Consider the following 113718-nt stretch of genomic DNA (forward strand, 5'->3'; position numbering starts at 1 on the left):
GAACTCCTCGTCGCCCACCTTCCACGGCAGCCGGACGTTCTGCGCCTTGATCGTGATGCCGCGCTCGCGCTCGATGTCCATGCGGTCGAGGTACTGGGCGCGCATCTGCCGCTCCTCGACCACACCGGTGAGCTGAAGCATGCGGTCGGCCAGGGTCGACTTGCCGTGATCGATGTGCGCGATGATGCAGAAATTCCGGATCCGGGCAGGATCCGTGAACGTCTTGTCGGCGAAGCTGCTGATGGGGGACCCCTTACCTGGACCGGCACCGGCCCGGTTCCGGGCCACTGTCACCTGTCAGGATATCCAAGCCACCGCGTTGCGGCTGCCGCGGCATACACGCACTAAGCTCGGCGGCCATGGCGAGCACGTGGAGCAGCATCGGGAAGACGTTGGGCCGACTTGCACGCGACAAGGGCCCGCAGCTGATCCAGGCGCTGCAGAAGTCCGGCGCGCTGGACCGCGCGGCCGGTGTCCTGACCGGGTCGACGGCCTCCGCGCCGAAGCCGGCCCCGGGCCGACCGGTCACCGCGAATTCCGCCCCGACCGCCCATCGGGCCCGGAAGGTGGAGTACTCCCCCGACCTGGACGGTCGCGCGGATCCGGGCGAAATCGTCTGGACGTGGGTGGCGTACGAGGAGGATCCGAGCCAGGGCAAGGACCGGCCCGTGCTCGTCGTCGGACGTGACGGCGACACCCTGCTCGGGTTGATGCTGTCCTCGCAGAGCAAGCACGACGGCGACCGGGACTGGATCGCGGTCGGCTCGGGGGCGTGGGATGCGGAGGGCCGTCCGAGCTGGATCCGGCTGGACCGGGTGCTGGACGTGCCGGAGGCGGGGATCCGCCGCGAGGGCGCCGTGATGGCCCGGGACAAGTTCGAGATCGTGGCGCGGCGACTGCGGGCGGACTTCAGCTGGCAGTGACGCCGTCACCGGCGCAGATCGTCGGCGATCATCTCGGCGATCGCGGTCATCGCGAGCGCGTTGGGATGCGCCGGTTCCGCGGGTGACTGCGGCAGGATGCCCTCGAACCACCGCTGCCCCGCCGGCGCGCAGGCGTCGTGCCCACCGTCCACGGCGGCCTTCGCGATGTCGATGTAGTGCACGCCGTATCTGGCCGCGGCGTCGACGTAGATCTGGTTGAAGCGGGCGAAGTATCGCTCGAGCCAGACCGCGTCCGCGTCGGACACGGGCAGGTTCGGCCAGCAGCCACGCCGTCCGACGGAACCGCCGTGCCCGATCAGATAGACCTCGGCGTTCGGTGCCTTCGCGACAATCGCGGCCACCACGGCGTCGACCTGGGGCGCCATCGTCGCGATCCCCTCGACCGCCAGTCGCTCCGCCCGTGGGTTGTCGCGGCAACCGGCATCCGCGCCGGGAACGACAGCGGCGCAGCGCACCGACACGGGCAGGTGATTGGAACCGCCCCCGCCGATGCTGAGCGTCACGACGTCGGTGTCCGGACGGAGCGCCTCGATCTGCGGCGGAGCGACCCTCGTCCCCACGAACTGCGGGGTGCTGATCACGTGGGCGGGTTTCGCGGCGGAGCAGGTGACGTCGGTGACGGTGGCCGCGCCGATCAGCCGCGCCAGCTTCGCCGGGTAGTTCAGGTCCGGTGATCGCAGGCACAGGTCGCCGTGCTCGGTGAATTCGATGAGCGGCCCGGCCGCCCGGGAGTCGCCGAGGGCCACGTAGGCCGGTCCCGGCCGCGGTGCGTCCTCGGCGGTCGCGGTCGCGGGGACCGCCCCGGTGAGCGCGAGAACGACGCACGCGAGAAGTGCGGCTCGCAGGTCGCGCCGGGCCGGGACGGGTCGGCCGGGCGTCAGCTCTGCAGTCGGTCGTACCGGCCGAACAGCGACCGGTAGACCAGCGCTCCTACCGCGCCGCCGATCAACGGGAACACGATGAACAGCCACACCTGGGCGAGCGCGCCGTTCTGGTAGGGCGCGACGGCGAGGCTGCGGGCGGGGTTGACGGACGTGTTGTCGATCGGGATCGACACGAGGTGGATCACGGCGAGCGTGAAACCGATGGAGACACCGGCGAGGGGGACGTCGGAGATCTGGTCGGTGGAGGCGAGGACCACGAACACGAGCAGCGCGGTGAGCAGGACTTCGACGATCATCGCCGCGCCGATGCCGTAACCGTTCTCGATGACCCCGCCGAGCGGTCCCTTGATGGCGGACGGGCTGTGGGCGCCCCAGCCGTTGGCGCCGAGACCGTCGTCGGCCCGGTTGTACGAGGGCAGGCTCTGCGCGATCGCGTACACCACCACACCGGCGACGAGACCGCCGATGACCTGGGCGACGACGTACAACCCCGCCTTCACGACGGACAACCGGCCGAGAGCGAGGTGTCCGACCGTGACGGCCGGGTTGACGTGGCAGCCCGAGATGGGGCCGATGGCGTAGACGAGGAAGAGGAGCGTCAGTCCGAATGCCAGTGCCACACCGAGGTTCCCGACCTTGGCTCCGGCGAAGACCGCCGTACCCACCGCCGCGAAGACCAGTACGAACGTTCCGACCGCCTCAGCTACGTATTTCTTGAGATCCGAGATCGGTTCGACTTCTACGTATTCCTGTGCGGTTGGAGACATTGAACCCACCTTCGTCGAAATGGATCGTTAGTCCTGCTTTCCACAGATAGATCTGGCTGGCACTTTACGCCAGGCGTGTGATCTCCACGACGACTTCGAGATCTGTCGCGCGGCCCCCGGAGAAGATGCCCTTGAGCGGTGGAACGTCCGCGTAGTCCCGTCCGATACCCACCGACACGTGCTGTTCGTTCACCGCGACGGCGTTGGTGGGGTCGTATCCCCACCACGCACCGGTCCACGCCTCGACCCACGCGTGACTCTCCCCCGCCACCGTGTCGTCCACCGCCGCATCGGGTTTCGGGTGCAGATAGCCGGATACGTAGCGACTCGGAATTCCCATGCTGCGCAGAAGAACCAGCGTCAGGTGCGCGTAGTCCTGGCACACACCCTGCCGTTCGGCCCAGGCGTCGACCGCGGACGTGTGGACGCCCGTCGTGCCCGGAACGTAATCCATCTCCCGATGCACCCAGTCCGCCGCCGCGACAACGGCTTCGTCGGGGGTGCGGCCCTTGCGGAGGTCTCGGGCGATGGTGTCGAGCTTGCGGCTGCGCGGCACGAACGTGGTGTTGCTCAGCTGTTCGTTGAACCGGTCGGTGAGCGGAGGGCTGGCCAGCTCGTCCCAGTCCACCTTCTCCTCCGGCTCCCAGAACGGTTCGGTCTCGACCACGGACAGCCCGGTGACTTCGAGTTCCTTGTGCGGCGCATGGAGATCGAACGCGGTGACGGCGGTGCCCCAATAGTCGGTGTAGCGGTACGACCGCGTCGCCGGCGTCGTCTCCACCCGGTTCAGGATCACCGTCTGCCTGCTGTCACCGCGAGGGGTGAGTCGCGCCTCGTTGTACGAGGACGTGACCGGTGCGTCGTAGGCATACCCCGTGGTGTGCACGACTCTCATACGCCAGCTCACAGTTCTCCCTCCACGACGGCTTCGCCGCCGACGGCCCGTGCATCGGTCCACGCCACCCACGGCGCGGCGTGAAAATACTGCAGCGCGATGGCTTCTCCGAGCTCGCGGCAGGTTTCCTGCAACCCCGCGAGCCGATCCTGGAGATCCTCGAGGAGCACGCCGGGCGGCAGGAATTCGAGTTCGCTGCGGGCCCTGCCGAGGAGGCGCTGCGCCTCGGCTCTCGGCCCGACGCGACTGTCGGGCTGGTGGTCGAGCTCGGCGAGACACAACTCCGCCTGCCGGATGGCGTGGAAGACCGACCGCGGAAACAGCCGGTCCAGCAGGATGAACTCGACCACCCGGTTGGCGTCCAGCGCGCCGCGGTACGTGCGCAGGTAGGTGTCGTGAGCTCCCGCGGAACGCAGCACCGTCACCCACGCCGGCGAAGATGGGCGGTCGCCCGCACGGGACAACAACATCCGCGCGAGCATGTCGACGCGCTCGATCGAGCGGCCGAGCAGCAGGAAGCGGTATCCGTCGTCGCGGCTCATCGTCGAATCGGCCAGACCCGCGAACATCGCCGCACGTTCCTCCACGTACCGGAAGAACTCGTGCGGCCCGAGACGCTTGGACGCCCGTTCCCGTTCGGCGAGGCCGTTGTACGTGGTGTTGAGGCACTCCCACATCTCGCTCGACGTGACCTCCCGGGCGCCCCGGGCGTTCTCGCGGGCGCTGGCGAGCGAGTCGATGATCGAGCCCACCTGGTTGCGGCTGAACGCCACCAGTTCCGTCACCGACCGGACGTCGAGCTGCGTGTCGGGCGCTTCGATGCCGAGCACCCGCAGCAGCAACCGGGACGTGCGGTCGGGGTCCACCGAGGCGTCGTCGAGCAACTGGTGCACGGCGACGTCGAGAATGCGGGCCATGTCGTCTGCCCGCTCGACGTACCGGCCGATCCAGTACAGCGATTCCGCGTTTCTCGCCAGCATCAGCGACCACCTCCCTGGCCCTGTTGTTGCTGCTGCTGCTGTTGTTGCTGCTGTTGTAGTTGAGTCGTGCTGAGTTCGGGCCCCTGCTCGGCCTCGGCGGACTGTGCCGGCTCGGTCACGAGCTCCTCACCGGCGAGTTCCCGCTCCTCGTCGGAGCTCCGGCTCGCGAGCACCCACGTGTCCTTGCTGCCGCCGCCCTGGCTGGAGTTCACGACGAGGGACCCCTCGGGCAGGGCCACCCGGGTGAGCCCGCCCGGCAGCACCCACACGTCGTCACCGTCGTTGACCGCGAAGGGCCGCAGATCGACGTGCCGGGGCACCAGTTCGTCCCCGACCTTGGTTGGCACCGTGGACAGCTGGACGACGGGCTGCGCGATCCACCCGCGCGGGTCGGCCTTGATCTTCCGGGCAATCGTGTTCAGTTCCTTGGGTGACGCGTCGGGTCCGAAGACGATGCCGTAACCGCCGGACCCCTCCACCGGTTTGATCACCAGTTCGTCGACTCGGTCCAGGACCTCCTCGCACTCCTCGTCGAGCCAGCACCGGAACGTGTCGACGTTCGCGAGCAACGGCTTCTCGCCGAGGTAGTAGTCGATGATCTGCGGGACGTACGTGTAGACGAGTTTGTCGTCGCCGACCCCGTTCCCGACGGCACTCGAGATGACGACGTTGCCCGCCCGGGCCGCGTTCAGGACGCCGGCCACCCCGAGCACGGAGTCCGGCCGGAAGTGCATGGGGTCGAGGTAGTCGTCGTCGATACGGCGGTAGATGACGTCGACCTGGCGTTCGCCCTCGGTCGTGCGCATGTAGACCATGTTGTCGCGGCAGAACAGGTCGCGGCCCTCGACCAGTTCGACACCCATCTGGCGCGCGAGCAGCGAATGCTCGAAGTACGCCGAGTTCGCGACACCGGGTGTCAGCACCACGACGGTCGGGTCGGCCTCGTTGAGGGCGGCGGATGCGCGCAGCGCCCGCAGGAGATGGGAGGCGTAGTCGCCCACGGACCGCACGCGGTGCGACATGAACAGGTCGGGGAACACCCGCGCCATCGTGCGGCGGTTCTCCATGACGTAGGACACCCCCGACGGCGAACGCAGGTTGTCCTCGAGTACGCGGAACACCCCGTTCTCGTCGCGGACGAGGTCGATGCCGGCGACGTGGATCCGCACCCCGTTCGGCGGGACGATCCCCGACGCCTCCCGGTGGAAGTGCTCGCACGAGGTGACCAACCGCTTCGGCAGCACGTGGTCACGCAGGATGCGCTGCTCCCCGTACACGTCGTCGAGGAACATCTCGAGCGCCTGCACGCGCTGCTTGATGCCCTTCTCGAGACGCGTCCACTCGGCAGCCGCGATCACCCGGGGGACCAGATCGAGCGGGAAGGGCCGCTCCTGACCGGACAGCGAGAACGTCACGCCCTGGTCGATGAACGCCCTGCCCAGAGCGTCGGATCGGGCGGCGAGGTCGGCTCGGTCCGCGGGCTCGAGCGCCTTGAAGACGCCTTTGTACGGCGGGCGGACGGTGCCGTCGCGGTCGAACATCTCGTCGAACGCCAGCCCGTAACGCCCGACGTCGGTGTACCCGTCGAACACGTGGGCGGGTTCCGCGGGCTTGCGCGGCCGGGCGGTCACCCGCGTCCGCGGCTGGGTTCCCGATGCCTTCGCACCCGCCTGCGTGCTTCCCCCCGATTTCCGGACGGGGGCTTTCGAGATTGCCGACGATTTCGTTACTGTTGACGACTTCGATGCTGGGGGCGTCATCCCAGACATGCTGCTACATGTACACCCGTTCAGCAGCACAGCCGCAGGATTTCCCGGCGCGTCCGGCGCCGGTTTGAGATCGGACACCGATCACTGGTAATCTCGCCTGTCGGTGCATATGTGTGCGCCCAGAGCTTTCTCGACCGTAACCAGCTTAAGACGACAGGATTTTACGCGTGGCCAACATCAAGTCCCAGGTGAAGCGGATCCGTACCAACGAGGCGGCCCGACTCCGTAACCAGTCGGTGAAGTCCTCGCTGCGCACGGCGATCCGCTCGTTCCGCGAGGCTGCGGCGGCCGGTGACAAGGACAAGGCCAACGAGCTCCTCGTCGCCACCAGCCGCAAGCTCGACAAGGCAGCCAGCAAGGGCGTCATTCACGCCAACCAGGCTGCAAACAAGAAGTCTGCTCTCGCGCAGGCCATCAACAAGATCTGACGGTTCTTCCGTCGTAGGCTCTCCAACAGCCGCTCGATCCTCGGATCGAGCGGCTGTTGTCGTGTCTCCGTCAGACCTGGCGTAGCCGGGAGACGCGTCCGACGGCACTCTCGACGGCGTAGTCCGCGTCGGCCGCCGCACCCTTGACGTCGGCGTTCAGGGACGCCACGATGCGCAGCGCCTCCCCCACCGATGTGGGTGTCCATCCCTTCGCGAGGGCTTGCGCCTTCTTGATCTTCCAGGGTGGCATGCCGAGTTCCGACGCCATCCGGAACGGGTCTCCCCGTCCCGCCGGGGCCACCCGGGCGATCGAGTGCACCGCATCGGCCAGCGCGTCGGCCAGCAGCACGTGGGGTACGCCCCGCAGCATCGCCCAGCGCAGCGCCTCGATCGCGCCCGCGGTGTCGCCGGCGACGGCCTTGTCCGCGACGTCGAAACCACTGACCTCGGCCTTGCCCGAGTAGTACCGCTGAACGGCGGCGACATCGATTTTTCCGCCGGTGTCTGCGGTGAGCTGCGAGCACGCAGCGGCCAGTTCGCGCAGATTCGAACCGACCCCCTCGAACACGCTCTGCACCACTTCCGGCGACACCCGGACCCCGAGGGTGCGGAACTCGCCGCGGATGAACCCGATGAGGTCGCCGGACTTCAGTTTGGCGCACGGGTGCACCACGGCTCCGAGTTTCTCCAGCGCCCCGGTCATCGCTTTCGCACGTCCGCCGCCCGAGTGCAGGACGACGAGGACGACACCCGGAGGCGGGTCGCCGGCTGCGTCCAGGATCAGTGCCACGGCGTCCTTGCCTGCCTCGGCCGCGGCCTCGAGCACCACCACGCGGTCTTCGGCGAACAGGGAGGGGCTGAGCAGTTCGGCGAGTTCGGCCGCCCCCGCATCGCCCGCCCTCAACCGGTTGACGGGAAGATCCGCGCCCGCGGCCACATCCGCGTTCGCGCGGACGTGGCTGATGACCTGCGCCACCGCACGTTCGACGAGGAACTCCTCGTCACCGAGGACGAGATGGAGCTGTTCGAGCTGAGTTGGAGTGCTCACGCGAAGATCGTGCCACGTGTGGCGGACACGGTCGCCGACACCCCGGAACCGGGACCGAGCAGGCCGAACCGGGCGATCGCCACGCAGCGGTCGCGTCGGCGGTGGACACTCGATCATATGACCGCGGAAACCGAGGTGGACGGCGTCACCCGCGAGGACTACGCGCACATGATCGACCTCGACGACGATCGCACGGCAGGGCAACGGTACGAGCTGAGTTTCCGGTACACCTGCCGCGACGGGCTGATCCCCCGATGGTCGGTGCAACTGGTCGCCCGCTGTTCGGCCTCCGGACATGCCGAGACGCTGTTCGCGGGTGGTCGATCCGTCCTCGAACCCGCAGCGCCCTCGCGCGGCGACGTCGCGCCGGCCGGGTCCGACGACGACTTCGACACAGCGTGCGACTTCTACGAACAGCGGTGGCGGGCCCTGCTCGACCCGGCGGGCGGCAGCCCGCGAGGTGACACCGAGCAGCGTCACCTGTCCGACGCGCTCACCCTGTACGGGCATACGTGGCGCAGCGGGGCGGGCCGTGCGATCGCCGACCGGCTCGCATCGTTCGCGAATGTCACCGTGCTCGCCCTGGGCACCGACCCCGCGTTCCACGTCATGCGCCGTACCGCCGCCCATTACCCCGACCCGGTCGTCCTCGCCGTCTACCAGCCCGCCGGGCAGCGCATCGACCTCAGCCTCGTCGACACCCCGACGGTGGAGGCGTTGATCGACGACCCCGGCCCTCTGCGCACCGGACCGGACACCAGCGCAGGCGCCCTGCTCACGGGTGTCGGATCCGCCGGCCTGCTGCATCCCGGCTACATCGGCTCCACCACCGCCGGCGTCACCGATTTGACTCCGCCACCCCCGGTCAGCTGACCACTTCGCGCGTCAGGAGGTCGACCACCGCCGCCAGCGTGCCCACCCGCGTGAACTCGGCCCGTTGCCGCTCGGCGCCCGTTCCCTCGCGCAACACGGTGTCGAGCCCCGACTCGAGGAACGCCCGATCACTCGGGCCGAGCCCCGGGGCCACGCAGTCGTTCAGCAGCTCCAGTTGCCGGCGGATCGGCAGGACCCGATCCGCGGCCGGGCTCGTGCATTCCCCGTCGAGTCCGTCACGGGCCGCGCGCCACAACTGCGCCCGCAGCAGCTCCGCGCGCAGCCACGGCACGGTGAGGCCGTCGTCCAGCGATTGGAGCGCCCACCCGACGAGACCCTTCACGACCACCGCGTAGAGTGCCGCGTGCGCCGCGGTCATGGCGACGTCCGCGATCCGGACCTCGATGGTCGGCTGCTTGTCGGCGAGCCGGACGTGCCAGTAGATCATTCCCCGGTCCATGGCGGCACCGGTTCCGATCATCGCGCCGACCGTCGCCTCGTACTCGTCCGCGGAGTCGAAGTGCGGCGGCGGTCCCGCCGACGGCCACCGCGACCACATGATGTGCCGCCAACTGTGATAGGCCGTGTCGTGCCCACTGTGGAACGGCGAGTTCGCGGCGAGCGCGAGGAGTACGGGTAGCCAACTGCGAACCAGGTTGCTCACCCGCACACCGACGTCGCGGCTCGGGATCCCCACGTGCACGTGACAACCGCACGTGGTCACCGTGTCCACGATCGACCCGAAGTGGCGGGCCATCTCCTCGTACCGCGGGCTCGGGGTGATCGCCGGGGGCAATCCCTCGACGACCAGGGACGTCCCGCTGGGCAGCAGCAGCAGATCGCGGCCCGCGGCGGCCTTCGCCAGCCGGCGTCGTAGGCTGCGCAGCTCCTCGTGCAGTTCCTCCCCGGTGTGGCACACGCCCGTCGCCGTCTCGATCTGACATCGGGCGAGTTCACGCTGAAGCCCGTGAATGTCGTGGCCGGCCTCCGTGACCACGTCGGGTCCCGCGGCGGAGAGGTGACCGGACTCGTCGACGAGGAAGAACTCCTCTTCCACCCCCACACTGAGGTCGCGACCCGATTCCGTTGCTGCAGGGCTCATTCAGGAGGTATCCCCCGTTCCGCGGATACCAAACCGGGGCACCGCCGCTCAGGTGAACCCGATGACTTCCTCACCCCACGCCCGGCGGAGCTCCCGATCCGGATCGGCGACGACCGCGTCGGACTTGCCGATCAGCAGGGTCGTGCGATCCGCCTCGTCGTACCGCGGCCAGCCGACCTCGGCTCCCGTTCCGTCCGGGGTGCCGTCGGTGGCAAACGACAGCCACCGTCGCTGGATCCGCTCCGACACGTGCCCGGCGGTTCGGTGCCCGCCGAGCTTGAATGTGGGGTCGTGCGGGACGACGCCGAAGTTCCCGAAGACGTACGGCACCTCGGTGCCGTGGGTGGCGCCGATCCGCGCGGCGCGCAGGAACGGTGTCGCGTAGTCGAAGCGGTACAGCCAGGTCGGGGCGACGCGGCTGTGCGCCTCCGCGATCCACAGCGTCGGCATCCGGAACGCGGCGTCCCGCGAGATCTCCATGGCCGAGCTTTTCTTCGGGTAGTCGGGATACGCGGCCGCCACCTCCTGTTCCTCGTCCGCCGGGAGGTCGGGATGGTCGGCGGCGATCGCCACGAACATCTGATGCACGGCGTCCGGGGTGATCGGCATCAGGGGCGACTTCATGAGCCGGAACATCGACGCCTCGTCCTTGTTCGTCCCGATCAGCAGCGGGATTCGGTGTGCGAGGCCCTTGCGGAATGCCGCCACGGGGTAGTGCGGGACCACGTCGCCGTCGACGGTCGGGGCCACCGCCAGGGTGCCGGGGACCCGCGCGGGCACCTGCTGGACGAGTTCGATGCAGGCCTTCGTCAGCACGTCGACGGGCAGGTCGCGGAGACGGCCCGCGTCGGCGGGCGCGATGTCGAGCAGCTCGAGGAACGACTCGGCGATGCTCGCGGCGCGGTCACTGCCGTACACGGACGTCGCGGGGGAACTCTCGGCGATCGCGCGATGGAACAGTCCCTCCGCAGGCGGGGACGTCATCAGCGTGGTGACCGCGCCGCCACCGGCGGATTCCCCGAACAGGGTCACGTCGCCCGGGTCGCCGCCGAATGCCGCGATGTTGTCACGAACCCAGGTCAGTGCTGCGATCTGATCGCGCAGGCCCAGGTTCGTGTCGAACGGATGCTCCCCGGTCGAGAACGAGGAGAAGTCGAGGAAGCCCAGCGCACCGAGCCGGTAGTTGAACGTGACCACCACGACGTCGCCGCGTTCGACCAGACGGGTCGGATCGAACATGCGTTGTCCGGACGAACCGAGGTAATACGCCCCGCCGTGGATCCACACCATCACCGGCCGCGGTCGCTCGGTGTCCGTCGCGGGGGCGGAGACGTTCACGGTGAGGCAGTCCTCGTCGATGGTCAGACCGGGATCGATGGGCAGCGGGCCGTGCTCGTTCTGCGGCGCGATCGGACCGAACCGGGAGCAGTCGCGCACGCCGGTGAACGGTTCGGGCGCGCGCGGGGCGCGGAGCCGCCACTCGCCGACCGGCGGCGCGGCGTAGGGAATGCCTTTCCATGACCGAACGCCGTCGAGGCGGACGCCCCGCAGCGTTCCCTGGCCGATGGTCACATGTGGGTCCTCGGTGCGCGAAACCATGACGTCATCTTCGCCCGGCACGACTGCCGCCGGAGTCCGATCGGGAATTCCTCCGGCCCGGACCTGCGGCGACCGCCCTCTCTGGCAGACTGAATCGGTGAACCGGGCACATGCCCGCACGCTGGAGGAACCGATGCGAGACACAGTGCCCGAGACGACGCAGGCTGTCGGCCGGTCGGCCGCGACGTTCGCGACCCTCGCCGATCTTCTCTACGCAGGCCAGGATTTCGGGCACGTCCACCAAGCCATCTGCGACGCCGCACCGCTACTCGTCGAGGGTTGTGACCACGCGAGCCTGATGCTCCGGGAGGGATCCCGCTATGTGACGGCCGCGGCGAGCGACGACGTGGCCTTCCGTGTCGACGAGTTCGAGCGCATCGAGAACGAGGGACCGTGCGTCGATGCCATCGTCAGTGACACCCCCCAGTTCGAGACGGACCTCGCCACCTCGTCGCAGTGGCCGCGGCTATCGGCGCGGGTGCTGGCCCGCACACCGGTGCGCGGTGCCGCCGGATTCCGGCTCGTCATCCTCGGGCGCAAGGTCGGCGCCCTCAATCTGTTCTCCGACACGGCGGGAGCGCTGAACACCACGTCCGTCGATCAGGGCATCATGCTCGCATCGTTCGCGGCGGTGGCGCTGGCGGCCGTCCACGAGCACGCCGAGGCCGAGACACTGCGGGCAGGCCTGGCCAGCAATCGTGAAATCGGGAAGGCGGTGGGACTGCTGATGGCGTTCCACAACATTCCCGAGACTCAGGCGTTGGACATTCTCCGCACCACCTCGCAGGACATGAATCTCAAACTGGCGACGGTGGCGCAGGAAATCGTCGCTCACCATCACCGGAAGGTGACCTGACCGCCGTCAGTCCGCCTCCGGTGCATCGGGGTTACCCGCAATGCCGAGCATGGACAGGAGCATGCGGCAGTCTTCGGCGTCGAGCGACTGGGCAGCAACGACCCGCTGCGCTCGCCACACCTGCCCGGCGTCGAGCTCGTCGTCCACATCGAGATCTGTCTGCTCCGATTCCGACATTCGCCCTCCAATGCGGGTGCGTTCCAAGACCGTTCACCTCAGGCATCTGCCACCGGATGGTAGTCGGTGTTTCGGTGTCGCATACGCACATCGGGAATCGAAGTCGAAACGATACTGAACCCGTTCCGCCCCGGTCGCGCCGAGCGTGCTGAGCGGCGCACTCCGGAGACGAAAGTTACAGCGGCACAGCCGATGTCAAGAAGCCCTCAGCGCCCGCAACGGCTCACTCAACTCGTTAGCGAAGAACTCGAAGAAGCCGTCGACGTCCGGCCCCGCGTTGATCAGCGCCAGATGATCGAATCGGGCATCGACGAAAGTGCCCGCCACCTCGAGGTGCCGCCGGACATCCGGCCCGCAGGCCATGGCGTCGCGGACGTCCTCGGTACGGATCGACGACGCGGCTGCCTCGAAGTTGATCGGATTGGGCAGTTCCGCTTGAACCTTCCATCCGGTCAAGCCGAACCGGAACAACCGGTGTGCCGACTCGACCGCGGATTCCTCGCCACGAGCCCACGCGAGGGGCACCTCCCCGTATCTGGGCCCCGACCCACCGGCCCCGGCATAGGCCTTCACCAGGTCCGGATCCGCTTCGGTGGCGAACAGTCCGTCGCCGAGTTCCGCCGCGATCCCGACGGCCTCCGTGCCGCCCGCCGCGACGGCGATCGTGGGCGGCACCTCGGGGAGATCGAAGACGCGGGCGTCGTCGAGGGTGAGGTGTTTGCCCTCGTACGAGTGGTAACCGCCCGACCACAGCAGGCGGATGATGTCGATCGCCTCACGGAGCATCTGGTGCCGGATGGTCACCGACGGCCAACCGCCACCGACGACATGTTCGTTCAGCCGTTCCCCCGAACCGAGTCCCAGGGTGAACCGGCCCTCGCTGAGGACGGCGGTCGTGGCCGCGGCCTGCGCGATGATCGCGGGGTGATATCGGACGAACGGGCAGGTGACGCCGGTCGCCAGACCGATCCGGTCGGTCCGTGCCGCCGCGGCCGCCAGCATCGACCACACGAATCCCGAATGACCGTGGCTGTAGAGCCAGGGGTGATAGTGATCGCTCACCTCGACGAAGTCGAAGCCGGCCCGTTCGGCCTCCACCGCCTGCCGCACGATCTCCCGCGGATCGAACGTCTCGGCCATCAGCTTGAACCCCACCTGCATGTCGTCGTCCCTTTCCTCGAGTTCCGCGAAGGTTTCCCAGATTCGGGGGCGCTCACACAAGGCGACCCAGCGACGACGGCCAGACCGGCGCCCACAGCACCAGCACACCGATCGCGATTCCCGCCAGCACCAGCCGGGGTCCGCGTCTGCGCAGCGCCACGCCGAGCGCCGCGACGGCACCGATCACGATCGCCGCACCTGCGGGCCCGGAGGGCACCGGAATCGAGGCTCCGGGAATCCGCGCTCCCCGCTCTGCGACGGTGACGAGCCACCACAGCGGCCACTGGGTCACGCGCACCACCACTTCCGCGACGGGAAGGCTGACCCCCGCGATCAGCGCGGTGATCGCTCCGGCCACGGTGATCACACCGACCACGGGGGCGACCAGGATGTTCGCGCAGACGGACACCAGGCTCACCGTCCCGGCCATCGCGGCCACGATCGGAGCGGTGACGGCGAAGGCGGCGACGGACACCGCCACCGTCTCGGCCACCGCCCGCGGCCAGCCGCGGCCCACCAGCACGTCGACCCAGACCGGCGCGATCACGATCAATCCTGCGGTGGCGGTCGCCGAGAGAACGAAGCCGAAGTCCACCGCCAACTCCGGAGACCACGCCAGCAAGGCGATGACCCCGGCCGCGAGCGCGGGCATCGCCTGTTTCCGTCGTCCGGTCACGAGCGCCAGCAGAGCGATCGAGCCCATCGCCGCGGCGCGCAGCACGCTCGGTGACGGTCGCGCGATCACCACGAACGCGATCAGAGCCGCGGCGGCCAGCGCCGCACCCGCGCGGGGACCGAGCCCCACCCCTCGGACCAGGAGCAGCACCGCTCCCAGCAGAATGCTCACGTTCGCCCCGGACACCGCCGTGAGATGCGTCAGTCCGGTCGCGGTGAAGTCGTCCTTCACCTCCCGGGGCAGCGCCGAGGTGTCGCCGACCACCAGCCCCGGCAGCAGTCCTGCCTCGTCGGCAGGCAGGACGGCGGCGGCAGCGGCGAACCGCGCACGCAGGGCGCCGGCCCACCGCTGATGCGGGGGCGCGGGACCGACGTCTGCGGGCGGTCCGGACACCCGGACCGTGGCCAGGCTCAGGTCCCGGTGCCGCGGAGGGCTCGCCTGCCCGCGCAGGACCACGTCCTGGCCCGGCAGCAGTCCGAGCCAGCCTTCCGCCGGGGCGAGGACGACCACCGCACCGCCCGAGTGGATCGTCTCGGTGGCCCGGCGGATCTCGGCGACGTTCGCGTTCACGAGGACGTGTCGTCCGAAGCCGGCGATCTCCCGGGGATCGTCGACGAGGGTGACGACGAGCGTCACCCACGTCTCGTTCCGGGCGAGTTCGGTCATCGGGTGCCGCTCCACGGCCTGAACCCGCCAGGCCACCCCGGCAGCGCAGCATGCGCCGAACAGCAGGACCGCCAACGTCGCGGCCGTCCACCGGCCCGGTCCCCGCAGGAGGGATCCCGCGGCGAGGAAAATCGCCGCTCCCGACAGGGTCGCCACGAGGACCAACGCCGCCCGGGAGCCTCCGAGGATACCGATCAGCGTTGCCGCCCAGCACATCCCGGCGAACGGAAGTAGCCGCAGGTCGAGGAGACGTGGTTCGTCGCCGAGCATCACAGGGTGACCTGGCCGCGCAGTTTCTCCAGCCGCACCGGCCCTATCCCGTCCACCTCCCCCAGTTGCGAGATGTCGGTGAAGGTGCCGTTGGTCGTGCGCCACGCGACGATCGCCGCCGCCGTGACGGGCCCGACACCGGGAAGTGCGTCGAGTTCCGTCTCGGTCGCCGTGTTGAGGTTCACGAGCCCTCCGCCCGTGACGGCCGCTGCGCCTGCGGTCCCCGGCGATGCCGCGGAGGCGCCGCCCACCGCACTCGGTGGCGCCTGGGTGGTCGCGGCTCCCACGAGCACCTGGTCGCCGTCCGAAAGTCGTTGAGCCAGATTCAATCCGAGAGTGTCACCGCCGTCGCGCACTCCCCCGGCAGCAGCCAGGGCGTCCGCGACCCGGGAGCCCGGCGGTAGCCGGACGAGACCGGTCGACGCCACCAGTCCCACGACGCTGACGACGATCTCCTCCGCCGGGGCGGGCGCCGCCGCCGCCGCGGCGGGAGCAGTCGTCACCGGTGCCGGAGTCAGGGAATGCACTCCGGCGGCGGGTAACGACGGAACGGCCTGTGTCTCCGGCCGATCGCTGCGCACTCCCAGCACAGTGGCCGTGGCGACGACGATTCCCACCACGATGAGCACCAGCGCCCCGGAACGCCCGGGATCGAATCGTGCGTCCCGCCATCGGTCCGGCAACGAGAATCCACCCCGGCGGCGTTCGGCGGACCACGTCGTGTCGCCGTCGAGGACGGTCCCGACCGGCTCGGCCAGCCACTCCGGCTCCGACGGTGTGTCGGGCGGCGCCGCATCGCGTTCCCCCGACGTCAGGAACGCGAGCCGCGTCCGGCCCCTCGAACGTTCTTCCCTGATGCCCATGGACGCGACGGTAGAGTGCGCCGCCCACGGAATCGCCGCGACGACCAGGCTTTTCGCATCGGCCTGTGGATCAGCGCGACGTTGTGGATGAATCGCGGTCTTCGTGGTGCAGTGTGGGTTCCGGGCACAGCACGATGCCGATGGCGCCCACCCCGACGTGGGCACCGATCACCGAGCTGAAATCGGTGACGACGAGATCACTGACCTGCGGAATCCGGTCCTTCAGGTGCTGTGCCACCGCCTCGGCGCGCTGCCGGGCGTGCATGTGATGCACAGCGACGGCCGTCCTGTCCAGACCTGCCAGCTCCACCGCGGCGTCGACCATCCTGGCCATCGCCTTGGTCGAGGTGCGCGTCTTCTCCTTCAGAACCAGCCGGCCGTCCACGAGATGCAGCACCGGTTTCATCGCCAGTGCGGTGCCGAGCAGCGCGGCGGCGGTGCCGATGCGGCCTCCGCGACGCAACTGATCGAGCCTGTCCACCACGATCAGGCAACGCCCACGGCTCGCGACGTCGACCGCCCGCCGGTACGCGGTCTCGAGATCCGCACCGTCTTTCGCGGCCCGCGCGGCCTCGAGGACCGGATAACCCAATCCCATTCCGGCGGACTGGGAGTCGACGATCCGCACCCGGCCGTCGAATTCCTGCGCCGCCTGACGGCCCGCCTCCCACGTGCCGGACAGCTGGCGGGAGATGTGCACCGCGAGAACGCCTGCACCCTCGCTGAGGTCCAACGCCGTCGCATACGCCTCGGACAGCTCGCTCGGCGACGCGCCCGACGTGGTGACACCGGCAAGGTCCTCGGGGAGCTGGTCGATTCCCTCCCGGAAATCCTGGCCGCCGCTGAGGACATGGAGCGGGACCACGTGGATCCCGTACTGCTCGACGAGTTCGGGCAGGATCGAGGCCGAAGAATCGGTGACGACGACGACGGGCATCGGACTACTCGGCTCCGCTCGACACCGGGTCGGCCGGAACCGCACCCTCGGCGGAGTCCGGAACGACTCCCGCCGCGCGGAGCGCGGTGAGCATCGCCGCGGCCACCTCGGTGTGCCCGTCCCAGCCCCAGTGGATGCCGTCCGGATTACCCTGATCGCTGAAGACGTTGGCGCGCACCGCCTCCGCGAGGTCGACGAGGGGTACGTTCTTCTCCTCCGACCACGCGGTGATGGCGGCAACGGCGCCGGGGCGACCCGCATGCACCTTGCCGTAGGCCTCGCTGCGATGAACGGACGGCAGGGTCCCGATGACGGGCAACTCGGGACGCATGTACTCGAGCGCCGCCCGGGAGCTCTCCAGATATTCGACACTCAGCCGCGGGGGCAACGCCACCGGCCACCCCAGCGGGGACAGCCTGGGCTGAAGCCACTGGTAGCCGGTCCGCACGACGCGGCGCAGCGCGGGTGGGCGGACGTAACGCAATTGTTCCCGCAGCGCCGTCGGGAGCGGGGACGGAAGGGAGTCCATGCCGCCGACCGCGAACACGACGGCACCGGCGCGGGGAACCGCCGACCACACGCGGGGGTCCTGGGTCAGCGCCCACCACACGTCGCGGCTGGTCCAGCCGATCCGCGCCACCAACTCGACATCCCAACCGAGTTGACGTGCAACGATATTGGGCCAGATGTCGGGGTGGTCGGACGGGAGACCGCCCTTGGGTCCGTAGTACGACAGCGAATCGGCGAGCACGAGCAGGACGGGGCGTTCCCCGCGTCCGGCACCCGCGTCAGAGGACGTCACTGGCCACACTCGCAGAAGCGTTCCACACGTCGAGGCGCCAGTTGAGCGAATCGGGGTTTCCGTACGCACTCAGCTGCACCCAGCTGGTGTTCCCCAGCCCGCCCAGCACCGGCCAGCGGTCGACGGGCAGATCCAGCAGTGCGGCAGTCAGCGCGGCGATCAAACCGCCGTGCGCGACCAGGACCACCGGCTTCTCCGCCCAGTCCTCGTGCTTCTCCACGAGTTCGGCGACCACCGGCTTGCTGCGGCGTGCGACGTCGATGCGACTCTCCCCGCCGGGCGGTGCCCACGTCGCGTCGCCGCGCCACGTGGCGCGGGCGCCGGGTGCGCGCGCGTCGACGTCGAGGTGCGTGAGCCCCTGCCAGTCACCGAGATGCGTCTCGCGGAGGCGCTCGTCGATCTGCACCGGCAGACCGGCATTGTCACCGACCTCGACCGCGGTGTCGTAGGCCCGCCGCAGATCGGACGACACGATGGAGATCGGTCTGCGACCGACGAGTGCGCTGGCTGCGGCGCGGGCCTGCGACCGACCCAGCTCCGACAGTTCGGTGTCGAGCTGTCCCTGCATGCGGTTGTCGGCGTTGTACTCGGTCTGCCCGTGGCGGAGCAGGATCAGACGTCGCGGGGCACGGGGGGCATCCGTCACAGCTCGGACTCCTCCGCCTGGGCGGCGGTGCCCGCACCGTTCGCGTCGGCCGGGCCGCGCTGCCCGAGACCCTCGACGGGCACGGTCGGGCAGTCCTTCCACAGCCGGTCGAGTGCGTAGAAGTTGCGCTCCTCGTTGTGCTGGACGTGGATCACGACGTCGACGAAATCGAGCAGTGCCCAACGGCCTTCGCGGGTGCCCTCGCGCCGCACCGGCTTGTGACCTGCGTCACGCAGCCGATCCTCGATGTTCTCGACGATCGCGTTGACCTGTCGCTCGTTGGGGGCGGAGGCGATGACGAAGCAGTCGGTGATGACCAGCTGCTCGGAAACATCGAGCACCACCACATCGGAGGCCAGCTTCTCGTCGGCAGCCACTGCCGCGATGCGTGCCATCTCGATGGCTTCGGTCGTTGCGCTCACGCGATGTTCTCCCAGTTCGGTTCGAAAAGTGCTGACTAACTTCTGGTCTTGTCCGGGGCCGGTTCGGACATCGTCGTCGCGCCGTCGAGACGCTCGGAGTCCGGTGGCCTGTACAGGTTCCGTTTGGAGATGTACTGGACCACACCGTCCGGCACGAGGTACCACACAGGACGGTCTCGACTGGCCCGCCGCCGACATTCCGTCGAGGAGATCGCCAGAGCCGGAATCTCGATCAGCGTGACCGCGTCCTCCGGCAATGCGTCCAGGTGACCGGCCAGATGTTCGGTGTTGAGATCGAATCCCGGGCGCGACACCCCGACGAACTTCGCCAGCGAGAACAGTTCCTCCCAGTCCTGCCAGGACAGGATACTCGCCAGGGCGTCCGCACCGGTAATGAAGTACAGCTCGGCGTCCGGGTGGTAGCTGCGCAGATCACGCAGAGTGTCGACGGTGTAGGTGACCTTCTCCCGGTCGACGTCCACCCGGCTGACGGAGAAACGCGGGTTCGACGCGGTGGCGATGACCGTCATCAGGTACCGGTCCTCGGCGGGGCTGACGCCCTTGCCCTGCTTCTGCCACGGCCGGCCGGTGGGCACGAAGACGACCTCGTCGAGGCTGAATCGATCCGCCACCTCGCTGGCCGCCACGAGGTGACCGTGATGAATGGGGTCGAAGGTGCCGCCCATGACTCCCAGGCGGCGCCGACGCGCGCCCGCTGCTCCCTGTTCCACGAGTGACGAGCTTACGTGTTCACACCGGCAGCAACCCGGCGACCACCGACGCCAGCTGCTGAGCGGATCGGCATTCGTGCATGCTGATGACCTCGTTGTACACCTTCGCCGCCGAGTCGCCCGTTCCCCACTGGCCGCGGGGCTCCGGGTTGAGCCAGTGCGCGTGTTTCGCCACCGACACGAGACGGGCCAGGGCCTCCAGATTCGGATCGCGGTAGTTGTTGCGGCCGTCGCCGAGCACCAGCAGCGATGTCCGCGAGGTGATGCTCTGGGTGAACCGCTCGGCGAACACCCCGAACGCGTTGCCGTAGTCGGAGTGCCCGTCGTAGCCGACCAGGTCGGCTTCCCGGATCATCCGCGACATGGCGCTGCCGAGGTCGGCTCCCGCGTCGAAGAAGCGGGACACCTCGTCGGTGGTGTCGATGAACGCGAACACCCGCACCCGGGAGAACTGTTCGCGCAGCGCGTGGACGAGCAACAGGGTGAAGTGGCTGAAACCGGCGACCGAACCCGAGACGTCGCACATCACGACCAGTTCGGGGCGCGCCCGGCGGGGCTTGCGCTGGACGAGGTCGATGGGCACTCCGCCGGTGGACATCGACTTGCGCAGGGTCCGCCGCAGGTCGATCGAACCGGCGCGGTTGCGGCTGCGCCGCACGGCCAGGCGGCTGGCGAGCAGCCGGGCCAGCGGGGTGACGTTGCGTTTCAGTGCCGTCAGTTCGGCGTCGGACGCGCGGAGGAAGTCGACTTCCTCGGCCAGCCGGGGCACGCCGTACGACGCCACCCGCTCCTTGCCGAGGTTCTCGGCCGACCGTCGCCGCGTCTCCTTCTCGATCATCTTCCGGAAGTCGGCGATCCGCTGGGCGGCGGTGCGCTTGGCCACCTCGGATTCGTAGCTTTCCGTCGCCCGGGCGTCGCCGTCCTGCTGATTGCCCAGGAGTCCGTCGAGGATCTTCTTCAGCAGGGTTTCCGGCGCGACGTCCCGCAGCGCCTGGTACGCGGAGAACGACGGGCCGTTCGCCGACTGGTACTGGCCGAGTTCCTCGACCATCTGCGCGGTCAGGAGCTCGGTGAGCTCGATCGCCTCCGGCGACCCGTCGGTGAGGAGTTCGACGATCAGCTCGCGCAGCGCCTCGTAGTCGATCTCACCCTTCGCGTTCCGCGGCAGACTCGTGTCGATCGCCCCGTCCGCCCGGCTTCCGACCGCCGCCGGGAACCAGAGTTCGAACAACGCGTCGAACGTGGGCCGGTGGGTGGGCCGCCGCAGCAGCGCGCACGCAAGCCCCTCGCGCAGCGATTCGCGGTCGAGCAGATCGAGGACCGACATCACCTGGCCGGCGTCGACCGTCTCGGACGGTCCGACCGTGATGCCGCGCCGCCGCAACGCCTCGACGAAGTCGACGAGATGCCCCGGCAGCCCGTGCGGCGCCGCGGGACCGCCCGGCTTCGACCGGGACGCGAGTGGACCACCAGCAGCCATGGGGAGTCCTTCAGTTCAGTCGCAGCTCGGCAGCGGCCCGTAGCTGATCGGATTGGTGTTTGAGGACGACGCCCATCGTGGCGCGCACGGCGTCGTCGTCGAGGGTGTCGAGCCCGAGCGCCAGGAGGGTGCGACCCCAGTCGATGGTCTCGGCGACCGAGGGCAGCTTCTTCAGCTGCATCCCGCGCAGCACACGGATGGTCCTGACCAGCTGCTCGGCCACCGCCTCGGGCAGCTCCGGCACCCGGCTCGCCAGGATCCGCCGCTCGAGCTCGGCGTCGGGGAAGTCGAGATGCAGGAACAGGCAGCGGCGTTTGAGCGCCTCGGACAGTTCACGGGTGGCGTTCGAGGTGAGGACGACGAACGGCTTGCGCGTGGCCGTGATGGTGCCCAGTTCGGGGACGGTGACCGCGAAATCGCTGAGCACCTCGAGCAGGAGACCCTCGATCTCCACGTCGGCCTTGTCGGTCTCGTCGATCAGCAGCACCGTCGGGTCCTCGCGCCGGATCGCGGTCAGCAGCGGCCGCGACAGCAGGAACTCCTCCGAGAAGACGTCCGCCTTGGTGGAGTCCCAGCTGTGGTCGCTGCCCGCCTGAATGCGCAGAATCTGCTTCGCGTGGTTCCACTCGTACAGCGCGCGTGCCTCGTCGACGCCCTCGTAGCACTGCAACCGCACCAGCTCGGCGCCGGTGGTCTCGGCGACGGCGCGGGCGAGTTCGGTCTTGCCGACGCCGGCGGGACCCTCGATGAGCAGGGGTTTTCCGAGCCTGTCGGCGAGGAACACCGCGGTCGCGGTGCCCTTGTCGGACAGGTAACCGGTTTCGGCGAGCCGAGCGATGACGTCGTCGACGCTCGCGAAGAACGGCGTCGTGGTGGGCAGTGCGCGATCCACGCTCGCTCCTTTCAGAAGGGGTGACGGGCAGAGGGGGCTGAGGGAAAGGGGGTGGGCGAAACGTCTAGACGGGGCGGGTGTGCCCGTCACCCCAGACGATCCACTTGGTGGACGTCAGTTCGGGGAGCCCCATCGGGCCGCGCGCGTGCAGCTTCTGCGTGGAGATCCCGATCTCGGCGCCGAATCCGAACTGCTCACCGTCGGTGAAGGCGGTGGACGCGTTGACCATGACGGCGGCCGCGTCGACCCGGGCGGTGAACTCGCGGGCGGCCGCGAGGTCGGAGGTCACGATGGCCTCGGTGTGGCCGGTCCCGTAGCGGTCGATGTGCTCGACCGCGGCGTTCAGATCGTCGACCACCTTGAGCGCCACGTCCAGGGTGAGGTACTCCTCCGACCAGTCCGACTCGGTCGCGGGCACCAGACCCGGCAGATCCCCGTGGACCGTCACGCTGTGCGTCTGCAGGGCCTGCAGCAGCTTCGGCACCGCTGTCTCGGCGATCGCGGCGTCGATCAGCACCGTCTCGGCGGTGTTGCAGACACTCGGTCGCCGCGTCTTGGAGTTGAGCAGGATTCGTTCGGCCATCTCCAGGTCGGCGGCAGAGTGGACGTAGACGTGGCAGTTGCCGACGCCCGTCTCGATGGTCGGGACGGTCGCATCGCGCACCACGGCGCTGATCAGGCCTGCGCCGCCGCGGGGAATGACGACGTCCACCAGTCCGCGGGCCTGGATCAGGTGCGTCACGCTGGAGCGGTCGTCGCTCGGTAGCAACTGCACCGCGTCCTCCGGCAGCTGCTGCGCCGCCAGCGACGTCCGCAACGCCACGACCAGCGCCGCGTTCGACTTCGCCGCGGACGAGGAGCCGCGCAGCAGGGCCGCGTTGCCGGACTTGAGTGCCAGCCCGAACGCGTCGACGGTGACGTTGGGGCGGGCCTCGTACACCATCCCCACGACCCCGAGCGGTACCCGCAGCTGACGGAGTTCGAGACCGTTGGGGAGGGTCGAGCCGCGCACCACTTCACCGACCGGGTCGGGCAGACCGGCCACCTGGCGCAGCCCGGACGCGATCCCCTCGATGCGCTCCGGCGTCAGCCGCAGGCGGTCGAGCAGGGAGTCCTCGGTGCCCGACGCCCTGGCCGTCTCGATGTCGGCCGCGTTGGCGGCGAGGATGTCGGCGGAGGCGGCGAGCACGGCATCGGCTGCCGCATGCAGCGCTGCATCCTTCTGCGCGGTGGTGAGCAGCGCGAGGACCCGCGACGCGGTACGGGCGCGACGGGCCGCTGCGTGGACGGCTTCACGGGTGTCCACCGTGGCACCGGCCGACGAGGTGGAGGTCACTGCAGTCATGAAGACAGCCTATATACCGGGGCGCGGGAATGATTTCATCCCCCGGGCAGGTTGCGACTGGTCGAGACCATCAGAGGCAGGAGTGCTGTAGTGAGCGTGTTGTTCGAACCCATCACCTTCCGCGGAGTCACCGTCCCCAACCGGGTGTGGATGGCGCCGATGTGCCAGTACTCGGCCGACGTGACGGGCCGCGACGTGGGGGTGCCGGGCGACTGGCACCGGACGCACCTCGTGACGCGCGCCATCGGCGGTGCCGGGCTGATCCTCACCGAGGCGACGGCCGTCAGCCCGGAGGGCCGCATCAGCCCCGCCGACCTCGGCATCTGGAACGACACCCAGACCGAGGCCTTCGCGGAGATCAACGCCCAACTCGAGTACTTCGGCGCGGTCCCGGGCATCCAGCTCGGTCACGCCGGGCGCAAGGGCTCCGCGCACGTGCCGTGGCGCGGGGGCGGGAGCCTCGCCGGCGACGATCGGCTGTCCTGGCAGACGGTGGCACCGAGCGCGATCGGTTTCGGCGACCACACCCCGCCGGCCGCGGCGACGACCGACGACATCCGGAAGGTGGTCACCGATTTCGCGGCCGCCGCCGAGCGGGCGTCGCGGGCCGGTTTCAAGGTTGTGGAAATCCATGCGGCACACGGCTATCTGCTGCACCAGTTCCTGTCACCGGTCAGCAATCACCGCACCGACGAGTACGGCGGCAGCTTCACCGGCCGTGTTCGCCTGCTGCTCGAGGTCGTCGAGGCGGTACGCGGGGTGTGGCCGGCCGAGTTGCCCGTCTTCGTCCGGGTCTCGGCCACCGACTGGCTGTCCGAGGAGCCCGGCCTCGACGCGGACAGCTGGACGCCGGATCAGACGGTCTCCCTCGTGCAGGCCCTCGCCGACCTCGGCGTCGACCTGGTCGACGTCTCCAGCGGCGGCGTCGCCTCCGCCCGGATCCCGATCGGGCCCGGCTACCAGGTCCCGTTCGCCCGTCGCATCCAGAACGAGACCACGGTCCCGGCCGCCGCCGTCGGGCTCATCACCGAGCCGGAGCAGGCCGAGCGGATCGTGGAGTCGGGAGAAGCCGTCGCCGTGTTCCTCGGGCGCGAACTGCTGCGCGACCCGTACTGGCCACGAAAAGCCGCACTGGCATTGAATGCCCAGGTGACGCCGCAGATTCCGGCGCAGTACGCCCGGGCGTACTGAGGCTCGGGCCGACAAGCCCCCGCATCCTTTGCTACGGTAATCGCTCTTACAGCTGGTAGTCCCGCACCCCGGACGGTGGGGCGGGACCGAGCCACGAGCCAGAGCCGATCGGCGGGGGCCGCATCGCGCCGAAGGGCCGTGGGTTGCCGAACCCGATCAGCAATCGCCGTGCGGGCGACGAAAAGATGCGTGCGTCAGGTACGTGCCCCGCGCGGGTGATAACTGCGCTGGGGAGCGCACGACATGAATGCACCAGATCACTCGATCACGTCGGCCGAGGTGGCCGAATCACCTGATGTCACGGTCACCGACGAGGCCTCCGTCAAACGGGCCGTCAAGGCCACCATGCTCGGTAACGCCATGGAGTGGTTCGACTTCGGCGTCTACGCCTACCTCGCGACCACCATCGGCAAGGTGTTCTTTCCCGAGGCCAGTGGTACCGCACAGCTGCTGTCGACGTTCGCGATCTTCGCCGCGGCGTTCATCGTCCGTCCCCTCGGTGGACTGTTCTTCGGTCCGCTCGGTGACCGGATCGGTCGCAAGAAGGTGCTCGCCACCACGATCATCCTGATGGCGGGCAGCACGTTCGCCATCGGTCTGATCCCGAGTTACGGATCCATCGGGCTCGCGGCGCCGATTCTGCTGGTGCTGTTCCGGCTCGTGCAGGGGTTCTCGACGGGCGGCGAGTACGGCGGCGCCAGCACGTTCGTCGCCGAGTACGCGCCGGACAAGCGCCGCGGCTTCTTCTCGAGCTTCCTCGAATTCGGAACCCTCGCTGGGTATGTCGCGGCCGCGGGCCTGGTCACCGTCATCAGCACCGTGGTCAGCGCCGACGCTCTGGTGGACTGGGCGTGGCGAATTCCGTTCCTGCTCGCCGGTCCGCTGGGCCTGATCGGCCTCTACCTCCGGCTACGGCTCGAGGAGACGCCTGCGTTCCAGCAGATGGAACAGGCCGAAGAGCGCTCGCTCGCAGACGAATCCACGGGACGCAAACTGCGCGAGACCCTGGTGGAGAACTGGCGTCCGCTGGTGCTGTGCGTGATCCTGGTCGCCACGTACAACATCGCGCACTACGGTCTGCTCAGTTACATGCCGACGTACCTGTCGAACACGCTCGGCTACGACGAGTCGCATGGCCTCGTCCTCATGATCATCGTGATGCTCATCATGATGGTGTGCATCAGCTTCGTCGGAAAGCTGTCCGACCGGGTCGGTCGTAAACCGTTGCTGCTGGCCGGTTTCGTCGGATTCTTCGCACTGTCGCTGCCCGCGTACCTGCTGATCGGTGTCGGCCACTACTTCACCGTCTTCCTCGGCCTCGCGATGCTCGGCGGTCTCCTGCTGCTGTTCGTCGGCGTCTTCCCGTCCGTCCTTCCCGCGCTGTTCCCCACCGGAATCCGCTACGGCGGGCTCGCGATCGGATACAACCTCGCGGTGTCGATCTTCGGTGGCACCACACCCCTCGTCCTCACGGCGTTGCAGGATGCGACGGGCAGCGACCTCGTCGCGCCGATGTACATGATGGTCGCGGCCGTCATCGGCGGTATCGCGGTTCTGCTCATCTCCGAGACTGCCCGGAAGCCGCTGGAGGGTTCGCCGCCCGCCGTGGCCACGGACGCCGAGGCCCGCCGCATCCTGAAGCGTCTCCGCCGCACCAAGGGCGACGCATCCGCGACGCCCGCACAGGAGACGGCGGCCGCCGACGCGGGTTAGTCTCGGGATATGTCCGCTCCCAGGGTCGCCGTGGTCGGCAGCATCAACATGGACCTGCTCACGGCGACCGAGCGGTTGCCCGCGCCGGGAGAGACGATCCTGGGCACCGCCTTTGCCGCCACCCCCGGCGGCAAGGGCGCCAACCAGGCGATCGCCGCGGCGCGGGCCGGCGGCGACGTGACGTTCATCGGCGCCGTCGGCTCCGACGTGTTCGCTCTCGACCTGCGGCAGGCCCTCGTGGACGCCGAGGTCGACACGCGGTACCTGCGCGAAGTGGACGGGCCGAGCGGGATCGCGGCGATCACCGTCGACGCCGCCGGCGAGAACAGCATCGTGGTGGTTCCAGGTGCCAACAGCACCGTGGCAGACCTGACACCCACCGAACTCGCGGCCGTCGCGGATGCGGACGTCCTGCTCTGCCAACTCGAGATACCCCTGCGCACCGTGCTGGCCGCGGCGGCGCACGCCACGGCACACGGCACCGTCGTGATGTTGAATCCCTCACCGGCGCAGGCACTTCCGGACGAACTCGTCAAGCTGGTCGACGTGCTCCTCGTCAATCAGACCGAGGCTGCGCAACTCGGCGCCGAGGTCACCGGCGCCATCTCCCACGTCGTGACCACGCTGGGGTCGTCGGGCGCGGACTACGCGGGCAGCGACGGCACAACGCTCCACGCCGACTCCTCCGAGGTCGAGGTGGTCGACACGACCGGGGCGGGCGACGCGTTCGCCGGCGCACTGGCCGTCTCGTGGCGACGCGGGCCCGCGATCGCCGTCCCGTTCGCGTGCACGGCGGGCGCGCTCGCCACCACCCGCCGGGGCGCCTCCACCTCGTCGCCCACCCTTGCCGAGATCGAGGCGGCGCTGCCCGGCTGAGCGAGCTCCCGCGGTCGCCCGGATCCTGCGTGTCACCCGTGTCGTGCACCATGGGGGCATGACGACCGCCACCGAACCCGCACTCCGTGACGAGGCCGAACGGCTGCTCCGCGAGCTGGCAGGCGAGCACGCCACCCTCCGCGACGACCAGTGGACGGCGATCGAGGCGCTCGTGGTGGGCCGCAGACGGGCGCTGGTCGTCCAGCGGACGGGCTGGGGCAAGTCGGCGGTCTACTTCATCGCCGCGAAGCTCCTGCGGGCGCACGGGCACGGTCCCACGGTCATCGTGTCGCCGCTCTTGGCACTCATGCGGAACCAGGTGGCCTCCGCCGAGCGGGCGGGCGTGCGCGCCGCCACCATCAACTCGGGAAACGTCACCGAATGGGACGACATCCACGCCCGGGTCGCCGACAACGAGCTGGACGTTCTGCTGGTCAGCCCCGAGCGTCTCAACAATCCCGACTTCCGCGACCAGGTCCTCCCCTCCCTCGCCGCCGACGCGGGCCTCGTCGTGGTCGACGAGGCGCACTGCGTGTCGGACTGGGGTCACGACTTCCGCCCCGACTACCGGCGGATCCGCACTCTGATCGCCGAACTGGGCGAGGGCATCCCCGTGCTGGCCACCACGGCCACGGCGAACGACCGCGTCGTCTCCGACGTCTCCACGCAGCTCGGAGTGGGCGGCGCCGAAACTCTCGTCCTCCGCGGTGGCCTCGAACGGGAGTCGCTGCACCTGTCGGTCGTGCAGATTCCGGAGGCCACCGCCCGGGCGGCGTGGCTCGCCCAGAAGCTCGACAGCCTGCCCGGCTCGGGCATCATCTACGCACTCACCGTGTCGGCGGCGCGGGATCTGGCGAGCCTGCTGTCCGAGCAGGGCCACACGGTCGCCGCGTACACCGGGCAAACCGACGCCGCCGAGCGCGAGACCCTCGAGCAGGACCTGCTCGGCAACCGCGTCAAGGCCCTCGTCGCGACGTCCGCGCTCGGCATGGGGTTCGACAAGCCCGACCTGGGGTTCGTCGTGCACCTCGGTGCGCCCTCGTCCCCCATCTCCTATTACCAGCAGGTCGGGCGCGCGGGACGGTCCACAGACCGCGCCGAGGTCATCCTGCTGCCCGGATCCGAGGACAAGCAGATCTGGAGTTATTTCGCGTCCGTGGCGTTCCCCCGCGAGCACGTGGTGCGCCGGGTGATCGAGGTCCTCGACACCGACCGGCCGCAGTCCACGCAGGCGCTCGAGCCACTGGTGGAGCTGGGCCGCACCCGGCTGGAGATGGTGTTGAAGGTCCTCGACGTGGACGGTGCCGTCCGCCGGGTGCGCGGCGGCTGGGTGGGCACCGGGGAGCCCTGGACGTACGACGCCGACCGCTACGAGCGGCTCGAGCGCGCCCGCGAGTCCGAGCAGCAGGCGATGATCGACTACCAGCGGATCAGCACGTGCCGGATGGCGTTCCTGCGCGAGCAGCTCGACGACCCGGGTCTGGCGGCGGGAACCTCGGACTGCGGCCGGTGCGACAACTGCACCGGAGTGCGCCACGACGCGACCGTGGACGCCGAGGCGGTGCAACAGACCAGGACGCGTCTCGAGCGGCCAGGCGTGGACCTCGCGCCCCGCAAACAGTGGCCTACGGGCCTCGCGAAGCTCGGCGTGGCGCTGTCCGGGAAGATCACGGACGGCCCCGAACCGGGCCGCGTCCTGGGCCGGCTGTCCGACCTGGGCTGGGGTCAGCGGCTGCGTTCCCTGCTCGACGAACCGGACGGACCTGCGCCCGAGGCCGTCCTGAAGGCCTGCATCCAGGTGCTGGCCTCCTGGGACTGGGCCGAGCGGCCCACCGCCGTCATGGCGGTCGAGTCCGCCACCCATCCCCTTCTGTCGGCGTCGATCGCGGGGCAGCTCGCCGCTGTCGGACGACTCACCGACCTGGGAGTTCTGCGGCTGCGCCCGGAGCATCCGCCGGTGTCCGCGGCCAACTCCGCCTACCGGGTGGCCGGGCTGGTCGACGCCTGGGAGGCCCCTGACCTTCCTGCCGGCGCCGGACCGGTGTTGCTCGTCGACACCCTCACGGACACCGGCTGGACCCTCACGATGGCCGCCAGGACGCTCCGCGCGGCGGGTGCCGCGTCGGTCCTCCCTTTCGCGCTCGCGAGTCTCAAATAGGCGAAGTGTGTCGCTTGCGGTTCACCCAAAAGTTACATAATGTGATGAGCATCACTTTGCACGTCTCACCTGCAAGGCTCTGCCACCTGAACTGTCCAATTTCGCGAGGCACGTGAAATCGAAGGGGATGGTTGTTAGGTTCGAATTTCCAATGACGCCTGTTCAGAAGAGTGCCATCCCGACCACCGCGCCGGACGCGGTGTTGTTCAGAAGTCCAGAGATCACTGACGGAGTCCGGCTCTGGGAGATCGCCAGGAACACGGAAGTGCTCGATCTCAATTCGAGCTACGCATACCTGTTGTGGTGTAGAGATTTCAGCCGTTCGTCGGTCGTCGCAGTCGTCGACGAGCGCGTCGTGGGATTCGTATCGGGCTTCATCCGCCCCGAATCCCCAGCGACGCTGTTCGTCTGGCAAGTCGCCGTAGACGCAGACCAGCGCGGCAAGGGAATTGCAGGTCGCATGCTGAGCGCGCTGCTCGATCGACTCGCGCCCGAAGGGATTACCCATCTCGAAACGACGATCAGCCCCGACAACGAGGCCTCGATCGCGCTGTTCACAGCATTGGCGCGTCGCCGAGATACGGCGATCAACAAGCAAGAACTGTTCTCCCCTAACGATTTTCCCGATGGACACGAAGCCGAAGATCTGTACACGATCGGCTAAGAGCATGCCCCGGAGGAATGCAGCAACATGACTAACTTCGATACGAACATCTTCGACAACCTCGAATCCGAGGTTCGCAGCTACAGCCGCGGCTGGCCCGCCGTCTTCGAGTCGGCGTCCGGATCGTGGATCCGCGACGAGAACGGTCGCGACTACCTCGACTTCTTCGCCGGTGCCGGTTCGCTGAACTACGGCCACAACAACCCGGTACTGAAATCGGCGCTCGTCGACTACATCGTCAGCGACGGCATCACGCACGGTCTCGACATGTCGACCGTGGCCAAACGCGACCTGCTCCAGACGTTCCAGGACAAGATCCTGAAACCCCGGGGTCTCGACTACAAGGTCCAGTTCCCCGGACCCACCGGCACCAACACGGTAGAGGCCGCACTGAAACTGGCGCGCAAGGTGACGGGTCGTTCGTCGATCATCAACTTCACCAACGCTTTCCACGGAATGACGCTCGGTGCCCTGTCGGTCACCGGTAACTCGATGAAGCGCGCCGGCGCCGGAATCCCACTGGTGCACGCCACCCCGATGCCGTTCGACAACTACTTCGACGGAGTCACCGAGGACTTCCACTGGTTCCGCCGCGTGCTCGACGACTCGGGCAGTGGCCTGAACCGTCCGGCCGCCGTGATCGTCGAGACCGTGCAGGGTGAGGGCGGCGTCAATGTCGCCCGCGCCGAGTGGCTGCGCGCCCTCGCGGACCTGTGCGCCGAGCGCGAGATCCTGCTGATCGTCGATGACGTCCAGATGGGCTGCGGACGCACCGGGCCGTTCTTCTCCTTCGAGGTCGCCGGCATCACCCCGGACATCGTCTGCCTGTCGAAGTCGATCAGCGGCTACGGCCTCCCGATGGCGCTGACGCTGTTCAAGCGTGAGCTCGACGTGTGGGGCCCGGGCGAGCACAACGGCACGTTCCGCGGTAACAACCCGGCGTTCGTCACGTCGAAGGTGGCCCTCGACCACTACTGGTCCGACGACACCCTTCACAAGTCGACGCTGACCAAGGGCGAGAAAATTCACCAGGCATTCACCGATTTGGCGAACCAGTTCGACGGCTCCGTCTCCACCCGCGGTCGCGGCCTCGTCCAGGGTCTCGTGTTCGACGAGCCGGAGAACGCGGGCAAGGTCTGCAAACTCGCCTTCGACGAGGGCCTGCTCGCCGAGACGTCCGGACCGTCCGACGAGGTGGTCAAGCTCCTGCCGGCGCTCACCATCACCGACGAGGAACTGGACCACGGACTCGCCATTCTCGCCGACGCCACCGGCAAGGTTTGCAGCTAGAGAGAGGACTGACATTCACATGATCGTTCGCACCACCGCAGAAATCACCGACACCGACCGCGACATCACCAGCGAGGACGGAAACTGGCGCAGCAAGCGCATCATCCTCGGCGGCGACAAAGTGGGTTTCTCGTTCCACGAGACCACGATCAAAGCGGGCTCGGTCAACGAGTTCCACTACGCCAACCATGTCGAGGCCGTGTGGCTCGTCGAGGGAACCGGCAAGTTGATCGACCTCGACAACGACAAGGTCTACGAACTCGGCCCCGGTTCGATGTACCTGCTCAACGGTCACGAGCGTCACCGCGTCGAGCCCGAGACCGAAATGCGGATGCTGTGCGTGTTCAACCCGCCCGTCACCGGGCGTGAGGTCCACGACGAAAACGGTGTCTACCCGTTGGTCGAGGTTCCCGCGTAAGTTCGACCCCATGGCCGACGACGCTGCTGTTCCAGCTATAGCCATCGGACCCGCCCCGGACCCGCTCCTCGAGGATGCGGTGCGCCGGGGCGGTGCCCGTGTGGCACCCCTCGACTCCGCGGACGCCCTGGTCTGGACCACGGGCCCGATCGGGTTCCCGGACCCGCTTCCCGAGAACATCCGCTGGGTGCAGTTGAACTCCGCGGGTGTCGAGGAGTGGTTGGCCGCGAAGGTCATCAGACCCGACACCGCCGTGCTGTGGACGTCGGCGGCGGGCGCGTTCGCCGCCACCGTCGCCGAGCACGCCCTGACGCTGCTGCTGGCCGGGGTGCGGGCACTACCGGAGCACCTCGAGGCGAAGACCTGGCGGCAGCAGGAGTTCTATTCGAAGATCGGCACCCTGCGGGGCACCACGGTGGCCATCGTGGGTGCCGGCGGAATCGGCCGGGCGCTGATCCCGATGCTCGCGGGTGTCGGGGCCGACGTCATCGCGGTCAATCGCTCCGGCAGCCCGGTGCCGGGCGCGATCGAGACGCTCCCCACCACCCGCCTGGGCGAGGTGTGGGCGCGCGCGGACCACTTCGTGATCGGGGCTCCCGCCACCGACGCCACGCACCATCTGGTCGGGGCGGCGGAATTCGCGCAGATGAAGCCGACCGCGTGGGTGATCAACGTCGCGCGCGGCTCGCTCGTCCACACCAATGCACTGGTGAAAGCGCTGCGGGACAACACGATCGGCGGAGCGGGACTCGACGTCACCGATCCCGAGCCTCTTCCCGACGGCCACCCGCTGTGGGACCTTCCCAATGTGATCATCACCCCCCACGATTCCAACCCGCCGTCGGTGCGCCCCCCGGCGTTCGCCGAGCACGTGGCGCTGAACGTCACCCGCTTCGTCGCCGGTGAGAATCTCACCGCTCTGATCGATCCTGTCGTCGGGTACTGAGCCGGCGCTACCCTGGAGTGCGTGTTCGCCCGACTGATCGACGTACTCGGTGGCCGGCGCCTGTGTGTGATCACCGGCGCCGGCATCTCGACGGATTCCGGGATCCCCGATTACCGGGGTCCGGACTCGCCACCGCGCAATCCCATGACGTACCAGCAGTTCACCGGTGATCCCGATTTCCGCCGCCACTACTGGGCGCGGAACCACCTCGGCTGGCGGCACATGGACGCCGCCCGGCCCAACACCGGCCACCGCGCCCTGGCGGGGCTCGAGCGGGCGGGTGCCGTGAGTGGCGTCATCACCCAGAACGTCGACCTGCTGCACACCAAGGCCGGCAGTCGCCGGGTGATCGACCTGCACGGCACGTACGCCCAGGTCCGGTGCCTGACGTGCGGCGCCCTGATCTCGCGGGCCACGCTCGCCGACCGGCTCGAGCGCGCGAACCCGGGATTCGCCGAAACCGTTGCTGCCGCACAGGGAGTGGAGATCGCACCGGACGCCGACGCGGTGATCACCAGCACCGAGCATTTCCGGATGGTCGACTGCGAGGCGTGCGGCGGTCTACTCAAACCCGACATCGTGTACTTCGGCGAATCCGTTCCGAAACCGAGGGTCGCCGCCGCCTACGACGTGGTCGACGAGGCCGAGGCGCTCCTGGTGGCCGGCTCGTCGCTCACCGTCATGTCGGGACTGCGGTTCGTCCGGCACGCCGCCAAACGCGGAATCCCCATCGTCATCGTCAACAGGGGGACGACACGGGGCGACGAGTTCGCCACCCACACGCTCCACGCCGGCTGTTCGGAAGCTCTCACCGCACTGCTCGACGCGTCCTCCGCGCTGCCCGCGTGACCGTCAGAGCGGCACCAGATCGTCCGCGTGGACGACGGGGCGCTGCATCTCCGCGGGCAGTTCCTGGGTCGACTTACCCAGGATGTCGCTGATCTCCGCCGAGTCGTACGCCACCACTCCCCTGGCCACGGGTCGCTCGTCGGGGCCGAGGAGCGACACGACGTCGCCGCCGTAGAACCTCCCCGAGACCGCGCTGATCCCCGCGGGCAGCAACGACCGCCGCTTGGTGACGACGGCACGCACAGCGCCCTCGTCGATGTGCAGGATCCCCTGCTCGTCCGCGGCGTGGCGTACCCAGAACTTGCGCGCCGACAACCGGGACGGCCGGGCCACGAACGCCGTTCCCACCCCGGCGTCCCGCAGCGCTGCCCCGGCGTCCGAGGCGGCGGCGAGCAGTACGGGCACGCCGGCATCGGCCGCGAGGCGCGCTGCCGACAGCTTGGACGCCATCCCGCCGGTGCCGAGAGCGCCGCCCGAGCCCGCGACCACCCCGTCGAGATCCTCGGGGCTGTTCACCTCGGGAATCAGCGTGGCATTGCCCTTGCGGGGGTCGCCGTCGTACAGCCCGTCGACATCCGAGAGCAGGACCAGGGCATCGGCGCCGACCAGGTGCGCGACGAGCGCGGCGAGCCGGTCGTTGTCACCGAATCGCAGCTCCGCCGTGGCGACGGTGTCGTTCTCGTTGACGATCGCGACCGCGTGCAGCGCGCGCAGACGGTCGAGGGTGCGTTGCGCGTTGCGGTGCTGCGCGCGGCGGGCGATGTCGTCTGCGGTGAGCAGCACCTGCCCGACGGTGCGGCCGTACCGGGCGAACGACGTGCCCCAGGCATGGGCCAGTGCCAGCTGGCCGACGCTCGCGGCGGCCTGCTTCGTCGCCAGGTCCCGTGGCCGCTTGGTCAGCCCCAGCGGGGCCAGACCCGCGCCCACGGCCCCCGACGACACGACGACCACGTCGGAACCGGCACGCATCCGATCCTCGATCGCATCGGCCAGCGCGTCGAGTCGACCGACGTCGAGCCCGCCGACCAGGCTGGTCAGCGCGGACGAGCCGATCTTCACGACAATGCTGCCCGCCGACGCGATCGTGCGCCGGGTGGCGCTCACTGGTCTTCGGGGTCGAGGCCTTCGAGACCGCGACGGATCCTGGACGCGTGCTTGCGTTCGGTCGCGCCGATGCGCTCGACCTGATCCAGACGCGGGTCGGTGCCGCGACCGGTGCGGGTGAGATCGACGCCGGCCGGTGTCTGGGGCTCCCAGTCGAAGCTCACGTTGCCGATCGTGACGGACGCGCCCGGCTCCGCACCCTGCTTGACGAGTTCGGTTTCCACACCGAGCCGCGCGAGCCGGTCGGCGAGGTAACCCACGGCCTCGTCGTTGTCGAACTGCGTCTGCCGCACCCAGCGTTCCGGCCGTGTGCCGCGGACGATGAACCCACCGGGGATCTCGGGGTCGGCGACGACGCTGAAGCTGTTCTCGTTCGAGATCACCGGGCGGATCACCTGACGCTTCGGCTCGGCCTTCGGGTGCGCCTCACGGTAGTCCGCAACCAGCTTCGCGAGCGCGAACGTCAACGGACGCAACCCCTCTCGGCTGACGGCCGAGATCGTGAAGACAGGCCATCCGCGGGCCTCGAGGTCGGGGGTGACCATCTCGGCCAGCTCTGCCGCCTCCGGCACGTCCGCCTTGTTCAGGATCACGATGCGGGGGCGGTCCGCGAGGTCACCGAGCCCGGCGTCGCCGGACAACGCACCCTTGTACGCGGCGAGTTCCGCCTCGAGTGCGTCGATGTCGGAGATCGGGTCGCGGCCCGGGTCGAGCGTCGCGCAGTCGACGACGTGCGCCAGCACGGCGCACCGCTCGAGGTGGCGCAGGAAGTCCAGTCCGAGCCCGCGGCCGTCGCTCGCGCCGGGGATCAACCCGGGCACGTCGGCCACCGTGAACGTGGTGTCGCCGCTCGACACCACACCGAGGTTCGGCACGAGAGTCGTGAACGGGTAGTCGGCGATCTTCGGCTTCGCCGCCGACAGCACCGACACGAGCGAAGACTTGCCCGCCGACGGGAACCCGACCAGCCCGACATCGGCCACGGACTTCAGTTCGAGGACCAGTTCCCGCTCGACGCCGTCCTCACCGAGGAGCGCGAAACCCGGCGCCTTGCGCGCCTTCGAGGACAGGGCCGCGTTGCCGAGTCCGCCGCGGCCACCCTGGGCGGCCTCGAAGCGGGTGCCGACACCGATGAGGTCGGCGAGAATCCGGCCGTCCTCGTCGAGGACGACGGTGCCGTCGGGAACCCTCAGAATCAGGTCGTCGCCCTGGGCGCCGTCACGGTTGCTCCCCATCCCCTGCTTGCCGTTGGTGGCCTTCGCGTGGGGGTGGAAATGGAAGTCGAGGAGGGTGTGGACGTTGCCGTCCACCTCGAGCACGACGTCACCGCCACGCCCGCCGTTGCCGCCGTCCGGGCCACCGAGCGGTTTGAACTTCTCCCGGTGAACGGAGGCGCAGCCATTGCCGCCTTTTCCGGCGCTGACGTGCAGCACGACGCGGTCAATGAATCGGGACATGACTGCCGGATCCTTCCTCAGTCAATTGTGTTGATCTCACTCGTGAAAAAAACAATAGGGGCGGACCGGGTATCACGACCCAGGTCCGCCCCTATTGGGAGCTTGAAACGTCCCTCACGGGACGATGCATACTCGCGGCAGAACTAGGCCTCTGCCGCCGCCGGAACGATGTTCACGGTCTTGCGTCCACGCTTGGTGCCGAACTCGACGGCACCGGCAGAGAGCGCGAAGAGCGTGTCGTCGCCGCCACGACCGACGTTGACGCCGGGGTGGAAGTGGGTTCCGCGCTGACGCACCAGGATCTCGCCGGCGCTGACGGACTGGCCGCCGAAACGCTTCACGCCGAGCCGCTGAGCATTTGAATCGCGACCGTTACGGGAGCTGGATGCACCCTTCTTATGTGCCATGTTCTTGACCCTCCTCGGGTGAAATCAGCTCTGAAGCTCTAGCTACTTGATGCCGGTGACCTTGAGGACCGTCAGCTTCTGCCTGTGGCCCTGACGCTTGTGGTAGCCGGTCTTGTTCTTGAACTTGTGGATCCGGATCTTCGGGCCCTTGGTGTGCTCGACGACCTCACCCGTGACCGAGATCTTGGCCAGCTTGTCGGCGTCGGTCGTCAGATCGGATCCGTCGACGACGAGAACGGGAGCAAGCGAGACAGCAGTGCCGGGCTCACCCTCGATCTTCTCGACCTTGACGAGGTCACCAACAGCGACCTTGTACTGCTTTCCGCCGGTCTTGACGATCGCGTACGTTGCCATCGGAGGGCTACCCCTTGCTTCTTCGAACTTGCTCGCGCCACAGTGGGCGCGACTGGTCTGGTGTGACGGCTAGCTCGGTCGAGATCGCGCAGCCATCACAAGTGAGGGCACAGCTGACCTTCATCGCCGAGTAGCGACTGGTCAAGGTTACAGGAAGGCAACCGTTCCGTACAAACCGGCGCCGATTGCCTTCCCGCAGTCCCTCGTCAGTTGTCGGCGTCCACCGGCGGGCCGGCGGGACGTGCTGCGGCACGGCGACGACGCGGCCTGCGCGGCGATGCCTGCGAATCCCCGCCGTCAGGCGAGGACGCCGGCGGCGCACTCACGGCCGACGCCGACATGGCCGGTTCCGGCTCCGGTGCGTGCTCGGCGCCGGTCTCCGATGTCGGGATCACGAACACCGTCCCCGCGCTCGGGGTTTCGGACACCGGCGCTGCCGCTGCTCTCGACACCCGACGGCTCCTTCGCCGCGGCGGGGCCACCGGCTCCGGCTGGGGCTCGGGCTCGGGCTCCACGACGGGTTCCGAGGTCTCGGCGACCGGAGCCGCTTCGGCCGGTGCGGCTTCGACGGCCGGCTCCTCGGCCACAGTCTCTTCCGCCACGGCTTCTTCGACGACCGCTTCCTCGGCGACGGTGTCCTCCGCCTCGGGTGCCACGACGGCTTCCGCAGCGACCGCTGCCGGGGCCTCGGCCACGGCTTCTTCGATGCCGGGCAGGTCTGCCGCCGGAGTCTCCGCCTCGGCGGCGACAGGCTGCTCGGGCTCGGGAACCGCCGCCGCGGGCTGCTCGGCGGATTCCGCCTCGTGCCCGCTGTGTGCGTGCGCGGCCTCCTCCTCGTGATGGTGGTGTGCCATCGCGAGAGCGACCGGGTGGGCCCGCTTGACGGTGGCATCCACCGTCGGGGTCTCTTCGTGCACGGGAGGCTGCGACGTCTCCCCACCGGACGACTTGTCGCGGCCCCGCTTCTTTCGGGAGCCGCCGGAGTCGCCGCCGCGGGACGACCCGCGCGCACCGTTGTCCTCGGAGGTCTTCACCTCGATCGGCTCGGCGTGGACGACGATGCCCCGGCCGTGGCAGTGCTCACAGGTCGTCGAGAACGCCTCGACCAGCCCGGTGCCCAGCTTCTTCCGCGTCATCTGGACCAGGCCCAGCGACGTGACCTCGGACACCTGGTGGCGGGTGCGATCCCGGCCCAGGGCCTCCGTCAGGCGTCGCAGCACGAGATCGCGGTTCGATTCGAGCACCATGTCGATGAAGTCGACGACGATCATGCCGCCGATGTCGCGCAGGCGCATCTGCCGGACGATCTCCTCGGCCGCCTCGAGGTTGTTCCGGGTGACGGTCTCCTCGAGGTTTCCGCCGGCGCCGGTGAACTTGCCGGTGTTGACATCGACCACGGTCATGGCCTCGGTGCGGTCGATCACCAGCGTGCCACCGGAGGGCAACCAGACCTTGCGGTCGAGTGCCTTCGCCAGCTGCTCGTCGATGCGGTGCGCCTCGAAGACGTCGACACCGTTGTCCGACGTGTGCTGCTCGAGCCTCGGCATGAGGTCGGGGGCGACGGACCTGATGTACGACTCGACCGTCGACCAGGCCTTGTCTCCCTCGATCACGAGCTTGGAGAAGTCCTCGTTGAACAGGTCGCGGATGACCTTCACGAGAAGGTCGGGCTCCTCGTACAGGGCCTGCGGGTTGCCGGACTTACCGGATTCCGCCTTCGCGGCCTGAGCCTCGATCCCGGCCCACTGGTCCTGCAGACGTTTCACGTCGCGGGCGAGTTCTTCCTCGCTCACCCCCTCGGACGCGGTCCGGATGATGACTCCGGCGTCCGAGGGCACGATGTCGCGCAGGATGTCCTTGAGGCGCTTGCGTTCCGTGTCGGGCAGTTTGCGGCTGATACCGGTGGACGTGCCGCCGGGCACGTACACGAGGAAGCGGCCCGCGAGGCTGATCTGCGTCGTCAGCCGTGCACCCTTGTGCCCGACCGGGTCCTTGCTGACCTGGACCAGCACCTGGTCGCCCGGCTTGAGCGCCTGCTCGATCTTGCGGGAGTTGCCACCGAGCCCGGCAGCCTCCCAGTTGACCTCACCCGCGTACAGCACGCCGTTGCGGCCGCGGCCGATGTCGATGAACGCGGCTTCCATGCTGGGCAGCACGTTCTGGACGCGCCCGAGGTACACGTTGCCGACCATCGACGCCGACGCCGACGTGGTCACGAAGTGTTCGACGAGAACGCCGTCTTCGAGCACGGCGACCTGCGTCGTCGCGTGCGGTTGCCCGGTGGCGATGCGGTCGCGCACCACCATCACTCGGTCGACGGCCTCGCGGCGGGCCAGGAACTCCGATTCCGTGAGGATCGGTGGGCGCCTGCGGCCGGCATCGCGGCCGTCGCGGCGACGCTGACGCTTCGCCTCGAGCCGTGTCGACCCCGTGATGCCCTGGACCTCGTCCTTCGAGCGGCTCTTGTTGCGAGGTTCACGCTCGTGGACGACGGTGTTCGGCGGATCGTCCTCGGACGTGGCCTCTCCCGACCCCTCGCCACCGGACTTGCGACGGCGGCGGCGGCGACGGCGACGGCTCGATCCGTCGGAGTCACCCTCACCGGTCTCTTCGTCACCGGACTCCGCTTCGGCCTGCTCGGCCTCCGCGGGCTGCTCCTCGGAATCCTTCTTCGGCTTCTCTTCGGGCTCCCGAGTCGGTGTCTCGGCGGCCTTCTCCTCGCGAACGGATTCCCGCGCGGATTCCTCGGCCTCGGCACCCTCGGTGTCGATGTCCGTGTCCTGCTCGTTCTGCTGTTCGCCCCGTCCGCGACCACGGCCGCGGCGGCCGCGGCGACGACGACGCGGCTGATCGCCGTCGACGTCGGACTCGTCCGACTCGGTGTCGGCGGTTCCGGTGTCCGTGGCCTTGGCGGGCTCGGGCACCTCCTCGCGCGTTTCGGCGACGGGCGGCTGCTCGGTGGTGGGTTCCGGGGTCCCGGCGTCCCGGCGGCTGCGCCGGCGACGCGGCGGAGTCTCGACCGCTGCGAGGTCGGGCTGCAGGAACAGCGGGACCTGCGAGGCGGCGGGCGGGGTCTCGACGGCGGGCTCGGCGGCGGGCGCCTCGACCTGGTAGGACGCGGTGGTGAACAGGTCACGTCCGAGGTCGCGCTCGGCGACCGCGGCCTCCTCCGCGACGGGCTCCTGGGCGGCCGCTTCCTCGGTGGGAACTGCGGGAGCCGGAGTCTGCTCGGCCGCTGCTTCCTCGACGTCCGCGGCCGCGACCGGTTCCGGTGCGACCTCGACGACGGGTTCGGCGGGGGGCTCCGCGACCGGTTCTGGGGCCGGGGTCTTCGCGACCGGTTCGACCGCGGCGGGTGGTTCGGTGGGAGCGATCTGCGCAGCGGTGAAGGCTGCGTGCACCCGCTCGGCGACGTCGCGTTGCAGGCTCGACTGCGCGCTGCGCAGTTCGGTTCCGAGGGCCGCAGCCTCGGCGAGAACCTGCTTGCTCGTTACGCCCAGCAACTTCGCGAGGGCGTGAACGCGGATCTTCTCCGGAAGGGCGGGAACCGCGCTCCCGGTGGTGGCCGTTTCGTTCGGCTCTGAATTTGTGGGCGGCGCTTGATCGGCCACGTAGTCTCCTCAGCCCCCGGGCGCGTCCACTCCCGTGTCTGGGAGTGTCACGCGGCCACGCGAGGGCGCAGTATGTGTACTCGCGCCCCAGATGTGAGCGCGAGATTGTCTGGTCTCGCTCCACACAGCGCGTGCAGTGTCCGTTTTCACTGCACACCCATGTAGTGCCTTGCGGATGGCCGTCATCCCCGGCGCGAGCGCCTGATCATCCAGCGTGCCGAACGCCCAGGTATTTCCTGTTGACGCAGGGGCAGCGATGAAGGGCATCGAGCCGTGGTGTCATCCGGTCGAAGCCGCGTGGTGCACAAATTGCGGTCCGACCACCCCCAGTATCCCACACGTGTGCCTCAGTCCGTGCCAGCGGCGCTCGTATCGGTCTGGAACATGTTCCGCACGCGATGGCGCCGCCGGCCCGGAGGGCAGGTCGGTGGGTCGAGGGGTGGGTGGAGAGGTACGTCAGTTGGCGGCGAGGTGGGGGAACCAGAGGGCGATCTCGCGCTCGGCGGACTCGACCGAGTCGGAGCCGTGTACCAGGTTCTCCTGGGCTTCGAGCCCGAAATCGCCGCGAATCGTGCCTGGGACGGCCTTCTCGACCGGGTCGGTGCCCCCGGCGAGCTGACGGAACGCGGCGATCGCACGGGGACCTTCGAGGACTGCCGCGACGAGCGGGCCGCCCGTGATGAATTCCAGCAGGCCGGGGTAGAAGGGGCGGCCCTCGTGCTCGGCGTAGTGGGCGGCTGCGATGTCGCCGGGAGCGGTGCGCAGGTCGAGCGCGGAGATCGTCAGACCTTTCCGCTCGATACGACCGAGGATTTCTCCTACATATCCGCGGGCAACGGCATCGGGCTTGATCAGTACAAGGGTGCGCTCAGTCACGGCGCACAGCCTAAATGGTCAGCCCCGCTGCCCCGGCAGCAGGCCCCGCTCCATTCTCTGGCGGACGTTCCGGCGGAAGTAGAGCAGGTATCCCCACAGGATGGCGAAGACCACTCCGACCGAACCGATCGACACGTGGACGAAGAACCCGAGTAGCAGCCCCACCTGCAACAACAGGTTGTACTTCATCGCCCAGGGGCGGCCCTGCAGGCCCGCCCCGAGGATCATGAGCACCGCGAGCCCCACGAGGTAGGTTCCGGACCACCAGGTGAGTCCGCCGCCGACCGTCGCGACGACCGGCAGGGCGAGAAGCACCACGATGGCTTCCAGGATCAGAGATCCCGCGACCACCCCGCGGAATCCCTTCCACGGGTCCTTGGTCGGCGGTCCGAACTCCGGTTCCGAAGCATTCGAGTCCGGCTCGCTCACGCTGGGTCCTTTCCGAAGAGGGTGCGGGCCGCACCGGCGGTCACCACGGATCCGGTGACCACGACGCCCGCCCCCGATACTGCCTCACCGGGTTCGGCGACCTCCTCGGCCAGCCCGATGGCCGTTTCCAGCGCGTCCGCGAGCGTGGGTGCCACGACGACGCGTTCGTCGCCGAACTTGGCGACCGCGAGATTGGCGAGATCGTCGACGTCCATGGCCCGTGCCGAACCGTTGTTCGTGACGACGAGCTCGTCGAACACCGGTTCCAGCGCCGACAGGATGCCGTCGACGTCCTTGTCCCCCATCACGCTGACGACGCCGACCAGCTTGCGGAAGTCGAACTCGGCGGTCAGGGCGGCGGCGAGCGCACGCGCCCCGTCCGGGTTGTGGGCGGCGTCGAGGAACACGGTCGGGGCGCTGCGCACACGTTCGAGCCGGCCCGGATTGACGACCGAGGCGAACGCCTCCCGGATGGCCTCCTGGTCGAGCTGCCGTTCCGGGCCCGCACCGAAGAACGCCTCCACGGCCGCGAGCGCGAGCGACGCGTTACGCGCCTGGTGCTCCCCGTGCAGGGGCAGGAAGATGTCGGTGTAGACCCCGCCGAGGCCCTGCAGTTCGAGCTGCTGACCCCCGACCGCGATCTGCCGGGCGAGCACCGTGAACTCGGAGCCCTCCCGCGCGACCGCGGCATCCACCTCGACGGCCCTGCGGAGCAGCACCTCCATCACTTCCGGTGTCTGCTCGGCCAGGATCGCAACGGCGTCGCGGGGCACGAGCGCGTCCTCGCGGCCCTTCTTGATGATGCCGGCCTTCTCCTCGGCGATCCCGGCCAGGTCGTCGCCGAGATACTCGGCGTGATCGAGGCTGATCGGGGTGATCACCGCGATCTCGCCGTCGATGACATTGGTTGCGTCCCAACGCCCGCCGAGACCCACCTCGACGACGGCGACATCGACGGGCGCCTCCGCGAACGCGGCGTACGCCATCGCGGTGAGCACCTCGAACTTGCTCATCGCGGGGCCGCCGGCCGCCTGCGACTGCTGGTCGATCATCTGCACGTACGGCTCGATCTCCCGATACGTGTCGACGTACCGGCGGGGCGACACCGGGCGCCCGTCGAGGCTGATGCGCTCGGTGGCGAGCTGCAGGTGCGGGCTGGTGGTGCGGCCGGTGCGCCGGTGCAGCGCCGTGAGCAGCGCGTCGATCATCCGCGTCACCGACGTCTTGCCGTTGGTGCCGGTGACGTGGATGGCGGGATAGCCGTGCTGCGGCGAACCGAGCACGTCCATCAGGGCCGCGATCCGGGTGAGGGACGGCTCGATCTTCGTCTCGGGCCACCGCTTGTCGAGTTCCGCCTCGACCAGTGTCAGCTCCGCGAGGTCGACAGGACTGACTCCCTCCGGCGTGAAGTCGGGCGAGGTCACGCGCCTTCCAGCTCCTTCAATCGCTTGGTGATGCGTTCGATTTCTTCCGTCGCGATCTGCTGACGCGTACGGATCTTCTCCTTGACGGCGTCGGGGGCCTTGGCCAGGAACGCCTCGTTGGACAGCTTGGCGGTGGTACCGGCAAGTTCCTTCTGGGCGGCCGCGAGGTCCTTCTCCAGCCGGGCCTTCTCGGCGCCGAGGTCGACGTTGCCGGACGTGTCGAGGTCGACGGTGACGGTCGCCTTGCTCAGGCGCACCTCCACCGACGCGGACACCGCGAAACCGTCCTCCGGGTCCGTCAGGCGCGCCAGCGACGTGACCGCGGCGAGCTGCGTGTCCAGATCGGCCTCGGCGATGCCGCTGATGCGTGCGGGAACCCGCTGCGAGGGCTTGAGACCCTGATCGCTGCGGAACCGGCGCACCTCGGTCACCAGTCGCTGCATGTCCTCGACGCGCTGCGCCGCAACTGCATCCGCGGCTGCCTCGCTCGACTGCGGCCACTGCGCCACGACGACGGACTCACGCTCGGTCAGCGCCTTCCACAGCGTCTCGGTGACGAATGGGATCACCGGGTGGAGCAGGCGCAACAGGGCGTCGAGGACGTTGCCGAGCACGGCCCTCGTGTTCGCCGCGATCGTGTCGTTCTCGGCGAACTGCACCTTGGCCAGCTCGAGGTACCAGTCGCAGACCTCGTCCCACGCGAAGTGGAACAGCGCCTCGCACGCCTTGCTGAACTCGTACCGGTCGAATGCGGCGTCGACCTCCCCGCGCACCTGCTCGAGACGGTCGAGAATCCAGCGGTCGGCGTCGGTCAGCTGGTCGCGTCCGGGCAGTGGCGCCGGCGCGGCCCCGTTCATGAGGGCGAACTTGGTCGCGTTGAACAGCTTGGTCGCGAAGTTCCGCGACGATTGCGCGTGGTCCTCGCCGACGGACAGGTCGCTGCCGGGATTGGCGCCGCGGGCCAGCGTGAAGCGGAGCGCATCCGCGCCGAAGCGGTCGACCCAGTCGAGCGGGTCGATGCCGTTGCCCCGCGACTTCGACATCTTCTTGCCGAACTGGTCGCGGACGAGGCCGTGCAGGAACACGTCCTCGAACGGCACCTGCGGTCCGGACTTGCCTTCGCTGAACACCCCGTCGCTTCGCTCGCCCCGCCCAGCGATGGCGTCGTCCTCCGACACGTACGTGCCGAACATCATCATCCGCGCCACCCAGAAGAACAGGATGTCGTAACCGGTGACGAGAACACTTGTGGGATAGAACTTCTCGAGCTCGGGCGTCTTCTCGGGCCAGCCCATGGTCGAGAACGGCCACAGCCCGGAGGAGAACCAGGTGTCGAGGACGTCGGGATCCTGCACCCAGCCCTCGGGTGCGGTCTCGTCCGGTCCGAAGCACGCGACCTCGCCGTCGGGGCCGTACCAGATCGGGATCCGGTGACCCCACCACAGCTGACGCGAGATGCACCAGTCGTGCATGTCGTCGACCCACGCGAACCACCGCGGTTCCTGGCTGGCCGGGTGGATGACCGTGTCGCCGTTGCGCACCGCGTCACCCGCGGCCTTCGCGAGGGACTCGACCTTCACCCACCACTGCAGCGACAGGCGCGGCTCGATGGACTCACCGGTGCGCTCGGAATGCCCGACACTGTGCAGGTAGGGCCGCTTCTCCGCGACCACGCGACCCTGCTCGGCGAGGGCCTCGCGCACCTTGACGCGCGCCTCGAAGCGGTCGAGACCGTCGAATTGCGTTCCCGTGTCGGCGATCTTGCCGGTCTTGTCCATGATGGTCGGCATCGGCAGGTTGTGCCGCAGGCCCATCTCGAAGTCGTTGGGGTCGTGCGCGGGCGTGATCTTGACGGCGCCGGTGCCGAACTCGGGATCGACGTACTCGTCCGCGATGATCGGGATGTCGCGCCCCGTGAAGGGATGCTCGAGCGTCGTCCCGATCAGGTGCTTGTATCGCTCGTCGTCGGGGTGGACGGCCACGGCGGTGTCACCGAGCATCGTCTCGACACGGGTGGTCGCGACCACGACGTGCGGCTCGTCGTCGTTCAGGGAGCCGTACCGCAGCGAGACCAGCTCACCCTCGACGTCCTCGAACTTCACCTCGATGTCGGAGATCGCCGTCTGCAGCACTGGCGACCAGTTGACGAGACGCTCGGCCCGGTAGATCAGCCCGTCGTCGTACATGCGCTTGAAGATCGTCTGGACGGCGCGGGACAGCCCGTCGTCCATGGTGAACCGGTCGCGGCTCCAGTCGACGCTGTCACCGATGCGGCGCATCTGGCCGCCGATGGTGCCACCGGACTCGCGCTTCCAGTCCCACACCTTCTCGATGAACAGCTCGCGGCCGAAGTCTTCCTTCGTCTTGCCGTCGACGGCGAGCTGCTTCTCGACAACGGTCTGCGTCGCGATGCCCGCGTGGTCCATGCCGGGCAGCCACAGCACCTCGTAGCCCTGCATCCGCTTGCGGCGGCTCAGCGCGTCCATCAACGTGTGGTCGAGCGCGTGACCCATGTGCAGGCTGCCGGTCACGTTCGGCGGCGGCAGGACGATGGAGTAGCCCGGCTTGTCGCTGTGCGGGTCCGCACGGAAGTAACCGGCGTCTACCCAGCCCTGATACAGATCGTCCTCGACGGAACTGGGGTCCCAGCTCTTCGGGAGGGCATCGGCACGGTTCTGGGGATTTTCTGGAGCTGCACTGGTCACCCGTCGAGTCTAATGAACGCGCGGACGACCGACGACGGGGCTACCGTCCGCCTCGCTACTGGTCGCTGAACAGGGCGCGGTGCACCTCGGTGGCGGTGCGATGCTCCGGGTCGACGGGGCGCAGCGCCTCGCCGGCATCCTCGCCGCCTGCCTGGGATCCTGCGGTGCTGTGCAGCTCGGAGAAGAGCTGCACGTGGTGGTCGTTCAAGGGATTCCTCCGGTTCGTCTGCCGCATCCAGTGCGGCAACCACTCGAGAGTGTCGAGTATGCATCGAAAACGCCGCCGATCGGCGGCGACACGGCGACGGGCGCGCCGGTGGTGTTCACACACACGCCGGCAGAAGGCTCAGCCGGCCCGCTGTGCCACCACACAGGCGAGGTAGAGCGTCATACCCAGACCCGGTTCGTCCAGCGGGCGACCGAGGAGCCGGGCGATCTTGTCGAGTCGGTTGGCGAGGGTATTGCGGTGGACGTGCAGCCGCTGCGCCGCCCGGCTGGAGTTGAACCCGCACTCCCCCCAAGCGATCAGCGTCTCCTGCAGGTGCGGCCAGTCGTTGTCGGTGGCCAACGCGCCGAGCACCGCCCGTGACAGTCTGTCACGGGTTTCCGCGGGTATCACCGAGACGGCCTGATGGAGGCGGAACCGGTCGATGTCGTAGACCTGCCCGCGTGGGTCGAGAACCGCGCCGAGCCGGAGCGCGTCGTACGCGTCCTGGGACGAGAGATTGAGCTGTTCGACCCCGTGCGCGATCGATCCGATCCCCACGCGGGTGTCCCATCCCCGTTCGCGGACCAGGGACACATACTTCCGGCACCGGTCCGTCAGAGCCGCATCCGCCGCGGGGGTCCGTGCGGTCACCACGGTGGTGACCGCGACGACCTGCCGAGCGAGCGGCGCGACCAGATCGGTCGCGGAGTCGAAGGCGTCCTGCACGGCGCGCAGGACCCTGTGCGACACGGGCTGCCCCTGGACCGCGACGTCGTCGGAGTGACTGTCGTAGCTGATCAGCACCATGACCCGGGGAAGGCGCAGGTCGTATCCCAGACCCGTTGCCCGCCGGACGATCTGGGCCTCGGTGAACGTGGAGCGATGCCAATCACAGATGTCGCGGAGCAGCTCTTCCGCAGCCCGCTCGTAGGTCAGCCGGGTACCGATCCGCGAGGCCTCCTGCATCAGGATTTCGGTCTGCCGCTTGACCACGAGCCCGAATTGCTCGACCTGCTCGGGTGAGCCGGACAGCCCGATCGTGCCCACCACGTCACCGTCGATGACGAGCGGAATGGTGACGCCGGGCAGACTGCCGACGAGGTCGCGGACGTCCGCTGCCGAATGCGCGATCATGCGCCGCGCACGGATCACCTCGATCGATGCCTCGTGGAATTGGCCGATGCGACGTTCGTCCCCGCTGCCGACTACCGTGCCCGCCGCGTCCGTGATGAGCACGTTGAACCCGATGACGTCGGTGATCTCGTTCGCGATCTGTTGCGCCAGAGCCTCACTCAGCATCGACAGCCCTTCCGAACCCTTCGAGGGATTGTGCATATCGCACAACTCAGTACCGAATCCAGTATAAATCAAGGTCAACTTGCCTAGTGACCACGGTCACATGCCGTTCCTACGATGGGTGCATCCCAACTAGGAGTTCACATGGCAATCCTCGACTGGATACTTCTCGGTGCCTACTTCCTGCTACTCGTCCTGATCGGCGTCCAAACCATGCGACGCGTCAAGTCGCCGGACGATTTCGCCGTGGCAGGCAACCGAATCATCTGGCCGGTCTTCTTCGGCAGCCTGGCCGCAGCGTTCCTCGGCGGCGGAGCATCGCTCGGCATCGCCGGCGCTGCGATGCGTGACGGCTACGTGTACATGTTCGCCTTCTGCGCGTTCGGCGTTCAGACGGTGCTCGTCGGCTACTTCGTTGCGCCCAGACTCAAGAATTACATCGGCGCCCACACCCTCGGCGACATCATGGAGGCCCACTACGGCCGGTCGGCGAGACTGGTGACCGGCATACTGTCCGTCGTCCTGTGTGCCGGCATCCTCGGCGCCCAGGCCCTGGCCATCGGTACCGTCGTCAACGCCACCCTCGACGTGCCCACCGTGCCCGCGGTGATCATCGGCATGGGAGTGGTCGTGCTCTACTCCTCGTTCGGTGGGGCCTGGGCGGTAATCCAGACGGACCTGTTGCAGTTCGTCTTCCTGGGAGTACTCCTGCCGGTGGCGCTCCTCATCGGGCTCGACGCCGTCGGCGGACCGTCGGCTCTCCTGGACAGTGTTCCCGCCGAGCATCTTTCGTTCATGGGTGACTACTCCCCCGCACAGTTCCTCACGCTGTTCGCTGCACTACTGCTCGGCGAGACGCTGGTCCCGCCGTACGCGCAGCGGACGTTCTCCACTCCCGACTCGCGGCAGGCCCGTAAGGGTTACGCACTGGCCGGGTTCTTCTCGTTCTTCTTCTTCTTCACGTCGGCGTCTCTCGGGTTGATCGCACTCGTCCTGTACCCGGACATCGAAAGCGATCAGGCGCTTCCGACCGTGGTGATGAATCTGATGCCGGTCGGCGTTCTCGGGCTGGTGGTGGCGGCGCTGATGGCGGTCGTGATGTCGACGGCGAGTTCCTACCTCAATTCCACCGCCGTCGTCCTGACCAAGGACATCTACCAGCCCCTCAGCCCCACCGAGCTGCCGCCGTCGAGGCGGCTCACCGTCGAGCGGGCCACCAGTGTCGTCGTCGGTGCCGGGGCGACCATCTTCGCGCTCAGCGTTCCGTCCATCGTCGACGCCCTTCTCTACAGCTACACACTGTGGGCTCCGACGGTCATCGTTCCGTTGTTCGGCGCCGTGCTGTTCGGCGTGCGATCCGCGCCGGCGGCACTGTCGGCGATCACGGCGGGCGCGATCGTCACCGCGGTGTGGCAGTGGGGCCTCGACGCTCCGTTCGGCCTGGACGGGCTGGTGCCCGGCGTCGTCGCCAACCTGCTCGTCTTCGTCACGGTCGCGATGACCACCTCGTCCCGCTATCCGCGCCGGCAACAGCCTGCCGTCCGCGTCACCGAAGGAGAATTCGCATGATTCCCGTCCTCCTCTATTACGGGGTACCCACCGCCGTCATCGCCGTCACCCTGTGGGTCGGATTCCTCGGCTGGCGCTTCTACGTCAAGGAAGTGCTGCGCGGTGACAGCGGTGACACCACAGCGGGTGAGCGCGACCATGGGTGACATCGTGGACGTTCCCGGGGTGACCACCGGCACCAGCCCGTACCCGTCGGCGCGCAGGGTGGGCGACCTCGTGTTCGTCTCCGGCCAGGTCTCGTTCGACGACACCGGCGACGTCGTCGGCACCGACGTGGTGGAGCAGACACGTCACTCCCTCACACGTCTCGACAGGGTTCTCGCCGCGGCCGGCGCCACCTTGCACGACATCGCTTCGGCCACGGTGTATCTCGCGAACGCAGGCGACGCCCCGCGCTTCAACGAGGAATGGATGCGCTGGTTTGCCGCAGAACACCGCCCGGCCAGGGCAACGGTGGTCGCGGCCCTGCTGGACCCGCAGCTGCTCGTGGAGATACAGGCCGTCGCCGTCACGGGCCGGGGCTCGACCGAAGGAAAGGAAACGGAATGAAGGTGGCAGTTCTCGGAGCAGGGGTCGTCGGTGTGGCGACTGCCCACGCTCTGGCCGAGCGTGGACACGAGGTTCATGTATACGACCGGCGCAGCGAGGTCGCGTCCGACACCAGCGCGAGCACCGCCGGATTGATCGCCCCCGGTCACTCCTACGCGTGGGCGTCGCCGTCGGCTCCCACCATGCTGGCCCGATCGTTGCTCGGCGCGTCGACCTCGATCCGTGTCCGGCCCCGGGCGGACGCCGAACTCGCCCGGTGGGGTGTGCGATTCCTCCGCGAGTGCACGGCCTCCCGGGCGCGGTCGAACACTCTCGCGAAGCTCCGACTGGCCCGGTACAGCCAGCAGCTGATGGACGAACTCACCGCCCGCGAGAACCTGGAGTACTGCCAGACACGCAACGGCGTGCTGTACCTGTACCGGGACGAAGCGGAACTGGAACGAGCGCAGGTGAACTCGCAACTGCTCCGCGACCACGGACAGCTGCAGGACGTGCTGGGACCCGACGAGATCGTGGCCGCGGAGCCCGCGCTCGGTCACGGGACGGCCACGTTCGCGGGGGCGATCCACGACCGCACCGACGGCACCGGCGACCCGCACAGGTTCTCGGTGGGGCTTGCCGAGGAATGCGGACGGCTGGGGGTCAGGTTCCACCTGGGCACGTCCGTCATGCGCCTCGAGACCGACGGCGCGGCCATCACGTCAGCCGTCACCGACCGGGGCGAGATTCGCGCGGATGCCTTCGTTCTCGCCGCCGGGGCCGCGAGCGCTCTCGTCGCGAGGAGTATCGGTGTGCGACTGCCCGTCTACCCGGCCAAGGGATACACGCTGACCGCGACCGTCAAGGACCCCGAACGCGCACCGGTGGTGGGTGGCATCGACGAGAAGACGCTCGTCGCCTGGTCGCGGTTCGGTGACGAACTGAGAATGTCGGCGACCGCGGAATTCGTCGGATACGACCGCAGTCACTCGCCCGCCGACTACGCGGGGATCGTGGACGCGGGGAACGAACTGTTCCCCGGCGCCGTGGACTGGGACACGGCCAGGTATCGGACGGGCCTTCGCCCGATGACACCCGACGGCCCGCCGATGATCGGACTGGGACGGCACGACAATCTGTACTTCAACACCGGTCACGGTCACGTCGGCTGGACCATGGCGGTCGGCTCGGCCCGCATCCTCGCGGACCTCGTCGACGAACGGCGACCGGACATCGACCCGACTCCGTACTCCCCGATTTCGTCCCGTCGGCATCCGAGCCGGCGAGGCGCGTAACGAAGTGCACTGACCCGACGACTATCCGAGCGTGCCTCCGGAAACGGCGGCGCCCCGACCTCGCTGACCGCAACCCCCGACTGCGGTCAGCGAGGTCGTCTCGGGCAGAGGCTCGATCAGCCGCTTTCGGCGTCGCGCTTGGCGAACGCCAGTTGCATTTCCCAGCCCTCGACATTGCCTTCGTAGGCGGCCGCGCGGCGCTCGGCATTCGGGTACAGGGCGGCGAATCCGGTCTCGACGACGCGGAGGAGTGTGCCGCCGTCCCGCTCCGACAGGAAGAACTCGACCAGGGTGGACGTGCCATCCACGAGCGGCCGCGCGGGATCGTCTCCCCCACGGAACGAGACGTAGTGCGGTGCGTCGGACGTGACGGGAAGTATCGGGAAGCGCCCGTACGGGGGAAAGTCCACGACGAAGACGTCGCCTTCACGTGTGGTGGTCGTCGTGCCGGGTTCGCCGTCGCCGATGAACCAACCGGGTTCACTCACCAGCCGGAACACCCGCTCGATGGGGGCATCGATCTGGATCTCGCGCTCGATCCTGTCCTCGGATGCGTCCGGAACGCTCATGATCATCCTCACCTCTCGACAATGTGCTACCTCACGGTTGCACATCGGCGTGCATTTGCGCAACCTTCAGGTTGCACTAGCGGGGTGAAGGGCCGGAAAGACGCGTCCGGGCGCCCGCCCGTCGCGGAGGGCGATGGGGCGGGCACCCGGGGAACGTGTCAGCTGAAGTGCGCCAGCAGGGCGTCGCGCTGACGGTCGCCGAGGCCACGGAGGCGGCGCGTCGGAGCGATCTCCAGGTTGGCCATGATCTCCTGGGCCTTCACCTTGCCGATCTTCGGCAAGGCTTCCAGAATGGCGCTGACCTTGGTCTTTCCGATGATGTCGTCGACATCGGCCTTGGAAAGGACCTGCTTGAGGGTGATGTCACCGGACTTGAGCTTGTCCTTGAGCTCCGCGCGTGCCTTACGAGCGGCGGCGGCCTTCTCGAGAGCTGCTGCCCGCTGTTCGTCAGTGAGCTGGGGAAGTGCCACGATGTCTCCTTCATTCGGGGTACGTATCGAACACCGTAGCGAGAGAACCGCAACTTCACCGCATCCATCGGACGTGTCGCGCATCCTGTCCGATTCGACACGCCCCGGCTCACAGGTCCGGCGGCACGAAAAATGCCAGGACGCCGGCGGTGTGCTGTGTCATGCTCGACGTGTTCCGATCGGTTCACACGTCGAGTTCAGGAAGGACGTAGCGATGCGCGCACTGCCCGCAGCCCACGCAACCCGGTTGCGGCCGTCACGCACGGGCGCCGCCTCCTTCCCCGCCGGCCGGCAAGGCGAACGCGGGATCATGCCCGCCCCGAAGACCTGCCGCACCGCCCGACACGCCTGACTCGACTTCCGTCGCCGGCGTGCTCCCACCGCCGCGAACCGACGACAGAACCGAGATCTCCCGTGAGGCACTTCTCCCGTAACCCACCCGGCAACACCCTCGACGCCCGCAACTGGTCGCGCGCGGATGTGCTGGTCGTCAATGTGACGTACGAGGCCCTCTGCGAGATTCCCGCGGAGCGCGCCGTCGTGCTGATCAGTGTCGGTGCGGCCGAGACGGTCGCGGATCGGGAGCCGCCGTTCCCGATTCGCTCGCAGCACGTCGAGATCAGCCTCCCGCAGACCATTCGACTGCTGCGTTACGTCTACGTCCCGCACTCCGAAATGGTGACCGACAGCAGCCGCGCGACGTTCGCGGGCGTGTTCCGCCGCGACCGCAATCGTTGCGGCTACTGCGCCGAGCCGGTCGCGACGACCATCGACCACGTGCTGCCGAGGAGCCGCGGTGGCCCGAACACCTGGGCCAACCTCGTGGCCTGCTGCGTCCCCTGCAACCAGAGGAAGGCCGACCGCACACCGGAGGAGGCGGGAATGCCGCTCCTCTGGGAGCCGAAGGCGCCCCGGCACATCGAGAAGGCGCAGCGGCTGATCTGGAGGGATCTCGCGGCGGTCTGACCGCGAGATCCCTGCACCCGCCTCCACCCGACCGACCTTCTCCCGGGAAGGGGAGATTTCCCGATGACCGACGTCCTGGACACGACCCTGTCCACCCTGCTGCCTGCCTCCGACGACCCCGCCGGCTGGGTTGACGCGGCGTGCCGCGCCGACCCAGAGCCGGACCGGTGGTTCCCGTTCCCGACCGAGGACTTCGAGTACGCGCGCGACGTCTGCCATCGCTGCGCACTGCGGATGCGCTGCGAGCTGTTCGCCAGGACCACCGGTCAGACTGGTGTGTGGGGTGGCAAGGAATTCGATCGGGGTCGCGAGAAGCGGACGTGAATCCGCCTCGGCCCGGCCCCGGTCCGCCGGCTACCGGCCCAGAATCTCGGGCAGCGCGACGTCCTCGCCCCGCACGTGCTCGGAGAGGAACGACAGCACCACCTGATACCAGACCTTCGCGTTCTGCGGGGTGAGGATCCAGTGGTTCTCGTCCGGGAAGTAGAGGAAGCGGTGTTCGGTGCGACCGTCGTCGTCCGCGGGCAACCCCGACTCGGACAGCAGCTCGAACCACAGCCGCAGCCCCTCTCCGATCGGAACGCGAAAGTCCTTGTCGCCGTGAATGACCAGCATGGGGGTCACGATGTCCGCGACGTACAGGTGCGGCGAGTTCTCCACCGCCATCTCGGGCGTCATCTCCCGCTGCCAGTACCAGGCGGCATCGGTGGTGGGGCCGAACTGGTCCAGCGCCCACAGGCTGGCGTGGGTGACGATCGCCTTGAACCGGTCGGTGTGTCCGGCGATCCAGTTGGCCATGTAACCGCCGAACGATCCGCCCATCGCCGCGGTGCGCTTCTCGTCGATCTCCGGCAGTGCCACCGTGGCGTCGGTGATCGCCATGAGATCGGTGAACGGGGCCTTGCCCCACTTACCCCAGCCCCGCTCGACGAACTCCTGCCCGTAGCCGGTGGACAACGCCGGATCCGGCAGCAGCACGGCGTATCCCCGCGCCACGAGCAGCCACGGGTTCCATCGCCACGACCAGGTGTTCCACGACCCCAGAGGGCCGCCATGCACCCACAGCGCGAGAGGAACCGGCGCGTGGGCGGAGGCGCCGGTCGGCACCGCGAGCCACGCGCGCACCGCGGCGCCGTCGGCGGCGACCGTCTCGACCTCCGTCAGCGTGCCCGGCAACTCGGGGAGGTCGGCGGGCGCCTTCAGCAGTGACACGGCGCCGGTGGTGATGTCGATGCGCACCGGGTGCGGCGGCGCCGCGTACGACGCCCGCAGCGCGAACACCGTCGACCCGTCGGGGGCCACCTGCAGGTCGGTGTACGCGCAATCGTCGGTCGTCACCCGAGTGGGGTCCGCGCCGTCACGGAGCAGGAAGATCGGGGCACGCCCACGGTCGTCGGCGGTGACGAGGAGCCCCGAACCGTCGGACAGCCAGGCCACGGACGTTGCCCACCGGTCCCACCCCGGCGCCACCTCCGAGACCGTGCCCGTGTCGAAGCTGTAGCGGTGCAGCGTGAATCGCGGCGCGGCGTCGGGTGTCGCATGCGATTCCCTCGTGAACACGACATGCCGTCCGTCCGGGGAGATCACCGGGTCCGACAGATCGGCGTCGGCGTCGTCGACGAGGACCGTCCGCGCCCCCGTCTCGGTGTCGACGCGTACGAGGATGCTCCGGATCGACGCCAGCGGACCGGGCACCGTCCACGACGACACGACGAACGCGCCGTCGTCGCTCAGCGCGTAGTTCGCCTCCCGCAGTGCCGGACCCGGCATCGGAGTGAGGTCGGTCAGCTCCGGCTCCTGCCCGTTCTCCGCGAGCGCGTCCAGTGAGGCGGACAGGAGGTGGGGCACCTCGGGACCGAGATCGTGGTCCCAGTAGCGGATCGGGTAGCCCGTGTGCAGGATCGCCGAGACCTTCTTCTCCTTGCGCTCGGTGCGCACCCGCTCGTCGTCGGCGGACTCCCCGGATCTCCCGAGAACCCCGGTGGTGACGACGACCCGCGGCGCGCACCGTGCGGCGCGGACCCCGGTGATGCCACCGCCGCGGCGCGCGACGACCACCGCCTCGCCGCCTCGCGCGGGCAGCCGCCACAGATCGTCGGGAAGGTCGTCCTCGTCCTGGGTCGGACGGGAGGACGTGAAGAGGAGATCGCCGTCGCTGGTGAACGTCGGGTTGGACTCCCCGCTGCGACCTCGGGTGAGCCGGCGGGCCGCGAACTCGCCGGTGGGATCGATCTCCCACAGTGCTGTGACGTACTTGGTCGCCTTCTCGTCGAGCGTCGACTGCGCGACGACGAGCCTTCGCCCGTCCGCGGACAGCGCGAGGCCGCCGACGCGGCCGAGCGCGAGGTAGTCGTCGAGGTCGTCGAAAGGAGTTCCGGCGTGGAGTTCAGGAATCGCGGTCACGAGTCGTTGGTATCACGAACCGGGCTCACACCGTCGGACATCCGCGTCTCAGGCGAGCAGGGGCGCGACCCGCGGCGGAATCTCGTTCAACGCGTACGGCAGGCTCAATACGGTGCTCCACGCCATCGCTTCGGCGGCGGCGTCCTCGAGCGTGAGCGTGCGTCCGGCCTTCACCACGTCGAGTTCCTGATAGATCGGTGTCTTGTCGAGCTCCGCGCGCAACTTGTCGCCGTAACCGCCGCCCGCGTACCAGACGAGGAGATCGACGTTCGCGAGCGACAGTTGCTCCGTGCTGATCTCGGCGAAGTTGCCGGTGATCTGTTCCGTCACAGCGGGATTGACGAAGCCGAGTTCGGTGAAGAAGCGGACCTTCGGGTCCTCCGGACCGTACACACCGAACTGCCCGGGACCCTTGAGCGCGCCGACGAGGACGGTCTTTCCCGCGAACGCCGGGTTGGCGGCCCGGACGTCGTCGAACTGCGTCTCGACGGAGGACACGAGCTCCGCGGCCTTGTCCTTCTTGCCGAGCGTCTCGCCGAGAATCCTCGTCTGGTCCTGCCACGGGACGCCGTATTCGGCGAACTCCTTGGGCTGCGCGACCGTCGGCGCGATGGCGCTCAGCTTGTCGTACTGGGCCTGGGTGAGGCCGGAGTAGGTGCCGACCACCAGATCCGGGGCGACCGTCGCGACCTTCTCGAAATCGATGTTGGTCGATGCCGTGCCCACGATCTCGGGCTGCGCGTCGCCGAGGAGGCCCTGCGCCCACGGCCACACGCCGTAGGGATAGTCGCCGTACCAGTCGAACGTGCCTGCCAGCGTGCCGCCGAGCGCGAGGATCGTGTCCTGGTCGTTGTAGCCCACACTGACGATGCGCTGCGGGTCGGTCGGCACCTGGGTCTCGCCGTACTTGTGGGCGATGACGGGACCGGACGGCTCACTGCCGGTGCCGGAGCCGTCGCCGTCCGAGCTGCTGCAGGCCGCGGCGAACGCGAGCAGCGCTCCCCCGGTGCCCACGAGGAATCCGCGTCGGCTCAGGCCGATCCTCTGTTGACCCACGTTCATGCGGCGACCCTCTCGTCTACCAGGTACTACGATCCACTTAGGTAAGGCTTGCCGAGCTTATCCTAAGGGGTCGCGCGGACGGGTTCCCGCCACATCGCCCACAGCGTCGGCCCGCCGTCCGGGATCCGGATCTCGCCGGTGACGTCGAATCCGAACCGCTGGTAGTAGGAAATGTTGTCTTCCTTGCTCGACTCCAGATACGCCGGGAGCCCCTCGGCATCACACCGGTCCAGCCGCGACCGCAACAGCGCCTTCCCGTAACCGCCGCCCCGTCCCGCGCTCGACGTCCCGATCGTCGCCAGATACCAGTGCACGGGATCGACCGGGTGTGCGTCCTCGACGGTTCCGCTCACCGCGGCCCCGACGCCCAGCCGCGAGCCGAACGCGCGGACCAGTCCCGGCAGGCTGAGGATCGACGACAACGTCGACTGCTTCCAGCCGCCGGGCGGATCCCACATGGCGGCCCCGCGGACCAGGCCGTCGCCGTCCTCTGCCAGTTCGGCTCCGCCCCCGGCCAGATGGTGATGGCGGATCTCCACCGCGAACAGTCTCGACAGACCGCGCCGCCTGCGCTCGGGATCCGGCCACATCCACACCATCACGGGATCGTCGAAGAACGCGTCGGCAAGGACGCGCGACAGTTCGGGAATGTCGGATCCGGTCGCCGCTCGCACGCTCACACCCATGTCCAGAGGGTACGGGCACACCAGGCGGGCGCGCCGGAACGACTGGCCGTCGCGCCCGGTTCGGGGCCACTATGGACTCATGACCCGCCCCTCGTCCGCACAAAGTCCGCTCGAATCCGGCGGCAGGTGATGGGCCGCGTCACCGCGCGACGCCCGGTCGTCCGCATCACCGAGCACGGAACGGCACGCAGACCCGATTCGCTGGCCGTCGAAGAACCCCTCGAGATCCGGGTCGGCGGCCGTTCACTGTCGGTGACGATGCGCACGCCGGGCGACGACATCGATCTGGTGCACGGGTTCCTGCTGACCGAGGGCATCATCGAGAGCCGCGACGACGTGTCCGTCGCCCGCTATTGCGACGGCGTCGACGAGAGCGGAGCCAACACGTACAACGTGCTCGACGTGGTTCTGGCCGAGGGCGTCCCGGTTCCGGGTGGACCGGAACGCCGGTTCGTCACCTCGTCGGCCTGCGGGGTGTGCGGCAAGGCGTCGCTGGACCAGGTCCGGACACGGTCACGATTCCCCTTGTCCGGCAACGACTTGTCGGTGACCGCGGCCACGCTGTCGTCGATGCCGGCCACCTTGCGGGCGGGTCAGCGCATCTTCGATTCGACGGGCGGACTGCACGCCGCGGGCCTGTTCACCCCCGACGGCGCACTCGTCGCGTTGCGGGAGGACGTCGGCAGGCACAACGCCGTCGACAAGGTGCTGGGGTGGGCACTGACACAGGAGCGGGTGCCGCTGTCGGGCAGTGTTCTCCTCGTCAGCGGGCGCGCGTCCTTCGAACTGGTGCAGAAGTCCGTGATGGCGGGGATACCGATGCTCGGCGCGGTGTCGGCGCCGTCCTCGCTGGCCGTCGACCTGGCACTGGAATCCGGCACGACGCTCGTCGGCTTCCTCCGCGGGGAGTCGATGAACGTCTATGCCGGAGCCCAGCGCGTGAAGACCGGGGTCTGAGCGGGCGTTTCTAGACGGTGGCGTCGACGAGGAGCGTCGCGCCGGTGGCCGCCTGAACGTCCTCGACGCTGTGGCCGGGAGCGGTCTCGACGAGCCGCAGGCCGTCGGGGGTCACGTCGATGACAGCGAGATCGGTGACGATCTTCTGTACGCAGCGCTTGCCGGTGTACGGCAGCGTGCACTCCTCGAGGATCTTGTGCTCACCCTTCTTGGTGACGTGATCCATCATCACGATGACCTTGCCCGCGCCGTGGACGAGGTCCATCGCGCCGCCCATGCCCTTGACCATGGCGCCCGGGACCATCCAGTTGGACAGGTCGCCGTGGCTGCTGACCTGCATGGCGCCGAGAACTGCCACGTCGACGCTGCCGCCGCGGATCATCGAGAAGGAGTCGGAGGAGGAGAAGAACGCGCCGCCGGGGACCACGGTGATGGTCTCCTTGCCCGCGTTGATCAGTTCGGGGTCGACCTCGTCGTCGGTCGGGTACGGCCCGACGCCGAGGATGCCGTTCTCCGAGTGCAGGATGACGTCCTTGCCGGCCGGGATGTGACCGGGGATCAGGGTGGGCATGCCGATGCCGAGGTTCACGTACTGCCCATCCTCGAGCTCGGCCGCGACCCGGGCCGCCATCTCGTCACGCGTCCAGCTCATGCCCGTACCGTCCTGTTCTCGATTCCCGTTTCCTGCTTGCCGACCTCGACCACACGCTGGACGAAGATGCCGGGGGTGTGCACCTCGGCGGGGTCGATCTCGCCGGGCTCGACGAGGTACTCGACCTGCGCGATGGTGATGCGACCGGCGCCGGCGGCGTCCGGGTTGAAGTTGCGGGCCGTCTCCCGGTACACGAGGTTGCCGAGGCGGTCACCCTTCCACGCGTGGACCAGCGCGAAGTCGGTGCGGATGGCGCGTTCGAGGACGAAGGCCTCTCCGTCGAACTCGCGCGTCTCCTTGGGCTTGCTCGCCACCGCGATGCCGCCCTGGCCGTCGTAGCGGATCGGCAGACCGCCGTCGGCGACCTGCGTCCCGACACCGGCGGGGGTGTAGAAGGCGGGGATGCCCGCTCCCCCGGCGCGCATGCGCTCGGCCAGCGTGCCCTGCGGAGTGAGCTCGACCTCGAGCTCTCCGCTGAGGTACTGCCGCGCGAATTCCTTGTTCGCGCCGACGTACGAGCTGATCGTGCGCCGGATCCGGTGCTGCTCGAGGAGCAGACCCAGACCGAAACCGTCGGTGCCGCAGTTGTTGCTGACCGTCTCGAGGTCGGTCGCACCTTGTGCGAGGAGGGCGTCGATGAGGACCGAGGGGATACCGACGAGGCCGAAGCCGCCCACCGCGAGGGACGCTCCGTCGGGGACATCGGCAACGGCCTCGGCCGCCGTTGCGAAGACTTTGTTGACCATGTGACCCAGGCTACCGCAAAATGTTCGAGTAGTGAACACCCATCCACATTGCGAACAAATTCCGCCCCGCCTGTTGGCCCCATCACAAAACGCGACTACTATGTGCGAATAGCGGCCGACTGTTCACATCGAGAACGTGAGGATCTTTTTCCATGCTGCATCTGCCAGCCCACTTCGAAGCCGGGCACGAAGCCAATGCCCCGCTGCTGTTCCCCGAGTACAAGACGACTCGGCTGCGCAGCCCCAAGAACGACCTGATCCTGATCCCGCAGCGACTCGGCGAGATCACCGGTCCGGTCTTCGGCGACGCCGACGTCGCCAAGGGTGAGAACGACATGACCCACGCCAACGGCGGCGAGGCCCAGGGACAGCGCATCATCGTCCACGGCCGCGTCCTCGACAGTGCGGGCAAGCCCATCCCCGACACCCTCATCGAGGTGTGGCAGGCCAATGCCGGCGGCCGCTACCGCCACAAGATGGATTCCTGGCCGGCCCCGCTCGATCCCCACTTCAACGGTGTCGCCCGCTGCCTCACCGACAAGCAGGGCCACTACGAGTTCACGACCATCAAGCCCGGCGCCTACCCGTGGGGCAACCACCACAACGCGTGGCGGCCCGCACACATCCACTTCTCCCTGTTCGGTCAGGCGTTCACCCAGCGGCTGGTCACGCAGATGTACTTCCCGGACGATCCGTTCTTCTTCCAGGACCCGATCTACAACTCGGTGCCCGAAGCGGCGCGCGAGCGGATGATCAGCACGTTCGACTACGACCACACCCGCGACAACTGGGCCGTCGGATTCAAGTTCGACATCGTCCTGCGCGGTCGGGACGCCACCCCGTTCGAGGACCCGGAGGGCCACTGATGATCGACACCCAGAATCCCGACGCCCCCCGCTACCCGGTCTTCGCCAAGAGCCAGGACCAGGTGCCGTTCGGTGTCACGCCGTCCCAGACCGTCGGCCCGTACGTCCACATCGGCCTCTTCCCCACGTGGGAGAACAGCGGCGACGCCGTCCCCGAGGATGCGCCGGGACGAATCGACGTGTCCTTCAGCGTCATCGACGGCGCCGGTCAGCCCATCGGCGACGCGATGATCGAAACCTGGCAGGCAGATGCCGCGGGCCGGTTCAACAGCCCCACCGATCCCCGCGGTGCCGCCGAGGCGACCCCCGCCGGCTTCCGCAGCCTGGCCCGCGTGTTCGCCGACGAGAGCGGCACGATCGTGGTGCACACCGTGAAGCCGGGCGCACTTCCCGCCGAGGACGGCGCCGTCGAGGCCCCGCACATCAACGTCGGACTGTTCGCCCGCGGCATGCTCGAGAGGCTGTACACACGGCTGTACTTCCCCGAGGACACGGACGCGCACGCATCGGACCCCGTGCTGTCCGCCGTTCCGGAAGCCGACCGCCCCAAGCTGATCGCGGAGAAGACGGATCGCGGATACCACCTGACGATCCACGTGCAGAACACGGACGGACGGGAAACCCCGTTCTTCGCCCTGTAATCGGTCACAACGCAGAAAGGTGTCGCGCGTGAACTCTCCGGAGCCTTCCCGGGGTGCCCTGTTCGATCCGACGTTCGGTGCCGGCGAAATGTCGGCGCTGCTCTCGGACCGGGCGTGGGTCACCGCGCTGGTCGAGGTCGAGGGGGCACTGGCCCGGGCGGAGGCGAAGTGCGACGTCATCCCCGCCGCGTCCGCCGACGCCATCTCGTCGGTGTTCGCGCGCGTCGTCGCCGAGGGCTCCGTGGATGTGGGTGCCCTCGGCGTGGCGGCCGCAGCGGGGGGCAATCCCGTGATCCCGCTGGTGAAACTGCTCCGCAGCGAGGTCGCGGCCGCCGATCTCGGGGTATCCGGAAGCCACGTGCACAAGGGCGCCACGAGTCAGGACATCCTCGACACCGCCCTGATGCTGCTGTGCCGCCGGTCGGGTGCGCACATCCTGGCCTCGCTCGACGAGGCGGTGGTGTGCGCCGAGGCGCTCGCGCGGGCCCAGCGCGACACCCCGATCGCCGGCCGCACACTCGGCCAGCAGGCCCTCCCCACCACGTTCGGCGTGCTCGCCGCGGGGTGGATGACGGCGTTGCACAGGGCCTCCCGTGCACTGTTCGACGCCCTCGACGGACTTCCCGTGCAACTGGGAGGCGCGGCCGGGACGTCGGCTGCGCTCTACCCGCACGGCCTCGACGTCGCCGACGTGCTCGCCGACGAGCTCGGGCTGGCACGTCAGGACGTGCCCTGGCACACCGATCGCACCCGCATCGCGCTGCTCGCGTCGGCGCTCGGAACGGCGGCGGGCGCGGTGTCCAAGATCGCCACCGACCTCGTGTTCCTGTCGTCCACCGAGGTCGGCGAGGTCAGCGAAGGGTCCCCCGGCGGTTCGTCGGCCATGCCGCACAAGCGCAATCCGGTGGCCGCGATCGCGGCCCGCGCCGCGGCCCGCCGCACCCCGGGACTCGTCGCGACGATCCTCGGCTCGATGGATCACGAGCAGCAGCGCGCCGCGGGCGCCTGGCACGCCGAGTGGGAAACGCTCACGGACCTGCTACGCCTCACCGGCGGAGCCGTCGCGCGCATCGCCGACTCGCTCGGCGGGCTGAACGTCCACCCCGACGCGATGGCCCGCAACCTCGACATCACCGGCGGCCTGCTCCTCGCGGAACGCGTCACCGGCGCCCTGTCCGCCCGCACCGACAACGCGCGCGCCCTGGTCACCGCCGCGTGCGAGACCGGACACCCCCTCGACGAGGATCCCGGGCTCCTCGAATACCTGCAGGCGGACGAGATCCGCGCCCTGCTCGACCCCGCCGGATACCTCGGCCACGCCCACGACATCGTCGACCGCGCACTGGAGACAGTGGCCCGCGGCCGGGAAGGAACGCGATGACAGTCGCACTCGCACACGAAATCTCCGGACCCCGAAGCGGCGCGGCGGACGCCCCCGTCGTCGTCCTGCTCGGATCGCTCGGCTCCAACCGGTCGATGTGGGACCCGCAGATCGCGGCGCTGTCCTACGAATGCCGGGTCGTCGCCGTCGATCAGCGCGGCCACGGCGAATCGCCGGCACCGGACGGCCCGTACTCCGTCCGCGACCTGTCCGAGGACGTTCTCGCCCTGCTCGACTCGCTCGGCGTCGACGCCGCCCACTTCGTCGGACTGTCCATGGGCGGCGCGATCGCCCAGTGGCTCGGCGCGCACGCTCCGCGCCGGGTGCTGTCGCTGTCGCTGCTGTGCACCGCCGCGAAATTCGGTGAACCGCAGGCATGGATCGAGCGGGCCGCGGCATCGCGCACCGACGGTCCGGAGTCGCTCGCGGATGCCGTTGTCGCACGGTGGTTCAGCGAGGGGCTCGCCAAGCGTGATCCGGAATTCGTCCGGCACTACCGCGAGATGATCGCGTCCACGTCCCCCGAGGGATACGCCGCGTGCTGCGACGCCCTCGCCGACTGGGATTTCACCGCCGACCTGTCCCGCATCAGCGCACCGACACTGGTGATCGCGGGCGAGGAGGATCCGTCCACCCCGCCGTCGGTCATGCAGATCCTCGCGGACGGCATCACCGAGGCCCGGTTCGAGGTGCTCTCCCCCGCCGCGCACGTCGCGAACCTCGAGCAGGCAGGAGCCGTCACGGCGCTGCTGCGCGAACACATCGTCGGCGCCGGGTACGCGCGCGGCCGGCGCGCCGCGCACGCACAGGGAATGACGGTGCGCCGCTCGATACTCGGCGACGCGCACGTGGACCGCTCCGTGGCGGGCACCACCGACTTCACGGCACCGTTCCAGGACTTCATCACCCGCACCGCGTGGGGCGACATCTGGTCACGCCCCGGGCTGGACCACGAGTTGCGGCGGCTGCTCACGATCGCCGTCCTCACCGCGGTCGGCAACGAGCACGAACTCGACATGCACATCCGCGCCGCCCTCCGCGCGGGTGTCGACGCCGACACCATCGGTGAGGTGCTCCTCCACACCTCCGTCTACGCCGGTGTGCCCAACAGCAATCTCGGCTTCGCACTCGGCAAACAGGCCCTCGCCGACCTGTCCTCCACCGACACCGGGGCCACGGAGGAGAATTCGCAGACATGACCGCTACCGAACCGACGGAGAAGATCCTCCCGTCCCCCGACTACGTCCAGTCCCTGGCCCGGGGCCTCGCCGTGATCCGCTGCTTCGACCACCGGAATCAGCGGCGAACGCTCAGTGACGTCGCTCGCGCCACCGACCTGACCCGCGCCACCGCACGCCGATTTCTGCTCACCCTCGTCGAGCTCGGCTACGTGGCCACGGACGGTTCCGCGTTCTGGCTCACCCCGCGGGTTCTCGAACTCGGATACAGCTACCTGTCGAGCCTGTCGCTGCCGGAGGTCGCGCAGCCGCACCTCGAGAAGTTGAGCCACAAGGTCCACGAGTCGTCGTCGGTGTCGATCCTCGACGGCGCCGACATCGTGTACGTGGCCCGCGTGCCCGTCAGCCGGATCATGACGGTGGGCATCACCATCGGCACCCGGCTCCCCGCGTACGCCACCTCGATGGGGCGGGTCCTGCTGGCGGGACTGCCCGACGACGAACTCGACGCGTACCTCGAAAAGCTCGACATCCAGCGGCTCACCGAACGCACGATCACGGCCCGCGACGAGCTGAAGGCTGCGATTCTCGCGGTCCGCGCGGACGGAATCTGCGTTCTCGACCAGGAACTCGAGGCAGGCCTGCGGTCGATGGCCGCCCCGATCCGGGGCGCCTCCGGGCTGACCGTCGCGGCGGTGAACATCTCCACACCGGCCGCGCGCTACAGCCTCGAGGATCTGCATTCCGATCTCATCCCGTCGCTGCGGGTCACCGCAACCGACATCGAACAGGACCTCGCCACCGTCAATCGCTGACGCAGTGCCCGAGGAATCTTCATGAAAGGTCTTTCCATGCGTGACGTCGTCATCTGCGAGCCCCTGCGAACGCCGGTCGGGCGCTTCGGCGGAGTGTTCAAGGACATCAACCCGCAGAGCCTCGCGGCCACCGTCATCACGGCGCTCGTCGAACGCACCGGCATCGAGGGCAGCCAGATCGACGACGTCATCCTGGGCCAGGCGTCCCCGGGCGGGGAAGCCCCGGCCATCGGCCGGATCGCGGCCCTCGACGCCGGACTCGGCATCGACGTCCCCGGCATGCAGGTGGATCGCCGCTGCGGATCCGGTCTGCAAGCGGTCATCACCGCCGTGCTCCAGGTGGCGTCCGGCGGCAATGATCTCGTCCTCGCCGGTGGCGCCGAATCCATGAGCCAGGCCGAGTTCTACACCAACCCGAACATCCGCTGGGGCGTCAAGGGCGAAGGCGTGCAACTCGCGGACCGGCTCGCCCGCGCCCGCGTCACCGCCGGCGGTGCGAACTTCCCCGTGCCGGGCGGCATGATCGAGACCGCCGAAAACCTCCGCGCCGAGTTCGACATCAGCCGTGAGGACCAGGACGCGCTCGCCGTGCAATCGCACCAGCGTGCCGTCGCCGCACAGGACTCAGGACGCTTCGCCGAGGAGATCGTCGGAGTGACGGTGCCGCAACGCAAGTCGGACCCGCTCGTCGTCGACAAGGACGAGCATCCGCGCGCCGACACCACGGTGGAGTCGCTGTCGAAGCTCCGCGCCATCCGCTCCAAGATCGACTCCGCCTCCACCGTCACCGCCGGCAACGCCAGCGGGCAGAACGACGGTGCCGCCGTGTGCATCGTGACAACCGCCGAGAAGGCGAAGGAACTCGGGCTGAAGCCCCTCGCCCGCATGGCGTCCTGGGCCGTGGCCGGCGTCCCGCCGCGCACCATGGGCATCGGCCCGGTGCCCGCCACGGAGAAGGCCCTCGGTCAGCTCGGACTGTCGCTGTCCGACATGGGTGTGATCGAACTGAACGAGGCCTTCGCCGCGCAGACCCTCGCCGTCCTCCGCAGCTGGGACCTCGACCCCACCGACGAACGCCTCAACCCCAACGGATCCGGCATCTCCCTCGGACACCCCGTCGGCGCCACCGGCGGCCGCATTCTCGCCACCCTCCTGCGGGAGATGGACCGTCGCGAATCCCGCTACGGGCTCGAGACCATGTGCATCGGCGGCGGCCAGGGCCTGGCTGCGGTGTTCGAGCGGGTCTGATCCGGCGTCTTCGGTGCACGCATCGGCGGGCAGGCTTCGTGCCCGCCCGCCGATGTTCGTTCCGGGCCGAGAATGCACGTCCACGGCTGCGTCACGCAACAGCCGGGCTCGTCACAGCCGGTGCAATTCGACGTCGCCGAGTTCCCCGTCCCGGGCGGTGGCGGTCATGTACGTGCAGTGCGGCTGGCGCCGTCGGTCGGTCGGCGATCCCGGGTTCAGCAGTCGCAGACCGGTTTCCGTGGTGGTGTCCCAGGGGATGTGGCTGTGCCCGAAGATCAGGACGTCGGTGTCCCGATAGGCGGCGGACATCCGTTTCTCCCTGCCTGCGGAGGCCCCGGTCTCGTGCACGACGGTAATGCGCACCCCGGCCAGCGTCACGTCCGCCCGCTCGGGCATCAGGGCGCGCAGGTCGTCGCCGTCGTTGTTGCCCCAGCACGCCACGAGCCGCGCCGATCGCGCCTGCAGCGCCTCGAATGTGGGGAGATCGACCCAGTCGCCGGCGTGGATCACCACGTCCGCGCGGTCGACCTCGTCCCACACCCGGGCGGGCAGGTCGCGCGCCCGTTTCGGGACATGGGTGTCGGCCAGCAGCAATAACCTCACGGTCCCAGTCTGCGCGAATCCGCACCCTTTCTCTGCATCCGCACCCGTTTTCGCGTGCGAAAAGTGGTGCAGGTGCAGAAATGGGGTGCAGGTGCAGAAGTGGGCAGACGCGGCGTTTACGCGCCCGCGAGCGCGGCGGCGTCCTCTGCCTGCAACAGCAGACCCATGTGCTCACGCATCCGCTGCGCGTCCGGCTCGAGGCCGGTGAAGATCCGGAAGGAATCGACGGCCTGACCGATGGTCATGCCGATTCCGCTGAGGGTCCGGGCACCGATCTCGCGGGCGCGGGCGAGGAGTTCGGTTTCGGCGGGACGGTAGACGACGTCCGCGACCCACAGGTCGGGGCGCAGCAGTGCGGCGTCGAGTGCCATGCCGGGGTGGGCCGCCATGCCGATCGGCGTCGCGTGGATGAGGCCCTGGGCCGCACCGACCGCGGCGGGAACGGCGGAGAGGTCGCCGGCCGCGATTTCCCGGTCCGGGAACAGTTCGGCAAGCGAGTCGCGCAGATCCTTCGACCGCGCGGCGTCGGCGTCGATGATCGTGAAGTGTCCGACACCGCGGGTGAGCGCGGCGTAGGCGACGGCCGCGCCGGCGCCGCCCGCCCCGAGTTGCACGACGTGGTTCATGGGCGCGCCTTCGAGGCCCTCGTCCATGTTGCGCGCGAATCCGGACCAGTCGGTGTTGTGGCCGATCAGGCGCCCGCCTTCGATGTGGACCGTGTTGACCGCGCCGAGCTTGCGGGCGTCGTCGGACAGGTCGTCGAGGAGCGGAATGACGGCCTGCTTGCAGGGGTGGGTGATGTTGAGCCCGTTGAACCCGAGGAGCTTGGCGGCTGAGAGGAGCTGCGGCAGCCCCTCGACGCCCATGCCCAGCGTGTCGAGGTCGAGGATCCGGTAGACGTACCCGACGCCCTGCGCGCGACCCTCGGCCTCGTGGAGCGGCGGGGTCAGCGATTTCGAGATCCCGGTGCCGATCAGACCGCACAGGTACGACGGGCGAGCGGTGGGGGCATCGAGGTCACGAGAGGTCATGGCGATCACTTCCGGGAGAGGGCTGAGAGCTAATTAACTATCTAGTGAGTTATGTCACGGTAGCATACCTCCATACCGCGCGGAAGACAGCACAGGCAGGAGTTTCACCGATGACACGAAGCGAGACGACGGGCGCGACCTCCGAGAAGGAGACGGTCAAACGGACCCGCAACCCCGAGAAGACCCGGGAGAACATCCTGCGGGTGGCGATGACGGAATTCGCCGACAAGGGGCTGACCGGCGCCCGCATCGACGAGATCGCGGCGAAGACCGCCACCACGAAGCGGATGCTCTACTACTACTTCGGCGACAAGGAGGGGCTGTACCGGGCAGTCCTGCAGCGGGCCTACGAGGAGATCCGCTACGAGGAGTCCCAGCTCGACGTCGACCACCTCGAGCCGACCGAGGCGATCCGGGCGCTCGCCGAGCTGACGTTCGACCATCACGAGGCTCACCCGGACTTCATCCGTCTCGTCGCGATCGAGAACACGAACCGCGGCGTCAACCTCGTCCGGGCCGAGGGACTCCCCGAGACGCAGGCGCCGGCGATTCGCACGCTCGAGCGGATCCTCCAACGAGGGCAGGAGGCGGGCATCTTCCGCACCGACACGACGGCACTCGACATCCACATGCTCATCAGCTCGTACTGCGTCTTCCGGGTGGCCAATCGGTACACGTTCAAGGCGCTGTTCGACTGGGATCTCACCGGCGCGGAGAACCGCCCCCACCTGCGCGCGATGATCGGCGACGTCGTCCTGGCCTACCTGCAGCAGCCCGGGAAAGTATGAACTAACTATTTCGACCATTATTGACGCGAGGCTGTGACCTGGGTTACCTTGCTTCTACGACCTACGAACACCTGCTCTTCCGAGCCGCCAGTGTTCACATTCCTCGCTCCCCAGGAGTATCGATGACCATCGACTACGGCACCGGCGCCTCCGGTCGAAACGGTGACGGCAAAGGCCGCTCCTCCGTCGACCCCAACGCTGACCCCACCAACGCGAAGAAGGCCGCGAAGGCCGCCTTCTTCGGCAGCCTGCTCGAGTACTACGACTTCTACATCTTCGCCTCGGCTGCTGCGTTGGTGTTCCCGCACGTGTTCTTCGAGGGATCGAAGAACCCGCTGCTGCTGTCGCTGGCCACCTTCGGCATCTCCTACATCGCGCGTCCGATCGGCGCCGTGTTCGTCGGACACTTCGGCGACCGGGCCGGACGCAAGAAGGTGATGATGTTCTGCCTGGTTCTCATGGGCGTCGTCACGTTCCTGATCGGCTGTCTGCCGTCGTCCGAGCAGGCCGGGATGGTCGGACCGGTGCTGCTGGTGCTGCTGCGTATCTGCCAGGGCGTTTCCGCGGCCGGCGAACAGTCGGGTGCGGGCTCGCTCACCCTCGAGCACTCCCCCGCCCACCGTCGCGGCTTCTTCTGCAGTTGGACGCTCACCGGTACCCAGGCCGGCTTCATCGTCGCGAGCCTCGCGTTCATCCCCGTCGCGGCGCTGCCCGACGAGACCCTCTACAGCTGGGGCTGGCGTGTGCCGTTCTGGTGCAGCCTGCTCGTCCTCGTCGTCGCCTACATCGTGCGTCGCAAGCTCGAAGAGCCCGAGATCTTCATCGCCAACAAGGAAGCCCTGGACGAGGCGCCCGCCCCGCTCCCCGTCGTCGACCTCTTCCGCACGCACTGGCGTGACGTTCTCCGCGTGGTCTTCTGCGCCTTCATCGCCGTCGTCAGCACCGTGTTCTCCGTGTTCGGCCTCGCCTACGCCACCACCCCCGAAATCGGGATGAGCCGCACGACCATGCTGTGGGTCGCGATCGCCGCCAACACGGTGGCCCTGGTCTCGCAGCCGCTGCTCGGCATGCTGTCCGACCGGATCGGCCGCAAGCCGGTGTTCATCGGTGGCGCGATCGGTTCGTCCGCCGGAATCTTCCTGTACTTCGCCGCGATCGGCACCGGCAACGTGGCGATGATCTTCTTCGCGGGCATCCTGCTGATGGGTGGCGTCTACGCCGGGACCAACGCCATCTGGCCGGCGTTCTACGCCGAGATGTTCTCGTCACGGGTTCGCTACTCCGGCATGGCGATCGGCACGCAGCTCGGTTTCGCGCTCGCCGGATTCGCACCGACCATCGCCCAGGCACTGCGCGGCGCCGATCCCAAGAACTGGGTGCCGGTGGCGATCTTCACCGCCGTCTGCGCGCTCATCGCCGCGGCCTCTGCCTCCACGGCGAAGGAGAACTCCCGTACTCCGCTGCTCGACCTCGACAAGGAGGACGTCGCGCTCACGAAGGCGAAAGCGAACGCGAAGGTCTGATCAACTCGGAAACGAACGATGCGCCCGGCACGTGTGCCGGGCGCGTCGTCGTGTCGGTGGCTAACGCCGCAGTTCGTGGGTGAGTGCTTCGAGTTCGTCGCCGCCGGCCATTTGCTGGGTGAGTTCTTCGAGGCTGATCTCGTCGAAGGTGCAGTCCAGTTTCTGCCGGCCGCGGTTGAGGAGGACGAAGTGGTCGCCGACCATGTAGGCGTGGTGCGGGTTGTGGGTGATGAACACGACCCCGAAGCCCTGTTCCTTGGCGGCGGAGATGTAGCGCAGCACCATCCCGGACTGCTTGACGCCGAGGGCGGCGGTGGGCTCGTCGAGGATCAGGACGCGGGCGCCGAAGAAGATCGCCCGGGCGATCGCCACGCACTGGCGTTGACCGCCGGACAGCGAGCCGATGGGGGCGTCGACGTCGGGCAGCTCGATGCCCATCTTCGACAACTCGGACATCGTGGTGGCGCGCATTCCGTTCGCGTCGAGGGACTTGAACGGTCCCTTCCGCAGTTCCTGGCCGAGGAAGAAGTTCCGCCACACCGGCATCAGCGACACCACCGCCAGGTCCTGGTAGACGGTGGCGATGCCCTTGGACAGGGCCTCCTTCGGTGAGCCGAAGGTGAGGGCCTCGCCGTCGACGAGCAACTCCCCCTCACTCTGCTGGTGCAGGCCGGCGATGATCTTGATCAGGGTGGACTTGCCGGCCCCGTTGTCGCCGAGGACACCGGTGACCTCCCCGGCCCGCACCCGCAGGTTGATGTCCTGCAGGGCGATGATGTTGCCGTACTGCTTGCCGACGTGTTTGAGTTCGATCAGCGGGATCTTGTCGCCACCACCGGGTTCGGTATCGACGGGAAGTTGTTCGATGGTACTCATACCGGTCACCTCTTGGCGGCGTAGTTGCGGAAGGCATTGTTGGCGATGACCGCGAACAGCAGCATCGCGCCGAGGAAGAACTTGAACCAGTCCGGGTTCCAGCCGGCGTAGACGATGCCCTGGTTCGTCATGCCGAAGATGAACGCGCCGATCGCGGCGCCGATCGCGGTGCCGTACCCGCCGGTGAGCAGGCAGCCGCCGATGACCGCGGCGATGATGTAGAGGAACTCGTTGCCGATGCCCTGCCCGGACTGGACGGTGTTGAACGAGAACAGCAGGTGCATCCCGACGAACCAGGCGGCGAACCCGACGGTCATGAACAACCCGATCTTGACCTTGGTGACCGGGACGCCGATGGCGCGGGCGGAGTCCTGGTTGCCGCCGACGGCGAAGATCCAGTTCCCGATCCGGGTCTTGAACAGCACCCAGGTGGCGATCGCGGTGAACAGCAGCCACCAGAGCACGGTGATCCGCACCGACACCCCGCCGACCTCGAAGGAGGACGCGAACACCTTCTTCGCCGAGTCGAACCCGGCCATGTCGGACACGCTGGGGGTGGCGACCTGCCCGGTGATCAGTTTGGTGACCGCCAGGTTGATGCCGGTGAGCATCAGAAACGAGCTCAGCGTGATCAGGAAGCTGGGGATCTTCGTCTTCATCACCAGGTACCCGTTGAAGAACCCGACCGCCAGCGAGACGACGAGGGCGAGGGCGGCGCCGGCCCACAGGTTCAGGTGCAGGTTGTAGGCGATCATCGACGCCGCCAGGGAGCTGGTGGTGACGGCGACGCCGGCGGAGAGGTCGAATTCCCCGCCGATCATCAGCAGCGCGACCGCGCACGCCATGATCCCGATCGTGGAGGAGGCGTAGAGCACCGTGGCGAGGGCTTCGGGGCTGCGGAACGGGGGTGCAACGACCATGAAGAAGATGAAGATGGCGATCGCACCGAACAGGGAACCGATCTCGGGACGGACCAGCAGACGCTGCAGGCGTTTCTGCTCCTTCACCCGCTCGTCGTGGACGACCTTGTGACTGGCAAGGTCCAGATCTTGCTGTGTGGACATGATTTCCTCTCCGCGCCGGTGGATCTCAGCGTTGTGCGGTGCCGGCCGGTCGTGCGACCGGGTCGATGGTGATGGTGTGTGCATGAGATGGACCCACCGGGGTCCGGATCGTGTGCCCTGACATGTGATCGACCGCCGATCAGCGGGTGCCGGCCTTGGCGTACTCGGCGACCTTGTCGATGTTGGACTTGTCGATGAACGACGGCCCGGTCAGAGTCGGTCCGCCACCGCCGATGACGTTGCCGTTGTTGAGGTAGAGCCACAGCGAATCGATCGCCAGGTAACCCTGCAGGTACGGCTGCTGGTCGATGGCCCACTGCACGCTGCCGTCCGAGATGGCGTCGACGAGTGCCGCGTTGGTGTCGAACGTGTACACCTTGGCCGGGCTGCCCGCGTTACCGACCGACTGCACGGCGGTGAGAGCGATCGGGGCGCCGAGCGTGAGCACACCGTCGATGGACGGGTCCTGCTGGAGCTTGGCGGCGATCGTCGAGTTCACCGACGGCATGTCCTCACCGTTCACGTTGAGGGTCTCGAACGTGCCGCGGAAGGTCTGCTTGGCGCCGGCGCAACGTGATTCGAGCTGAATCTGGCCCTGCTGCTGGATGACGCAGATGACGTGCTTGGCACCGTCCCCGTTCAGCCGGTTCCCCGCGGCCTGGCCGGCGATGGTCTCGTCCTGCCCGAAGTACTGGGTGGCACCCATGTCTTTCCAGGCTCCGTATCCGGCGTTGAACGCGGAGATCGGGATGCCTGCGTCCTGCGCGCTCTTGACGGCGGGTGCCATCGCCTCGGGGGTGGCGAGGGTGAGCGCGAGCCCGTCGACCTTGGAGTCGATGGCCGTCTGCACGAGGTTGGCCTGGTTGGGGGCCTGCGGGTCGGAGGAGTACTTCAGTTCCACGTTGTCCTTGTCGGCGGCATCCTGCGCGCCCGTGCGGATCAGGTCCCAGAACGTGTCGCCCGGTGCCGCGTGCGTGACCATCGCGATCGTGATGCGCGGGGTGTCGGCGGTGCCCGCGCCGATCCCGGACCCGCTGCTGTCCGGCTTGCCTCCGGTGCTCGAGCACGCCGCGAGGCTCATCACCAGGGCACTCGCGCAGGCCAGTACCGCCACGCGACGCCGGTTGGGGAAGTTCATCTGCTTTTCCTCTCGGGGGGACGAACGGCCCGGTGACGTCTTGGCCGTATGCCTTAGATGTAATACGCGTCACACCCGAAAGTCAATAGTTTGTCTGGACATTAGGACCACAGATCAAATGCGCGGACATGGGTGTCCCCGCCGTCGGCCCGGAAATCGATCGGATGCGTGGACGGATGAAGGCGCGCTCAGCGCGTGACCGCTGCCCCGGCGTCGCGCGGCAGACGCAGCGTGTCGATCACCGTGCACAGCATCAGCAGGCCCAAAAGGACGAAGGTCCAGGAATATTCGGACCCGAACCCGTGCTCGGACGACGTCGCCAACGGCGTGAACGCGGTGAGGGCGAGCGCCGCGACCGCGATCCCGAGTCCGGCCGCCAGTTCCTGCACGGCGGCGTTGAGAGTGTTTGCGTGCGTGAGGTCGGCACGATCGACGTCGGAGAACGCGAGACTGTTGTACGCGGTGAATCCGACCGAGCGCAGGGCTCCGCTCACGAAGAGGACCGCCGCGATGACCGGCATCGGGGTCGACGAGCTCAGGGCGGCGAGCAGCCCGAAGCAGCCGACGGACAGGAGTGCGTTGACCAGCAGAATCGGCCTGATCCCGAAGCGCCGCATCAGCGGCGTCGTACAGGGCTTGATGGCAATGTTGCCGGCGAACAGCGCCGCGACGAGCAGACCCGCGAGAAACGGCGTCCAGCCGAAGCCGAGTTGAAACTGCAGCGGCAGCAGGAACGGCACCGCGGTGACGATCAGGCGGTAGAGCGAACCCCCGGTGACGGTGGTGCGCAGCGTCCGGACGCGCAGCACGCGGAAGTCGACGAGTGGGTGGGGCGTGCGGACGAGATGGCGCACCGAGGCCGCCAGCAGAACAACCGCGACCACTCCCCCGATCGCGACCCGCCGCCAGTCCGTGCCCGTCACACGGATGCTCTCCAGCGCGATGAGGGCTGCCGCGATTCCCGTGCCGACCCCGAGGAGGCCCCGCCAGTCCAGCCTGCTCGTCGACCGCGAACCCGCCCCGTGAACCAGCTTCAGCGACAGCAGGATTCCGAGGACCCCGATGGGAATGTTGATGACGAAGATCCATCTCCACGAGCCGACGGTGGCGATCGCACCGCCGAGCAGGGGCGCGATGACCGGCGCCGCGAGCGCGGGCCACGTGAGCAGGGCTATCGCGCGGACGAGGTCGCTCTTCGTGCTCGACCGCAGCACCGCGAGCCGCCCGACCGGCACCATCATGGCGCCGCCGACCCCCTGCAGCACCCGCATCGCGACGAGCATCGGCAACGACACACTCGCCGCGCACCCGATGGACGCCAGCGTGAACACGGCGATGGCGGCCACGAACACGCGGCGCGTCCCGAACCGGTCGGCCACCCACCCGCTCGCGGGGATGAGGACGGCGACCGTCACCAGGTAGGCGGAGATCGCAATGTTGACGTCGACTGCGTCGACATCGAACGACTCGGCGATCAGCGGGACAGCCGGCGCGATGATGGTGGCGTCGAGAATCTCCATGAAGAGGGCGCCTGCCACCAGCAGGGCCATTCCACGGGGGAACGACGTCGCGCGCGCGGTTCTAGCGATCGACAACGGTCGTGTCGAAGTAGTACCGCGACGCGCGGTAGCAGTGGCTACCGAACTCGACGGCGCTTCCCGAGTCGTCGAACGCGGTCCGGTTCATCGTCAGCAGCGGTGCACCGGTCTTCTCGTCGAGCAGCGACGCCTCCGCCTTGCTCGCCGCTTTCGCGCCGATGCGTTGCCGCGCGAGACGGATGTGCACGCCGCGGGCCCGGAGGGCGTGGTAGAGGCCGTGCGCCTCCAGCTCCTCGGGATCCGGCGCGAGGTCCACCGGGATGTGGTTGGTCATCAGCGCCAGCGGCTCGCCGTTGGTGCTGCGGAGGCGCCGGATGGACGCGACCTCGGCGCCGGGCTGCAGGTTGAGTTCGGCGGCGACGTCTTCGGCCGGCACGGATACCTGGTAGTCGAGGAGTTTGGTGGTCGGGCTCTGCCCCGCCCGCGCGAGGTCGTCGAAGAGGCTGGTGAGTTCGACCGGCCGGTGCACGGCGCTCTGCACCACCTGGGTTCCGACGCCGCGTTTGCGGACGAGCAGCCCCTTGTCGACGAGCTCCTGGATGGCGCGGCGCGTGGTGGGACGTGACAGGTTCAGACGCTTGGCGAGCGCCAATTCGTTCTCGAAGCGGTCACCCGGGGCAAGCTCCCCGCCGATGATCGCGTTCTCGATCGTCTGCGCGAGCTGGAAATACAGCGGAACCGGGCTCGATCGGTCGAGCTCGACTGCGAGTGGTGCACCCACGGACAACTCCGATCCTCGTGCGCGGGGCGACGTCGCCGTCGCCGATCTTTCCGGCAGTGTATGCGAACACTAACACCAGATTGACTTCAAGTAATAATGTCAGGACAAAGTCTTGACAGGAGCCGGTGATGTGGAGCACAGTTTCAACCAGACCTCGGCGCCCTGCGCAGACCACCCACAACGACCTATTCGGGAGTCAGCCTTGACCACCATCCAGACGCAAACCAACCGGAATGGATTGGACGTCCTCGCCATCGGGCGCTGCGGTGTGGACATCTACCCATTGCAGACCGGAGTCGGCCTCGAACACGTCGAGACGTTCGGCAAATTCCTCGGCGGAAGCGCGGCCAACGTCACCGTCGCCGCCGCCCGCCTCGGCTGCCGCAGCGCCCTCATCTCGGGCGTCGGCAACGATCCATTCGGACGTTTCGTCCGCACGGCACTCACCGACCTCGGCGTCGACAACCGCTACGTCGGCATCGACACCGAACACCCCACTCCGGTCACGTTCTGTGAGATCTTCCCGCCGGACGACTTTCCGCTGTACTTCTACCGTAAGCCCGTCGCCCCGGACCTGCAGGTGACGCCGGCGGACATCGATCTCGACGCGGTCCGCGACGCGAAGCTCTACTGGTCGACGGTCACCGGACTGTCCGAAGAGCCCAGCCGCAGCGCGCATTTCGCAGCGTGGGAGGCCCGCGGACGCCGCACCCATACCGTCCTCGATCTCGACTACCGCCCGATGTTCTGGTCCTCCGCCGCCGACGCCACCGCTCAGGTGCAGCGGGCCCTCCAGCACGTCACCGTCGCGGTCGGCAACCGTGAGGAGTGCGAGATCGCGGTCGGCGAGGCCAACGCACACAAGGCCGCGGACGCGCTGCTCGATCTCGGCGTCGAACTGGCCATCGTCAAGCAGGGCCCCAAGGGCGTTCTCGGGAAGACGCGCTCCCAGAGCATCACGGTGCCCCCGAACGACGTCCAGGTGGTCAACGGCCTCGGTGCCGGCGACAGCTTCGGCGGCACGCTGTGCCACGGCCTGCTCGCCGGGTGGCCACTCGAGAAGATCCTGCGCTACGCCAACGCCGCGGGGGCGATCGTCGCCTCCCGCCTCGAATGCTCCACCGCGATGCCGACGGCCGACGAGGTCCGGGCGCTCGCCGATTCCACCACTTCGGAGGCTGTCAATGTCTGAAACTCTCGCCCACCGCGCAGTCTGCGCGTCCTACGCCGACGTCACCGAGGTACGCGCGAACGACCCGGCCGCCATCGATCGCGCCTGGGCTACCCGGATCGCCCGGCCCACGGTGCGCGGTAACGGCCGGCTGATGATCGTCGCCGCCGACCACCCCGCCCGCGGCGCGCTCTCGGTCGGCGACCGTCCGACCGCGATGAACAGCCGCACCGACCTCCTCGACCGCCTCCGCACCGCCCTGCGCAACCCCGGTGTGGACGGGGTGCTCGCCACCGCCGACATCCTCGACGATCTGGTGCTGCTCGGCGCGCTCGACGACAAGGTGGTCATCTCGTCGATGAACCGCGGCGGCCTGGCCGGCGCCAGTTTCGAACTCGACGACCGGATGACCGGCTACACCGCGGCCGGCACCGCGAAGGCCGGCATGAACGGCGGAAAGATGCTGTGCCGCATCGATCTCGACGACCCCGGCACCCTCTCCACCCTCACCGCGTGCGCCCAGGCGGTCGATGCGCTGGCCGAAGCCGGACTGATGGCCATGGTGGAACCGTTCCTGTCGCGGCGTGTCGACGGCAAGGTCAAGAACGATCTCAGCGCCGACGCCGTGATCAAGTCCATCCACATCAGTCAGGGCCTGGGGTCCACGTCCGCCTACACCTGGATGAAGCTTCCGGTGGTGGACGAAATGGAACGCGTCATGGACGCGACGACGCTTCCGACGCTGCTGCTCGGCGGAGACCCGCAGACAGCCCCCGAGGAGACATTCGCGAGCTGGGCCAAGGCCCTCGCACTGCCGTCCGTCCGCGGCCTGATCGTCGGGCGCACCCTGCTGTACCCGCGGGACGAGGACGTCGCCGCCGCGGTCGACACCGCCGTATCCCTCGTCCACTGACGCACGCCGGAGAGGCCCACGATGAACAGCAAGTACTACGTGCCGGTCGGTTCCGCGGCCACCGGACCGTTCGACCTCGAGGTCACCCCCGAATCCGCGGGCTGGACCGAATCGAGCCTCCGGGTGCTCACCCTGGCCCCCGGCGGGTCGGCCGAACTCGCGTCCGGTGACGACGAGATCATCGTCGTTCCACTGGCCGGGTCCGCGGCGGTGTCGAGCGAGGGCACCGAGTTCGCCCTCACCGGACGGAGGTCCGTGTTCGACGGACCGAGCGACTTCGCCTACGTGGGGCGGGATTCGGCCTACACGGTGTCCAGCGCGACCGGTGGACGGTTCGCCCTGTGCGGGGCCCGCGCGCGGCAGAAGTTCCCGTTCCGGTACGTCCCGGCAGCCGACATCTCCGTCGAACTGCGCGGCGCGGGCAACTGCAGCCGCCAGGTGCACAACTTCGGCACCGCCGATCGCTTCGAGGCCGATTCGATCATCGCGTGCGAGGTCATCACTCCTGGTGGCAACTGGTCGTCGTACCCGAGCCACAAGCACGACGAGAACAGCGACGTCGAGTCGCAGCTCGAGGAGATCTACTACTTCGAGATCGCCGAAGCCAATGCCACCGCAGTGGATTTCGGCGGAACCGGATTCGGCTACCATCGCGTGTACGGCACTCCCGAGCGGCCCATCGAGGTGCTCGAGGAAGTGCGCTCCGGCGACGTGGTCCTCGTGCCGCACGGCTATCACGGACCGTCGATCGCCGCCCCCGGACATCACATGTACTACCTGAACGTCATGGCCGGGCCCGGCGAAGACCGCGCCTGGAACATCTGCGACGACCCGGCCCACACCTGGCTGCGCGGCAGCTGGGAACACCAGACCGTCGATCCCCGCCTCCCCCTCCACGCACCGTCCGAAGGAGCATGACCGTGGTGTCCACCGCGCCGATGTCGGCGAGCAAGAACCCCAACGCCGAGGGCACCGTCCACCTCACGGTGGCTCAGGCAACCATCCGTTTCCTCGCCAACCAGTACGTCGAGCGGGACGGCGAACGTACCAAGTTCTTCGCCGGGTGCTTCGGCATCTTCGGCCACGGCAACGTCGCCGGACTCGGTCAGGCACTGCTGCAGGCGGAGATCGACGCCGTCGAAGCCGGTACCGAATCCGAACTGCCGTACGTCCTCGGGCGCAACGAGCAGGCGATGGTGCACAGCGCGGTCGCGTACGCACGCCAGAAGGATCGGCTGCAGACATGGACGGTGTCGGCCAGCGTCGGCCCCGGCTCGACCAACATGCTGACCGGCGCGGCGCTCGCCACCATCAACCGGCTGCCCGTCCTGCTCCTGCCCGCCGACACGTTCGCGACCCGCGCGAGCGCACCGGTGCTGCAGGAACTCGAACTGCCGTCGAGCGGTGACGTCACCGTCAACGACGCATTCAAACCGCTGTCGCGCTACTTCGACCGCGTATGGCGGCCGGAGCAGTTGCCTTCGGCGCTGCTCGGCGCGATGCGCGTGCTGACGGACCCCGTCGAGACGGGTGCGGCCACCGTCGCCATTCCGCAAGATGTGCAGGCGGAGGCGTTCGACTGGCCGGAGTCGCTGTTCGCCGAGCGCACGTGGCACGTGGCCCGGCCGCTCCCCGAGAAGTCGGTGATCGCGCGGGCCGCGGACGTGATCCGGTCGGCGAAGAAACCGCTGATCGTCGCGGGCGGCGGCCTGATCTACTCCGGCGCCACCGAGACATTGGCCGCGTTCGCCGAGACGACCGGCATTCCGGTCGGTCAGAGTCAGGCAGGCAAGGGCTCACTGCCCTACGACCACCCGCAGTCGGTCGGCGCGATCGGCTCGACCGGCACCACGGCGGCCAATGCTCTCGCCACCGAGGCCGACGTGATCATCGGCATCGGCACCCGCTACAGCGACTTCACCACGGCGTCGCGCACCGCGTTCAACAACCCGGACGTGCGGTTCGTCAATATCAACGTCGCGTCGATCGATTCGGTGAAGCAGGGCGGCGTCAGCGTCGTCGCGGACGCCCGCGAGGCGCTCGAGGCGCTCACCGCGGCACTGGGCGACTACCAGGTTCCCGACGAGTACCGCTCGCGCACAGCCGAACTCGCCGATCACTGGGAGTCGACGGTCGCCTCGGTCTACAAGATCGACGACGACTCCCTCGGCCTCAACCAGAACCAGGTCATCGGACTCGCCAACACGCTGTCCGATCCTCGCGACGTCGTCGTGTGCGCCGCCGGCTCCATGCCCGGCGACCTGCACAAGCTGTGGCGCACCCGCGACCCCAAGGGCTACCACGTCGAATACGGCTTCTCGTGCATGGGCTACGAGATCGCAGGCGGCATCGGCGCCAAGATGGCCTGCCCCGATCGCGACGTGTTCATCATGGTCGGCGACGGCTCGTACCTGATGATGGCCACCGAACTCGTCACGGCCGTGCAGGAGAACGTCAAGGTCATCGTGGTCCTCGTGCAGAACCACGGCTTCGCCTCCATCGGATCGCTGTCGGAGTCGCTCGGCTCCCAGCGGTTCGGCACCGACTACCGCTACCGCGGCGACTCCGGCCGGCTCGACGGCGACATCCTGCCCGTCGACCTGGCGGCCAACGCGGCGAGCCTCGGCGCCGACGTGATCCGCGCGAACACGGCCGCCGAGTTCGCCGACGCCGTCAAAGTGGCGAAGGCCAGCGACAACACCACCGTCATCCACGTCGAGACGGACCCGCGGATCGCCGCACCGGACAGCGAATCCTGGTGGGACGTCCCGGTCAGCTCGACCAGCACTCTCGACTCCACCCGGACCGCCTACGAGACGTACGCGCAGTGGAAGAAGATCCAGCGCCCGTTCCTCCGCCCGTCCGGCAACTAACTCTCCCCCAGTAAATACTTTCGAAAGGATTCCCCGATGAGCGTCATTCGCGTCGGATCCGCCCCCGACTCCTGGGGCGTCTGGTTCCCCGAAGACCCGCAGCAGACCCCGTACGGACGGTTCCTCGACGAGGTCTCGGCATCCGGATACGAGTGGATCGAGCTGGGGCCGTACGGCTACCTGCCCACCGATCCGCAGCAGCTCCGCGACGAACTCGCCGCCCACAATCTGAAGCTGTCGGCAGGCACCGTGTTCGAGCACCTGCACCAGGACGACTCCTGGGATGCCGTGTGGACCCAGATCGAGGACGTCGCCAAACTGACCGCCGCCGTCGGCGGCAAGCACGTGGTCGTGATCCCGGAGATGTGGCGCGACCCGAGCAGCGGCGAGGTGCTCGAGGACCGCAATCTCACTGCAGAACAGTGGAAGAAGAAGACCGGCGGCATGAACGAGCTGGGCAAGAAGATGTTCGAGCAGTACGGAGTGAAGGCGCAGTACCACCCGCACGCGGACAGCCACGTCGACACCGAGGAGAACGTGTACCGCTTCCTCGACGGCACCGACAGCGAGTTCGTGAACCTGTGCCTCGACACCGGCCACATCAGCTACTGCGGCGGCGACAACCTCGCGATCATCGAACGCGCACCCGAGCGGATCGGCTACCTGCACCTCAAGCAGGTCGATCCCGAGGTCCGCGCCAAGGTCGAGGCCGAGGACCTGCCGTTCGGCGAGGCCGTCAAGCTCGGTGCGATGATCGAGCCGCCGCTCGGCATCCCCGACCTGCCGCCGCTGCTCGCCGCGATCGAGAAGCTCGACATCGACGTGTTCGCGATCGTCGAGCAGGATCTCTACCCCTGCGCCGTGGACGTTCCGCTGCCGATCGCCCAGCGCACCCGTAAGTACCTGGGGTCCTGCGGGATCCCGTCCGTCAAGTTCGTCTAACCGACCACGTCAGGAGCTAGTCAGCTATGTCCGGAAGCAACGACCTGCGCATCGCCGTCCTGGGTGTCGGAATGATGGGCGCCGACCACGTCGCACGCATCACCGAGCGCATCAAGGGCGCCACGGTCGCCGTCGTCAACGACTACTTCATCGAGAAGGCCGAGCAGATCGCCGCCGGGATCCCCGGCTGCCGGGTGATCGGCGACCCCCTCGACGCGATCGCCGACCCCGATGTCGACGCCGTCGTCCTGGCCACCCCCGGCCCGACCCACGAGAAGCAGCTTCTCGCCTGCCTCGAGCACGGCAAGCCGGTGATGTGTGAGAAGCCGCTGACCACCGACGTCGCCACGTCCCTCGAGATCGTCAAGCGCGAAGCCGAACTCGGCAAGAAGCTGATCCAGGTCGGCTTCATGCGACGTTTCGACCACGAGTACGAGCAGCTGAAGACGCTCATCGACGACGGAACGTTCGGGCAGGTGCTCCTCGCCCACTGCGTGCACCGCAACCCCGCCGTGCCGCCGAGCTTCGACAGCTCGATGATCGTCAAGGACTCGCTGGTCCACGAGGTGGACGTCACCCGATTCCTGTTCGACGAGGAGATCACCTCCGTCCACATCCTCCGGCCGGCCGCGAATCCCGGTGCGCCCGAGGGACTGCAGGACCCGCAGATCGCGCTCTTCAGCACCGAGTCCGGTCGCCACGTCGACGTCGAGGTCTTCGTGACCACCGGTGTCGCCTACGAGGTGCGCACCGAGATCGTCGCCGAGAAGGGTTCGGCGTTCATCGGTCTCGATGTCGGACTCGTCCGCAAGTTCGGCACCGGCGCGGGCAACGGCCGCTCGGGCGCAGGTATGTCGGGCGGGGAGATCACCCCCTCGTTCAAGGAGCGCTTCGGCCAGGCGTACGACGTCGAGATCCAGCGCTGGGTCAACGCCGCACGCACGGGCGCGGAGACCGGCAACTACATCGACGGACCGGGTGCGTGGGACGGCTACGCCGCCGCTGCCGTGTGCGCCGCCGGCGTGCAGTCGCTCGAGACCGGCGAACGTGTGGCCGTCGACATGGTCGACCGTTCCTCCATCCCAGGAGCGGAGCCTGCGGAGCGACCCATCGGACCGGGGGCCTGAACACGATGAAGATTGCACTCGATCCCACCCCCTTCCACCACGACTACTCACTTCTCGAACTGCCGGCGGTAGTTGCGGAACTCGGCTTCGAACACCTGCAGCTCACCCCGCATCGCGACATGATCCCGTTCTTCAACCACCCGAAGGCCGACGACGAGTTGGTCCGGCAGTTCCGCAAGTCCTGCAGCGACGCGGGCGTCGGAATCGCCTCCGTTTTGCCGGTCCTGCGGTGGTCCGGCCCGGACGAAGACGCCCGCGAGGCGGCGGTGCGGTACTGGAAGCGCGCAATTCAGATCACGGTCGACCTCGGTGTGAACGTGATGAACACCGAGTTCAGCGGCCGCCCGGAGAAGGCCGAGGAATCGGAGCGCGCCTTCTACCGGTCGATGGAGGAACTCGTCCCCATCATCGAGCGTGAAGGCATCGACGTTCGCATCGACCCGCACCCCGACGATTTCGTGGAGAACGGTCTGGACGCCATCCGGATGATCCGCGGCATCAACTCCAAGAACTTCGGACTGGTGTACGTCGCGTGCCACTCGTACCACATGGGCGCCGGCATGCTCGAGATCATGCGCGCGGCCGGAGACATGCTGCGGCTCGTCCACGTCGCGGACACGATGGATCACCACCGCTCCCACGGACTGCGGTACATCACCAACCCGCCCGGCAACCCGGTGCGTGTCCACCAGCACCTGAAGATCGGTGACGGCGACCTCGACTGGGACGAGTTCTTCGGCGGACTCGGCGAACTCGGCTTCTACGACAAACCCGACACGGTGATGGTGTCCAGTGTGTTCGCCGAAGACGAGAACGCTCACGACGTCTCCCGCTACCAACTGAAGACCATGAAGGATTACATCGCGCGCACGCGGTGAAAGGACAACACATGAGCACCAACATCACTCGCGAAATCGCACACTGGTCCGACGGCAAGGGATTCGCCGGTACCAGCGGCAACACCGCCCCGGTCACCAACCCGGCCACCGGTGCCGTCACCGGTCAGGTCGCCCTCGCCAGCGTCGAGGACGCCCGCGCCGTCATCGACGCCGCCGCCGCCGCGTTCCCCGCCTGGCGCGACACCTCCCTCGCCAAGCGCACCCAGGTGATCTTCACGTTCCGGGAACTGCTCAACGCCCGCAAGGGCGAGTTGGCGGAGATCATCACCGCCGAGCACGGCAAGGTCGTCTCCGACGCCCTCGGTGAGGTGTCCCGCGGCCAGGAGGTCGTCGAATTCGCCTGCGGCATCGCGCACCTGCTCAAGGGCGGCATGACCGAGAACGCCTCCACCAACATCGACGTCTCCTCCCTCCGCCAACCCGTCGGCCCGGTCGGGATCATCTCCCCGTTCAACTTCCCCGCCATGGTCCCGATGTGGTTCTTCCCCATCGCCATCGCCGCCGGCAACACCGTCGTCCTCAAGCCCAGCGAGAAGGACCCGACCGCCGCGATCTGGATGGCCGAACTCTGGGCCGAAGCCGGCCTGCCCGCCGGCGTGTTCAACGTCCTGCAGGGCGACAAGACCGCCGTCGACGAACTGCTCACCAACCCCGCCATCAAGGCCATCAGCTTCGTCGGGTCCACCCCCATCGCCCAGTACGTCTACGCCACCGGCACCGCCCACGGCAAACGCGTCCAAGCCCTCGGCGGGGCGAAGAACCACGCCATCGTCCTCCCCGACGCCGACCTCGACCTCGCCGCCGACGCCATGGTCAACGCCGGCTTCGGCTCCGCCGGCGAACGCTGCATGGCCATCAGTGCCCTGGTCGCGGTCGGCGACATCGCCGACGAACTCGTCGCCAAGATCAAGGACCGCACCGACACGCTGAAGATCGGCGACGGCACCCAGGACTCCGACATGGGACCGCTCGTGACCAAGGTGCACCGCGACAAGGTCGCCTCCTACATCGACGCCGGCGAAAAGGACGGCGCCACCATCGTCGTGGACGGGCGCACCGTGCAGGCCAATGGCGGTGCGGACGGGTTCTGGCTCGGCCCGACCCTGATCGACCACGTCACCACCGACATGTCCGTCTACACCGACGAAATCTTCGGACCCGTCCTCTCCGTCATCCGCGTCGGGTCCTACGACGACGCCCTGGAACTGGTGAACTCCAGCCCGTTCGGCAACGGCACCGCCATCTTCACCAACGACGGCGGCGCCGCCCGACGGTTCCAGAACGAGGTCGAGGTCGGCATGGTCGGCATCAACGTCCCCATCCCCGTCCCGATGGCGTACTACAGCTTCGGTGGCTGGAAGAACTCCCTGTTCGGCGACACCCACGCGCACGGCACCGAAGGCGTCCACTTCTTCACCCGCGGCAAGGTCGTCACCACCCGCTGGCTCGACCCCAGCCACGGTGGCCTCAACCTCGGCTTCCCCCAGAACGCATAGGTACTGGTTCTCCGCGCCGGACCGTCCGCGGTCCGGCGCGGAGTCCGTTCGATCGAAAGGAACTTCATGAGCGACACCTCTCTCGCCCGCCGTCATCGGGTCGTGGTCATCGGATCGGGATTCGGCGGCCTCTTCGCCACCAAGGCTCTGAAACGGACGGACGTCGATGTCACTCTGATCGATCGCACGACGCACCACCTGTTCCAGCCGTTGCTGTATCAGGTGGCGACGGGAATCCTGTCCGAGGGTGAGATCGCGCCCGCGACCCGGCTCGTCCTCGAGGACCAGCAGAACGCGTCCGTCCTGATCGGCGGAGTCGAGAAGATCGATGTCGCCGACCGGACCGTCACGTCCACACACCGCGGCCGCACCACCGTCACCGAGTACGACAGCCTCGTCGTTTCGGCAGGCGCCCGCCAATCCTATTTCGGCAACGACCATTTCGCCGAGCACGCACCCGGAATGAAGACGATCGACGACGCCCTCGAGCTGCGCGGCCGGATCCTGGGCGCCTTCGAAAGCGCCGAGGTGAGCACCGACCCCGCCGAGCGGGAGCGACTCCTGACGTTCGTCGTGGTCGGCGCCGGGCCCACCGGAGTGGAGATGGCCGGCGAGATCGCCCAGCTCGCGCACCGCACTCTCGCTGGCGCCTACCGCACCATCGACCCCCGTGACGCGCGGATCATCCTCCTCGACGCGGCGCCCACGGTGCTTCCGCCCTTCGATGAGAAGCTGCGTCGGGCTGCCGCCGACACGCTGGAGGATCTCGGCGTCGAGATCCAACTCGGCGCGATGGTGACCGACGTCGACGACGACGGACTCACCGTCCGCGACCAGGACGGCGACGAGCGGCGGATCGAGGCCGCCTGCAAGATCTGGTCCGCCGGTGTCGCAGCCAGTCCGCTGGGCCGGCAACTGGCCGAACAGACCGGCGCCGCCACCGACCGTGCGGGCCGCGTCCTCGTCGAACCCGACCTCACCCTCCCCGGCCACAGCAACGTCTTCGTCGTCGGCGACATGATGAACCGCGACGGTCTTCCCGGCGTCGCGCAGGTCGCGATCCAGGGCGGCCGCTACGCCGCGCAGCTGATCGCCGCGGAGGTGCGGGCCCACCGGAAAGGTCGCGAGAAGCCCGAACGCGCCCCGTTCCGCTACACGGACAAGGGCAGCATGGCCATGATCTCCCGCTTCCACGCGGTCGCGAAGGTCGGCCGCCTCCAACTGACCGGGCTGCTCGCCTGGTTGCTCTGGCTCCTGATCCATCTGGTCTACATCGTCGGATTCAAGAGCCGACTCGCGACCGCCATGTCCTGGACATGGTCGTTCCTGGGCAGAACTCGGGGACACCTGGCGGTCACGGAGCAACAGGTGGTCGCGAGGACGGCGATCAACCGGCTCGATGCCTGGGAGGATTCCTCCCGGGCGGTACCCGAGGCGGCGGCGGCCCCCGCACGGTGAGTACCGTCCCCTCCGTGCCTGCTTCCGCTCACACCGTCGGCATCGACGTCGGTGGTACCAGTATCCGTGCCTGCGTGGTCGACGAGACCGGCGAGGTGCTCGACTCCGTCCAGGCACCCACGCCGCAGTCGGCGAAAGCCCTCGAGGACGCGCTCGACCGCGCCGTCCGCGAGCTCGCGTCCCGTCATCGGATCGCCGCCGTCGGTCTCGCCGTGGCGGGATTCATCAGTTCCGACCTCACCACCGTGCGCTTCGCCCCGCACCTGCCGTGGAAGAACGTGCCGGTCGCGAACGACCTGAGCGACCGGCTCGGACTGCCGGTGGTCCTCGAACACGACGCGAACGCGGCGGCGTGGGCGGAGCACCGGTTCGGCGCTGCCGCCGGTGGTCGCAATGTCGTGATGGTCGCGATCGGCACCGGTATCGGTGCGGCGCTGCTCATCGACGGCACCCTGTACCGGGGCAGTTACGGCGTCGCTCCCGAACTGGGCCACCTCCAGGTGGTGCCGGGCGGCAGACCGTGCGCCTGCGGTAAACGGGGGTGCTGGGAACGGTATTGCAGCGGAACCGCGCTCGTCGACACGGCCATCGAACTCCTCGCCGCCGACCCGACGAGTTCGACGGTGCTCGCACGCGAGGTCGCGAGCGATCCAGGCTCGCTCACCGGCCGCCGCATCGCGAGCGCCGCGCGGGACGGTGACCCGCTCGCCGTGCGCACCATGGAGGAGTTCGCACGGTGGCTGGGCGTCGGACTCGCCATGGTCGGTGACGTCTACGACCCCGATCTCGTCGTCGTCTCCGGTGGCGTCAGCGGCTCTGCTCCGCTGTTCCTCGACCACGCGCGCGACGTCTACGCCTCTCTTGCAACCGGTTCCGGACACCGCCCCCTCGCCCGCATCCGCGAAACCCAACTCGGCGAATCGGCCCAGCGGATCGGGGCCGCCACGATGGCAAGGGACGCGCTGCTGAACGGAGCTCCGCTCCCCGTGCGTGGTTGACGAGTCTCTGGACTCGTCGAGCACTCACGAGCGGCGGAGCCGCATTTGTCGGTGGCCGCCGCGGCATCAACCCGGCCCACTCCGGGGGCCCGCGACGGCAACTGCCGCTTCCCCGACTGCCAGGTCCCGGCGCGGCTCTGCGACATCGACCACACGACGCCGTTCGATCACGACCACCCCGAGAACGGTGGTCTCACCGTCGAGTCGAATCTCGCGTGCCTGTGCCGACGTCACCACCGGCTGAAAACCGACGGCTCCTGGACCGTCCGCCGGACCGGCGGAGGGAACCTCGAATGGACCACGCCGCGCGGCGATATCATCCGAACCGAACCCGAAGGGGCAGCAATCGAACTCACCGTGCCCTCCGACTCCTCACCGAGCGCTCCCACGACCAGCAGGACGAGGTGTATCCGAACGAACTGCACGGGAGGCTGGCCACACACCACCACGCACCGGCACCACCACCCGAAGGCGGCGGCACCGGTACGTGAGAGCGTGCGATCAGTGGGCGGCGACGGCGGCGGTGCTTCCCGCAGCCGACGCGTCGGGCCTGCCTGCGCCGAGGCGGTCCTCCAACTCTTCGAGGCTGCGCCCCTTGGTTTCCGGGACGAAGCGGTACACGAAGTACACCGATATCAGGTTGACGAGGACGAACAGGCCGAACGTTCCGGTGGACCCGAGGACGGAGTTCAGGATCGGGAAGACGAACGAGATCAAGGCGTTCGTCGTCCAGAGCACGAAGACCGCGATGCCCATGGCGAACCCACGGATGGCCATCGGGAAGATCTCCGAGAGCAGCAACCATACGCAGGTTCCGATGAAGCACTGCACGAAGGCGACGAACACCATCATCGCGGCGAGGATGATGTAGCTGCGCCCCGTGGACGAGGGCAGCAGGAACACCAGCGACAACGCGGCCTGCGAGGAGGCCACACCGATGAAGCCGGTCAGCAGCATCTTGCGACGATTCACGAAGCCCAGCAGGATGATTCCGAGAATCGTCATGACCACAGACGTGACACCGACCGCGATGGTGGCCACCAGGGACGCGCTCACGCCCAACCCGCTCTGTTCCAGGATCGTCGGGGCATAGTAGTTGACCGTGTTGATGCCCGTCGCCTGCTGCACGATGGCCAAACCGCAGCCGATCCAGAGGATCCGGCGCATCCACGGGTAGTCGCGCAGATAGTGGACGGCGCCACTGACCTTCGAGTTCCGGTCGCGGGCGGCGTGGAGGCTGATGCTGGCGTACTCGACTGCGGCCTCCGACTCGCTGCGGCTCAGCTCGAGCGTGCTGCGGGTCTCGGCGAGCCGGCCCTTGGACGCGTACCAACGCGGTGAATCCGGGAGCGCGAGCATGCCGAGCAGCAGCAGAACCGCGGGCACCGAGGCGATGGCCAGCATGTACCGCCACACCGTCGGGTCCTCGATGAGGTGATCGAGTAGCGCGTTGATCGAGAAGGCGAGCATCTGACCGGTGACGATCATCAGTTCGTTGATGGTCACCATCCGCCCGCGACGCTCGACCGGCGCCATCTCGGCCAGGTAGAGCGGGCAGGTGACGGCTGCGGCGCCCACACCGAGACCGAGGACGATCCGCGCCAGCACCATGATCTCCACGTTGGGGGCCATCGCACACCCGAGTGCGCCGATGAGGAACAGACCCGCGCAGACGAGGAGTGTGCGCTTGCGGCCGAGAGCGTCCGACAGTCGGCCTCCCAGCAGCGCACCGACGGCGGCACCCGGGAAGAGCAGCGAGCTCACGACGGTTGCTTCGCCGACGGCGCTGAGGTTCAGCTCATCCTTCATGTAGAGCAGCGCACCGGAGATCACACCGGTGTCGTAGCCGAACAGCAGGCCCCCGAGCGTGGAGATGACGGTGAGCTTGGTCAGGAAGCGTTTGTGACTGCGCTCGTTGCGCGCAGCGCCGCCGCTTCCGCGGGCACTGGCAGCCGAGTGGGTTGTCGACATCAGGTGTTGGCCTTTCTGGGGAATGCTCACACATCGCGACACGGAAGATCGGTTCACGTGTCGATACCGCCCGAGTGCGCTCGGCTCGATGCAGCCGAAGGGGCGTTCTCTCCTGGACTGAAGCGATTCACTAACGCGCTTCAGTTACCTACTATGATGTGAATCACAGAGGGTGTCAAGGGCAGAGATCTCGCTGCGGGAGAATGTCCCTGACGACACAACCGAGGGAGATCGAGATGCTCGACGATCGAGCCGCCGCGCACGACGGTGCGGAGCGGCTACCGGCCGGCCTGCACCGACGCCCCACGATGGCCGATGTCGCGACGCGGGCCGGGGTGTCGCGCACCCTGGTGTCACTGATCTTCAGCAACAAGCCCGGAGCGTCCGACGAAACCCGGGACCGCGTCCTCCAGGCTGCAGACGACCTCGGTTACCGTCTCGACCGGGCCGCCCGCATGCTCGCGCGCGGCCGCAGCCGCACCCTCGGCGTGCTCATCGACGTCCATCAGACCTTCCAGGCCGATCTGATCGGAACCGTCTACGCGGAGGCCGAGGCCGCCGGATACGAGGTGCTGCTCTCCGCGAGCGCACCCACCCGGGACGAACACAAGGCGATCGAAGCCCTCCTCAGCCACCGCTGCGAGGGCCTGATCCTGCTCGGCCCGCTCTCCGAGGTGGACTATCTGCGCACGCTTGCGGACCGTGCCGTCGTCACCGTCGTCGGCCGCGCACTCCCCCACACCGCCGTCGACACCGTGCGGACGGCGGACGCCAAGGGCATCCGGCAGTCCGTCGACCACCTGGTCGAACTCGGGCATCGCGAGATCGTGCACGTCGACGGCGGCGCGGACCCGGGGTCACCCGAGCGGCGTCGCGCGTACCTCGCCGCGATGCGCAGGCACGACCTCTCCGACCACATCCGCGTCATTCCCGGTCAGCACAGCGAAGCGGCAGGTGTCGCCGCCGCAAACACTCTGCTGGCCGAAGACCGCCTGCCTACCGCCGTGCTCGCCGGCAACGACCGCTGCGCCATCGGTCTGATGGACGTGTTCACCCGCGCCCACGTCGACGTGCCCGGCGACATCTCGATCGTCGGGTACGACGACAGCCACCTTGCCCAGTTGTCGCAGATCGACCTCACCACCGTGCGGCAGGACACGGAGGGTCTGGCGCGGCACGCCGTGCAGTTCGCCATCGGCCGGCTCGAGAACGACGACCTCGGCCCGCAAGATTTCGTGATCGACCCCCATCTGGTGGTGCGCGGCACGACCGGTCCGGCCCGGTCGTAGCCGCGTCCCGCTGCAGCCGTTCAGCGCAGAGGCAACGGACTCACTGCGTGATGCTCCTCAGGTATTCGACGCTCCGGACGACGTCGCGCACGGGGCCTTCGTCCTCCGGTTCCGACGCGAGGATGGTGTCCTGTTCGAGGACGTACCAGCCGTCATAACCCTGAATCTGCAGCCGCTCGACCACCCCGGCGATATCCACGTCTCCGGTGCCCAGTGGCGTGTACATCCCTTGCGCGACGGCCTCGGTGTAGGTGAGTTCGCCCGCCCGGACCCGCGCGAGAAGCGCCGCATCGACGTCCTTCAGGTGCGCGTGGGCGATCCGCTCGGGGGCGGTGGTGACGAGGTCGAGGGGGTCGGTGCCACCGATCAGCAGGTGTCCGGTGTCCAGGCACAGCGGGATCGACGAGCCGTCCAGGATGCGGTCCACCTCGGCACGGTTCTCGATCATCGTCCCCACGTGGGGGTGGATCACCGCCCGGAGTCCCCGGTCGGCGGCGGCCGACGACAGCCGGTCGAGGTTGCGCAACAACGTCTTCCATCCCGAGTCGTCGAGTTCCGGTCGCGAATCGTAACCGACGGCTCCCGTGACCGCCGCCAGAACCATCACCTCCGACCCCGACGCGACGAGTGAATCGATCGCCCCGCCAACCGCAGCGACGGCGTCGTGATCCGGATCGTGGAGCAGCACAGGAACGAATCCCCCGACCGCCGTCAGGTCGTACCGGGCGAGGGTGTCCGTCAGCTCGCGCGGATCCGAGGGGAGGAATCCGTCCGGACCCAGTTCGGTGGCAGCCAGGCCGGCGTCACGCATCTCGGTGAGCACCCGGTCGGGGTCGAGCTGGTGACCCCAGCCCTCCACCTCACACACTCCCCACGAAATGGGCGCACCTGCAAGTCGAATCGTCATCGTCCTATTTCATCCCATCGCACCGGTCGGTGCTGTTGCAGTGACAGTGGGGCCGTGTCGGGAATCCCGCTCACGGCTGTCGCCGGGTGGCCTGTGCGGCCAGACGTTCCGCGAGCACCGCCGGATCGGCGTTCTCCCGCAACGCTTCCCAGACCGTGTCCACCTGAGTGGCCGGCGCGAGACTGTGCACCGGTTGATCCTGGTCGAGGTTGGTGGGGAACGGGTAGCACTCGGCCGTCGCGACGACGGCATTGCGGAGGGTGCGCTCGCTCGCCCCGGCACTCTGCAGTGCCAGCAGGGTCGGGTATACGGCGTTCGCCATGGCCTCCCGGTCCAGCACCTCCATCGCCCGGCCGAACGGCGACGAGATCTGGAGCAGATTGGCCGACCGCCGGATCGCGTGCGAACGGTTGTGGCCTGCGCCGTGGTAGAGCGCCGGGTTGAAGAACACCGCGTCGCCCTTCCGCAGAGGCAGCTGAACATGACTGTCGCGGAAGAACTCGACGAACTCCGGCAGGGAGAACGCCAGGTATCCCGCCTCGAACAGTTGCGAGTACGGCAGATACAGGGTGGGTCCGCTCTCGACGGGCATGTCGCAGTGCGCCACCGCCCCCTGCAGTGTCAACGTGGCCGACATCCGATGCAGATGCGCCGGATAATCCGCCAGTTCGTGCCGGGGCACGATGCCCAGGTGGTAGTCCCGATGCGGCACCTGCGCGGCACCACCGGGGTTGACCACGTTGACCTGCGACGTCACCTGATACAGCGGGCCCAGCCAGCTCTGGCAGATCAGCGCGAGAATGTCGTTGGCGTAGTACTCGGCGAACACGTCCGGAGCGCCGAGAGCCAGCTTCTGCGCTGCGTTCCAGATTCGGTCGTTGGCGCCCGCCTTGCCGAAGTGGTCACCCACCACACCACCCGACGCGTGTTGCTGCGCGATGAGGAGGTCGAATTGTTCGGTGGCGCGGTCAAGGACCGCGAGATCACTGAAGGCATTCTGGAACACCACGATTCCGGGACCGTCCGTGAGCGCGCGCCCCAGTTCGGTCTGCACGGCGCGGCGGGACTGCGCGTCGTCGAGGTGGGGCATCAGCACGTCACTGCGGTACAACAGGACGTTCTGTTCCACGGACTGAGCGAACGGGTAGTCGGCGAGGTTCGTCGAGCGATCCACGGAGGCGCGAAACGCGTCGAGGTCGCAGTCGGAGTCGCGGATCCAGTCACGCCGGCCGGTCGGCGGAGGAGTCGTGATGGTCATGGGGATAGTCTTGCCGTGATGTGAGTGGCAAACAACAGCAGAAATCCATCATTTTCACCTCAGGAGGCGGCTGTGAAGCACCGCTACAAGATCCGTGAGATCGCCCAGCAGTCGGGATTGAGCGAGGCTACCGTCGACCGCGTGCTCCACGAACGCCCCGGAGTACGGGAATCGACGAGAGCGGAAGTGCAGCAGGCAATCCACGATCTCGACAAACAACGCACCCAGTTGAAGCTGAGTGGGCGCAAGTTCCTCGTCGACGTCGTCATGCAATCACCCGAACGCTTCACCACCGCATTCCGTGCGGCCGTGGAGGCAGAACTGCCCGCTCTCGCCCCCGCCGTCGTGCGGTCACGGTTCCATTTCCGGGAAACCGGCTCGACACCGGCGATGGTCGAGACTCTCGATCGGATCGCAGCCCGCGGCACGCAGGGCGTGATCGTGAAGGCACCCGACTCCGTCGAGGTCGTCGAGGCCATCGACCGGCTCACCGCGGCGGGGATACCGGTGATCACCTATGCCACCGACGTCCCGGGCAGCTCGCGGGCCGGCTACGTCGGGATCGACAACCGGGCCGCGGGGGCGACCGCCGCCTACCTCGTCGACCAGTGGCTCGGCGACCTGTCGTCCGCCGTCCTGATCACGCTGAGCAGCAATGCCTTCCGTGGAGAGGAGGAACGGGAGATGGGGTTCCGCGCCGCACTGCGAAGTTTCGGCACCGACCGTGCGGTGATCGACATCGCGGAGAGCGACGGACTCGACGCGACCATCGAGAGCCTCGTGCTCCGGGCGCTCGAACATAACCCGGACATCGCGGCCGTCTACTCGATCGGCGGCGGCAACGTGGCCACGGCCCGCGCATTCGAACGGACCAGCCGCACCTGCCGCGTGTTCATCGCCCACGACCTCGACGAGGACAACACACGGCTGCTGCGAGCCGGCACGCTCTCCGCCGTGCTGCACCACGATCTCCGGGCCGACGCCCACCTGGCGTGCCGCATGTTGCTGCAGGCGCGGGGCGCGCTCGGCGGTGTCACGACGGCCGCGTCCCCCATCCGGGTGGTCACCCCGTACAACCAGCCGTGACGGCGTGGATCAGCGCCTAGCTGCCCTGCCCCTGGGGGACGGGCACGCCGCGGGACTGGAACCAGCCCGCCGGATCCATCTTGGTTCCGTTGACCGCCCACACCTCGTAGTGCAGGTGCGGTCCGGTCGACTGACCCCGGTTGCCCATGGTGGCGATCTGGTCGCCGGCCCGGACCTGCTGCCCGACCGACACCAATGACTGGTCGATGTGGCCGTACACGCCGGTGGTGCCGTCGTCCTGCTGGATGCGGACCCACAACCCGAATCCCGAGGCGGGACCGGACTCGATCACGGTGCCGTTGGTGACGGCCTTGATCGGGGTGCCGATGGAGTTGGCGATGTCGATGCCGTTGTGGTTGGTGCCCCACCGCGGACCGAAGCCCGAGGTGAACGTGCCGTCGGCCGGGACCAGCACAGCGGGTCGACGTGCCGCTTCCGCGGCCGCAGCCGCGCGGGCAGCCTGTTCTGCGGCCTCGCGAGCCAGCCGCTCGACCTCGGCCTTCTCGAACGCGAGCCGCTCGACTTCACGCTGGGCGGCGCGCTGGAGTTGCTCGGCGTAGTCGACGGGCACCGGGCGCGTGACCTGCAGGAACTGGGGCGGTGTCGAGAGAGACACGCCCGTCTCGGTCGACGCCTGCGCAACCTCACCGGTCGCGGCGGAGGCGATGCCCCCGGATGCGAGCAGAGCAGCGGCCGCCAGTGAGGTCGCCACCAGCCGTCGGCGGGAGGTCGTCGTCGAACGGAGGCGCCGGGTGCGGCGGGTGTGCGGGACGGTGTTCGGGTGTAGAGCCAAAACCACATTCCTCTGTCGAGTTCGTGATCGATAACGAAACGGTCACGGTTTCGACACAGGTTAGTACGGATCAGGCTGAATCCAGCGCGCCTCATTGACGAATGTGCAGCGCTCTATCGACTCGCGCCGGATTTTCCGGCCTCATCAGTCACATGCACCCCGTGAGAGCACATCGACGACAGTGGTCACGCGTCAGAAGTGTCCGACGTCACGGAGCCCGCGGTCGGGACCGCGGGCTCCGTGACCTCCGAATCGGCCGCTCAACCGGCAGCCCGCAGCTGCGCCGCCAAACGCATCGCGGAGTTCGCGTCCCCGTATCCCTCGTAGCCGCCGACGCGTTGCACCACCTCGAAGAACAGGTCGGCGCCCACCGTCTGGGTGAACAGGTGGAAGAACTCGCCATGGGCATCGGCGTCGTACATGATGCCGGACCCGCTCATCCGGTCCAGGAGTTCGCGGGAGAGTCCGAAGCGGGCCTCGAGATCGTCGTAGTAGTTCGGCGAGATCACGAGGGGGTCGAACCCGTTGGACTGCATGGTCGCGGCGGCGGTGAAAATGTCCGTGCACGAGAACGCGACGTGGCTGATGCCGCCGCGCCGGGCCGCGGCGATGTGGGAGTTCCCCGACACCGCACCCGGAACCATGTTCAGGGAGATGCGCAGCGGACGGTCGATGCCGTCGGCACCCGTCTGGTCCATCGTCAGGGCCTGACTGCGCATCATGCCGACCGCGTCGGTGACGTCGAGACCCTCGTGCGGCGCCATCGCGAACACCGAACGGAGCAGCAGCATGATGCCGTCCCAGTTGTCGGACGGCACGGCGAGCGCCACGTGATCGACTCCCGTGAACACGGGCACCTCGTCCTGCCAGCGCGACTCCGTCGGATACAGGTCGAACGCCGACTGCCACGAGGCGGCACTGCCCGGGCCGCGCAGATCCAGCGACGTCGCATCGGTGATCTTCAGACGCACCACATCGGATTCGGGGGCCGTGTCCACACCGGGCAACAGGACCTCGTGCACCGGGACCTCGAGCGCCGCGGCGCGCTCACCCCACGCATCGGGATCGCTCGACCGGATACCGATCTGGGTGAGCACCGGCAGGTGCGCAGGCAGACCCGGAGCGGTCCACACGGTGCCCGCGGTCGCGTCGACCACGATGGTCATCCGGCCGTGCCGCCACAGCTGGAGGTCGTGGCTGCGGTGGCGGCCAACCAGACGGAATCCGATGTGCTGCAGCGCCTGCCGAAGGTCGGAATCCTTGCCGGGACCGGCCGCGAGCCGGAGCGACACGATGCCTTCGAGGGGTGCGCGCGGCGGCGGCTCGAACAGGGCCAGACCGCGACCGGTGTCCTCACCGTGCTCGGCCTGCACGCGTGCGACCTCCTCCTGGAGGTACAGCAGCGAGCGGTGAGCGTCGGCGGCGGTGCGGCCTGTCGACGACTGCCGGAACGTGTCGTTGAAGATCTCGAGCGACCACGGTCCGCTGTATCCGGCGGCCTGAACGTGCGCGCCGAACGTCGCGAGATCGAAGTTGCCCTGCCCCGGGAAGTTCCGGTGGTGCCGGCTCCACTGCAGGATGTCCATCGACATCCGGGGCGCGTCGGCGAGCTGGAGGAAGAAGATCTTCTCCCCCGGGATGTCGCGGATGCCGGACGGGTCGTCGCCGCGGGAAAGGATGTGGAAGCTGTCGAGGCACGTACCGAGGGCATGATGATCCGCGTCCTGCACGATCTTCCACGCGTGCCGGTACGTATTGACATGCGTGCCCCAGGCCAGCGCCTCGTACGCGATGCGGAGTCCCCGGCTGTGTGCGCGCTCGGCGAGAGTGTGGAGTTGCTCGGTCAGGCGGGCGTCGTCGCGCACCGCCTCGGGCAACGGCGAGGAGCACACCAGCAGGGTGTCGCAGCCGAGCTGCTCCATGATGTCGAACTTGCGCTCGGCTCGGATCAGGTTGCGCGCGAACGTCGCCTCGTCCACGGAGTCCAGATCCCGGAACGGCTGATACAGATCGAGGGTGAGCCCGAGATCCGCTGCGCGGGAAGCCAGCTCACGCGGCGACCACGGCGAGCTCACGAAATCGGGTTCGAAAACCTCGAATCCGTCGAACCCGGCTGCCGCGATCGCGGTGACCTTCTCCTCCAGCGATCCGCTCAGGGATACCGTGGCAACGCTCGTACGAACCTGTCGTCCCATGGTGGCGTCAGCCCTTGTTGCAGATGAAGTCGACGGCCAGCGCATAGCCGAGAATGCCGAGACCGGCGATCACACCCGTCGCGACTCCGGACACGTACGAGTGGTGCCGGAACTCCTCGCGGGCGTGCACGTTGCTGATATGCACCTCGACGAGCGGCACCTCGAGCGTCACCAGGGCGTCGCGCAGCGCCACCGACGTGTGCGTGAAACCGCCGGGGTTGATCACGACGCCCGACGCCGTGGTCCGGGCCTCGTGCACCCAGTCGATCAGATGGCCCTCGTGGTTGGACTGCCGCGCGACGATCTCACGTCCGGCTTTCGCGGCGGCCGTGCGGCACAACTCGACGACGTCGTCGAGCGTCTCCCGCCCGTACACCTCGGGCTGCCGTTGCCCCAGCAGGTTCAGGTTGGGGCCGTTGAGAACAAAGATCGGTCCGGGAGCGGTCATCGCGCGCTATACCTCCATTTGTACGAACTAGTGAGTTAGTTCGCACCCAGGATACAGCGCGCTCCCGCCTAGGCGGACTTGTCTCGGCGTTCTCCCCGCTCCGGCTTGCGCGGAACGATGGTCGGAAGCACGTTGTCGTTGACCGTCTCGGCGCTGACCACGACCTTCTCGACGTCGTCACGGCTCGGGATGTCGTACATGACCGGCAGCAGAACTTCCTCCATGATCGCGCGCAGTCCACGAGCACCGGTGCCGCGCAGGATCGCCTGGTCGGCGATGGCCTCGAGCGCGTCCGTGGTGAACTCCAGCTCCACGCCGTCCATGTCGAACAACCGGTTGTACTGCTTGACCAGCGCATTCTTCGGCTCGGACAGGATCTGGACGAGCGATTCCTTGTCGAGGTTCGTCACCGACGCCACGACGGGAAGACGACCGATGAACTCGGGGATGAGCCCGAACTTGATCAGGTCTTCCGGCATGACCTCCGCGAAGTGGTCCTGCGTGTCGATCTCCGCCTTGGACCGCACCTCCGCACCGAAACCGATGCCGCGCTTGCCCACGCGATCGGACACGATCCGCTCGAGGCCGGCGAACGCGCCCGCCACGATGAACAGGACGTTCGTCGTGTCGATCTGGATGAACTCCTGATGCGGGTGCTTGCGACCGCCCTGCGGCGGCACGCTGGCCTGCGTGCCCTCGAGGATCTTCAGCAAGGCCTGCTGCACACCCTCGCCGGACACGTCCCGCGTGATCGACGGGTTCTCGCTCTTGCGGGCGATCTTGTCGACCTCGTCGATGTAGATGATGCCGGTCTCGGCGCGCTTGACGTCGTAGTCGGCGGCCTGGATCAGCTTGAGGAGGATGTTCTCGACGTCCTCACCGACATACCCGGCTTCGGTGAGCGCCGTCGCATCGGCGATCGCGAACGGGACGTTGAGCATCTTCGCCAGCGTCTGAGCCAGATACGTCTTGCCGCAGCCCGTGGGACCGAGCATGAGAATGTTCGACTTCGCCAGCTCGACCGTCTCGCCGCGCGCGTCACGGCCCTTGTCACCGGCCTGGATGCGCTTGTAGTGGTTGTAGACCGCAACGGCGAGAGTCCGCTTGGCGGCATCCTGGCCGATCACGTAGTTCTCGAGGAAATCCCGGATCTCGGCCGGCTTCGGCAGCTCGTCGAGTTTCACCTCGCTGGATTCGGCCAGCTCCTCTTCGATGATCTCGTTGCACAGGTCGATGCACTCGTCGCAGATGTACACCCCAGGCCCAGCAATGAGCTTCTTGACCTGCTTCTGGCTCTTACCGCAGAAAGAGCACTTGAGCAGATCCCCGCCGTCACCGATGCGTGCCATCTCGTCAGGTCCCTACTTCCTTCGTCTGCGTGCAACCATCGAACCGATCCCACGCTGTGCGCGCACCGACCGAAAACGAAAGCCCGTTATGTGACCGTACCCGCAGATCGCGAGCGAGGTCGACTGGTTGTCGGTGATTCGCGCACCGATCTTCCGGGAAAGCCAGCCTTGCCGATCCCGCACCCGGCTCGCGGTAACCGCGCCGTAACGGCGTGTCGCCCGAGCCGGGGCGGCAGGAAATCACTTCTGGGCGCTGAGTTTGCGGTACTCGAGCACGTCGTCGATGATTCCGTATTCCTTGGCCTCGGCGGCCGTGAGGATCTTGTCGCGATCGGTGTCCTTGCGGATCACGGCGGCGTCCTTGCCGGTGTGCTTCGCGAGGGTGGTCTCCATCAGGCGACGCATCCGCTCGATCTCGGCGGCCTGGATCTCGAGGTCGGAGACCTGACCCTGGATGCCGCCGGTGGCGGGCTGGTGGATGAGGACACGAGCGTTCGGCAGGGCGAGACGCTTGCCGGGGCTACCGGCCGCCAGCAGCACCGCGGCGGCCGAGGCCGCCTGGCCGAGGCACACCGTCGTGATGTCGGCGCGCACGTACTGCATGGTGTCGTAGATCGCCATCAGTGAGGTGAACGAGCCACCCGGCGAGTTGATGTACATGGTGATGTCGCGATCGGGGTCCAGCGACTCGAGAACGAGCAGCTGAGCCATCACGTCGTTGGCCGAGGCATCGTCCACCTGCACGCCGAGGAAGATGATGCGCTCCTCGAACAGCTTGTTGTACGGGTTGGACTCCTTGACGCCGTAGCTCGAGTGCTCGATGAACGACGGCAGGATGTAACGCGACTGGGGGCCTGCGGGCGCCTGGCCTCCCAGGCTGCGGGGATCGAACAGGTTGGTCATCAGTTCTCCAAGGGATGTATGGGAGCGGTCAGTGAGGAAGCCGGGCTGCTACTGCCCGGTCCCGCCCGCCTGCGCCGCGCGGGAGACGACGTGGTCGACGAAACCGTATTCGAGAGCCTGCTGTGCGGTGAACCAGCGGTCACGATCCGAATCGGCGGTGATCTGCTCGACCGTCTGACCGGTGTGCTCGGCGATCAGCTCGGCCATTTCACGCTTGGTGTGCGCGAACTGCTCGGCCATGATCGCGATGTCACTGGCGGTACCCCCGATTCCGGCGGACGGCTGGTGCATCATGATCCGCGCGTGCGGGAGGGCGTAGCGCTTGCCCTTGGCCCCCGCGGAGAGCAGGAACTGGCCCATCGACGCGGCCAGACCCATTCCGAACGTCGCGACGTCGCACTCGGCGAACTGCATCGTGTCGAAGATCGCCATGCCGGCGCTGACCGAACCGCCGGGCGAGTTGATGTAGAGGGAGATGTCCCGGCTGGGATCCTCTGCCGACAGCAGCAGAATCTGAGCGCACAGCTTGTTGGCGATGTCGTCGTCGACCTGGGTACCGAGGAAGATGATGCGCTCGCGCAGCAGGCGTTCGTACACCGAGTCGCTGAGGTTCAACCCAGCGGTGGCTGAAGTCATGGCGGGACTCTGCAAAGTCTCCAGGTGATTGGAAGTCACGGTACCTGCCTTCTCCGTAAATCGTTGATTGCTGACACAGACACTAACGAAGGAGGGCGGCACCGGAGTCCCGGTGCCGCCCTACTTCGCTCAAAGCGGAAAACAACTCACCGCCGAACGCGAGAAAAACATCCCGCGACCAGCATTACTTCTGGTCTTCGCTCTCGGTGGAATCCGACGCAGCCTCGTCCGTGGACGCAGCCTCCTCGGTCTCGGCCTCACCGTTGCCGAACAATTCGGCGGTGTCGACAGCGGCACCCGAGGTGTCGGTGACGGTGGCCTGCTCGACGACACCGGCGAGAGCCTTGCCGCGACGCACGTCCGCGAAGACGGCGCCGAGCTGACCGGCCTGCTGGATCTGCTGGATGAACTGCTCGGGCGCCATGCCGTAGCGCTGTGCCTGGAACAGGATGCGCTCGGTGAGCTCGTCCTGGCCGACGGTGACGTCGGAGGCGTCGGCGATGGCGTCCAGCAGCAGCTGGGTCTTCACCGAGCGCTCGGCGCTCTCCTTGGCGTCCTTGTCGAACTCTTCGCGGCTCGTGCCCTGCTCCTCGAGGAGCTTGTTCAGCGCTTCCTCGTCGTGATCGAGACCGTGCACTGCGTCGTGGAGTGCAGCGTCGACCTCGGCCTTGACGACGGCCTCGGGCAGCGGAACCTCGACGGTCTCGAGGAGGGTCTCGAGGACCTTGTCGCGGATCTGACCGGCCTGCTCGACCTTGCGAACGCGTGCGACGCGCTCACGCAGGTCGGCCTTCAGCTCGTCGAGGGTGTCGAACTCGCTTGCCAGCTGAGCGAACTCGTCGTCCTCGGCAGGGAGCTCGCGCTCCTTGACGGTGCCGACGGTGACGGTGACGACAGCTTCCTTGCCTGCGTGGTCACCGGCGACCAGCGTCGAGGTGAACTCCTTGGACTCGCCGGCCTTGACGCCGACGACGGCCTCGTCGAGGCCCTCGATGAGCTGACCCGAACCGACCTCGTGCGACAGACCGCTCGCGGTGGCCTCGGGAACGGCCTCACCGTCGACGGTGGCCGACAGGTCGATGGAGATGAAGTCTCCGTCCTCGACCGCACGCTCGACGCCGGTCAGGGTGCCGAAGCGCTGACGCAGCGACAGCAGCTGCTCCTCGACGGCCTCGTCGGTGATCTCGATCGGATCGACGGTGACGCTCAGCTCGCTGTAGTCGGGCAGCGTGATCTCGGGGCGGACGTCGACCTCGGCGGTGAACTCGAGGAGCTCGCCGTCCTCGATCTTCGTGATCTCGATCTCGGGCTGACCGATCGCCTTCACCGAGGCGCTGGTGACGGCCTCGGAGTAGCGGGACGGGAGTGCGTCGTTGACGACCTGCTCCAGGACTGCGCCACGACCGACACGAGCTTCGAGCAACTTGGCCGGTGCCTTGCCCGGACGGAAGCCGGGGAGACGGATCTGTTGCGCGAGGGCCTTGTAGGCCTTGTCGAAATCAGGCTTGAGCTCCTCGAAGGGCACCTCAACGTTGATACGGACTCGCGTCGGGCTGAGCTGCTCGACGGTGCTCTTCACGGACTGGCTCCTTCGTGTGGTCGTGCTTTTTCTGTGCGGCAGTTGCCTGCCCTGTGGTTCTGGTCGGGGTGACAGGATTTGAACCTGCGACCCTCCGCTCCCAAAGCGGATGCGCTACCAAGCTGCGCTACACCCCGGTCGAAGCCGGCTCTCGCCAACCTCGCGAGGACCCGAGGAAGAATCCTACGGCCCCCCGATTATGAAATCCAAAGCGAGGTTGGGTACAGTCACTCATCGCAGACGACATGCATGGCGATCCCAGGTTGTCGTATGCACGGGGATGTAGCTCAATGGTAGAGCCTCAGTCTTCCAAACTGATTACGCGGGTTCGATTCCCGTCATCCCCTCCACACAGGAGCGTTCCCACCCCAGGGAACGCTCCTTTTTTGTCGCGCACAGGCGGCGGCGGACATCTCGGCCGCTATGACATGCGTCACAGGCGCACCAGACGCGCCCGCACCTGTCGTCTGGGGCCCGCTCCCCCGTTCGCCGAGCGTAACCACGATTTCGGTCAGTACTCTGGGAGATGTCCGATTTGTCCCCTACTCGTGGATGTTGCAGCCCCGCAGCCGGCGGTCCGCGAGAACTCCGGAGGCCCACCGTGGAACTGCTACTCATTCTCGTGATCGTGGCGGCGGTCGCCTTCCTGGTGGTGAGGAGCCGCAACAACCGCGCCGGGCAGACCGCGAACCAGCTCGAGGACGCCAAGGCGGACGCTCGCCAGGCAATCGAACGGCTCGGCGGACAGGTGTACAGCCTCACCGGGTCCGACACCGCCTCGCAGCAGGCACTCGCCGACGCGTCCGAGCGGTACACCGCGGCGGGCTCCCAGATCGATCAGGCCACGACGCCCGTCCAGGCGCGTCTCGCCAAGCAGACGGCGCTCGAGGGTCTCTACTACATCCGCGCCGCCCGCACGGCCATGGGCATGGACCCCGGCCCGGAGATTCCGTCGATCGACGGCCAGAAGTCCGCGGGAGCTGTCACCGAGGACCGTGAGGTCGAGTTCGAGGGGCGGCAGGTCGCGGCGTCGCCGAACCCGTCGTCGAAGACACCGAACTACTACCCCGGCGGCCGTGTCGCAGGACGCCCGGTTCCCGCCGGCTGGTACTCGGAGCCGTGGTGGAAGCCCGCTCTCGTCGCAGGCGCGTGGGGCCTGGGCTCGATGTTCCTGTTCTCGGCGATGTTCTCCGGCATGGCCGGAGTGGGGTACGACGCACAGGGCTTCGAGAGCGGAGCGGGCGACGCGTCCCAGGACACCGGTGACGCGGGCGCGGACGGCGGGGGCGACGGCGGTGACGCAGGCGCAGACGGCGGCGGCGACATGGGCGGGGACGCCGGTGGCGACGGCGGCGGATTCGACTTCGGCGGCGGCGGAGACGGCGGCGGATTCGACTTCGGTGGCGGGTTCGACTTCTAGCCGGCCGTCAGGAGGGCTGGCAGCTCGGGCACCAGAAGAGGTTGCGGCCCTTCATGACCGAGTGGGTGACCGGGGTGCCGCAGATCCGGCACGGTGATCCCGCCCGCCTGTAGACGTACGTCCGGGGACGGTCCTTGGCATACGCCGGATCGCCGTGATCGTCCTCGGGGCGGACGACGTGCATCTTGCCGCGGCGGACCCCGACCTTCATCAGGGCGACGAGGTCGGCCCACAGCGCGTCCCACTCGTCACGGGACAGCGCTCGACCGGGCCTGTCGGGGTTGATGCCGTGCCGGAACAGGACCTCCGCCCGGTACACGTTGCCGATGCCGGCGATCACGGCCTGATCCATCAGCAGTGCCCCGATCGGGGTCTTCGACGCCGAGATGCGTTTCCACGCCTTGTCGGGGTCGGCGTCCTTGCGGAGCGGGTCCGGCCCCAGCCGCGCCTCGATGGCGGCGACCTGCGGCGGATGGAGGACCTCACAGGCCGTCGGACCGCGGAGGTCGGTGCCGAATTCGGCGCCGACCATCCGCATCCTGACCTGCCCGACCGGCGGTTCCATCGGAACGGCCGATTCCGTGAACGCTCCGTACAGTCCCAGGTGGACGTGCACGACCAATCCGGACTCGTAGTGATGCCACAGGTGTTTACCCCAGGCCTCGGACTTGACGAGAACGCGGCCGTCGACGAGCGCCGCGTCCTCGGAAAATCGGCCCTGCGGGCTCAGCACCCGCACCGGCGCACCGGCGAACCGGCGTTGGTGTAGCCGGGCCAGCCGGTGCAGGGTGTGACCTTCGGGCAAGGGCGATCAGGCCTCGGGCAGGGCGGGGGCGACGCCGGTCTTCTCGAACTCGGACAAGATGTCGATGCGGCGCTGGTGGCGCTCCTCGTTCGACCACTCGGCGGCGAGGAAGGCGTCCACGATCGCGAGGGACTCCTCGAGGGAGTGCATGCGCCCGCCGAGGCCGATCAGCTGAGCGTTGTTGTGCTGGCGGGCCAGCTGCGCGGTCTCGACGCTCCACGCCAAGGCACATCGCGCACCCTTCACCTTGTTCGCGGCGATCTGCTCACCATTGCCGCTGCCGCCCAGCACGATGCCGAGGCTGCCCTCGTCGGCGACGACACGACGGGCCGTCTCGATGCAGAAGGCGGGGTAGTCGTCGAGGGCGTCGTAGACGTGAGCGCCGCAGTCGACGGTCTCGTGGCCCGCGGCCGTCAGGTGTTCGATGATCTCGTTCTTACGTTCGAATCCGGCATGGTCGGCACCCAGGTATACGCGCATGACTGGTGATTCTGTCAGGCGTCGTCGCGAATCGTGTCAGGGGCCCGGGACGCTTATCGTGATCAGCATGTATCCCGACAACGGACAGAACTGGGGACAGGCGTATCCGGGACATCGGCCGGTCCCCGCGCAGCACCAGTGGGGTGGCGGGACGGGATGGAATCCTCCGGTCCCGTTGCCGGGCCTCATGCCGAACGACCGGCCCGCCCGGCACTCGTGGGAGATCCCGCTGCTCGTGGTGGCGATCGTTCTCACCGTCGTCGCCTACGTGGCGTCGATCGCGGCGCTCTTCCTCGGCGTGGTGTCGACGTGGGTGCTCATCGTGCTGGTCGCGCCGATCCTCATCGCCGTCGGCCGCGGCCAGCTCTACGGCTCGCAGCAGGTGAACGGGATCAAGATGACGCCCACCCAGTTCCCCGACGGGTACCGGATGGTGGCCGAAGCGGCCGCACGGTTCGGGATGACCGAGCCGCCCGACGCATACGTCGTGCTCGGGAACGGCCGGATCAACGCGTTCGCATCCGGACACGGCTTCCGCCGCTTCGTCGTGGTGTACAGCGACCTGTTCGAGATCGGCGGCGAGGCCCGCGAGCCCGACGCCCTCGCCTTCATCATCGGCCACGAGGTCGGCCACATCGCGGCCGGTCACGCCTCCTACTGGCGGCAACTGGGACAGTTCGCCGCCAACTACATTCCCGTCGTCGGGTCGGCGCTGTTCCGTTCGATGGAATACACCGCGGACAACCACGGTTACTGCGTCCGTCCTGCGGGCGCCCGCGGCGCGATGGGCGTTCTCGGCGCAGGCAAATATCTTGTGAGCATCGTCGGATTCGACGAACTCGCCGACCGGGCCACCACCGAACGCGGGTTCTTCCCGTGGTTCGTGAATCTGCTGTCGGGACATCCGGTGCTCACCTGGCGTGCCGCCGCCCTGCGGAACAGGACCCGGCACGGTCACCTGTTCGTGAAACCCGGCCAGATCTACCGCGATCCGCAGCAACTGCAGTACGCGGCCGACCCGGCCGGGCCCGTCACTCGGTGACCGTGCCCAGGATCGGGGCTGGGCTCAGTCGAACTGAGGGTCCTCGGTCCGGGTGCGCTTGAGCTCGAAGAAGTGCGGGTAGCCGGCCAGTGCGACCGCACCGTCCCACACCTTGCCCGCATCCTCGCCGCGGGGAATCCGCGACAGGACCGGGCCGAAGAACGCGACGCCGTTGACGTGGATCGTCGGGGTTCCGACGTCCGGTCCGACGGCGTCCATGCCGGCGGCGTGACTCTCGCGCAGTGCGGTGTCGTACTCCTCCGATTCGGCGGCCTCGGCCAGTTCGGCCGGCAGGCCGACCTCGGCGAGCGACTTGACGATCACGTCGCCGAAGTCCTTGTTGCCCTCGTTGTGGATGAGCGTGCCCATCGCGGTGTACAGCGGCAGCAGGATCTCGTCACCGTGCTTCTGCGCGGCCGCGATGAGCACCCGCACCGGGCCCCACGCCTTGGTCATGAGCTCGCGGTATTCCTCCGGCAGATCCCGGCCTTCGTTGAGAACGGCCAGGCTCATGACATGGAAGTTCGCCTGCAGGTCGCGAACCTGCGTGGCCTCGAGGATCCATCGCGAGGTGATCCAGCACCACGGGCACAGTGGGTCGAACCAGAAATCAGCGACGTCCCTGGCGGTCCCGGCGTTCGTCCCAGCACTCACGTGATGCTCCTTCTCGGTGATGTACACATTCCCGTCCAGTCAACACCTCCCTGCCGGGAATCCTTCCCGGAGACCCCGCTCGCGGCAGTAGGGTCGACAGTGGTCGACCGGAAGGGAGCATCCTCACATGTCCTCCACTCGCACGTTCGTCGTCGTCGGCGGCGGCCTCGCCGGAGCGAAAACGGCAGAAGCATTGCGTGACAAGGATTTCGACGGTTCGATCGTCCTCCTGTCGGAGGAGGAACACCTTCCCTACGAGCGACCTCCGCTGTCGAAGGAACACTTCGCAGGCAAGAAGGCTCTCGGCGACTTCACCGTCCATCACGGCGACTGGTACCGCGACCATCACGTGGACCTGCGGCTCGGCACCACCGCCACCGCCCTCGACCTCACCGCCCATACCGTGACGCTGCCGGACGGTTCCACGCTGGGCTATGACAAGCTCGCCCTCGCCACCGGTTCACGCTCACGCCGCCCACCGATCTCCGGCTCCGACGCCGAGGGCGTCCACTACCTCCGCACCATCGACGAATCGGACAGCCTGATCGACGCGGTCGCCGGCGGCGGGCGGCTCGTGGTGATCGGCGCCGGCTGGATCGGCCTCGAGGTGGGTGCCTCCGCACGGGAGAAGGGCGTCGACGTGACGGTGGTGGAGGCCGCCGAAGTTCCCCTGCTCGGCTCCCTCGGCCCCGAGATCGGCTCGGTCTTCGCCGAACTCCACCGCGAGCACGGTGTTCAACTGCACCTCGGCGCCACGGTCGAGGAGATCGTCGTCGACGACGGCAAGGCCACCGGGGTTCGGCTGAGCGACGGCACCGTCCTTCCCGCCGACGCCGTCCTCGTCGCCGTCGGCGCGGCACCCAACATCGAGATCGCGGAACGGGCCGGACTCGACGTCGACGGCGGCGTTCTCGTCGACGCCGGGTTGCAGACCAGCGACCCCGACGTCGTCGCGGTGGGCGACATCGCCGCGCAGTGGCATCCGCAGCTCGGCACCCGAATCCGGGTCGAGCACTGGGCGAACGCACTCAACCAGCCGGCCGTGGCCGCCGCCACCATGCTCGGGCACGCAGCCGAATACGGGAACCTGCCCTACTTCTTCACCGACCAGTTCGATCTGGGCATGGAGTACGTGGGGTACGCCCCGCACGATTCGTACGACCGGGTGGTCGTGCGTGGCGATTTCGCCGCACGCGAATTCGTGGCCTTCTGGCTCGACGCGGACAATCACGTCCTCGCCGGCATGAACGTCAACATCTGGGATGTCACCGATCAGATCAAGCAACTGGTGTCCTCGTCCGCCCCGGTCGATCCCGACCGCCTGGCCGACCCCGAGGTGCCGTTGACCGACCTGTCCGGTTAACACCCCCGGCCCACTCGTGATGGGATGGCAGCATCGAGTACGAGCATCGCCGCCGATCACGAGGAGACCTCTGTGGCCCCACCCAACCTGACCCGCGAACAGGCAGCCGAACGAGCCCGACTGCTGACCGTCGACAACTATCTGATCGAACTCGACCTCACCGACGGGACAGGTCAGCCCGGAGTCGAGACGACAATTCAGCCCGGAGTCGAGACGTTTTCTTCTCGCACCACCGTCACGTTCGGGGCCACCCCCGGCGCGTCCACGTTCGTCGACATCGTCGCGGCCCGTGTGCATTCGGCGACCTTGAACGGCTCGCCCGTCGACGTCTCGGATTACGACGAGTCCACCGGCATCACGCTCACCGGTCTCGCGGAACGCAACGAGCTGGTGGTCGAGGCCGACTGCGCGTACTCGCACACCGGTGAAGGGCTGCACCGCTTCGTGGACCCGACCGACGACGCGGTGTACCTGTACTCGCAGTTCGAGACCGCCGACGCCAAGCGCATGTTCGCCTGCTTCGACCAGCCCGACCTGAAGGCGACATTCGACGTGCACGTCACGTCCCCCGCCGACTGGAAGGTGATCTCCAACTCCGCGACCGTCGAGACGGTGGCGGCGGAACCCGGCCGTCACATCTTCCGCACCACGCCGAAGATGAGCACCTACCTCGTCGCGCTCATCGCCGGCCCGTACGCGGAGTGGACCGACAACTACTCCGACGAGCACGGCGACATTCCCCTCGCGATCTACTGCCGCGCCTCGCTCGGGAAACACATGGACTCCGAGCGCCTGTTCACGGAAACCAAGCAGGGCTTCGCGTTCTACCACCGCAACTTCGGCACCCCCTACGCGTTCGGGAAGTACGACCAGCTGTTCGTTCCCGAATTCAATGCGGGCGCAATGGAGAACGCAGGCGCCGTCACGTTCCTCGAGGACTACGTCTTCCGGTCCAAGGTGACGCGGGCGTCGTACGAGCGGCGCGCCGAGACCGTGCTGCACGAGATGGCGCACATGTGGTTCGGCGACCTCGTCACCATGCGCTGGTGGGACGACCTGTGGCTCAACGAGTCCTTCGCGACGTTCGCCTCCGTGCTCTGCCAGAGCGAGGCCACCGAATACACCAACGCCTGGACCACGTTCGCCAACGTCGAAAAGTCCTGGGCGTACCGGCAGGATCAGCTGCCGTCCACCCACCCCATCGCCGCCGACATCCCCGACCTCGCCGCGGTCGAGGTGAACTTCGACGGCATCACGTACGCGAAGGGCGCCTCCGTCCTCAAGCAGCTCGTCGCGTACGTCGGGCTAGACCCCTTCCTGTCCGGCCTGCGGGACTACTTCCGCGACCACGCCTTCGACAACGCCACGTTCGACGACCTCCTCGGTGCACTCGAGAAGTCCTCGGGCCGCGACCTGTCCGACTGGGGAGCCCAGTGGCTCAAGACCACCGGACTCAACATCCTGCGTCCCGAATTCGACGTCGACGCGGACGGCAAGTTCACCCGGTTCGCCGTCCTGCAGTCCGGCGCAGCACCCGGTGCCGGTGAGCGACGGGTGCACCGCATCGCGGTCGGCGTGTACGACGACCGGGACGGCAAGCTCGTGCGCACGAAGCGGGTGGAACTCGACCTCGACGCCACCGAACGCACCGACGTCACCGAACTCGTCGGTGTCGAACGCGGGCAGCTGATCCTCGTCAACGACGACGACCTCACGTACTGCTCGCTGCGGCTCGATCCCGACTCGCTCGCCACCGCCATCGACCGCATCGGCGACATCGACGAGCCTCTCCCCCGCACCCTGGTGTGGTCGGCGGCCTGGGAGATGACGCGTCAGGCCGAACTCAAGGCGCGGGACTTCGTCGCCCTCGTGCAGCGCGGCATCGGCGCCGAAACCGAGGTCGGTGTCGTCCAGCGACTGCTGATGCAGGCCCAGACCGCGCTGCACAGCTACGCCGAACCCGAGTGGTCCAAGGAACACGGCTGGCCGGACTTCGCGAACCGGCTCCTGGAACTGGCGCGGGAAGCCGAGCCTGGTTCGGATCACCAGCTGGCGTTCGTCAACGCGCTGGCGGGCGCGCAGCTGTCGGCATGGCACACCGAGGTGCTGCAGGAACTGCTCGACGCCGCACCCGAAACGGTCGGGCTGCCGGGCCTCGTCGTCGACACGGACCTGCGCTGGCGTCTCGTCACCGCGCTCGCCGGGGCCGGTGAGATCGACGCCGAGGGCATCGAGACGCCGTTCATCGACGCCGAAGCCGAACGCGATCCCACCGCGGCAGGCGCCCGCAACGCCGCCGCGGCGGCCACCGTCCGCCCGCAGGCCGCGGTGAAGGAACAGGCCTGGAACCGGGTGGTCGGCGACGATTCCGTGCCGAACATCACCGCCCGCTCGATCATCGGCGCCTTCGCCGGTCACGGGCAGTCCGAGATCCTCGCACCGTACGTGGCCCGCTATTTCGCGGACATCCCCGCGGTGTGGGAGCGGCGGTCGAGCGAGGTCGCGCAGACCGTCGTGGTGGGTCTGTACCCGTCGTGGTCGATCAGCGAGGAGTCCGTGGCGGCAGCCGACGAGTTCCTGGCCGGCGACCATCCGCCGGCTCTGCGCCGCCTGGTGGTCGAGGGCCGGGCCGGGATCGTCCGGTCGCTGGCGGCCCGGAAGTTCGACGCGAGCTGATCGGTGGCCGATCCTGCCGGCCTAGTCCGGCAGGATCGGCACGCTCACACCCTGGTCCCGGCCCAGCAGCACCGCGCGGGTGACCGCCGAGGAGCCGAAGCGGTCGCGGAGGCTGTCGAGTGTGCTGTCGAGGGAACTGCTCGTGTACGGGTCGAACGGCAGCGCGAGCTGTTGCGGGCAGTCGTCCTCGAGGTTGGCCACCGCGATCCCCACCAGGGTGATGCCCTTGGATTCGATCATCGGCCACGCGGTGCTCAGCAGGCCCCGGGCCGTGGTGAGGATCGTCTGTGTCTGAGCCGACGGCTGCGCGAGAGTGTGCGAACGCGTGACCCGGGTGAAGTCGTCGAACCGCAGCCGGAGCACCACCGTGCGCCCCACCCGCTCGCCGCGGCGCAGCCTGCCCGCCACCCGGTCGACCAACGTCACCAGGGCGGCGTCCACGTCCTCCCTCGACTTCGGTCTGCGCCCCAGGGCGTGCTGCGCGCCGACGGATCTCCGCCTGCGCCCCATCTGCACGGGCCGCGGGTCGCGTGCCCAGGCGAGCGCGTGGAGGTGGTGGCCCGCCGCGGGTCCGACGATGGAGACGAGCAGCTCTTCGGGATAGTGGGCGAGCTGGCCGACGGTGGCGATCCCGGCGTCGCGGAGCTTGACCGACGTCACCGCGCCGACTCCCCACAGCCGTTCGACCGGCAGCGGATGGAGGAACTCGATCTCGCGGTCCGGCGGCACGTGCAACAGTCCGTCGGGTTTGCCCACCGCGCTGGCGACCTTGGCGAGGAACTTCGTTCTCGCGACGCCGACGGTGATCGGCAGCCCCACCTGCTCGCGCACGTCGCGGCGCAGGCGTGCCGCGATGTCGACCGGCGTGCCCGCGATCTTGCGGAGACCGGCGACGTCGAGGAAGGCCTCGTCGATGGACAGTCCCTCGACCAGGGGCGTGGTCCGGCCGAAGACCTCGAACACCGCCTTGCTCGCGGCCGCATACGCCGACATCCGTGGCCGCACCACGAGGGCGTGCGGGCACAGGCGCAGCGCCTGCGCGCCGCTGCTGGCCGTGCGCACCCCGTACGCCTTCGCCTCGTAGCTCGCGGCCAGCACGACGCCGCCGCCGACGATCACCGGACGACCCCGCAGACCGGGGTCGTCCCGCTGCTCCACCGAGGCGTAGAACGCATCGAGGTCGGCGTGCAGGATGGTCGCCTCGGCGCCACTCGAGATGCGCGGGCGCGGCGAATCGGACACGAACATATGTTCGCATCGACCACCGACAGAAGTCGAGGGTCGTTCAGACCGACAACAGCATTCGCAGTGCGGTGGGTGTCTCGCCGAGTTGGGCGCGGATGGTCCTGGTCATGTGCGCCTGATCCGAGAAACCCAGGTCGGCCGCGAGGCCGGCGAGGTCCCGGTCACCGTTCTCGATCCGCTCGAGCGCCCGCCCGACCAGAACCCTGTTGCGGTACCTGGTGAGCGACACACACATGACGGCGCTGAACGCGCGACTGAGCGCGAACGGTGACACCCCGAACCGCTCGGCGAGCGGTATCAGACCGTCCGAGCCGGGCTCGTCGTCGAGGACCGCCGCACGGGCGGCGGCCGCTATTACGTCGTCCGGAAGGCCGCCGCGCCGGCGTGAAACCGACGGCCCCCGTGACGCGGCGAGCGCGGCGACCGCGACGAGCCGGACGATCTCCTCGGCGAGGGCGAAGTGGACGCGCGCCGACTGGCCTGGTCGATCGTCGACGGCCCCTACCGGCATCACCATGCGTCCGCCCAGGTGAGCGAAGACGGCAACGGCGCGACCGTGTTCGTCTGGATCGCGGACATCCTGCCCGCGAGTCTCGCGGACCGGACCGCGCAGATGATGGAACTCGGCATCGGCGCCGTCCGGCGGACCCTCGACAGGGCTGACCGCGTCATCGACATCCGGTGAGACACCGACGGCCCGATCCGGTTCAGGAGGACTGAGCCGGGATCGGGCCGCGCGGACGCTGATCTGTGCAGGTTTACGGCGAGGCGATTGCCGCGCTCATCACGCGGATGGCACTCACGAGACCGTCGATGAGGTCGCCGTCGCCGAACGACGATACGGCGGCGGTGGCACCGAGCTGGGCGACCCGGTCCGTGACCCGGTTGGCCACGGCCCGGCCGCTGCGGATCTCGACCGTCCGCTGGTTGGGCGAGACCGCGATGAGCACGGACCGTTCCGCCTCGGGCGTCGTCGGGAACAGCGCGTCGGCGCCGGCTGCGGTGTCGGCGCCGAGGTCGCCGATGTACGCGTTGAAGCGCACCTTCGTCTTGCGGGTGCCTTCGGTGAGGGCATCGTCGAGGCGGACGAGTTCGTCCGTCGTGAACGGCAGGTCGTCGGTGAACGGCTCACCGACACGGTGCACGCCCGAGATGCGACCGCTGGAGGTCACGACGCTGCCGACAGGGAGATTGTCCGCGGATACCGCGGACGCGGGAATCAGGTCACCACTTGCCACTTGCCGAGCCTCCAATCAGGTCTGCCGAACCGGCGTGCACGCCGTGGTGTCCGCCGTGATGACCGTGCGTGGTCACCTCGTCGACGGCGCTCCACAGCACCGGCGCGTGCGTCCATTCCTCACCGAGGTGGAACGCGGGCGGCACGGGGCCCGGCGTCTTCTTGCCGACGAACGACATCCCCGCGAAGAAGGCGGTGATCAACGCCGGAATTCCTACGAATATCAGCACTGTCTCGAGAATGCTCACAACGCAAACGGTAGCCCAGAACCGTGCGAGGGGAAGCGTCAGGGCCGAACTTCGCGAAGGGGACCCGCGGAACGCTCAGGCGGCGCCTTCACCGAGGTAGGGCATCCACGACGGGTGCAGGTCCTTGGTGGACGCCAGCAGTCGCCAGTGCGGCCCCGACGGAGGCACCAGGGACGCCCGGAGCGTCCAGCCGAGTTCGCTCAGCAACTTGTCCGCTTTGCGGTGGTTGCAGGGTGCGCAGCAGGCCACGCAGTTCTCCCACGAATGCTCGCCGCCGCGACTGCGGGGAACCACGTGATCGACGGTTTCGGCCTTGGCACCGCAATAGGCGCACCGGAACCGGTCCCGGTGCATGAGGGCTGCGCGGGTCATCGGAACCCGGGCGCGATACGGCACGCGCACGTAGTTCCGGAGGCGGATCACGGACGGCACCTGCACGGACCACTGCTCGGAGTGGACGACCGGGGCCTGGGGATCCTCGTGGACGGTGTCGGCCTTACCGCAGGTCATCAACACCACGGCGCGGCGGGCAGGAAGGGCGGTGAGCGGCTCGTAGGTGACATTCAGGAGAAGCACCCGGCGCTTGATCCAGAGCGGAACCGCATTCTCGCCCGGGAAAGAAGGCTCTGCGCTGTGCGCGGAGCCTTCGGTGATCACTTGTAAAGCAAACGCCCCTGAAACCCCGGCACTCCGGGCATCAGTGGGCACGAGTTGTCGGTGCGCGCGGGCGCTGTGTCGATTCTTCATGCGACCTCCGGGAGATTGCCACCAAGTGCACCATGAATTGCCAGCTCGTGCACGTCCATTTCCGACAAAAATGCAGGACATTCGGTGAACAGACGGTGACGAAGACCGTTCGCGCCCACACGTGCACAATGGAAGGCGCCATGACTGACGTGCAGCAGACCTTCTACGAGGCGGTGGGCGGAGCGGAGACGTTCCGCAAACTCACCGCGCGCTTCTACGAGGAAGTCGCCAAGGACGACATCGTGCGGCCCCTCTACCCCGAGGAAGATCTGGGTCCGGCCGAGCGCCGGATGCGGATGTTCCTCGAGCAGTACTGGGGCGGGCCGCACACCTATTCGGACGAGCGCGGCCACCCGCGACTGCGGCTGCGTCACCAGCCGTTCAAGATCGGCCCGATCGAGCGGGACGCCTGGCTGCGGTGCATGCACACGGCCATCGCGTCGATCGACTCCGGCACCCTCGACGACGCCCACCGCAAGGCCCTCACCGAGTACATGGACATGGCCGCGGCGTCGATGGTGAACTCCGCCTTCTGAAACCGCCCCGCGCCGATAACGCCGGTCGAGTCGTGGTGCGGGCGATCGTTTGGCACGATGGGCGTTTGTGAGCACTCCCGCCGAAACGCCCGCCGACGACACGCAGCCGGCACCCTGGTGGTCCGACGCCGTCTTCTACCAGATCTATCCCCGCTCGTTCGCCGACGCGAACGGTGACGGTGTCGGCGACCTCCACGGAGTACGGGACAAGCTGGGATACCTCGAACTGCTCGGTGTCGACGCCCTCTGGCTGAGCCCGGTCATGCGCTCCCCGATGGCCGATCACGGTTACGACGTGTCCGATCCCCGTGACATCGACCCGCTGTTCGGTGACCTCGCGAGCATGGACGCCCTGATCGAGGCCGCGCACGCGCGGCAGATCAAGGTGACGATGGACCTGGTGCCCAATCA

112 protein-coding genes and 2 tRNA genes (2 of these 114 running past the window's edge) are annotated in these 113718 nt (G+C 68.2%); 49 read left to right on the plus strand and 65 right to left on the minus strand.

Annotation, left to right across the window (positions count from 1 at the left end; genetic code table 11):
• On the minus strand, window positions 1-294 hold the 5' end (the start) of the coding sequence (gene lepA / locus RHA1_RS06185) for a translation elongation factor 4 (RefSeq protein ID WP_011594349.1). Its footprint begins 1599 nt before the window's first position; 294 of the gene's 1893 nt are visible here — the first part of the coding sequence; the start codon lies at window positions 292-294; its stop codon lies beyond the left edge, outside the window.
• Between the two features lie 65 nt (window positions 295-359).
• Between lepA and RHA1_RS06190 the strand changes: the two genes are divergently transcribed.
• On the plus strand, window positions 360-923 hold the full coding sequence (locus tag RHA1_RS06190) for a type II toxin-antitoxin system PemK/MazF family toxin (RefSeq protein WP_020476709.1): 564 nt from the start codon (window positions 360-362) through the stop codon (window positions 921-923).
• A gap of 5 nt (window positions 924-928) precedes the next feature.
• Here the strand turns inward: RHA1_RS06190 and RHA1_RS06195 are convergent, their stop codons facing one another.
• From RHA1_RS06195 to RHA1_RS06215, 5 genes are all read right to left on the minus strand, one after another.
• A complete protein-coding gene (locus tag RHA1_RS06195; protein WP_011594351.1) occupies window positions 929-1690 on the minus strand; it encodes an SGNH/GDSL hydrolase family protein in 762 nt (253 codons plus the stop codon).
• Window positions 1691-1821: 131 nt separating this feature from the next.
• Window positions 1822-2595, minus strand: a complete 774-nt coding sequence (locus tag RHA1_RS06200) for an aquaporin (protein WP_011594352.1) — start codon at window positions 2593-2595, stop codon at window positions 1822-1824.
• 64 nt (window positions 2596-2659) lie between these two features.
• Window positions 2660-3490 (minus strand): transglutaminase family protein, encoded by an 831-nt coding sequence (locus RHA1_RS06205; RefSeq protein ID WP_011594353.1) that lies wholly within the window; start codon window positions 3488-3490, stop codon window positions 2660-2662.
• Between the two features lie 8 nt (window positions 3491-3498).
• Window positions 3499-4470, minus strand: a complete 972-nt coding sequence (locus RHA1_RS06210) for an alpha-E domain-containing protein (RefSeq protein ID WP_009473987.1) — start codon at window positions 4468-4470, stop codon at window positions 3499-3501.
• A complete protein-coding gene (locus RHA1_RS06215; protein ID WP_050787252.1) occupies window positions 4470-6101 on the minus strand; it encodes a circularly permuted type 2 ATP-grasp protein in 1632 nt (543 codons plus the stop codon). Before RHA1_RS06215 ends, RHA1_RS06210 begins: the two co-directional genes overlap by 1 nt.
• 305 nt (window positions 6102-6406) lie before the next feature.
• On the opposite strand from RHA1_RS06215, the gene rpsT reads away from it, so the two are divergent.
• Window positions 6407-6667, plus strand: a complete 261-nt coding sequence (gene rpsT / locus RHA1_RS06220) for a 30S ribosomal protein S20 (RefSeq protein WP_005248015.1) — start codon at window positions 6407-6409, stop codon at window positions 6665-6667.
• Between the two features lie 70 nt (window positions 6668-6737).
• On the opposite strand, the gene holA is transcribed toward rpsT, so the two are convergent.
• Window positions 6738-7715, minus strand: coding sequence for a DNA polymerase III subunit delta (gene holA / locus RHA1_RS44480; RefSeq protein WP_009473990.1), 978 nt, complete (start codon window positions 7713-7715; stop codon window positions 6738-6740).
• 18 nt (window positions 7716-7733) lie between these two features.
• Between holA and RHA1_RS44485 the strand changes: the two genes are divergently transcribed.
• Window positions 7734-8588 carry a hypothetical protein gene (locus RHA1_RS44485; protein WP_237726849.1) on the plus strand — a complete coding sequence of 285 codons (855 nt, stop codon included), beginning with the start codon at window positions 7734-7736 and terminating at the stop codon, window positions 8586-8588.
• Here RHA1_RS44485 and RHA1_RS06230 read toward each other — a convergent pair.
• Together RHA1_RS06230 and RHA1_RS06235 are read right to left on the minus strand one after the other, a co-directional pair.
• On the minus strand, window positions 8581-9690 hold the full coding sequence (locus RHA1_RS06230; protein WP_011594356.1) for a carboxylate-amine ligase: 1110 nt from the start codon (window positions 9688-9690) through the stop codon (window positions 8581-8583). The genes RHA1_RS44485 and RHA1_RS06230 overlap by 8 nt on opposite strands.
• A 48-nt stretch (window positions 9691-9738) precedes the next feature.
• On the minus strand, window positions 9739-11289 hold the full coding sequence (locus RHA1_RS06235) for a carboxylesterase/lipase family protein (RefSeq protein WP_050787463.1): 1551 nt from the start codon (window positions 11287-11289) through the stop codon (window positions 9739-9741).
• Window positions 11290-11422: 133 nt separating this feature from the next.
• Here RHA1_RS06235 and RHA1_RS06240 point away from each other — a divergent pair, with 133 nt between their 5' ends.
• Complete coding sequence (locus tag RHA1_RS06240; protein ID WP_029537206.1) at window positions 11423-12145, plus strand: GAF and ANTAR domain-containing protein; 723 nt, start codon at window positions 11423-11425, stop codon at window positions 12143-12145.
• Window positions 12146-12151: 6 nt separating this feature from the next.
• Here the strand turns inward: RHA1_RS06240 and RHA1_RS50370 are convergent, their stop codons facing one another.
• From RHA1_RS50370 to RHA1_RS06295, 12 genes are all read right to left on the minus strand, one after another.
• Complete coding sequence (locus RHA1_RS50370) at window positions 12152-12322, minus strand: hypothetical protein (RefSeq protein ID WP_009473997.1); 171 nt, start codon at window positions 12320-12322, stop codon at window positions 12152-12154.
• 195 nt (window positions 12323-12517) lie between these two features.
• Complete coding sequence (locus RHA1_RS06245; protein ID WP_011594359.1) at window positions 12518-13483, minus strand: LLM class F420-dependent oxidoreductase; 966 nt, start codon at window positions 13481-13483, stop codon at window positions 12518-12520.
• Window positions 13484-13535: 52 nt separating this feature from the next.
• Window positions 13536-15095 (minus strand): ComEC/Rec2 family competence protein, encoded by a 1560-nt coding sequence (locus RHA1_RS06250; protein WP_011594360.1) that lies wholly within the window; start codon window positions 15093-15095, stop codon window positions 13536-13538.
• Window positions 15095-15958 (minus strand): ComEA family DNA-binding protein, encoded by an 864-nt coding sequence (locus RHA1_RS06255; protein ID WP_011594361.1) that lies wholly within the window; start codon window positions 15956-15958, stop codon window positions 15095-15097. The genes RHA1_RS06250 and RHA1_RS06255 overlap by 1 nt, the downstream gene beginning before the upstream one ends.
• Before the next feature lie 70 nt (window positions 15959-16028).
• A complete protein-coding gene (locus tag RHA1_RS06260) occupies window positions 16029-16895 on the minus strand; it encodes a DegV family protein (protein WP_011594362.1) in 867 nt (288 codons plus the stop codon).
• Between the two features lie 4 nt (window positions 16896-16899).
• Complete coding sequence (gene octT, locus RHA1_RS06265) at window positions 16900-17697, minus strand: diglucosylglycerate octanoyltransferase (protein ID WP_009474002.1); 798 nt, start codon at window positions 17695-17697, stop codon at window positions 16900-16902.
• The gene (locus tag RHA1_RS06270) at window positions 17684-18343 is read right to left on the minus strand and encodes a histidine phosphatase family protein (RefSeq protein WP_011594363.1); all 660 of its coding nucleotides are present in this window, start codon (window positions 18341-18343) and stop codon (window positions 17684-17686) included. Before RHA1_RS06270 ends, octT begins: the two co-directional genes overlap by 14 nt.
• Window positions 18340-18765 carry a ribosome silencing factor gene (gene rsfS / locus RHA1_RS06275; RefSeq protein WP_009474004.1) on the minus strand — a complete coding sequence of 142 codons (426 nt, stop codon included), beginning with the start codon at window positions 18763-18765 and terminating at the stop codon, window positions 18340-18342. The genes RHA1_RS06270 and rsfS overlap by 4 nt, the downstream gene beginning before the upstream one ends.
• Window positions 18766-18800: 35 nt before the next feature.
• Complete coding sequence (gene nadD / locus RHA1_RS06280; RefSeq protein WP_009474005.1) at window positions 18801-19451, minus strand: nicotinate-nucleotide adenylyltransferase; 651 nt, start codon at window positions 19449-19451, stop codon at window positions 18801-18803.
• Between the two features lie 64 nt (window positions 19452-19515).
• Window positions 19516-20976: a vWA domain-containing protein gene (locus tag RHA1_RS06285; protein ID WP_011594365.1), complete on the minus strand. Its 1461-nt coding sequence runs from the start codon at window positions 20974-20976 to the stop codon at window positions 19516-19518.
• 10 nt (window positions 20977-20986) lie between these two features.
• Entirely contained in the window at window positions 20987-21868 is an 882-nt protein-coding gene (locus RHA1_RS06290; protein WP_005261286.1) for an AAA family ATPase, read from the minus strand.
• Between the two features lie 64 nt (window positions 21869-21932).
• Window positions 21933-23213, minus strand: coding sequence for a glutamate-5-semialdehyde dehydrogenase (locus RHA1_RS06295; protein WP_041811161.1), 1281 nt, complete (start codon window positions 23211-23213; stop codon window positions 21933-21935).
• 90 nt (window positions 23214-23303) lie between these two features.
• Here RHA1_RS06295 and RHA1_RS06300 point away from each other — a divergent pair, with 90 nt between their 5' ends.
• The 9 genes from RHA1_RS06300 to RHA1_RS06340 all read left to right on the plus strand — a co-directional run bounded on the left by RHA1_RS06300 (window position 23304) and on the right by RHA1_RS06340 (window position 33318).
• Window positions 23304-24404, plus strand: coding sequence for an NADH:flavin oxidoreductase/NADH oxidase (locus RHA1_RS06300; protein WP_011594367.1), 1101 nt, complete (start codon window positions 23304-23306; stop codon window positions 24402-24404).
• A 243-nt stretch (window positions 24405-24647) separates the two neighbouring features.
• Window positions 24648-26117: an MFS transporter gene (locus RHA1_RS06305; RefSeq protein WP_011594368.1), complete on the plus strand. Its 1470-nt coding sequence runs from the start codon at window positions 24648-24650 to the stop codon at window positions 26115-26117.
• Window positions 26118-26126: 9 nt separating this feature from the next.
• Window positions 26127-26993 (plus strand): ribokinase, encoded by an 867-nt coding sequence (locus RHA1_RS06310; protein WP_011594369.1) that lies wholly within the window; start codon window positions 26127-26129, stop codon window positions 26991-26993.
• Between the two features lie 58 nt (window positions 26994-27051).
• A complete protein-coding gene (locus RHA1_RS06315) occupies window positions 27052-29151 on the plus strand; it encodes a RecQ family ATP-dependent DNA helicase (protein WP_011594370.1) in 2100 nt (699 codons plus the stop codon).
• A 151-nt stretch (window positions 29152-29302) separates the two neighbouring features.
• Window positions 29303-29815 (plus strand): diaminobutyrate acetyltransferase, encoded by a 513-nt coding sequence (gene ectA, locus RHA1_RS06320; RefSeq protein WP_009474013.1) that lies wholly within the window; start codon window positions 29303-29305, stop codon window positions 29813-29815.
• 27 nt (window positions 29816-29842) lie between these two features.
• Window positions 29843-31105, plus strand: a complete 1263-nt coding sequence (gene ectB, locus RHA1_RS06325) for a diaminobutyrate--2-oxoglutarate transaminase (RefSeq protein WP_009474014.1) — start codon at window positions 29843-29845, stop codon at window positions 31103-31105.
• 19 nt (window positions 31106-31124) lie between these two features.
• The gene (locus RHA1_RS06330; RefSeq protein WP_009474015.1) at window positions 31125-31523 is read left to right on the plus strand and encodes an ectoine synthase; all 399 of its coding nucleotides are present in this window, start codon (window positions 31125-31127) and stop codon (window positions 31521-31523) included.
• A 10-nt stretch (window positions 31524-31533) separates the two neighbouring features.
• Entirely contained in the window at window positions 31534-32469 is a 936-nt protein-coding gene (locus RHA1_RS06335; protein ID WP_011594371.1) for a D-isomer specific 2-hydroxyacid dehydrogenase family protein, read from the plus strand.
• A 21-nt stretch (window positions 32470-32490) separates the two neighbouring features.
• The gene (locus RHA1_RS06340) at window positions 32491-33318 is read left to right on the plus strand and encodes an NAD-dependent protein deacetylase (RefSeq protein ID WP_011594372.1); all 828 of its coding nucleotides are present in this window, start codon (window positions 32491-32493) and stop codon (window positions 33316-33318) included.
• Window positions 33319-33321: 3 nt separating this feature from the next.
• Here RHA1_RS06340 and proB read toward each other — a convergent pair whose 3' ends face one another.
• From proB to RHA1_RS06395, 11 genes are all read right to left on the minus strand, one after another.
• On the minus strand, window positions 33322-34422 hold the full coding sequence (gene proB, locus RHA1_RS06345; RefSeq protein ID WP_011594373.1) for a glutamate 5-kinase: 1101 nt from the start codon (window positions 34420-34422) through the stop codon (window positions 33322-33324).
• Window positions 34419-35879: a GTPase ObgE gene (obgE, locus tag RHA1_RS06350; protein WP_009474019.1), complete on the minus strand. Its 1461-nt coding sequence runs from the start codon at window positions 35877-35879 to the stop codon at window positions 34419-34421. The genes proB and obgE overlap by 4 nt, the downstream gene beginning before the upstream one ends.
• A 143-nt stretch (window positions 35880-36022) precedes the next feature.
• Window positions 36023-36286: a 50S ribosomal protein L27 gene (rpmA, locus tag RHA1_RS06355; protein ID WP_005248077.1), complete on the minus strand. Its 264-nt coding sequence runs from the start codon at window positions 36284-36286 to the stop codon at window positions 36023-36025.
• A gap of 42 nt (window positions 36287-36328) precedes the next feature.
• A complete protein-coding gene (rplU, locus tag RHA1_RS06360) occupies window positions 36329-36640 on the minus strand; it encodes a 50S ribosomal protein L21 (protein ID WP_005248081.1) in 312 nt (103 codons plus the stop codon).
• A gap of 206 nt (window positions 36641-36846) precedes the next feature.
• Window positions 36847-40251 (minus strand): translation initiation factor IF-2 N-terminal domain-containing protein, encoded by a 3405-nt coding sequence (locus tag RHA1_RS06365; protein WP_011594374.1) that lies wholly within the window; start codon window positions 40249-40251, stop codon window positions 36847-36849.
• Between the two features lie 456 nt (window positions 40252-40707).
• Window positions 40708-41127 carry a nucleoside-diphosphate kinase gene (gene ndk / locus RHA1_RS06370; protein ID WP_005248085.1) on the minus strand — a complete coding sequence of 140 codons (420 nt, stop codon included), beginning with the start codon at window positions 41125-41127 and terminating at the stop codon, window positions 40708-40710.
• Window positions 41128-41145: 18 nt separating this feature from the next.
• Complete coding sequence (locus RHA1_RS06375) at window positions 41146-41556, minus strand: DUF4233 domain-containing protein (protein ID WP_009474023.1); 411 nt, start codon at window positions 41554-41556, stop codon at window positions 41146-41148.
• Window positions 41553-42980: a bifunctional tetrahydrofolate synthase/dihydrofolate synthase gene (gene folC / locus RHA1_RS06380; protein WP_011594375.1), complete on the minus strand. Its 1428-nt coding sequence runs from the start codon at window positions 42978-42980 to the stop codon at window positions 41553-41555. Before folC ends, RHA1_RS06375 begins: the two co-directional genes overlap by 4 nt.
• Window positions 42977-45685, minus strand: coding sequence for a valine--tRNA ligase (locus RHA1_RS06385; RefSeq protein WP_011594376.1), 2709 nt, complete (start codon window positions 45683-45685; stop codon window positions 42977-42979). Before RHA1_RS06385 ends, folC begins: the two co-directional genes overlap by 4 nt.
• A gap of 55 nt (window positions 45686-45740) precedes the next feature.
• The gene (locus tag RHA1_RS51625; protein WP_009474026.1) at window positions 45741-45893 is read right to left on the minus strand and encodes a hypothetical protein; all 153 of its coding nucleotides are present in this window, start codon (window positions 45891-45893) and stop codon (window positions 45741-45743) included.
• Between the two features lie 138 nt (window positions 45894-46031).
• Entirely contained in the window at window positions 46032-47228 is a 1197-nt protein-coding gene (locus tag RHA1_RS06395) for a CdaR family transcriptional regulator (RefSeq protein ID WP_009474027.1), read from the minus strand.
• 105 nt (window positions 47229-47333) lie between these two features.
• Between RHA1_RS06395 and RHA1_RS06400 the strand changes: the two genes are divergently transcribed.
• From RHA1_RS06400 to RHA1_RS06410, 4 genes are read left to right on the plus strand one after another with little or no spacing between them, the layout of a single operon-like run.
• Window positions 47334-48758: a sodium:solute symporter family protein gene (locus RHA1_RS06400; protein WP_011594379.1), complete on the plus strand. Its 1425-nt coding sequence runs from the start codon at window positions 47334-47336 to the stop codon at window positions 48756-48758.
• The gene (locus RHA1_RS50375; protein ID WP_009474029.1) at window positions 48755-48904 is read left to right on the plus strand and encodes a hypothetical protein; all 150 of its coding nucleotides are present in this window, start codon (window positions 48755-48757) and stop codon (window positions 48902-48904) included. Before RHA1_RS06400 ends, RHA1_RS50375 begins: the two co-directional genes overlap by 4 nt.
• Entirely contained in the window at window positions 48897-49307 is a 411-nt protein-coding gene (locus RHA1_RS06405; protein WP_011594380.1) for a RidA family protein, read from the plus strand. The genes RHA1_RS50375 and RHA1_RS06405 overlap by 8 nt, the downstream gene beginning before the upstream one ends.
• Window positions 49304-50581, plus strand: a complete 1278-nt coding sequence (locus RHA1_RS06410; RefSeq protein WP_011594381.1) for a D-amino acid dehydrogenase — start codon at window positions 49304-49306, stop codon at window positions 50579-50581. Before RHA1_RS06405 ends, RHA1_RS06410 begins: the two co-directional genes overlap by 4 nt.
• A 116-nt stretch (window positions 50582-50697) precedes the next feature.
• On the opposite strand, the gene RHA1_RS06415 is transcribed toward RHA1_RS06410, so the two are convergent.
• Window positions 50698-51156 (minus strand): SRPBCC family protein, encoded by a 459-nt coding sequence (locus RHA1_RS06415; RefSeq protein WP_050787254.1) that lies wholly within the window; start codon window positions 51154-51156, stop codon window positions 50698-50700.
• A 152-nt stretch (window positions 51157-51308) separates the two neighbouring features.
• Window positions 51309-51620, minus strand: coding sequence for an integration host factor, actinobacterial type (gene mihF / locus RHA1_RS06420; protein ID WP_005248100.1), 312 nt, complete (start codon window positions 51618-51620; stop codon window positions 51309-51311).
• Between the two features lie 214 nt (window positions 51621-51834).
• On the opposite strand from mihF, the gene RHA1_RS50380 reads away from it, so the two are divergent.
• The 3 genes from RHA1_RS50380 (at window position 51835) to RHA1_RS06430 (ending at window position 52910) form a co-directional block, all read left to right on the plus strand.
• Entirely contained in the window at window positions 51835-51972 is a 138-nt protein-coding gene (locus RHA1_RS50380; RefSeq protein ID WP_167540925.1) for a hypothetical protein, read from the plus strand.
• A 62-nt stretch (window positions 51973-52034) separates the two neighbouring features.
• The gene (locus tag RHA1_RS06425) at window positions 52035-52586 is read left to right on the plus strand and encodes an HNH endonuclease (protein WP_041811166.1); all 552 of its coding nucleotides are present in this window, start codon (window positions 52035-52037) and stop codon (window positions 52584-52586) included.
• Window positions 52587-52649: 63 nt separating this feature from the next.
• Complete coding sequence (locus RHA1_RS06430; RefSeq protein ID WP_009474035.1) at window positions 52650-52910, plus strand: WhiB family transcriptional regulator; 261 nt, start codon at window positions 52650-52652, stop codon at window positions 52908-52910.
• Window positions 52911-52940: 30 nt separating this feature from the next.
• Here RHA1_RS06430 and RHA1_RS06435 read toward each other — a convergent pair whose 3' ends face one another.
• The 3 genes from RHA1_RS06435 to RHA1_RS06445 all read right to left on the minus strand — a co-directional run bounded on the left by RHA1_RS06435 (window position 52941) and on the right by RHA1_RS06445 (window position 56737).
• The gene (locus tag RHA1_RS06435) at window positions 52941-54989 is read right to left on the minus strand and encodes a S9 family peptidase (protein ID WP_009474036.1); all 2049 of its coding nucleotides are present in this window, start codon (window positions 54987-54989) and stop codon (window positions 52941-52943) included.
• Window positions 54990-55037: 48 nt separating this feature from the next.
• Complete coding sequence (locus RHA1_RS06440) at window positions 55038-56051, minus strand: iron-siderophore ABC transporter substrate-binding protein (RefSeq protein WP_011594384.1); 1014 nt, start codon at window positions 56049-56051, stop codon at window positions 55038-55040.
• Between the two features lie 62 nt (window positions 56052-56113).
• Entirely contained in the window at window positions 56114-56737 is a 624-nt protein-coding gene (locus tag RHA1_RS06445; RefSeq protein WP_041811169.1) for a GNAT family N-acetyltransferase, read from the minus strand.
• Window positions 56738-56866: 129 nt separating this feature from the next.
• Here RHA1_RS06445 and fdhD point away from each other — a divergent pair, with 129 nt between their 5' ends.
• A complete protein-coding gene (gene fdhD / locus RHA1_RS06450; RefSeq protein ID WP_011594386.1) occupies window positions 56867-57694 on the plus strand; it encodes a formate dehydrogenase accessory sulfurtransferase FdhD in 828 nt (275 codons plus the stop codon).
• A gap of 10 nt (window positions 57695-57704) precedes the next feature.
• Here the strand turns inward: fdhD and RHA1_RS06455 are convergent, their stop codons facing one another.
• Both RHA1_RS06455 and RHA1_RS06460 read right to left on the minus strand, forming a co-directional pair.
• Entirely contained in the window at window positions 57705-58346 is a 642-nt protein-coding gene (locus RHA1_RS06455) for a 3-oxoacid CoA-transferase subunit B (protein WP_009474040.1), read from the minus strand.
• On the minus strand, window positions 58343-59092 hold the full coding sequence (locus RHA1_RS06460; protein WP_005248111.1) for a CoA transferase subunit A: 750 nt from the start codon (window positions 59090-59092) through the stop codon (window positions 58343-58345). The genes RHA1_RS06455 and RHA1_RS06460 overlap by 4 nt, the downstream gene beginning before the upstream one ends.
• Window positions 59093-59244: 152 nt before the next feature.
• Between RHA1_RS06460 and pcaH the strand changes: the two genes are divergently transcribed.
• From pcaH to RHA1_RS06490, 6 genes are read left to right on the plus strand one after another with little or no spacing between them, the layout of a single operon-like run.
• Window positions 59245-59958: a protocatechuate 3,4-dioxygenase subunit beta gene (pcaH, locus tag RHA1_RS06465; protein WP_009474041.1), complete on the plus strand. Its 714-nt coding sequence runs from the start codon at window positions 59245-59247 to the stop codon at window positions 59956-59958.
• On the plus strand, window positions 59958-60599 hold the full coding sequence (gene pcaG, locus RHA1_RS06470) for a protocatechuate 3,4-dioxygenase subunit alpha (RefSeq protein ID WP_011594387.1): 642 nt from the start codon (window positions 59958-59960) through the stop codon (window positions 60597-60599). The genes pcaH and pcaG overlap by 1 nt, the downstream gene beginning before the upstream one ends.
• 28 nt (window positions 60600-60627) lie before the next feature.
• Window positions 60628-61980: a 3-carboxy-cis,cis-muconate cycloisomerase gene (gene pcaB, locus RHA1_RS06475; RefSeq protein WP_011594388.1), complete on the plus strand. Its 1353-nt coding sequence runs from the start codon at window positions 60628-60630 to the stop codon at window positions 61978-61980.
• The gene (gene pcaDC, locus RHA1_RS06480; protein WP_011594389.1) at window positions 61977-63179 is read left to right on the plus strand and encodes a bifunctional 3-oxoadipate enol-lactonase/4-carboxymuconolactone decarboxylase PcaDC; all 1203 of its coding nucleotides are present in this window, start codon (window positions 61977-61979) and stop codon (window positions 63177-63179) included. The genes pcaB and pcaDC overlap by 4 nt, the downstream gene beginning before the upstream one ends.
• A complete protein-coding gene (locus RHA1_RS06485; protein ID WP_011594390.1) occupies window positions 63176-63973 on the plus strand; it encodes an IclR family transcriptional regulator in 798 nt (265 codons plus the stop codon). The genes pcaDC and RHA1_RS06485 overlap by 4 nt, the downstream gene beginning before the upstream one ends.
• Before the next feature lie 36 nt (window positions 63974-64009).
• Window positions 64010-65221, plus strand: coding sequence for an acetyl-CoA C-acetyltransferase (locus RHA1_RS06490; protein ID WP_043778356.1), 1212 nt, complete (start codon window positions 64010-64012; stop codon window positions 65219-65221).
• Window positions 65222-65332: 111 nt separating this feature from the next.
• Here the strand turns inward: RHA1_RS06490 and RHA1_RS06495 are convergent, their stop codons facing one another.
• A complete protein-coding gene (locus tag RHA1_RS06495; RefSeq protein WP_011594391.1) occupies window positions 65333-65824 on the minus strand; it encodes a metallophosphoesterase family protein in 492 nt (163 codons plus the stop codon).
• Between the two features lie 116 nt (window positions 65825-65940).
• Window positions 65941-66855 carry a shikimate dehydrogenase gene (locus RHA1_RS06500; RefSeq protein ID WP_009474048.1) on the minus strand — a complete coding sequence of 305 codons (915 nt, stop codon included), beginning with the start codon at window positions 66853-66855 and terminating at the stop codon, window positions 65941-65943.
• A gap of 110 nt (window positions 66856-66965) precedes the next feature.
• On the opposite strand from RHA1_RS06500, the gene RHA1_RS06505 reads away from it, so the two are divergent.
• On the plus strand, window positions 66966-67643 hold the full coding sequence (locus RHA1_RS06505) for a TetR/AcrR family transcriptional regulator (protein ID WP_009474049.1): 678 nt from the start codon (window positions 66966-66968) through the stop codon (window positions 67641-67643).
• Between the two features lie 122 nt (window positions 67644-67765).
• The gene (locus RHA1_RS06510; protein WP_011594392.1) at window positions 67766-69166 is read left to right on the plus strand and encodes an MFS transporter; all 1401 of its coding nucleotides are present in this window, start codon (window positions 67766-67768) and stop codon (window positions 69164-69166) included.
• A gap of 60 nt (window positions 69167-69226) precedes the next feature.
• On the opposite strand, the gene RHA1_RS06515 is transcribed toward RHA1_RS06510, so the two are convergent.
• From RHA1_RS06515 to RHA1_RS06535, 5 genes are all read right to left on the minus strand, one after another.
• Window positions 69227-70042: an ATP-binding cassette domain-containing protein gene (locus RHA1_RS06515; RefSeq protein WP_011594393.1), complete on the minus strand. Its 816-nt coding sequence runs from the start codon at window positions 70040-70042 to the stop codon at window positions 69227-69229.
• 5 nt (window positions 70043-70047) lie between these two features.
• Window positions 70048-71106 carry an ABC transporter permease gene (locus tag RHA1_RS06520; RefSeq protein WP_011594394.1) on the minus strand — a complete coding sequence of 353 codons (1059 nt, stop codon included), beginning with the start codon at window positions 71104-71106 and terminating at the stop codon, window positions 70048-70050.
• 139 nt (window positions 71107-71245) lie between these two features.
• The gene (locus tag RHA1_RS06525; protein WP_009474054.1) at window positions 71246-72244 is read right to left on the minus strand and encodes a substrate-binding domain-containing protein; all 999 of its coding nucleotides are present in this window, start codon (window positions 72242-72244) and stop codon (window positions 71246-71248) included.
• Window positions 72245-72432: 188 nt separating this feature from the next.
• Complete coding sequence (locus RHA1_RS06530; RefSeq protein WP_011594395.1) at window positions 72433-73794, minus strand: MFS transporter; 1362 nt, start codon at window positions 73792-73794, stop codon at window positions 72433-72435.
• Between the two features lie 31 nt (window positions 73795-73825).
• Window positions 73826-74563 (minus strand): GntR family transcriptional regulator, encoded by a 738-nt coding sequence (locus tag RHA1_RS06535; RefSeq protein ID WP_009474056.1) that lies wholly within the window; start codon window positions 74561-74563, stop codon window positions 73826-73828.
• Between the two features lie 202 nt (window positions 74564-74765).
• On the opposite strand from RHA1_RS06535, the gene iolC reads away from it, so the two are divergent.
• The 10 genes from iolC to RHA1_RS06585 all read left to right on the plus strand — a co-directional run bounded on the left by iolC (window position 74766) and on the right by RHA1_RS06585 (window position 86440).
• Window positions 74766-75755 carry a 5-dehydro-2-deoxygluconokinase gene (iolC, locus tag RHA1_RS06540; protein WP_050787255.1) on the plus strand — a complete coding sequence of 330 codons (990 nt, stop codon included), beginning with the start codon at window positions 74766-74768 and terminating at the stop codon, window positions 75753-75755.
• Window positions 75748-76647 carry a Cgl0159 family (beta/alpha)8-fold protein gene (locus tag RHA1_RS06545; protein ID WP_009474058.1) on the plus strand — a complete coding sequence of 300 codons (900 nt, stop codon included), beginning with the start codon at window positions 75748-75750 and terminating at the stop codon, window positions 76645-76647. The genes iolC and RHA1_RS06545 overlap by 8 nt, the downstream gene beginning before the upstream one ends.
• 21 nt (window positions 76648-76668) lie before the next feature.
• Window positions 76669-77565, plus strand: coding sequence for a 5-deoxy-glucuronate isomerase (gene iolB / locus RHA1_RS06550; protein ID WP_011594397.1), 897 nt, complete (start codon window positions 76669-76671; stop codon window positions 77563-77565).
• Window positions 77562-79520, plus strand: a complete 1959-nt coding sequence (gene iolD / locus RHA1_RS06555; protein ID WP_193384924.1) for a 3D-(3,5/4)-trihydroxycyclohexane-1,2-dione acylhydrolase (decyclizing) — start codon at window positions 77562-77564, stop codon at window positions 79518-79520. Before iolB ends, iolD begins: the two co-directional genes overlap by 4 nt.
• Before the next feature lie 36 nt (window positions 79521-79556).
• Entirely contained in the window at window positions 79557-80462 is a 906-nt protein-coding gene (locus tag RHA1_RS06560; protein ID WP_009474061.1) for a sugar phosphate isomerase/epimerase family protein, read from the plus strand.
• A gap of 26 nt (window positions 80463-80488) precedes the next feature.
• Complete coding sequence (locus tag RHA1_RS06565) at window positions 80489-81589, plus strand: Gfo/Idh/MocA family protein (protein WP_009474062.1); 1101 nt, start codon at window positions 80489-80491, stop codon at window positions 81587-81589.
• 5 nt (window positions 81590-81594) lie between these two features.
• Complete coding sequence (locus tag RHA1_RS06570; protein ID WP_005261338.1) at window positions 81595-82467, plus strand: sugar phosphate isomerase/epimerase family protein; 873 nt, start codon at window positions 81595-81597, stop codon at window positions 82465-82467.
• 11 nt (window positions 82468-82478) lie between these two features.
• The gene (locus tag RHA1_RS06575) at window positions 82479-83984 is read left to right on the plus strand and encodes a CoA-acylating methylmalonate-semialdehyde dehydrogenase (RefSeq protein WP_011594399.1); all 1506 of its coding nucleotides are present in this window, start codon (window positions 82479-82481) and stop codon (window positions 83982-83984) included.
• Window positions 83985-84050: 66 nt separating this feature from the next.
• Window positions 84051-85442, plus strand: coding sequence for an NAD(P)/FAD-dependent oxidoreductase (locus RHA1_RS06580; RefSeq protein ID WP_011594400.1), 1392 nt, complete (start codon window positions 84051-84053; stop codon window positions 85440-85442).
• Window positions 85439-86440 carry an ROK family protein gene (locus RHA1_RS06585; protein ID WP_011594401.1) on the plus strand — a complete coding sequence of 334 codons (1002 nt, stop codon included), beginning with the start codon at window positions 85439-85441 and terminating at the stop codon, window positions 86438-86440. The genes RHA1_RS06580 and RHA1_RS06585 overlap by 4 nt, the downstream gene beginning before the upstream one ends.
• Window positions 86441-86941: 501 nt before the next feature.
• Here the strand turns inward: RHA1_RS06585 and RHA1_RS06595 are convergent.
• Window positions 86942-88411 carry a sugar porter family MFS transporter gene (locus tag RHA1_RS06595; RefSeq protein ID WP_009474066.1) on the minus strand — a complete coding sequence of 490 codons (1470 nt, stop codon included), beginning with the start codon at window positions 88409-88411 and terminating at the stop codon, window positions 86942-86944.
• A gap of 236 nt (window positions 88412-88647) precedes the next feature.
• Here RHA1_RS06595 and RHA1_RS06600 point away from each other — a divergent pair, with 236 nt between their 5' ends.
• Window positions 88648-89700: a LacI family DNA-binding transcriptional regulator gene (locus tag RHA1_RS06600; RefSeq protein WP_011594404.1), complete on the plus strand. Its 1053-nt coding sequence runs from the start codon at window positions 88648-88650 to the stop codon at window positions 89698-89700.
• A gap of 40 nt (window positions 89701-89740) precedes the next feature.
• Here RHA1_RS06600 and RHA1_RS06605 read toward each other — a convergent pair whose 3' ends face one another.
• Window positions 89741-90607, minus strand: a complete 867-nt coding sequence (locus RHA1_RS06605) for a sugar phosphate isomerase/epimerase family protein (protein WP_011594405.1) — start codon at window positions 90605-90607, stop codon at window positions 89741-89743.
• A gap of 70 nt (window positions 90608-90677) precedes the next feature.
• Window positions 90678-91865: a phytanoyl-CoA dioxygenase family protein gene (locus tag RHA1_RS06610; RefSeq protein ID WP_011594406.1), complete on the minus strand. Its 1188-nt coding sequence runs from the start codon at window positions 91863-91865 to the stop codon at window positions 90678-90680.
• A gap of 72 nt (window positions 91866-91937) precedes the next feature.
• Between RHA1_RS06610 and RHA1_RS06615 the strand changes: the two genes are divergently transcribed.
• Window positions 91938-92951: a LacI family DNA-binding transcriptional regulator gene (locus tag RHA1_RS06615; protein ID WP_011594407.1), complete on the plus strand. Its 1014-nt coding sequence runs from the start codon at window positions 91938-91940 to the stop codon at window positions 92949-92951.
• A 16-nt stretch (window positions 92952-92967) separates the two neighbouring features.
• Here the strand turns inward: RHA1_RS06615 and RHA1_RS06620 are convergent, their stop codons facing one another.
• The 8 genes from RHA1_RS06620 to RHA1_RS06655 all read right to left on the minus strand — a co-directional run bounded on the left by RHA1_RS06620 (window position 92968) and on the right by RHA1_RS06655 (window position 100991).
• Window positions 92968-93744 (minus strand): M23 family metallopeptidase, encoded by a 777-nt coding sequence (locus RHA1_RS06620; RefSeq protein ID WP_011594408.1) that lies wholly within the window; start codon window positions 93742-93744, stop codon window positions 92968-92970.
• Window positions 93745-94004: 260 nt separating this feature from the next.
• A complete protein-coding gene (locus tag RHA1_RS06625; protein WP_011594409.1) occupies window positions 94005-95939 on the minus strand; it encodes a sugar phosphate isomerase/epimerase and 4-hydroxyphenylpyruvate domain-containing protein in 1935 nt (644 codons plus the stop codon).
• Between the two features lie 7 nt (window positions 95940-95946).
• Window positions 95947-96387, minus strand: coding sequence for a type II 3-dehydroquinate dehydratase (aroQ, locus tag RHA1_RS06630; RefSeq protein WP_005248177.1), 441 nt, complete (start codon window positions 96385-96387; stop codon window positions 95947-95949).
• A 68-nt stretch (window positions 96388-96455) separates the two neighbouring features.
• On the minus strand, window positions 96456-97736 hold the full coding sequence (clpX, locus tag RHA1_RS06635; RefSeq protein WP_005248181.1) for an ATP-dependent Clp protease ATP-binding subunit ClpX: 1281 nt from the start codon (window positions 97734-97736) through the stop codon (window positions 96456-96458).
• A gap of 240 nt (window positions 97737-97976) precedes the next feature.
• Entirely contained in the window at window positions 97977-98639 is a 663-nt protein-coding gene (locus tag RHA1_RS06640; RefSeq protein WP_009474075.1) for an ATP-dependent Clp protease proteolytic subunit, read from the minus strand.
• Window positions 98640-98687: 48 nt separating this feature from the next.
• Complete coding sequence (locus RHA1_RS06645) at window positions 98688-99275, minus strand: ATP-dependent Clp protease proteolytic subunit (RefSeq protein ID WP_011594411.1); 588 nt, start codon at window positions 99273-99275, stop codon at window positions 98688-98690.
• A gap of 184 nt (window positions 99276-99459) precedes the next feature.
• Window positions 99460-100854, minus strand: a complete 1395-nt coding sequence (tig, locus tag RHA1_RS06650) for a trigger factor (RefSeq protein ID WP_011594412.1) — start codon at window positions 100852-100854, stop codon at window positions 99460-99462.
• A 60-nt stretch (window positions 100855-100914) separates the two neighbouring features.
• Window positions 100915-100991: transfer RNA gene (locus tag RHA1_RS06655), tRNA-Pro, on the minus strand.
• A gap of 139 nt (window positions 100992-101130) precedes the next feature.
• Here RHA1_RS06655 and RHA1_RS06660 point away from each other — a divergent pair.
• Both RHA1_RS06660 and RHA1_RS06665 read left to right on the plus strand, forming a co-directional pair.
• Window positions 101131-101204, plus strand: a tRNA-Gly gene (locus tag RHA1_RS06660).
• Between the two features lie 251 nt (window positions 101205-101455).
• The gene (locus tag RHA1_RS06665) at window positions 101456-102274 is read left to right on the plus strand and encodes a hypothetical protein (RefSeq protein ID WP_009474078.1); all 819 of its coding nucleotides are present in this window, start codon (window positions 101456-101458) and stop codon (window positions 102272-102274) included.
• A 7-nt stretch (window positions 102275-102281) separates the two neighbouring features.
• On the opposite strand, the gene RHA1_RS06670 is transcribed toward RHA1_RS06665, so the two are convergent.
• Window positions 102282-103079, minus strand: a complete 798-nt coding sequence (locus tag RHA1_RS06670) for an Fpg/Nei family DNA glycosylase (protein ID WP_009474079.1) — start codon at window positions 103077-103079, stop codon at window positions 102282-102284.
• Between the two features lie 6 nt (window positions 103080-103085).
• The gene (locus RHA1_RS06675; RefSeq protein ID WP_011594413.1) at window positions 103086-103559 is read right to left on the minus strand and encodes a ribose-5-phosphate isomerase; all 474 of its coding nucleotides are present in this window, start codon (window positions 103557-103559) and stop codon (window positions 103086-103088) included.
• Between the two features lie 67 nt (window positions 103560-103626).
• Here RHA1_RS06675 and RHA1_RS06680 point away from each other — a divergent pair, with 67 nt between their 5' ends.
• Window positions 103627-104601: a M48 family metallopeptidase gene (locus tag RHA1_RS06680; RefSeq protein WP_011594414.1), complete on the plus strand. Its 975-nt coding sequence runs from the start codon at window positions 103627-103629 to the stop codon at window positions 104599-104601.
• Window positions 104602-104625: 24 nt separating this feature from the next.
• Here RHA1_RS06680 and RHA1_RS06685 read toward each other — a convergent pair whose 3' ends face one another.
• The gene (locus tag RHA1_RS06685) at window positions 104626-105255 is read right to left on the minus strand and encodes a mycothiol-dependent nitroreductase Rv2466c family protein (protein ID WP_011594415.1); all 630 of its coding nucleotides are present in this window, start codon (window positions 105253-105255) and stop codon (window positions 104626-104628) included.
• Between the two features lie 127 nt (window positions 105256-105382).
• On the opposite strand from RHA1_RS06685, the gene RHA1_RS06690 reads away from it, so the two are divergent.
• Complete coding sequence (locus tag RHA1_RS06690; protein WP_011594416.1) at window positions 105383-106618, plus strand: NAD(P)/FAD-dependent oxidoreductase; 1236 nt, start codon at window positions 105383-105385, stop codon at window positions 106616-106618.
• 72 nt (window positions 106619-106690) lie between these two features.
• Window positions 106691-109294: an aminopeptidase N gene (gene pepN, locus RHA1_RS06695; RefSeq protein WP_016879922.1), complete on the plus strand. Its 2604-nt coding sequence runs from the start codon at window positions 106691-106693 to the stop codon at window positions 109292-109294.
• 21 nt (window positions 109295-109315) lie between these two features.
• Here pepN and dinB read toward each other — a convergent pair whose 3' ends face one another.
• Window positions 109316-110542, minus strand: a complete 1227-nt coding sequence (gene dinB / locus RHA1_RS06700; protein ID WP_011594418.1) for a DNA polymerase IV — start codon at window positions 110540-110542, stop codon at window positions 109316-109318.
• A 37-nt stretch (window positions 110543-110579) separates the two neighbouring features.
• Window positions 110580-111056, minus strand: a complete 477-nt coding sequence (locus RHA1_RS06705) for a helix-turn-helix domain-containing protein (RefSeq protein WP_011594419.1) — start codon at window positions 111054-111056, stop codon at window positions 110580-110582.
• A 12-nt stretch (window positions 111057-111068) separates the two neighbouring features.
• Here RHA1_RS06705 and RHA1_RS06710 point away from each other — a divergent pair, with 12 nt between their 5' ends.
• Entirely contained in the window at window positions 111069-111224 is a 156-nt protein-coding gene (locus tag RHA1_RS06710; RefSeq protein WP_237726850.1) for a hypothetical protein, read from the plus strand.
• A gap of 73 nt (window positions 111225-111297) precedes the next feature.
• On the opposite strand, the gene RHA1_RS06715 is transcribed toward RHA1_RS06710, so the two are convergent.
• The 3 genes from RHA1_RS06715 to RHA1_RS06725 form a co-directional block, all read right to left on the minus strand.
• On the minus strand, window positions 111298-111777 hold the full coding sequence (locus tag RHA1_RS06715) for a DUF5130 family protein (protein WP_005264322.1): 480 nt from the start codon (window positions 111775-111777) through the stop codon (window positions 111298-111300).
• Complete coding sequence (gene ctaJ / locus RHA1_RS06720) at window positions 111764-112024, minus strand: aa3-type cytochrome oxidase subunit CtaJ (protein ID WP_009474087.1); 261 nt, start codon at window positions 112022-112024, stop codon at window positions 111764-111766. Before ctaJ ends, RHA1_RS06715 begins: the two co-directional genes overlap by 14 nt.
• 75 nt (window positions 112025-112099) lie before the next feature.
• Window positions 112100-112771 (minus strand): HNH endonuclease, encoded by a 672-nt coding sequence (locus RHA1_RS06725; RefSeq protein ID WP_167540926.1) that lies wholly within the window; start codon window positions 112769-112771, stop codon window positions 112100-112102.
• Between the two features lie 140 nt (window positions 112772-112911).
• On the opposite strand from RHA1_RS06725, the gene RHA1_RS06730 reads away from it, so the two are divergent.
• Together RHA1_RS06730 and RHA1_RS06735 are read left to right on the plus strand one after the other, a co-directional pair.
• Window positions 112912-113307 (plus strand): globin, encoded by a 396-nt coding sequence (locus RHA1_RS06730; protein WP_029537133.1) that lies wholly within the window; start codon window positions 112912-112914, stop codon window positions 113305-113307.
• Between the two features lie 67 nt (window positions 113308-113374).
• A protein-coding gene (locus tag RHA1_RS06735; RefSeq protein ID WP_016879917.1) for a glycoside hydrolase family 13 protein crosses the window boundary here: on the plus strand, window positions 113375-113718 show its start. Its footprint extends 1252 nt past the window's final position; 344 of the gene's 1596 nt are visible here — the first part of the coding sequence; it begins with the start codon at window positions 113375-113377; its stop codon lies off the right edge, out of view.

This window comes from Rhodococcus jostii RHA1 (genome assembly GCF_000014565.1).
Taxonomy (GTDB): Bacteria; Actinomycetota; Actinomycetes; order Mycobacteriales; family Mycobacteriaceae; genus Rhodococcus_F; species Rhodococcus_F jostii_A.

Excerpts from the sequence above, each read along its gene's own strand:
- RHA1_RS06190 (WP_020476709.1), top strand. The coding sequence starts at position 360 with ATGGCGAGCACGTGGAGCAGCATCGGGAAGACGTTGGGCCGACTTGCA.
- RHA1_RS06200 (WP_011594352.1), bottom strand. The coding sequence starts at position 2,595 with ATGTCTCCAACCGCACAGGAATACGTAGAAGTCGAACCGATCTCGGAT.
- RHA1_RS06205 (WP_011594353.1), bottom strand. The coding sequence starts at position 3,490 with ATGAGAGTCGTGCACACCACGGGGTATGCCTACGACGCACCGGTCACG.
- RHA1_RS06210 (WP_009473987.1), bottom strand. The coding sequence starts at position 4,470 with ATGCTGGCGAGAAACGCGGAATCGCTGTACTGGATCGGCCGGTACGTC.
- RHA1_RS06230 (WP_011594356.1), bottom strand. The coding sequence starts at position 9,690 with ATGAGCCCTGCAGCAACGGAATCGGGTCGCGACCTCAGTGTGGGGGTG.
- RHA1_RS06235 (WP_050787463.1), bottom strand. The coding sequence starts at position 11,289 with ATGGTTTCGCGCACCGAGGACCCACATGTGACCATCGGCCAGGGAACG.
- RHA1_RS06240 (WP_029537206.1), top strand. The coding sequence starts at position 11,423 with ATGCGAGACACAGTGCCCGAGACGACGCAGGCTGTCGGCCGGTCGGCC.
- RHA1_RS50370 (WP_009473997.1), bottom strand. The coding sequence starts at position 12,322 with ATGTCGGAATCGGAGCAGACAGATCTCGATGTGGACGACGAGCTCGAC.
- RHA1_RS06245 (WP_011594359.1), bottom strand. The coding sequence starts at position 13,483 with ATGCAGGTGGGGTTCAAGCTGATGGCCGAGACGTTCGATCCGCGGGAG.
- RHA1_RS06250 (WP_011594360.1), bottom strand. The coding sequence starts at position 15,095 with ATGCTCGGCGACGAACCACGTCTCCTCGACCTGCGGCTACTTCCGTTC.
- RHA1_RS06255 (WP_011594361.1), bottom strand. The coding sequence starts at position 15,958 with ATGGGCATCAGGGAAGAACGTTCGAGGGGCCGGACGCGGCTCGCGTTC.
- RHA1_RS06260 (WP_011594362.1), bottom strand. The coding sequence starts at position 16,895 with ATGCCCGTCGTCGTCGTCACCGATTCTTCGGCCTCGATCCTGCCCGAA.
- nadD (WP_009474005.1), bottom strand. The coding sequence starts at position 19,451 with ATGGGCGGCACCTTCGACCCCATTCATCACGGTCACCTCGTGGCGGCC.
- RHA1_RS06285 (WP_011594365.1), bottom strand. The coding sequence starts at position 20,976 with ATGGCTGCTGGTGGTCCACTCGCGTCCCGGTCGAAGCCGGGCGGTCCC.
- RHA1_RS06295 (WP_041811161.1), bottom strand. The coding sequence starts at position 23,213 with ATGACTGCAGTGACCTCCACCTCGTCGGCCGGTGCCACGGTGGACACC.
- RHA1_RS06305 (WP_011594368.1), top strand. The coding sequence starts at position 24,648 with ATGAATGCACCAGATCACTCGATCACGTCGGCCGAGGTGGCCGAATCA.
- RHA1_RS06310 (WP_011594369.1), top strand. The coding sequence starts at position 26,127 with ATGTCCGCTCCCAGGGTCGCCGTGGTCGGCAGCATCAACATGGACCTG.
- RHA1_RS06315 (WP_011594370.1), top strand. The coding sequence starts at position 27,052 with ATGACGACCGCCACCGAACCCGCACTCCGTGACGAGGCCGAACGGCTG.
- ectA (WP_009474013.1), top strand. The coding sequence starts at position 29,303 with ATGACGCCTGTTCAGAAGAGTGCCATCCCGACCACCGCGCCGGACGCG.
- ectB (WP_009474014.1), top strand. The coding sequence starts at position 29,843 with ATGACTAACTTCGATACGAACATCTTCGACAACCTCGAATCCGAGGTT.
- RHA1_RS06330 (WP_009474015.1), top strand. The coding sequence starts at position 31,125 with ATGATCGTTCGCACCACCGCAGAAATCACCGACACCGACCGCGACATC.
- RHA1_RS06335 (WP_011594371.1), top strand. The coding sequence starts at position 31,534 with ATGGCCGACGACGCTGCTGTTCCAGCTATAGCCATCGGACCCGCCCCG.
- obgE (WP_009474019.1), bottom strand. The coding sequence starts at position 35,879 with ATGTCCCGATTCATTGACCGCGTCGTGCTGCACGTCAGCGCCGGAAAA.
- rpmA (WP_005248077.1), bottom strand. The coding sequence starts at position 36,286 with ATGGCACATAAGAAGGGTGCATCCAGCTCCCGTAACGGTCGCGATTCA.
- rplU (WP_005248081.1), bottom strand. The coding sequence starts at position 36,640 with ATGGCAACGTACGCGATCGTCAAGACCGGCGGAAAGCAGTACAAGGTC.
- RHA1_RS06395 (WP_009474027.1), bottom strand. The coding sequence starts at position 47,228 with ATGCACAATCCCTCGAAGGGTTCGGAAGGGCTGTCGATGCTGAGTGAG.
- RHA1_RS06400 (WP_011594379.1), top strand. The coding sequence starts at position 47,334 with ATGGCAATCCTCGACTGGATACTTCTCGGTGCCTACTTCCTGCTACTC.
- RHA1_RS50375 (WP_009474029.1), top strand. The coding sequence starts at position 48,755 with ATGATTCCCGTCCTCCTCTATTACGGGGTACCCACCGCCGTCATCGCC.
- RHA1_RS06405 (WP_011594380.1), top strand. The coding sequence starts at position 48,897 with ATGGGTGACATCGTGGACGTTCCCGGGGTGACCACCGGCACCAGCCCG.
- RHA1_RS06410 (WP_011594381.1), top strand. The coding sequence starts at position 49,304 with ATGAAGGTGGCAGTTCTCGGAGCAGGGGTCGTCGGTGTGGCGACTGCC.
- RHA1_RS06415 (WP_050787254.1), bottom strand. The coding sequence starts at position 51,156 with ATGATCATGAGCGTTCCGGACGCATCCGAGGACAGGATCGAGCGCGAG.
- RHA1_RS50380 (WP_167540925.1), top strand. The coding sequence starts at position 51,835 with ATGCGCGCACTGCCCGCAGCCCACGCAACCCGGTTGCGGCCGTCACGC.
- RHA1_RS06430 (WP_009474035.1), top strand. The coding sequence starts at position 52,650 with ATGACCGACGTCCTGGACACGACCCTGTCCACCCTGCTGCCTGCCTCC.
- RHA1_RS06440 (WP_011594384.1), bottom strand. The coding sequence starts at position 56,051 with ATGAACGTGGGTCAACAGAGGATCGGCCTGAGCCGACGCGGATTCCTC.
- RHA1_RS06445 (WP_041811169.1), bottom strand. The coding sequence starts at position 56,737 with ATGGGTGTGAGCGTGCGAGCGGCGACCGGATCCGACATTCCCGAACTG.
- fdhD (WP_011594386.1), top strand. The coding sequence starts at position 56,867 with ATGGGCCGCGTCACCGCGCGACGCCCGGTCGTCCGCATCACCGAGCAC.
- RHA1_RS06455 (WP_009474040.1), bottom strand. The coding sequence starts at position 58,346 with ATGAGCTGGACGCGTGACGAGATGGCGGCCCGGGTCGCGGCCGAGCTC.
- RHA1_RS06460 (WP_005248111.1), bottom strand. The coding sequence starts at position 59,092 with ATGGTCAACAAAGTCTTCGCAACGGCGGCCGAGGCCGTTGCCGATGTC.
- pcaH (WP_009474041.1), top strand. The coding sequence starts at position 59,245 with ATGCTGCATCTGCCAGCCCACTTCGAAGCCGGGCACGAAGCCAATGCC.
- pcaG (WP_011594387.1), top strand. The coding sequence starts at position 59,958 with ATGATCGACACCCAGAATCCCGACGCCCCCCGCTACCCGGTCTTCGCC.
- pcaDC (WP_011594389.1), top strand. The coding sequence starts at position 61,977 with ATGACAGTCGCACTCGCACACGAAATCTCCGGACCCCGAAGCGGCGCG.
- RHA1_RS06485 (WP_011594390.1), top strand. The coding sequence starts at position 63,176 with ATGACCGCTACCGAACCGACGGAGAAGATCCTCCCGTCCCCCGACTAC.
- RHA1_RS06490 (WP_043778356.1), top strand. The coding sequence starts at position 64,010 with ATGCGTGACGTCGTCATCTGCGAGCCCCTGCGAACGCCGGTCGGGCGC.
- RHA1_RS06500 (WP_009474048.1), bottom strand. The coding sequence starts at position 66,855 with ATGACCTCTCGTGACCTCGATGCCCCCACCGCTCGCCCGTCGTACCTG.
- RHA1_RS06505 (WP_009474049.1), top strand. The coding sequence starts at position 66,966 with ATGACACGAAGCGAGACGACGGGCGCGACCTCCGAGAAGGAGACGGTC.
- RHA1_RS06510 (WP_011594392.1), top strand. The coding sequence starts at position 67,766 with ATGACCATCGACTACGGCACCGGCGCCTCCGGTCGAAACGGTGACGGC.
- RHA1_RS06515 (WP_011594393.1), bottom strand. The coding sequence starts at position 70,042 with ATGAGTACCATCGAACAACTTCCCGTCGATACCGAACCCGGTGGTGGC.
- RHA1_RS06520 (WP_011594394.1), bottom strand. The coding sequence starts at position 71,106 with ATGTCCACACAGCAAGATCTGGACCTTGCCAGTCACAAGGTCGTCCAC.
- RHA1_RS06525 (WP_009474054.1), bottom strand. The coding sequence starts at position 72,244 with ATGAACTTCCCCAACCGGCGTCGCGTGGCGGTACTGGCCTGCGCGAGT.
- RHA1_RS06530 (WP_011594395.1), bottom strand. The coding sequence starts at position 73,794 with ATGGCCCTGCTGGTGGCAGGCGCCCTCTTCATGGAGATTCTCGACGCC.
- RHA1_RS06545 (WP_009474058.1), top strand. The coding sequence starts at position 75,748 with ATGTCTGAAACTCTCGCCCACCGCGCAGTCTGCGCGTCCTACGCCGAC.
- iolB (WP_011594397.1), top strand. The coding sequence starts at position 76,669 with ATGAACAGCAAGTACTACGTGCCGGTCGGTTCCGCGGCCACCGGACCG.
- iolD (WP_193384924.1), top strand. The coding sequence starts at position 77,562 with ATGACCGTGGTGTCCACCGCGCCGATGTCGGCGAGCAAGAACCCCAAC.
- RHA1_RS06560 (WP_009474061.1), top strand. The coding sequence starts at position 79,557 with ATGAGCGTCATTCGCGTCGGATCCGCCCCCGACTCCTGGGGCGTCTGG.
- RHA1_RS06565 (WP_009474062.1), top strand. The coding sequence starts at position 80,489 with ATGTCCGGAAGCAACGACCTGCGCATCGCCGTCCTGGGTGTCGGAATG.
- RHA1_RS06570 (WP_005261338.1), top strand. The coding sequence starts at position 81,595 with ATGAAGATTGCACTCGATCCCACCCCCTTCCACCACGACTACTCACTT.
- RHA1_RS06575 (WP_011594399.1), top strand. The coding sequence starts at position 82,479 with ATGAGCACCAACATCACTCGCGAAATCGCACACTGGTCCGACGGCAAG.
- RHA1_RS06580 (WP_011594400.1), top strand. The coding sequence starts at position 84,051 with ATGAGCGACACCTCTCTCGCCCGCCGTCATCGGGTCGTGGTCATCGGA.
- RHA1_RS06595 (WP_009474066.1), bottom strand. The coding sequence starts at position 88,411 with ATGTCGACAACCCACTCGGCTGCCAGTGCCCGCGGAAGCGGCGGCGCT.
- RHA1_RS06600 (WP_011594404.1), top strand. The coding sequence starts at position 88,648 with ATGCTCGACGATCGAGCCGCCGCGCACGACGGTGCGGAGCGGCTACCG.
- RHA1_RS06605 (WP_011594405.1), bottom strand. The coding sequence starts at position 90,607 with ATGACGATTCGACTTGCAGGTGCGCCCATTTCGTGGGGAGTGTGTGAG.
- RHA1_RS06610 (WP_011594406.1), bottom strand. The coding sequence starts at position 91,865 with ATGACCATCACGACTCCTCCGCCGACCGGCCGGCGTGACTGGATCCGC.
- RHA1_RS06625 (WP_011594409.1), bottom strand. The coding sequence starts at position 95,939 with ATGGGACGACAGGTTCGTACGAGCGTTGCCACGGTATCCCTGAGCGGA.
- aroQ (WP_005248177.1), bottom strand. The coding sequence starts at position 96,387 with ATGACCGCTCCCGGACCGATCTTTGTTCTCAACGGCCCCAACCTGAAC.
- clpX (WP_005248181.1), bottom strand. The coding sequence starts at position 97,736 with ATGGCACGCATCGGTGACGGCGGGGATCTGCTCAAGTGCTCTTTCTGC.
- RHA1_RS06640 (WP_009474075.1), bottom strand. The coding sequence starts at position 98,639 with ATGACCAACCTGTTCGATCCCCGCAGCCTGGGAGGCCAGGCGCCCGCA.
- RHA1_RS06645 (WP_011594411.1), bottom strand. The coding sequence starts at position 99,275 with ATGACTTCAGCCACCGCTGGGTTGAACCTCAGCGACTCGGTGTACGAA.
- RHA1_RS06675 (WP_011594413.1), bottom strand. The coding sequence starts at position 103,559 with ATGCGCGTATACCTGGGTGCCGACCATGCCGGATTCGAACGTAAGAAC.
- RHA1_RS06680 (WP_011594414.1), top strand. The coding sequence starts at position 103,627 with ATGTATCCCGACAACGGACAGAACTGGGGACAGGCGTATCCGGGACAT.
- RHA1_RS06690 (WP_011594416.1), top strand. The coding sequence starts at position 105,383 with ATGTCCTCCACTCGCACGTTCGTCGTCGTCGGCGGCGGCCTCGCCGGA.
- dinB (WP_011594418.1), bottom strand. The coding sequence starts at position 110,542 with ATGTTCGTGTCCGATTCGCCGCGCCCGCGCATCTCGAGTGGCGCCGAG.
- RHA1_RS06705 (WP_011594419.1), bottom strand. The coding sequence starts at position 111,056 with ATGGTGATGCCGGTAGGGGCCGTCGACGATCGACCAGGCCAGTCGGCG.
- RHA1_RS06725 (WP_167540926.1), bottom strand. The coding sequence starts at position 112,771 with ATGAAGAATCGACACAGCGCCCGCGCGCACCGACAACTCGTGCCCACT.
- RHA1_RS06730 (WP_029537133.1), top strand. The coding sequence starts at position 112,912 with ATGACTGACGTGCAGCAGACCTTCTACGAGGCGGTGGGCGGAGCGGAG.